The organism is Paenibacillus sp. FSL K6-1318 (assembly GCF_037976905.1).
Lineage (GTDB): Bacteria > Bacillota > Bacilli > Paenibacillales > Paenibacillaceae > Paenibacillus > Paenibacillus amylolyticus_A.
Genome location: NZ_CP150270.1, coordinates 1,066,200 through 1,181,542 on the forward strand (window position 1 = coordinate 1,066,200; position 115,343 = coordinate 1,181,542).

A 115,343-nucleotide genomic window follows, 5' to 3' on the forward strand; every position below is an offset into this window, starting at 1 on the left:
ATGCCTAAGATTGTGGGCAATTTCATGCTCAGAATTATTCTGTTCTTCACCTTGCCGATTCTCATCATCTGTGGTCTCATTCCTTGGAATGAGATCGGGCCAGAGAGCAGTCCGTTTGTACAGGTACTCGCATCTACGGGACTGCCGGGAGCGGCACACATTATGAACTTTATTTTGGTGACGGCGGTTCTATCTGCTGCGAATTCAGGGATCTACGGTGCATCCCGGATGATGCACTCCATGGCAGTGGGCGGGGAAGCTCCAAAGGCATTGTCACAGACAAATCGCAACGGCAGCCCGGTTAACACACTTCTGGTGTGCTCGGTCGTCCTGCTTGGAGGTTCCTTGCTTGGCCTGTTCGCGCAGGATCAGCTGTTCCGCGTATTGCTCGCAGTGCCTGGGTTTGTGGTAATTCTTGTGTGGATCTGTATTGCCTCATCGCAGTTGAAACTGCGGAAGAAATATCCGGTGCAACCGACCTTCAAAGTTTGGGGATTCCCTTACATTACCGGAGTCGTTGTATTATGTCTTAGTGTGATTGCGGTGATGTTTGTATTTGATGAAGGTAATCGGTTCAGTATTAGCATCTGTCTTGCCGTGCTTGCGTTGCTAATTATCTGGTCCCTGATTCGATTCAGGAAGACAGATGGACGGACAGTTTAATATTTGTGACATTCACATGTAAAACACCACAACATCTCGGCGCTCGCGTCGGGGTGTTTTTTTTATCATTTTTTGCTGCAAGGAACGTAAACAAATCCTAAGAAATTAAGCCTAAATGCAGCTCCAATGAACAAAGCTACCACAGCCATGATAGCGTTTTTATGTAAACCCAATATTTTCTTGCCTAAATCGACATATTCGTTTACTATTTTCCCATACTTAGTGCTTCAAGCATGCGTTTTTTGGGTAGCGCCTAGTCAAAAAGGCTTGGGTTCACGGGAGAGGAAGAGGAGCGGATGATCGGTTTTTTTAGAAAACGTTTGGTTGTACGCATTGTTGCAGTAGTTACACTGGTCATTACGATTATAGCCGTTGGAAGCATGCTGTTACAGGTGGCTAATATGAAGCTAGCTGCACAGGAGGCCATTTCGAGTTACAATATCCAGATTGCTCAGAGTTATGTGAATCAGCTGGATATAGCATCTTATGCCGAGTTTGCCAAGGACCCCAAGGAGAATGACGAATTCTTGAAGATTCGTGATGAACTGGATGACTTTCGTGTAAGTATTGGTGCAATGTATGTGTATTTCGTCAAAATAGATGACAAAGGTACGCCACTTATTATGGTTGATGGCATGAAGGATGCAGACAAAGCCTCACCGATTAATGAAGTAACGGATGTGCCACAGGATGCTGTTCAGAAGCTGTTGCAGGGGCAGACAGCCAGTTCTTCGATTATTAACAATGAAGAGTACGGTGACTATATTTCCTCTTACGCTCCCATGCTGGATAGTAATGGGGCTGTAACAGGTGTGATTGGTATCGACACGGCGGTATCGGTGATCGGGAGCATTGAGTCAGATATAATGAAATCAAGTATTCCCTTCTATGCTTTATTGTTACTAATTACACTTATAGGTATTGCTGTTGTCATGTGGTTTATCGTAAGGGGACTGCGACCACTCCAACCGCTGAAGGCGAGTGTGGAAAAAATGGCACAGGGTGAGCTTGCAGAAGCGAATCAAATTTTGACGTCGTATCGTTTGCGGAGCGAAGATGAGATTGGAACGACATACCAAGCGATGATACATATGTCCGGAAACTTGAATAAAATTGTAAGTAACATGGTTGAAGGGGTAGCCGTAACTACAGATATTTTATCGGAGTCAACCAAGGAATTTAATCGCAGTACCGAAGAGATGCTTGAGATGAGCAAGACGGTTGATCAGTCTGTCGAACAGATTAGACAGGGTGCACATACACAGAAGCAGGGTGCGAGCGATAGCGCGCATGCGATGGAAGAAATCGCAAAAGGCATAACGGATATATCCGAATCCTCGATGGTTGTATCGGATGCGGCAACAAGTGCGCTTGCTACGGCGGAGTCGGGTAAACAGAGCATGTCACTGATGAAAACACAGATGGAGAGCATCTCGAATGTCTCAGGTGAAGTTGTAGCGATGGTTCAGGTGCTGAACAACTACTCCGAGGAAATTGGTGGTGCGCTGCATACGGTTCGTGATTTTGCGAGTCAGACGAAGCTGCTTGCGCTTAATGCATCCATTGAGGCAGCACATGCAGGAGAACATGGCAAGGGTTTTGCCGTTGTGGCGGACGAAGTTCGGAAGCTTGCGGAGGCCTCAAGCACATCCATGGAACTGATCTCGAATCTGCTGCTTCGCATTCAACAAGAATCACAGCAGATCGGCTCACGGATGGGCGTTACCGCAACGGAGATTGGGCAAGGTGTTACGATTACCGCAGACGCGGAGCAAGCATTCGCCCATGTGGTTGATGCGTTCCAACTGGTGACCCGTCGCATTCAGGAAGTCTCCGCGGCGGCAGAGGAAATCTCGGCAGGATCGGAAGAGGCCGCAGCCTCGGTCAATACGATCTCCCAGATTTCAGCCGGGGTGTCAGATCATTCGGATGAAATCTATCGCTTGATGCGTGAACAATCGGCCATGTTCAACAGGGTAGCGCAGACCTCCACGATGCTGGAGCAGCAGACCAACGAGATGAGCGAAGCCGTACGCAAAGTGAAAGTATAACTTGAGTAAAATGTAGTAATAGTAACGAAAGCGGTAGTTAGAAAAGTGTTCCGTTCTTGGAGAAGTTGGTGTTTATCCAAAACTTTCTTCAAAGCGTGGAGCACTTTTTTGCGTCAGCATTTTGCATAATTCGAATCATACCGCTCACGGTTGATTGAAAGACGCTAAGGGGATTTATGCAAAATGCTCACGTTTAAACCATTAAATGATCCAGCTCAATCGCCTGTCTGAAGCGTCGGGCGAATCGTTCTGCGGCTACGGCGCACTCCTTGGATTCCGTCTGTACGAAGCCAATCTGCATTTTCGGTTGATCAATTCCAGCAATCTCAACCATCTTCACCAGACCTTCTTTCCATAATTGATTTTGGTGAAAGGAAAAGTCATGACCAATCGTGGCGGCAATATCGTTTCTTAATACCATATTGATCGCTTCTGAATTATTTGTTTTGAACAGAATGGACAGAGGCCCGTGATCATAGGTGAATTCCTGGATAAAGTCTTCGATGAAACCGTCTCGATAGAGTGCCAGCTTGTGTTCTTTTAATTGATTCGGTGTAACACGGCTGTGTTTGGCAAGTTCAGACAGGTGATGCGTACCGACGACCAGCTTGCCCGAGTACATGGGACTGAAGTGAAGTCCATCGAATTCCCGCAATTGTTTGGTATAGATCGCGATAAAGCCCAGATGGGTTTTGTTGTTGCGAATATCCTCGATAATTTCCATGGACCCTTTCTCTTCAATGGAGATGTTAAGTTGGGGGTGCTCATGCTTCATATCCGCAGCAGATTGAACAAGATAAGGCATGACACTTGGAAAAGTAGCCACATGAAGCTCTCCCGTAAGAGAAGAGGCTTCTGCGTTCAGGGATTTCAATTCATCAATCCGCTGTAAAATGTCCAGTGCCTTGGCAATGAATTGTTTGCCTTCGGGAGTGGGATGAGTTCCCTGCCGCGAGCGTTCGAACAGGATGATACCCAATTCTTTCTCCAGACGGTGAACCGATTGGCTAATTGCCGATTGTGTGACATGTAGATGCTCTGAGGCGGCGGAGAATGATTGCGTCTTCGCAATTTCAACGACATATTCGAGCTGTTCCAGATTCATGATTTCATCTCCGTTTAGCATTAATATAACTAATGTTAACATTAGTATCTATAAATATGAATAATACATGAACAGCGATATAATATATAGACAATCATATAAAGGGGATGAACTTCATGAAAGCAGCAGTATGGTATGCCCATAAAGACGTGCGTGTGGAAGAGCGGGAGGTTCCGGTTGCTCAAGCGGGTCAAGTCAAAATCAAAGTGGAATATGCGGGGATCTGCGGCAGTGACTTGCATGCCTATCATCATGGTGTAGGGATTCAAGAAGGCGAGAATCATCCGCTATCAGGACAGAAAGCACCGTTGACATTGGGTCATGAATTTGCAGGAACGGTCAGTGAATTGGGAAGTAATGTAAGCGGTATCAGTGTAGGTGACCGTGTTGTGGTGGAGCCGTTGTACCATTGTGGAAAATGTGAGTACTGTATCCAGGGGCGTTACAACCAATGTACTCAATTTGGATTCGTTGGACTGAATGGTGATGGTGGTTTTGCAGAGTATGTTGTTGTTGAAGCATACATGGTTCATCCCTTACCGGATAACGTATCTTTCGAAGAAGGTGCGCTCGTAGAGCCTACAGCAGTAGCCTTCCACGCGGTTCGTCACAGCAAGCTGAAAGTGGGGAATAAGGTAGCCGTATACGGAGCCGGTCCAATTGGATTATTGACGATTTTGTCTGCCAAAGCAGCAGGAGCCTCTGAAATCTATGCAGTCGATGTATTTGAGGAACGTTTGGACTTAGCAGCCAAGCTGGGAGCCATTCCGGTAAACAGTGCCAAAGTCAATGCAACGGAAGTGATCGTGCAACAATCGGGTGGCATCGATGTGGCCTATGAAGCAGCAGGTGTGCAGCCAACGATGGACAGCGCCGTTGCGGTTGTCAAAAAAGGTGGGGAAGTCGTTGTCATCGCAGCGATTCCGAATCCGCTTCAAGTGAACTTCTTCGATCTTCTGGTCAAAGAAGCGAATCTGACGGCAACATTGGCATATCGCCACATTTTCCCTGAAGTAATCTCATTGATTGCGGAAGGATCGCTCGATGTGAAACAGGTCATCACCAAGAAAATCAAACTGGACGATATCGTGCAGGAAGGACTTGAACTGTTGATGAGCGACAAGAGCCATGCGAAGATTTTGGTGGAGATTGGCGGGTAAAAAATCAATAGCATTGTATCATTTCAAATGCTATATAAGTTGAACTAAAGATTGTTTACACTGACACTACGATGACAGAATAACCTTCCAATCGCTGTTATCCCCAGATTTTTTTAATTTCCTTTTCTCAAGGGGAAATCCGGGGATAAAGGCGAACGCTTCGCTTTTTCAGGTTTTTTCTGTCCTCTCCGTTATCGTGTAAATGATTAGTGCAACTTATATAATTGACATTTATAAACGTAAAAAAGACCGTTCATGATGATGAACGGTCTTTTACGTTTCATTCTCCGCTCGCAACTCGCGGGTTGCTGTTACGCTCCACTAGGAATCATAACGGTAGCAGATCGCCTTGCCCCCGCTACTCACGGAGCTGAATTCCTCATCCTCTGTAAATCCAAAACGCTCATACAAACGGATGGCGTTGACCATCTGACCACCCGTATATAAATACACCGTATTTTTGCCCATCTCTTTGGCAGAATCTACGCATTGCTGGAGCAATTCTCTGGCGATTCCGTGGCCTCTCCATTTTGGATCGACACCCAACAAGCGAATAAATGGATAATCGATCGGCAATTCAAAGTTAGGATATGCCTTGTGCGCTGTTTCGAATAATTGAACTGTACCGACAATCTGATCATCAATCTTGGCGATCCATAATTGTGTCAGGTACGGATTAACCACAGACTCTCTAATGTCTTTTAGGTAAGCCTCCCAACGTTCATTTTGTTCAAATGTCTCCCGATACTCGGCGTAACTTGCAACAAGGATATCTACTATCTCTGGATGGTCTGTTTCTGTGGCAGGATGAATCGTAACGGCAGCCGTTGTCATCTTTTTATTCCTCTTCTCTTATGGGTTAAGTATGATATAGAGTTTTCTTGCATTTTACCATAACGGAATCGATTCGATTCATTCAAATTTTCTATAGTTAACTCAGTCATTTCTATAGATCAAAGCACATCAGCGATTGAGCTGTGTGGAATACAGATGATTGCGATATTCGGTTGGCGTATTGCCTTCGTATTGCTTGAACATGCGCAGAAACAGCTTGTAGTCGGAGAAGCCGCACTGTCCGGCGATTTCTTTTACACTGGCATTGGTGTTCAGCAGCAACTGCTTCGCCCGGCGAATTCTTTCCGTGAGGATATAGGTTTTGAGTCCGGTACCTTTCTCACGTTTCACCATTTTGGAGATATAGTCTTTGTTAAAATTAAAATTTTCAGCAATCTGACTCACCGTGATGTTCGTATGCAGATGAATATCCACCCACTTGCAGATATGGTCCACAATTGCATTGTGCGGGCGATAATCCACCTCTATATTCCGCTCCAGTTCTCTGAACAACAATAACAAAGCAGCGTCGGCTTCTTCTCGTGAGAAGGATGACACATGCAGCAATTGCTTGAATAACTGATTGGCCATGGAAGGTACCTGAATGGTGGCATGTGTCCTAAAGCGATTGAATTCGGCCTGCACGGCATCATAATGAACCCAGTAAAAGCTGACGGGGGCGTCACTAATCCGGTAGCCATAGTGGGTGTGACCAGCGCGCAGCAACAACAGATCATTGGCACGAACCACATATTGTTTCTCGTCTTCCGCGATGTACATCTCACCTTCCAGCATCAAAATGATCTCATGAACAGGCATGCTGCGTCTCATGTGGCTCCAGTTGCCTTCGGATATGAACTTGCCGCACAGGTAATGTTCCAGTGGCTTTTGCATAGGACGGATTTATCCACCTTTTCTTGGATTATGAGTCTGATGTAATTGTATTTTATTTGATACTATGGGGATATTCAAGCTCTAAAGTGGATTGATGAGTATTAGTCTTGTAGCTAATAAAACGGATTTTACCCCTCAAGAATGAATGGATATCTATTACATCCCGAGAAGGAGTGAGTGTAATGATTGATACGAAAAAAGGATTTCTGGGACCGGAGCATGTAGATCTGCTAAATGGTGTGTTCCAAACATCACAAGAGGTGGGGGAGCGTTATCTGTTATCGCTGGATATTGATCGATTTCTGGCTCCATGCTTTGAAGCCCATGGGTTACCTGCCCGAAAAGAACGCTACGCGGGTTGGGAGGCACGCACCATCAGTGGGCATTCCCTCGGACATTACCTGTCTGCTCTGGCTGTGACGTATCAAGCCACCGGGAATATTACGTTAAAAGGAAGACTGGATTATGCTGTCACCGAATTGGCAAGAATCCAGCAGACCACGGGAAGTGGGTATATCGGCGGTTTGTCGGAAGAAGCTTTCCACATGGCATTCCGCGCCCAACATATCGGTGGATTCAACATCGGTGAATACTGGGTTCCCTGGTACAGTGTGCACAAAATCTACCGCGGCCTAATTGACGCCTATAAGCTGACTGGCAACGGACAGGCACTTGAGGTGGTTACTCGATTTGCAGACTGGGCTGTAGAAGGCTTGCTCCCGATGACAGAAGAACAGATGCAGACGATGCTTCAAAGTGAACACGGGGGCATGAATGAGGTATTTGCACATTTGTATGGAATTACGGGCAAAGCCCTATACCTTGAGATCGCTAATAAGTTTACCCATCAGTTGATCCTTAGACCCTTGGAACAGAAGCAGGATGAGCTTCAAGGCAGGCATGCCAATACGCAGATTCCCAAAGTGATCGGTGCAGCCGAGATCTACAACCAGGATCACTCCCGCGAGAGTTACCGGACAGCAGCAGAATTTTTCTGGGATACGACCATTCATCATCGTTCCTATGTATTTGGTGCGACGAGCATATCGGAGCATTACGAAGCGAAGGGCATGGAGAGTCTCGGGATCAAGACAGGAGAGAGCTGCTGTACCCACAACATGATGCATCTGACAAAACAACTCTTCGCCTGGAATCCCGATAGCGCCTACATGGACTATTATGAAAACGCCATCTATAATCACATCCTCGGCACGCAGGACCCGGATACGGGGAACAAGACGTATTTTGCGTCAACGCTGCAAGGCCACTACAAAATCTACGGTACTCACGACACCGCTTGGTGGTGCTGCACAGGATCAGGCATGGAGAACCCGGGCAAATATGCCGAGGCCATCTATTTCGAGGATGAACAGGACCTGTACGTCAACCTGTATATCGCTTCCCAGCTGGATTGGACATCTCAGGGAATATCCCTGAAGCTCGCAACCGACTTTCCTTATTCGGAAAAGGTGACCCTGACGATCACCGGAGGCAGCGCCTCGGCCCATCTAAGACTACGCGTACCCTCATGGCTGCAAGAGCCAATGACGGCAACAGTTAACGGGCATACGGAACATCCGTATACACGGATGGAACCCGGCTATCTTTCCATCGACCGCACATGGACAGCGGGCGATGTCATCACAATCACACTGCCGATGTCACTCCGCCAGTACACCTCGCGGGATGATGCCCATAAGGTGGCATTCCTGTACGGGCCAATCGTACTTGCCGGTGCGCTAGGGAGCGAGGGGCTTCCCGAGGATACGATTGTGGACGAAACAGCGCTGAATCCCAAGACTGCACCTGTACCTGTAATTTGGACGGAGCAAGAGAATGTACGAGAATGGATCAAGTCCGTGGATGCAGGCACGTTAACATTTGAACTTAGCAAGGATGTCACTTCCACGGGCGAAGCCGTGAAGCTTGTTCCGTTCTATGATGTGCATCATGAATTTTATACCGTTTACTGGCCGTTTAACGACGAAGGTGATGCGTTGGAGAAAGAGTTGAACGATATCACGATCGACAGAGTGCAGGCGGATGGTCAGCAGGATGAGATCGGACATCAACTGGATAGCAATTGCCGTGGTGAGCAACATAACGGTTCTACCACGGATGGCCGTAACAAGCTGCATATGTGGCGAGAGGCTTTTGGCGTCCGTGGAGCTTACTTCAGTTATCAGCTGGCAGTGGATCGAGCCGCAGCCAATTACCTATGCGTGGCCTATTGGGGCGGAGATCATTCGCCGTTTGAACGGGAAGGTACGTTATACGACAGACAATTCAGCATTACCGTGGATGGAACCGTCATCGGAGAGCAGCGAATTCATATGAACAAAATCGGCGAAGTGTTCTATGTGACCTACGATATTCCGGAGGCGGTTACATCAGGCAAAGACAGCGTTACGGTAATGTTCCAGGCGAAGGGCGACAATGGATGTGCCGGGAAAGTTGTAGAGGTACGCACCACGCGAAGCAAACCGGAATCCATCTTTTCGTAATAACAGGCATGGTGTGAAAAGGCGCAAAACACAGTGTTATAATGAAAGCAAAAATACGGTTAGTTTGAAGAGGAGGATGGAAGTGTGGCAAACCCGACAATAAAGGTACTTATAGCTTTCAGGATTGGTTAACATGGGAAGGATCATGGGAATTAATTAACGGCAGAGCTTTTAATATCTCGCCAGTACCTACTTCATCGCACCAGTTTATTGTGGGTGAGCTGCACTTCTCTTTGCGGACTTTTTTTCAGAATCGGAAATGTTTTGTGTTTGTTGCCCCGTTTGATGTGTATTTTAGAGAAAATGAACGGTTATATATCCCGAACTGGTAATCCCGATGGATTCGCTGTTCAAGTTCAGGTAGAGGAAACACGAAAAATAATGAACCAACGTAAAAAGGGCGAAACCGGATGATCTCCATTTCGTCCTTTTTGCATTGCCCTTTTTCAGACAAGTCTTATATAAAAAATGACACGCATAGCTATTTTCCACGTATTACCTGATAACAATTCTTTTTCCACCATCTTCAGTTCTAGAAGACAAACTTCTACGGATTGACCACAAAATTACCTATCAAGTTCCACGTTGTCCCTGAAAATATGAAATGGGATAAGCCCAAACCACGTATATTAGGAGTATCCAAATATCCAATGTTATCCACCTGAGAGCGTTAACATCATGTACAATAAGAATAAGTTGAACAGGAAAATTACGACATGAAGCACCAATATATAACATGAAAGGAGGTCGGATGATTGAACATGATCAAGTACATAAAATTGCTGGGGTTGATCTCCGGTATTGTGGCTGTGAATGTTCTGGCATTCTCACCCGGCTTTATCGGGCTGAATTTCGGGGGAGGGGCATTTACAACTGCGCTATCCGTTACCCTTCTGTTCGGCAGTGCAATGGCACTCTTATATGGCAGTTACACTTGGCTGTTCAGACAGCCGATAGTCCTGCCCGTGAAGCATATCGAAACACATGAAGATTATGTGGAAGCACTATCTTTTTATAGACGCATCAAAGTCCTCGAAGAAGATATTACGCTGGGGCTGTCCCAACTTAGCCGGATGAAAAAGAAGAAAGAAACACTCCTGAATGTGCTTCATCAGCGGTTTGATCCCGGAGAACTGAGCTACAAGAAATTTGCATCAGTCACATTGGAAGTGGAGAAGCTGTTATACCTGAATATCCGCAGTGTACTGAACCGGTTGAATGTATTCGATGAAGCCGACTATGCCAACATGATGAAATCCAAATCCGAAAGCATTCCCCAGAAGCTTTTTCAGGAAAAAACCAAGGTATACAACGATTATCTGTCTTATGTGAAGAATGCCCTCCACACCAATGAGGAAATTCTGCTCAAGCTGGATCAGTTGTTACTCGAGATTTCACGCCTCGACAGTTTTGAAGCCGGAGATATTGAACAGATGCCTTGTATGCAGGAGATTGATCAGTTAATCAAGCACACCAAATTATACAGACAGTGAGGGGTTGCTCGTATGGCCAAGAAGGGTAAGTTTTTTTTCATATCAATTGTAATGCTGGTACTTGTATTCGGTCTGGTCTATGCAGGGATTACACTAACATCGAACTTTGGCAAGACGACCACACAGGTGAGCACAGAGAATGCAGGTAAGGAACTGGGCAAACTGTACGCGGACATTGCACCAGCAACGGCAGAACCGCTCAAAGGACAGATTGATCTCGACCCGGTCGATGTGGCAGAATCTCTGCCGGACATCTCGAAATTTCCGATCGCTGTAGAGAATACAACGAATGATTACGTCGAAATCTTCTCTTCCACAGAGAAGTCGGGCAGCGGGGTAGACGGCTGGTTAACCGAGGTGGGTGACGATTTCAACAAAGCTAATATTACCGTAGGGGGCAAACAGGTATCGGTTAAAATCCGCAATATTGCCTCCGGTACGGCTACCGATTATATCAAGTCTGGCAAGTATATACCGGATGCATTTACACCTTCCAACGAACTGTGGGGCGAGATGGTTGAGGCCAGTGGGGTGAAGACGCAGATGGTGTCCGAGCGACTGGTCGGGAACGTTCCGGGGATTGTTATTTCCAAAGCCAAGTATGACGTACTGGTTGATACGTACGGCTCCGTTAATGTGAAAACCGTAACCGAAGCGATTGCGAACAATGAACTCGCGATGGGATACACCGATCCGTTTGCCAGCTCTACAGGACTGAACTTCCTGGTGACGGCACTAAATACGTATGACAGCGCTAATCCGCTGGGAGAGAAGGCTATTGAAGGGTTCGAAAAGTTCCAGACGAATGTGCCGTTTACCGCTTCAACAACGATTCAGATGCGGGAAGCTGCCAAGTCTGGCAGACTGGATGCCTTTGTACTCGAATATCAGACGTATGTGAATACCGCTGATCTGAAGAACGGATACGTCTTTACACCGTTTGGCGTGAGACATGACAGTCCGCTGTATGCACTCGGTCAACTGCCACAGAACAAACAGGAGATCATCCAGAAGTTCGCGGAATTCGTAACCCAGGCGAAGTACCAACAATCGGCAGAAGAGTTTGGCTTCAACGGTTTGCAGGATTACAAATCCGAACTGGCTACCGTGGATGGCGGCACGTTGCTGTCTGCACAGAAAGTATGGAAAGAGAAGAAGAACGGCAGTAAACCCATTGCCGCCGTGTTCGTGACGGACGTATCCGGAAGCATGGACGGCGAACCACTTAACCGACTGAAGGAGTCCCTGCGCAAAGGTCAGAAGTACCTGGGCACAGAGAATAGTATTGGCCTTGTTTCTTACTCTAGCGGAGTAACCGTGAATCTGCCGATTGCCAAGTATGATACGAACCAGCAGTCCATGTTTGTTGGAACAGTTGAGAGTCTACAAGCTGGCGGTGGTACAGCGACCTTTGATGGAATCGTGGTGGCAATGAAGATGCTGGAAGATTATATGGCTGCTAATCCAAACGTGAAGCCGTTGATCTTTGTCCTGAGTGATGGCGAGACCAACGAAGGTCATACCCTGAAGGATATTCGTGATCTGGTCGAGACGTACAAAGTGCCAATCTATACGATTGGGTACAACGCGGACATCAAGGCTTTGGAGAGCATCTCCAGCATTAACGAAGCAGCAAGCATCAATGCCGATACCGACGATGTCGTGTACAAGATCGGAAACCTGTTTAACGTCCAGATGTAATCTAAAGGGGGAACTATAGATGTCATTTTCAATGGAGATACCGAGCCAGAAAGAAATTCAGAAGGTGATCGAAGAAGAGGTAAAACCTGTGCCCGCCGAGGTCGCGGAGCTTCAACAAGTGGCAAATGCCAACGTAGAGATGATCATGACACTGGATCTCGAATCCTTGGAGAAGCGCAAAGAGATTTTGCAATCCATTGACGGCTTTGGCATGAACACGATGAGATCCTCTTCCGAGAAAAACGCCTTGCTTCAAGTCTCCGTTGGACATCTGTCCAAGACGGGAGACGAGGGCGGTCAGGTCGCCAAAGGCTTGACCGAGCTGCATATGCAACTGAAGGATCTCGACCCGAGCGTGGTCGACTTCGCCAAGACCGGTTTCCTCGGGAAATTGTTTAATCCGCTTCGTGCCTATTTCCTGAAATACCAAAAAGCTGACGCAGTCATCGCTGACATCGTAACCTCTTTGGATAAAGGCAGATCCACCCTGCGTAACGATAATACAACGCTGGAAATTGAACAGCAGAATCTGCGGGAACTCACCAAACGACTGCAAAAGGAAATCCAGCTTGGCGTGCTCATGGATGAATCCATCGACGCGCAGATTGAAGCGGCTAAGGTCCGCAATGAGGATCCCGAGAAAGTCCGATTTATTACCGAAGAAGTGCTATTCCCGCTCCGTCAGCGGGTCATGGATCTGCAACAAATGCTGGTCGTGAATCAGCAGGGCATCATGGCGATTGAAGTGGTTATCCGCAATAATAAGGAACTAATCCGAGGCGTGGACCGTGCGAAGAATGTAACGATCTCGGCATTGAAAATTGCCGTTACGGTAGCAAGCGCTTTGTATAATCAGAAGATTGTATTACAGAAGATTGAGTTGCTGAACCAAACAACCAACGATCTGATTGCCGGAACATCCAAGATGCTTAAGGATCAGGGGATTGCCATCCAGAAGCAGGCATATGAAGCCAGCATCTCCGTGGATACGATGAAACAGGCGTTCACCGATGTGTTGTCTGCGCTCGATTCAATCAGTCTTTATAAGCAGGAGGCTTTGCCGAGAATGAGGGAGACTATCTCGCAGTTCCGTGAACTTGCCGATACCGGAGAGCAGCAGATTCAGCGGTTGGAAAAAGGGCAGAAGCTGGGGCTGTAATCAGAAGAGAGAGATAAATACGCTTTATATTGTTATCTTTATTTCTATAATTAGAAAAAGCGACCGTTCCTCATTAAACATGAGGAACGGTCGCTTTTTGGGTTTCTATGAAGAACTAACTGTCATACCCCAAGCTTCTTGCATAAGCGTATAACTGTTGTTCGCATTGATCCATTAGAACACTAGCGGTGTTTACTTTGGCATTACCCTGTTTCAGTAACGTGTAATTCACTTTATTCTTGGATACCGCCTTTTGGTACAACAGGTACCCTTCGAGCTGAGTGTAACTTGCCTTGATAAATGTGGCGTGGATTTTCTTGATTTGTGGATTGGTAGGCTTGATTTGTTTTGCCTTGGATACCAATTTCGTATAATTAGGAATTACCGTATTCGTAAGTTTAAGATACATGGACTTGCGATTCGTTGAAGTTACCTGCGTGTCGATGCTTTCCAAAGCGGTAAAGGCTTTGGCCTCATAAGTTTCAAGAGCAAATAACTGATTAGTGTACTCTTTAAATTCTGCATAACTCTCATCTGAATCTGAATATGTAGAGGTTGCTACTTTGGCTGCATTGGCAGAAGTGGCTGGAGAGAGAAGCACCCCGCCAAGCAAAACAAAACTGGTAATCAATGATATCATCCACGACTTCTTCAAATGTAATGTCATCCTCCTTTTGTTTGTATTCCATGGATAACCTAACATATCAATACCAGAAATTACAGGAATGTATTTACATAATTTTCGTGGTGAAGCTTTCTTAAAATTACTCTCAATCTCCCTACTATAGGAAGGTTAGTAAGGCGATTCAAAATTTCAGTCTCTCAACACGACATTCTCAGGCTTGTAATGAATGATCTTGAATAATTCCTCGGCCATGTAGGCGGGGCTGTGCTTGAATTCCTGACGAATCCACTCCATGATCATGCCAAATATCGCATGAGATTGGTAGCTTGCCAATATTTCATGGTTGATGTGCGGAGGGAAGATATGGTTCAGATCCTGTAAGGCGAGATCCCGAAGGACATCACAGATCATGCGCTGGAAGTTGGATGAAGCCTCAGATTTCACAACCAGTGTATAAAATTGTGCGTGCTGATGCACATGCTCAAATATGGTGATTGCCGAAGAGGGCATCAGATTGACTTCAAACTCTTTCATATCCTGATAAGGTTTGCGAAAAGAAGTCACCAGATCCTGAATCACATCATCGATGATTTCATTGAACAGGTCTTCTTTGTACTGATAATGTCTGTAGAACGTACCCCGATTCAGGTCAGCTCGCTGCACAATATCCGTAATGGAAATTTCTTTAAAGGGATGTTGTTGCATTAAATGGATGAGTGCATCTTTCAGCGCAGCTTTTGATTTCTTGATTCTTCGGTCCATTGAATTTGGAGTTTCAGACATCTATTTTCCTCCTCGCTATATAAGTTGAACTAAAGAATATTTACACTGACCACTTCGATGACAGAACAACCTTCCAATCGCTGTTATCCCCAGATTTTTTTGATTCCTTTTATAAAATGATAAATCCGGGGATAAAGGCGAATAGCATATACTTCCGAAGTAGCTTTCTTTCAGAAAGCTTTTAGCTCCCGCTTCGTCAGGTTATTTCTGTCCTCTCCGTTTTGTGTAAATGTTTAGTTTAATTTATATCGTTCACTTTATTAGTTAAAGTACATTCCGGCTTAGTAGTGTTGTTTAACGTACAACTGGACAAGCTTTTACTGATTGAAGTGAAACGCTATGACTTATTATACTAAGGATAGGAGTTAATGAACATTTGTTTGTTAACTTATTGTAAACGAATACACAAAGGAGGATACATGGAATGAAACTTCAAGATAAAGTTGCAGTTGTTACAGGTGCTGGTTCAGGTATGGGGAAAGCAATTGCCACGTTGTACGCCCAAGAAGGCGCGAAAGTAGTAGTATCGGATATTAACGAAGAATCCGCACAAGCGGTAGTGAATGATATTAAGGCACAGGGCGGAGAAGCAATTGTCGTTCTGGCCAATGTAGCCAAAGAAGAAGATGTGCAAAACCTGATCGATACGACGGTTAGCACATACGGTACAGTAGATATTCTGATTAACAATGCGGGCATTATGGATGGCATGGAGCCGGCAGCGGATATAACGGATGAGAAGTGGGAGAGATTGTTCGCTGTGAACACAACCAGTGTGATGCGGACAACGCGTAAGGTATTACCAATCTTCCTGGAAAAACAAAAAGGCGTCATTGTGAACATTGCTTCAGCAGGTGGATTGCACGGCGGACGTGCAGGCGCAGCCTATACAGCTTCCAAACATGCGGTCGTGGGCTTCACCAAAAATACAGGGTATATGTATGCTGAGCAGGGCATTCGCTGTAATGCGATCGCTCCAGGCGCTGTGGCAACCAACATCAGCTCCTCCATGGCAGGTATTAGCCATTTCGGTGCAGGGCGGCAACAGCTTGGCATGGCAATCAACCCACGCATCGGGACGAGCGAAGAGATCGCCAAAGTGGCCCTGTTCCTCGGATCGGACGAGTCCAGCTTCGTGAACGGAACTGTCGTTACAGCAGATGCTGGCTGGAGCTCTTATTAATCCATTGAAGTGCAGTCGAGCATGGAGTACGGAAATCGTGTGTAAATTAAGGAAGCCGCATGAGTATATGCGGCTTCTTTTTTGTGCTACTCCGAAAACGGTGAATCACAGCAACATAACCCATGTAGGACAAACGTTTGCATAACTATACGGATGCTCGAAATGAATCAACTTGCAGGTGGCTTTGGCTTGGAGAAGAGTGAGGATTCACGCACGATCAGACGATGGGGGATAATGACCGGATTATGATGCTGTGGTTCCCCACTTAGAATTTTCAATAATACCTGAACGGCTGTATAGCCAAGCTGATAAGTTCCGATGTCGATAGAGCTTAGGGGTGGAGAAGCCAGTTCCGATAACGCAATATTGTTAAAACTGACCACGCTAATATCTTCAGGCACCAGATAATGAAGCTCGGCAAGAGCTCTCAGTACACCAAAGGCCACATTGTCATCAATGACAACGATTGCGGTGGGTCTGTCCGGCAAGGACATGAACAGCGACATCGCCCTGAATCCACTTTCCTGTAGAAATTCGCCTTCCACTATCCAGTCACTATCGGCATCCAGCCCGGCTTGGGCAAGCGCTTTTTGATATCCTAGCATGCGATCATGCGATAACGTAATGTCCGGTGGTCCGCTGACAAATCCAATTCGCGTATGCCCTTGGGCGATCAGATGGTGCGTTGCATCATAAGCAGTCTGCACATTGTCGTTATCCACCATGGGGGCATTCGGATGAGCTTCGCTGCGACCGATTAACACAAAAGGAAACTTTTCCGCTTCCAAAAATGAAATGATGGGATCGTCTCGCTTGGACCCAAGCAGCAGAATGCCATCCACTCTACGGCCATGCACAAGGCGTGATATCGCATGCAGCTCATTGTCTGATGATGTTTCTGTTGTTAGCAGCAATTCATAATTCATACGGGTGGCATGTGTAATAATACCTCGCAGCAGTTCCCCGAAAAAGTAATTCTGAAACAACTCTTCTGCAGGACGCGGAAGCATAATGCCAAGGGTATGTGTTGTTTTGGAAACCAGGCTCTTCGCGATGATGTTGGGGTGGTAGTTCAATTCTTTCATGATTTGCTTCACTTTGAGAGATGTCTTGGTGCTGATTCTGGGATGGTTGGAAATCACCCGTGACACTGTCGAAGGGGAAACACCCGCCAATTTGGCAATATCCTTGATCGTAATCATGTAAAAAATCCCTTCTGAACAATCGTATAAATATTCTCCTATGGTAATCCAAAGGATACGAGAAATCAATTGCTAACTGCCGATTAAGAGATGCACGCGAAGTAAAATTAAGGAAGAAAGAGACAGAACAAGGAAACAGGAATTTACTGTAGGTAGAAGAATGAAAATGGGTAAAATTGAACAAATATGGCTTGTGCAAACGTTTGTGCAAAGAAAGTTCAGTATTGTATGATGTGATTGTTATTGTAGCGCTTACATCGATGGATTTACATACTTCTTGACTTATTTATCCCTACATATTGAACGGATAGGTTATCTTGTCTTCCATTTGAGCAAACGTTTGTACTAGAGTGAACATGGGATGCAAAACCTGACAACTTACGCAGACAAAAGGGTGAAAAGCGCGAACTTTGTTGGACCAAGCAGAGGGAAGGGGACATTTTACATGAGAAAATGGCAAGGGGCAACATTGTCCGTCATGATGGCGTTTACGCTGGCTGCGTGCTCTACGGGAGGCGGAGGCACATCTCCAACTACGGCTGGTGAGAATCCAGAGGAGGTTGTAGAGCTGACAGCTGAGAACCTGCAGCCGGAAGAAGGTGCAACCCTGGTGATCTGGGAGGACAAAAATCAAAGCAGCTTTATTGAGCAAAGAGCCAAAAAATTCGAAGAGAAGTATGGGGTAACGGTCAAAATGGAGGAATTACCTCCAACCGATCAGGTAACCAAGTTGACAACGGATGGGCCAGCCGGTCTGGCAGCAGATGTCGTTGTTTTCCCACACGATAAGATTGGTAGCGCTTCAGAGGCGGGACTTATTCTGCCCAATGACATATTCGAAGCAGAGACTGTAGAGAACACCAGCGACAACGCACTGAAGGCGGTGACGTTCAAGGATATCCTGTACGGCTATCCGTACAGCGTGGAGACCTACGCTCTTTTTTACAACAAAGCATTGTATCCAGAAGCTCCGAAAAATTTTGATGAGATTATCAGCTTCGCCAAGACGTTTAATAACGTGAAATCCAATCAGTATGCGCTGATGTGGGAATTGCAGCAATTTTACTATAACTATGCGTTCCTGGCTTCACAGGGTGGTTATATTTTTGGGGACAATGGGATGGATATCGCGGATCTCGGTCTGAATAACGAAGGAGCACAGAAGGGTGGACAGTTCTTGCAGACGCTGAAGTCGGAAGTGCTGCCGCTTAAGATGGGTGACGTGAACTATGATATCAAAAAAGGATTATTCTCCAGCGGCAAGCTGGCTATGGACATTAACGGTCCGTGGACTATTGCCGATTATCGCAATGCAGGTATTGATTTTGGCGTTGCTCCGCTTCCGGCAATCGATGGCAAGCCGATGACTTCCTTCTCAGGCGTGAAAGCCTATTATGTGAATGCATTTACACAATACCCGAATGCGTCGAAGCTCTTGGCAGCTTTTCTTTCCAATGAAGAGGCTCAGATGGAGAACTTTGACCTGAATGGTACACTTCCTGCGAACAAAAACGTAGCTGCTGATCCGAAGTTGCAGGAGGACCCGATCAATAAGGCGTTCCTCGAACAGTTCAACAACTCTACGCCAATGCCTTCGCTTCCTGCCATGGATAGCGTGTGGGGACCGATTACATCTGCCATTACGGATATATGGGATACCGATAAGGACGTGAAGGCATCGCTGGACAATGCTGTAAAACAGATCCAGGAAAGCCTTGCAACCGTCCAATAGAGACGAACGACGAATACGAAGATATGCATAAGAATTGTATAGATTGAACTTAATATTTACACAAAAACGGAGAGGGCAGAAGGAAGCTGAAGAAGTGAAACTAAAAGCTTTCTGAAAGAAAGCTACTTCGGAAGCATAGGCTCGCCTTTATCGCCGATCGGAAGCTTGTTCTGTCATCGGAGTGGTCAGTGTAAGTACACTTTTGTTCAATGTATACAGGTTAGCAATAGGCGGGGAGGAGAGAGCGAATGCAACAGCAGCATGTCCCGGTGCCCGTTGGGCCGAACAGGGAAAGACAGCACCGGATGACAGCGGCTATATGTTCCATCATACTGCAAGGTCTTGGACAGCTGTACAATCGACAATGGATTAAGGGGATTTGTCTACTGTTACTGGAGGGAGCGGGGCTTGCATACCTGCTTCCTCGGCTGTCACAGGCCGTATGGGGCATATGGACACTGGGTGAGAATACACAGCGTTTTGTCAAAGTGAATGGGTCCACTGTACTTCAAAGGGGAGACCATTCCATCTTTTTGCTGTTGGATGGCATTATCGTACTGCTGGTGTTTTTTGTGTTTATTCTGATCTATATCCTGAATATCCGGGATGCGTATGTCACGGGACTCGCTAGGGAGGAAGGCAAGCAGACCCTGGGTGCAGCGGCTTCGCTTCGGAACATGATGGACAAAAACTTTCCGTATCTGTTTCTATCCATCCCGGCACTATGCATACTTTTCTTCACCGTTATGCCCATCCTGTTTACGATCACAATTGCATTTACCAACTATTCGGCCCCGGATCATATTCCGCCAGCCAAACTCGTGGACTGGGTGGGCTTCAAGACGTTCAGTGATTTGATCCAGTTGAAATCCTGGAGCCAGACATTCTACGGCGTGCTGACCTGGACGGTCATTTGGGCCATCCTGGCGACAGTCACCACCTATTTTGGCGGCGTGCTTGTGGCACTGTTGATTGAACAGCGAGGCATACGCTTCAAGAAGCTGTGGCGGACCATTTTCATTCTGCCTTATGCGATCCCGCAGATCATCTCCTTGTTACTCATGCGTAATCTATTTAATGGTCAGTTTGGCCCGATCAATACGTACATGAGAGCGTTTGGACTGGAGGGACTGCCCTGGCTGACCGATCCGTTCTGGGCCAAGGTCACCGTCATTGTTGTCAACATGTGGATCGGTATACCGGTCAGTATGGTGTTGATTCTGGGTGTATTGACGGCCATCCCTCGTGATCTCTACGAGGCTGCCGAAGTGGACGGAGCATCCGCGTTTCAGAAGTTCCGGATCATTACGATGCCGTTCATTCTTTTTGCCACAACCCCGGTACTCATCATGCAGTTCGCCGGAAATTTCAACAACTTCAATGTCATCTTCCTGCTGACCAACGGGAATCCATTGCGTGGAGACTACCAGTACGCAGGGGCGACGGACCTGTTGGTCACCTGGCTCTACAAGCTCACGCTCGACAATAACAAATTCAACATGGCTTCAGCGGTAGGCATTATCATCTTCCTCATTATCGCTTCATTCTCTATCTGGAACTTCCGCCGCTCCAAATCATTCAAGGAGGAGGACATGATTCAATGAAAACACGTAATAATCCGCTGCGTTTGACCCTGAGTTATGTGCTATTGCTAATCATCGCCGTTGTCTCCATCTACCCGGTGCTCTGGATCTTTCTCTCTTCCTTGAGACCCGGCGCGGCATTGTTCAGTGAACGGTTGTGGCCCGAAGCATTTACGCTGACCCATTACGGTGAGCTGTTTAATAACCCGTCCTTTATGTACGGCAGATGGTATATGAATACGCTGAAAATTGCCTTTTTCACGATGATCTTCTCCACGTTGATGGTGACGCTCGGGATGTATGCACTGTCTCGCTTCCGGTTCCGTGGACGTAAAACCATTCTCTCCACCATGCTGATCCTCGGCATGTTCCCGAGCTTTATGAGCATGATCGCAATCTATATCATTTTGCTGCAAATTAAATTGCTCGACACCCACGCTGCGCTCATCCTGGTCTATTCTTCAGGGGCGGTACTGGGCGGATTTATCGTCAAAGGTTTCTTTGACACCATCCCACGGAGCCTGGACGAAGCGGCGCGCATGGATGGTGCGAGTCACCTGCGGGTATTCACCAGCATCATCCTGCCCTTATCCAAGCCAATGCTGACCTATGTAGCGCTGACCAGTTTTACAGGGGCATGGATGGACTTTATCTTCGCCCGTCTGGTGCTGCGGACGAAGGAGAACTGGACGCTTGCAGTAGGCATGTGGGATCTGGTCAACCGGTATCAGGACAGTAACTTTACGATGTTCGCTGCGGGTGCAGTTCTGATCGCCATTCCAATTACTCTGCTGTTCGTTTTCCTGCAACGATTCCTTGTTCAAGGGCTGACGGCAGGAGCTTCGAAAGGGTAATACCGTGCTATAACAGCATAGTCAGTCGCGATACCTGCGGCACGCCAACCAGGCACTTCCGTGATGTCATGTCTTTGTCGACTGGCACTGCTGCGGAAGTGCCTGATTCTGTATGGGCTCGAATCATGATTAGGGAGGAACGTGATGTATGGGCATGAACTCGTCCAGTGAGCCCGAGATTATGGGATACCAAGATGGACAAGCTGCATTGCATAATACTAAAGCTCCGCCAACACTTTGGCGTAATGTTACCTTTCGGAGGATTTTGTACGGCTACGGGATCTCGGTCTTTGGGGATTGCTTCAATGGGATTGCGATCAGCCTGTGGGTGTTACAGACCACGGGGAGTGCGAAGAGCATGGCAGCCGTACAGATCTGCAATATGGCCGTCAGCTTTTTGTTTGGATCGGTGGCGGGTACGGTTGCAGACCGATTGGATCGCAGGAAGCTGATGCTGGCCTCGGATGTATTCCGGGGCCTAATGGCGGTACTGATTGCGGTTAGCTTATTCGGTTGGCATGCGCCGTTCCCAGTGGTGCTGCTATTACTCTCGCTCTCCATGTTTTCAAGTCTGTTTCAGGCACCTGCATTCCACGCCTCTGTAGCAAGTATGGTTGGCAGAGAGCATATTCAACAAGCGACCGGAACCATTCATATGGTGGATAACCTTGCCCGAATCAGCGGACTAGCGGCGGCGGGAGTGGCTGTTGCTGCTTTTGGCGGATTCGTTGCCATATTAATTACAGGGGCAACCTTCCTGTTGTCCGCAGTCTGTGTGCTGATGGCGGGCCGCTTTCCAGAGGTACAGCGATCCGATAGTCAGCAGACCACGTTTGCTCAGGAGTGGCGCAGTTCGTTTGGCTACATCTATCGGAATCCTTTGATCCGATCCATTGTATTGCTTAATCCGGTGCTGATCTTATTTTTCATGTCGGCCATGATGCTGGTTCAAGTAATGGCGGTCAAGGTATGGGAGGCGAATCCGGTGCAGTTTGGATTAATTGAGACCTGTATTCCACTCGGATATATGATTGGTTCTGCGTTGTTGATTGCTTCGGGGAAACGATTGAAGCGAAGAGGGAGATGGGTATTTATCGGTCTGATTGTATTAGGACCACTCTATATTTTTTTGGCGAATGTATCCTCGCCAATCATGGCGTTGCCTTTAATCGTGGGCGGAGGTGCGATGTTCGCCTGCTGTACGATGCTCACCCAGATTATGCTGAGGACAGTCGTTCCAGATGAGCTGCAAGGAAGGGTCTATGGTGTCGTTGGAACAATCACCAGTACAGCGCCTATTCTGGGATTGACGGTTGTATCCGTATTGGCAGATCAGTGGGGGGCAGCTTCTGTGCTGCAAGGCGTGGGCATATTACTGCTGGCGACAGGTATTCTGGCAGCGACAACGTTGAAGTCGATCCGAACCTACCAATGACATGTATGATACATCAAAATGTAATGAATTGAACCGACTTGTACACCTCCAACTGAGACAGGATAGAAGCAACCTGGCTAGGTAAAAGCAAAACCCGGAGCATACGCTGCGTTAGCGTAACTCCGGGTTAGTTTGTAGACTGTTTATCTTATTGCCAGTTTACATTGACTGTGGCTGTACCGCTGGTTGGTGTGGTGAACGTGTGGTTGGAACCACCTTCCCACGTAATGGTTGCACCATTTTTCTTGAAGAATTTGAACTCCAGTTGTTTTCCAGCGGGCACGCTCACATCGTAGTACCAAGTTGGGTAGGCGTGGATAACTTGATTGAAAGCAGGTCCAATAGCTGTTGTGCCCGTACTCCAGTTGCCCAGTTCTGCCACGTTACCTGTCAGATAGATGTTCTGACCCAGTGTGGTGGACGCATTGTTGATGACGAATCGTACAGTGACCTGATCACCCGTAAGGATGGTGAAGTTGTTATACGCATTGCTGTTGACGCCATTCGCAGCTACTTTCACAGCATAATTGCCTGCGGCAACAGCTGGAATGGTAACTTTAATCTGTGTATCTTCCCAAGATGTGATCGCAGCACCGGTAACGGCTGTTGTACCGAAGTATACTGTGCCTTTGGTGGCACCGAATCCACGTCCGCTAATCGTAACGACGTTCCCCGGTTTGCCCATGACAGGACCTACATGTCCGATCGTTGGTGTTGTTTCGCTCGTGGTATACTGCCAGACCGCGGTTGCTCCGGCTGCCAGGGTGAATGAAGAGACGGTACCATTGGTGGAAGTGATGTTATTACCGTTCAGTGCGCCGCCCAATACATCGGTGTAGTTGCCTGTTGGCAGTGAAGTGCTTAGATTCGCAATGCTCGCTGGTGTGGTGAGATTACGGTTCACCGCAACAACGGCTACACTTTTGCCAAATTTGCGTTCATAGATATACACATCATTATTGATCCAGCGCTGCTGCGTGGAGCCATAGGCAATTGCCGGATTGGATTTGCGCAGAGGGGCCAGCTTGCTGATTACATTAAAAGCAGTCGTTGTTTTGGAGAAAGAAGGCATTTTGGCCCGATTATCAGGGTCTCCGTTTCCAGTCAGATATTGCTCAGTACCATAATAGATGGCAGGTACGCCGCGTGAAGTCAGCGTGAAGGCAAGCGCCTGTTCCAGACGACGGTTGTTGACGGCACTTGTTTTGAACCGATCCATATCATGGTTGTCGATGAACGTAACTTGATCATTCACCTGATTGTAATCTGCCGCAGTGCCTGTAATCATCGAATCCAGAGCATACATGTTGGACGTGTTATCCCGGAAGACGTCACGTACGGCAGAGTTAAAGCGGAAATCAAGCAGACTCATCCCGGATTCATTGGCAAATTCCGTGTTATCCGCATCGGATGCAGCAGATCCTAGGAACCATTCACCGAAGGTGAATACAGGTTTATGTGCATAGATGGAGGACATCCAGCTCTTTTGCCAGCCGAGAGGCATATGTTTCACCGCATCAACGCGAATGCCATCCACGCCCATGTCGAGCCATAGCTTGATCGCGTCTTTGAAATATTGATCAATGGTGCTGTTATTGTGGTTCAGGTCAGCCAGGTCATAGAGGTTTTTGTAGATACCATTCTCCAGGGAGGAAAAATCGGAGCCGCCGTTGTGATGGAAATATCCATTTGTATCATTTGTGTATCCGCCAACAAGATTACCATTATCGTATAACTTGCCATTCTCAGCAAAGGACGTATCGGTTTCCATGGCAGGAGACGTATGGTTCGGTGCAAAGTCAATTACGATCTTGATGCCTTTGGCATGGGCGGTTGTAATCAGATTTTGAAAGTCAGCCATCGTTCCGAAATACGGATTGGTCTTCTTGAAATCACGTGCCCAGTAACCATGATAAGCTGTGTTGATCACGCCGCCGTAGTTGATGGTGGCAAAGATATTTTCGACCGGCTGGGAGATCCATAATGCCGTAACGCCCAGATCGCTGAAATAGTTATCGTTGATTTTGTTGATCAGACCCTGCCAGTCGCCACCACAATACAGCTTCAGGTTGCTACAAGTGGCATCGTAGGCAGCTCCGGTGGGATTGTTGGAAGGATTGCCGTCCAGGAAGCGGTCCGTAAAGATCTGATAGATGACGTCTGTACTAAAGTTCTGCTTGTTGGTAACTGCGGTATCCGCATCGGCATAGATCGCAGAAGCAGGCAGATAGGGAAGTGCGCCCCCTGCAAGTAAACTGAGTGTCAGTGTTGTGCTGAGGAGTACGCGTTTGGCCATTTGAAACATAGTAATCCACCCTTCTCGTGAATGTAGTAGTTTAGATAAACAACCAACCTGGCTCTTGAATAATAGCGCTTTCAATACAACAGAATGATACGCAGTGGATTGAAGACTTCCCTCCTTTTGACACGCCAACAACCCCGGCATCTCCTTAGGGAGTTACCGGGGTTGTCCTAAACCGCTCTGGTTTAAAAGCATGGCCCTCGAGTTATGATCACAACGCTATCGTAAGAAATATTGGAACTTATGTCAATAACTTTTTCGAGAGCATTTATTTTCTATTTTTTTGTTTACAAAAGCATGTCCGGGGATTTAAACTATTCGCAGATTCACCAATATAAGGGCTATGTATTTCAGGACATTCATATGTTCTGGGACAACCCCGTCTCTTCTGAGGCGGGGCTATTTGTCTATAATGCAGTCGAATCGGGAGAAGAAAGGCGGTTGATGATCAGTTGAGTAGCCATTCTGTTATCGAATGTTTGGAAGGTGTTCATGCGTCGCGGCTCGGCAATATCCGCAATATCTATGTGTATCTTCCGCCCGGTTACCATGAGCAGGCAGATCGACATTATCCTGTGCTGTACGTTCATGCAGGACAACGGGCTTTTGGTCCATCTGGGCCAGGCAATGAAACATGGCATATGGATCAGGCAGCGGACGGACTAATTGCCTCCGGGCAGATCGAATCACTGATTATTGTCGGTATTGCACATGTCCGTCCAGTCACGCACAACGAATTCTACCACTTCATTGCTCCGGAGAGAGAGGCCGTGAGTGTGGGTTGCTCAGGCATCGACTATGAGCATTTCATCATTCATGAACTCAAGCCGCTCATTGATCATCGTTACCGTACGCTGCCGGACAAGTCGAATACCGGGTTGTTGGGTTCATCTGCCGCGGCACTTTGTACATTGCACATGGGGATGCGAAATCCGGATGTTTTCGGAAAACTGATCATGATGTCGCCATTCTATGTGGATGTGCAGCTGCACGAAACATCGGAAAGCGGGCTGTTGGAAGAAAACATGTATCGCTTGCCAGAGGAGGTACCTGCCATTCGAATGTGGATGGATATTGGAGATACGGAAGGTTTGTTTCTGCCCTCCCAGGTTAGAGGGGTAGCTCATCAATTGCTTGAGCGTGGCGTCAGATCGGGTGAGGAGTTGGCATTCCTTGAACAGCCGGGTGCCTGTCACCAGGAAGGTGACTGGAGTGCACGCGTTCATCTTCCGTTACTATACATGTTCGGCCACGTGGGTAAGCCCTCTTCGCTCGAACTGCTTGGAAGGCATGTCATCGGACTACAGGGTGGAATGAGCGTGTGCATCAATGCACGAATGCACTACGAAAGCGGATTCGTTCAGAGTCTGCTGCATGGCAATTATACTTCAAGTGACCCGGATGTCATTCAGGTTCGTTCGAGTGGAGAGCTGGTGCCTGTTGGTATTGGAAGTGCATGCATCACGCTGACGATGGGGGAACTGTCTATTACACGCAACTACACTGTTGTTCCTGAATTGTCCACTCATGTGGAGGTCTGCATTCATGCAGAGGTAGCCTCAGAGGAAGATGCGGAGGAAACGATATATGGCGGGATGGGCATGAAGCTTGTCCGTTCCGGTAAAGGTCGATATGAAGGTTGTTACCGAGTCCCGCGAGATAGTGGTTTTTCCTTCCGGTTTACTCGCGGTTTCCGTCGTTTCGAGACCGATGTGGACGGCAAGCTTGTTGCCAATCGGGTATTTCGAGCGACAGAAGATATGTCTGTGCAATACCAAATTCAGTCCTGGGGCAGGAGCTCTGCCAAAACGGGAACAGGAGGCCCCAAATGATCATTTCTTCATTCACTCCAGTGCTGGACATTCCCTATTATTATCCCTGCAATTTCCCTCTGATTCATGAAGTGCTCCATCGACAAGGGTCCGTCACAAGTCTTGCACTGCTGGCGGCAAGTCGGTTGTACAGCCTTCCTTCGTGCGGGGATAACGGACTGGTGAAGCCTTATTTTCACAAGCTGGATTATGTAGAGCCGATCTGGGAGATGTATGGTCAGCGGCAGCTGGGCAGCTTCGAGGAAGGCAAGGCGGAGATCCGCCAGCATATCGGCGAAGGTGGGCTTTTTTTGGCTACAGGAACCAGTTATCATCTGCCCTACTGTGAGGATTATCAAAATCCTGAGTACATCCGCAAACACGTGAAGCAAGGCTCCCGACTGCATCTGGTAGACCATTGGATTGCTGTGTATGGTCTGGAAGATGAGCATGTTCACGTCTATGATCCCGTGCCTTCCAAGTTCAAGGGGAAGGTTGCTCAAAGAGCCTTTCATGATTTCTGGAAAGGGAACCAAAGCATCCCCGAGCTTGCGCAGGCCAAGCGCAAAGAAGAACTTCGAACGTATGGCACCATGGACATTCGGGCGACTGTGAAGCTGGATTCTGTCGGTTACCGCGACATGTTGACCCAGGCGATAACAACGCAAATTGAAGAATTTCTGACAGGCAGGACGATTACGCAAGGAGAACGCAATTATCATTTTGGACATGCGGTATCTCTGCAACTTTTAGATGCATTACATGCGGCGAATGAAGGGGAACAGGCCAATGAAATGCTGATATCCGGTCTGCTGTTTGATATGAGATGGAGCCGATATTTTCTTCGAGATCTTCTTCAGGAATCTGCCTTATGGCTTGGTTCTCCACTTGATCAATATGCGAGAGAATTCAGCGACATTATTGGGCGGTGGGAGAAGGCCTACAATATGCTTCAGGTCAGCCGGATGAAGCAGCGTGAGCAGTGGAAAGTACAGCTAACAGGTGTAATTAAAATGTTGATCACGGATGAATGGCACTGGTATGAGTCACTTCGACAGTCCATACCTCAGGCAGATTGCTTTCAACGTCAGACCGTGTCGATGATTGGAGAAGAACACAGGGAGGCCTTGCTCCGTATCGTATTGGATAGTTGCCGAGAGCTAAACGCTTACCATAATACATCGATTCCACTTGGTGAGGGTGGTAACGCTCCACTGTACGGACGAAGTGGCCAACTGGATTCGCTGGAACTCGTGTCATTGCTTGCAGTGGTAGAGCAGGGAATCGAAGATCGATGGGGTATGGGCATGAGCGCCGCTCTGGCGGAGATGGCTGCTGCTTCTTTACCGGAAAGCCCTTATCAGACCGTAGGTTCACTAGTCGATTATCTCGCACAGCAATGGGCGCCTGCCCGTGAGGAGGATGCACAGTGGTAATCCAATTCTTGCTTGAACGATTCGTGGAGCAGGGACAGCGTCCTGCGCTGATCTGGAAGGATCAGGAGTACAGCTATCGGTGGCTGCTGGAACAGGTTGGCATCATGAGTGAGTGGATTACAGCAGAAGAGCTGACTGGGCAACTTGTAACGCTGGAGGAAGACTATTCCCCCTATGCAGCGGCAGCATTGATTGCTTTGCTCGGACAAGGCTGTATCGTGCTTCCGATGGATCGGTACCTGGTTGAAGCCAAACGACAGGAATATATCCAACTGGCACAGGTGAAATGGCGTTTGGGCATTGAAGAAGGCAAGTTGTGCATTAGGCATACGTGTGAATTATCTGGTGAGACTCCGGTATTGCTATCCTCTCTGGCACAGGAGGGCGTAGGGGGTCTGGTACTCTTTTCATCTGGAACAACCGGAGTAAGCAAAGCGACTGTGCATCGTGCAGACCGGCTGTTACATGGTTTTCGGCGACAGGTTAGACCCTTGCGAACGATTCCTTTCATGATGTTTGATCATATCGGCGGTGTAAATACAATGCTGCAATCCCTGTCCAGTGGGGGTTGTCTATGTATCATTGCAGATCGATCTCCTGAAGAAGTGTGCCGGACGATTGAGAGGTTCCATGTGCAGGCCCTGCCGGTCTCACCGACGTTTATGAATCTGTTGCTGTTGGGCAGAAATGATGAGGGATATGATCTATCCAGTCTCGAAGTGGTGTCGTATGGATCGGAAGTGATGCCTGAATCCGTACTGGCAGCCTGGAACCGCAGATTTCCACAGATCAGGACGATACAAGCCTATGGCATGTCTGAACTTGGCATTCTGCCAACCCGCTCCAAGGAGCCAGGTTCTCTGCTGTTCTCCATTCAAGATGAAGGGGTCAAGTATCGGGTGGTGGAAGGAGAATTGCAGATTCAAACGGAAACCGCGATGATTGGATATTTGAATGCACCTTCACCTTTTACAGAGGACGGGTGGCTACGTACAGGGGATGAAGCTGTGCTGGAGCAGGGGTACATTCGTATTCTGGGACGTCGTTCCGAGATCATTAACGTAGGGGGACGGAAAGTGTATCCTGCCGAGGTCGAGGGTGTTCTGGAAGAGATGGAATGTATTGAAGCGGCCGTAGTTTCGGGAGAACAGAGTGGTATCACCGGTCAGAGGGTGAAGGTGACTATCCGGCTGGCTACAGAATGTACTCTCACCGATCTGCGGCGATCCATCTGGGAATATTGTCAGGACAAGCTGCCTTCTTACAAGATTCCACAGAAAATCGTAATTACACAGGGAGCGCTCGTAAGTTCAAGAATGAAGAAAATACGAAAACAGATGACTTCGACACCCTTCGCCTCGTCTGGGAAATAGGTCGCTGCCATCAATGAGTATCAGGCGGTAGAGTAGTGAACCTTAACCTATCTGGAAACGTGAGCGGAGCAGAAAGGTGCTGCCTCGAAGAGTTTCACCTTGCTTGCATCACTATCGCTAACGAACCTCAAATATCGTATTGAGGGGATAATCAAGAAAAGTAAAACTTAACGAATCTTAGTAACGTTATTCCGTCGAAAACAGGGCTTCTGCTCTCGAAAATCGACGTATTGGACGAAATAACGTCTCTCTGATTCGTTAGGCATTTAGGCCGCGTATAATGAAGCGAATAACGTGTACTGGGTTCGTTAGGATATGAAGTATAAGATACAGAAGAGGCTGTCCTTGGTCTGATATGCTGCCCATACAGTAACAGGATTTTATTATTTCACCTGTCTACTTTATGGGGAGCATATCACCTGGAGGACAGCCTCTTTGAAGTTATTTCCCCTTGTTAGCTGTATTTATCTCAGGCCTCAGCAGGTTGTTTAACCTCAAGTTGCATCAGGGAGAATCCGTATGCTTCCAGATCGAGGGTCAGTTTATTTTGCCGAGCTTCCACGGTGTTAGCTGTGAACAGATTTCGCCAGACGTTACGATCTGCCAAGGGGAGTTCCAGTGTACATGGCTCATCACCCGCATTAAGTACAAGAAGCAGACGTTCACCTGAATTCGAATCCAATCGTTCGATGGCAAGACAAGGGTCTCCGACTTTTGCATATACAATCTTCAGTTCCGTACTGCGCAGTGCCGGGTGCTGTTTGCGAAGGGCAATGGTACGGGTGAAGAATTCCAGAAGCTCACGGTTTTGCTTGGTCTCATCCCACTCCATACACTTGCGGCAACCCGGATCATATCCCCCATCAAGACCCACTTCGTCTCCATAATAGATACAAGGTACACCTGGATACGTAAGCAGCAACGTAACGGCAAGCTTCATCTTGCGTTCATCTCCATCACACAAGGTCAGCAGTCTGGGCGTATCATGGCTTCCAAGCAGATTGAAAGCTGCTTCCGTTACAGGCTGTGAATAGGCTGCGAGCAGTTTGCCGATCTCATTCGCGAAGCCAAGTCCATCCAGCTTTCCGTGCACCGTGTAGTCCAATACCGAATTGGTAAATGGATAATTCATCACGGCATCGAACTGGTCTCCCTGAAGCCACATGAGCGAATCATGCCAGATCTCACCGAGCAGATAGGCGTCAGGCTTGATGGATTTTACCGTCTGCCGAAATTCGCGCCAGAACTGATGATCCACCTCATTCGCCACATCGAGCCTCCAGCCGTCAATGTCCATCTCCTCAATCCAGAAACGTCCTACCTCCAGCAGGTATGCCTTCACTTCAGGGTGTTCCGTATTCAGCTTCGGCATGAGCGGCTCAAAGGCAAAGGTGTCATAAGTCGGTATACCATCCTCCACACGCGGCGGCCAATCCTTGATATAGAACCAATCTGCGTAGGGGGAAGCGGATCCATTCTTCATCACATCGACAAAAGGAGGGAACTCTCTGCCGGAATGGTTAAATACCGCATCCAGAACAACGCGTATGCCGCGCTGATGACAGGCGTCCACAAAGGCTTTGAACTGTTCATTGGTTCCAAAGTGAGGATCAACTTTCATGTAATCGCCTGTATTGTATTTGTGATTCGTCGTGGCCTCGAACAGCGGACAGAAGTAGATGGCATTGATGCCGAGCTGGCTGATATGATCCAGATGATCAAGCACACCTTGCAGATCTCCACCAAAAAAGTTCACCGGTGTAGGTTCGCCTCCCCAGGGTTCCGCATTTTTGGGACTGATGGAGGGATCACCACTGGCATAACGTTCAGGGAAAATCTGATAAAACACAGCGTCCTTAACCCAGGCAGGCGGTTCAAATATGTCGACTGGGTTCATAAATGGAAAATCAAAGAATTCAAGTGGATGATCAGGCAACGCCTGCTCGAATCCACGCTCTGTCATCCAGACCGATTCCTCTCCCTGAATCAATTGGAATCCATACCGTAATCTGCGATAGGGAGGTGAAGTCTCGGCTTCCCAATAATCGAACATTTCATCCCGGGCAAAGATGTGCATGGGAATGTGCGTAATTGTCCGATCCCAGGCATATTTGTCCCCGGTAATCGCAATCACCGCATCCAGATCCCCGCGTTTGGAACGAAGTCGCAGGTGCATGGTCGAGCGGTCATACGCATAGGACCAATTGAGTTTGGGGCGATGGTAAATGGCTTCAAGAATCATGTGAATCACTCCTCGTCAGATGATGAAATTCAGATCAATGCGGCCATAAACGCAAAAAAGGCACAACCTCTATTGTTCACGAGGTTGTACCTTTCGGCAGCATAGCCTTTTGATTATAGTGCTATTATACGAACTAACTTAGCAAAAGAAAACACTTTTTTTCCTTAAATTTCAAATTTTTTTATTTGAAATGTAGAATTTATCTGCATCATATCCCAGGTAACGGTGAATGAATATTACCGGATAGTTGCGGTTACTGTTTTTTAAAAATCAAATCCAAGTTTATTGGCGTATGCAGCAAATTCTTTTTGATACTTCTCGATATTTTTCTTGCCGGCAGCAATTTTGGCATTGGCTTGTTTCAGGACAGCGCTGTTTACCGTTGTTTTGGAGACCGCTTTTTTGGCGAGCTGGAATCCTTCAAGTTGTGTATAGCTACCTTTGATGAGGTTGGCATGAATTTTTTGCAATTCTGCATTTTGCGGTTTAATCAGCTTCAGCTTGGATACATATTTGGTGTAGTTAGGAATCGCTGTATTGGTCAGTTTCAAGAAAACGGACTTGCGATTGGATGATGTAATGTAAAATCCACCTCCCAAAGCATTGAAAGCTTTCTCCTCATATACCGATGCCATATCCAACTGATCAAGGTAGCCCAGGAAATCTTCTTCTTCGACTGTAGGGATCGGTTCTTGTTCTGACGTATCAATTTCTTCATAGTATTCGTCTTCCGAATATGTAGTGGTTGAGTCATCCGCAGCAGCGGCATAGGACCCTGCAGGTGCGAATACCCCACCAAGCAAAACAAAACTCATAATAATGGATAGAACCCAAGATTTTTTCACGTTACAATTTCCCCTATCTATAGATGTGATATTATTCCATTGGATAATCTAACATAGTACGACAAGAAATTACAGGTATCATTTTACAGTAATATGGATTTTTTATATCGTTTCATGCTGTTGCATATTGGTGCAGCGTCGTATAGAGCTGTATTGGCAGTGGTTATTGTAACTAGGTACAAAGAGATACGGCTATGTTTAAACGTGTACATTTGTTCGGGGAATTTGAATGAAGTTGGTTCTTTCAGAATATTTTCAGAAAGGATATATATGAAAAAAGTATACTGTATTTTGGGTTTATTAATTAATACTTTAAACCTATTTCCGTTTGTAGCGGTATGCCCGATAAATAGCATTGGAGTTGATTCATACATATTGGAGGAATAGTTCATGAGTAGAAACAAACGTTTTACCAAAATGATGGTCCTGGCGCTAAGCATAAGTCTTGTGCTCTCGCTTGGGCTGATTCATCCCGCTCAGGCGAGTGAATGGTCCCAGGATACTTTTGAGAATGGGGATACGCAGTGGAAGTCTACCGGTGGTAGTTGGTCTGTCGTTCAAGATCAGGGGAACGCAGTATATTACCAATCGGGCAAGAGCGAGGGCAGAAGTTCGGCAGGGGACCTGGAATGGAGTGATTACGCCGTTGCAGCGGATGTGAAAGTGGTTGATTTTAATGGATCGACTCGAACTTACGTAGCGGGCAGATATACGGATGCGAACAACTACTATGCAGCTTCGTTGTATAACAGTGGTGGCGGCAAACTTGAAATCCGTAAAAAAGTCAATGGATCAACCACAACACTTGCCACGAAATTGGATTATAAGCTGGCAGTGGATACATGGTATAACGTCAAACTTGAAATGAGCGGCCCATCCATTAACATGTACGTGAATGGTGTGTTGGAGCTGTCCGCTACAGATACCGATATGACTAAGGGAAGTGCAGGGCTGGTAACGTTGAAATCCATTGTCATGTACGATAATGTAACCATTTCGAATATTGGAGATCCGGTAATAGAAACACCGACCGATCCAACGCCGGAGGCTCCACCAACGGATCCTTCAACCGAAGTACCACCGACTGATCCGTCCATAGAAACACCACCAACCGATTCTACACCAGAACCAGAAGTTCCGGATCAGACACCGGAAATGGCTGCATACAATTTGACTGGATTTGCCGCAGCAAATACGACCGGTGGAGGAATCATCGAGGATACCGATTCACGTTACATGCGGGTATATACCGCCAGTGATCTGGCTGTAGCATTGAAGAAAGGTTCCAAAACCAAAGTGGTTGAGATCATGAATGATCTGGACTTGGGCTGGAATGAAATTCCGGCTTCAGCCAAGACGGCTCCTTTTAGCGCCCATAATAACGCCCTGACACATCCTGTACTGATGAAGACGGGTGTCAGCAGAGTGAGTATTGATAACTTTGATGGTCTGACGATTTTCTCGGCTAATGGTGCGACGATCAAACATGCCGCGTTTACATTCAAGCGGAGCAACAATATCATTATTCGTAACCTGGCATTTGATGAACTATGGGAGTGGGACGAAGCTACCAAGGGCAATTATGACAAGAACGATTGGGATTACATCACCGTAGAGAATAGCAGCAACGTCTGGATTGACCATGCGACTTTTCACAAAGCCTATGATGGCCTTGTCGATGTGAAAAAAGGTAGCCGTGGCGTGACGATTTCATGGTCTTCTTTTGTAGGAGATGATCAAGGTCCGAACAGCTGGGTGACCCAGCAGGTAAATGCCCTCGAAGCGAATATGTCGGCTCATCCAATGTATGCTTACCTGCGAAGCAGTGCGGTTGGCATGAGTAAGGAACAGATTATTGCCATCGCATCGAGCCAGAAGAAAGGACATCTGATTGGTGCGACAGAGTTCGCCAGTGATAATGCTGACCTGGAAGTGACCCTGCATCACAATTATTATAAAGATATTCAGGATCGCATGCCGCGTGTACGTGGAGGTAATGTACATGTGTACAATATTGTTATGGATAATGCCAATACTTGGGAGATCAAAAAGAAGATTACATCGAGTATGTCCAAAGCGATCTCAGCTAAAGGATATCATTTTGGAATCACCAGTAATGGAGCAATCTCTACAGAGGATGGCGCGGTATTGTTGGAGAAATCCGTCATTATTGGCGTACAAGATCCGCTTAGGAACAACCAGGTGAGTGTGTCCAAGAGTAATTACACGGGAAAAATCAAGGCGATCGATACGATATACGTATGGAATGGAGCAAGTTATCGAGGGGGAAGTGAGGATGCCAAAAGCCCACTTGCGCCAGGCCCAGCAGCTGAGAAATCATTCGCTTGGAACGGATTTGCATCCTTGCCTTATAATTACGATGCAGTTGACCCGGCTGACTTGCAGACGAAACTAAATGCGAGCGGTGGTGCAGGTGCGGGGCAGCTTGTATGGACTCCCGTTCAATGGCTGACAACCAGCTATAATTAAACGGATGGTTAATTCGTTTTTTTTATGAGTGATTATGATTAAATATGCAAAAGTGAAAACGCCTTGCCGTAGAGGAATTTACGGTGAGGCGTTTTTATTTAGTCGAAAGAGAGTAATAAAAAAATTACATATATGTATTTAAGTAATGAGGATTATATTGACTTATATTATATGTATGTAATCGAAATCCCTTTGTTTAAAGCTGTTTGTGGGCCTGACAAAGTTCGACATGACGTGAGGACTTTTTCCAAATAAAATGCTTGTATAATAGATTCATCTCTATTACAATACAATTGATAATGAGATTCAATATCATTTACAGAGAAAAGGGGAGTCGGGTTACATGTTCCAAGTAAAGAAAAAGTTATATATTTATGCAGCACTTATTCTGATGATTTCACTGCTTGCTGGTTGTGCTTCAGGTGGAAGTGCTGAGACAACGAATACATCCAGCTCGGCGGCAAGTAGTAATGAGAGTAATAATGAAAGCGGTACATCAGGTAGTGCAACAGATGATCAAGCAAGAGTGGTCAAACATGCTATGGGCGAAACCACAATTAAGGGAACCCCGCAAAAAATCGTAACCTTGTTCCAGGGTGCCAATGATGTAGTTGTTGCACTGGGCGTGAAACCGACAGGCGTGGTCGAATCATGGGTTCAGCAGCCAGTCTATGAATATCTGAGAGCAGACCTGGATGGAGTAACACAAGTGGGTCAGGAATCCCAGCCCAATCTGGAAGAGATCAACAAGTTGAAACCGGACTTGATCATTGCTACTAAAATCAGACATGAAGAGATCTATGAGCAATTGTCCCAGATCGCACCAACGGTAGTGACGGAAACGTTGTTTGACTGGAAAGAAACCGTGAAAACGACTGGTGAAGCAATGAATATGGTTGAGCAATCAGACAAGCTATTGTCTGATTGGGATGCTCGTGTAGCTGATTTCAAGGCGAAAATGGGTGACCGTCTGCCGATTGAAGCAACCATTACGAACTTTAGAGCCGATCAGGTTCGTATTTTCTACATGGGATACGCAGGTAAGATTCTGAATGAACTTGGATTCACCAGACCTGCTGGACATGATGCAGACACATGGGGCGTTGAATTGACTTCCAAAGAGAACATTCCGGATATGAATGCGGACATGATCTTTAACTTCAATTCAGGCACCGAAACTGATGCGATTCAGAAAAATTATGATGATTGGACCAGCAGTCCTCTTTGGAAAAATCTTGATGCAGTCAAGAACAACCAACTGATTCAGGTCGATGAAGTCGCCTGGAACATGGCAGGTGGATACACATCGGCCAACATGATGCTGGACGATCTATATAAGCAGTTCAACCTGAACTAACTAACAGGAGCAGGACCTGCCATGCACCAGGACATTCGTTAACGAAGTGTATGGGCAGGCAGGTCTTTTGTCATTTTACAGATGAAAGAGTGAGAATATGTTTCCCCTTTTTACGAAGGCAAGTGCCAAAGTCTATGGACTGGCTGGTTTATTCATATTGCTTCTACTTGCTTGCACAGCCAGTATGATTCTGGGGCGTACGCATATCACGTTTCAGATGGCATGGGATGCGCTGCAATTCTATGATGAGAGCTCGGTGGAACATGTGGTGCTCCTGACGGAACGGCTGCCACGTACCATTATTGCCGCTGTCGTTGGTGCAAGTTTGGCTGTGGCGGGCGGACTGATGCAGGCATTAACACGTAATCCGCTTGCATCACCGAGTGTGTTTGGGATCAACGCAGGTGCGATCTTTTTTATTGTCATTGCCATCGTGGTATTGTCCGTATCCTCACTCACCACCATGATGTGGTTTGGCTTTGCCGGAGCTGCGGTTGCCGCGGCGATTGTATATGCGCTGGGCTCTCTCGGTCGTGATGGCCTGACACCGATCAAAATAGTACTGGCGGGGACGGCCATCTCAGCATTGTTTGCCTCGTTCACACAGGCCATTCTGGTGCTGGATGGAACCGGATTGCAGGATGTATTGTTCTGGCTTGCCGGTTCAGTAAGTGGTCGAACATTGGATATGTTATATCCTGTTCTGCCGTACATGACAGCTGCAGCTATTGTCTCTCTGTTCATGGGCAGAGCCATCAATCTGCTGCTGACGGGTGACGATATCGCAAAAGGCATGGGACAGAATGTACTTATGGTCAAGGTGCTCATGGGTATTGTTACCGTATTGCTCGCGGGTGGTTCGGTTGCCGTAGCTGGCTCGATCGGTTTGGTTGGTCTGATTGTCCCGCATATTATGCGTGCACTGGTAGGCAACGATTACCGCTGGCTTGTTCCCTACTCTATTGTAGGGGGAGCGATTCTGCTGCTGTCTGCGGATGTTGTTGCAAGACTGGTGATCATGCCGCAGGAAGTTCCACTTGGTGTCATGACTGCACTCATTGGCGGACCTTTCTTCGTGTACATTGCCCGCAAGGGGGTGACGAAGATATGAGGAAGATGTTGACTTTCCGCAACAAAAAAGACACCATCTCGGTGCAAATGGAACGAAAATCACTGGCTGTTATCGGCATATGTATCCTCTTGTTCCTAGTGGCAGGGGTTGTTGGTACCAGTGTGGGCAGTGACTTTATATCTCCGCTGGATGTGCTCAGAACGATATTCGGTCTGAATGCAGGCGAGCATGATTTTGTCGTGCTGACTTTGAGACTGCCACGAGTGTTATTATCTTTGCTCGTAGGTGCAGCCCTGGGGATGTCAGGTGCACTCCTGCAAGGCATTATCCGTAACCCGCTGGCCTCACCGGATGTCATAGGCATCACTGGCGGTGCAGCTGTTGCGGCTTTAGGTTTTGTTACATTGCTGGGTGGAGCGGTAAGTATCAAGCTGTTACCACTGTTCGCCATCGTTGGTGCGCTTGTGACGGCATTGATCATCTACGTACTTGCCTGGAAAAAAGGAGTCAGTCCGATCCGCCTGGTGCTGATCGGGATTGGAGTATCGGCCATTACCGGAGCTGGAACGACCTTTATGCTGATCCTGAGTCCGTTCTACACGGCAGGTCAAGCTTATATCTGGCTGACAGGAAGTATATACGGAGCATCATGGACCGATGTCCGAACCATTCTCCCGGTTATCATTATTGTTGTTCCTCTGGCGATCTGGTTCGCCCGCAGTCTGAATGCACAGGAGTTCGGAGATGATCTGGCCACAGGGCTGGGTGTGACTGTTCAATGGCATCGTTCAGCTTTGTTGTTATGCAGTGTACTACTGGCGGGAATCGCCGTTGCGGTTGCCGGAACCATTGGTTTTGTAGGTCTGATCGCTCCACATATTGCCCGAAAACTGGTTGGACGGATGTTCGGCAGTATGCTAATTGTGTCCGGACTGGTCGGGGCTTTGCTCGTATTCGTCGCAGATTTGATTGCTCGTACGGCCTTTCTACCGCTTGATGTTCCCGCAGGGGTATTCACCGCAGGCGTAGGCGCACCATTTTTCCTGTATCTATTGTTCAAGAATCGAAATCAGTTTTGAGGAGGAGAGAGCCGTGAGTATTCTGGAAGCCAAGGAGCTTACTATCTCCTATGGAGCAGATCCCATAATTGAAAATTTAAACCTGACCATTCCCAAGGGACAGATCACCGTCCTGATTGGTAGCAATGGCTGTGGCAAATCCACGCTGCTACGCACGATGGCTCGTTTGCTGAAATCCAGTTCAGGTTCCGTGCTGCTGGATGGCGAAGAGATTGCCAAGCTGCCGACCAAGGAGATTTCAAGGCGCATGTCCATCCTGCCGCAGGGTCCGACTGCTCCAGAAGGTTTGACAGTGAATCAGCTGGTCAAGCAAGGGCGTTATCCACATCAAACGTGGCTGAAGCAATGGTCCCGAGAAGATGAGCGTATGGTCAAGCTGGCACTGGAGTCTACACATCTGACAGAACTCGCAGATCGGCCTGTGGATGCATTGTCCGGTGGACAGCGTCAGCGTGCCTGGATTGCGATGACCCTCGCGCAGGGAACCGAAACGCTGTTGCTGGATGAACCTACAACCTATCTGGATATGACACATCAGATTGATATCCTTGATCTGTTGTTCGAGTTGAACGAACGGGAAGGGCGTACCATTGTCATGGTGCTTCATGATCTGAATCTGGCATGTCGGTATGCACATCACATTGTGGCTGTTCACAACAAGTCCATCTACGCGGAAGGTAAACCGGAGGATATCGTTACACAGGAGATGGTTCGTAAAGTCTTCCAGATGGAGTGTGAGATTGCGGTCGATCCGCTGTTCGGCACACCAACTTGCATCCCACATGGAAGAGGGAGGAAGCTGAATGGGGAACAGCGTTATACACAACTGGCTTGAGGATCAAAAAGTCTGCTTTTGATTACTTCAATAATGATTCAACCATCCACACGAACTCCAGTTCATGAGCATGCAGATAACAAATTAGGCAAGCCGTTGGTAAAACCATGACCAATGCTTGCCCGGTTTGTTGTGCCTATTATTAGATAAAAGCATACCTACACCGATTCAAACCCACACCAAATTACATCTTATTTTTCCTTAAAAGTTTATTATTGACAATATAGCTCAAATTGCCATAAAATAGATTTTGTATGATATTGATAATCATTATCAATATCAAATTACAATAAAAATTGATGAAAGTATGAGCGAGTACCTTCATTCGATCGAGGAGGATTTTCAGTGTTTCCGAAAGGGATTCATAATCTGCAAAACCGACTCATTATAAGCAAAGCGAGAGAAATGGGCATCGCCTGTGAGCCACTTCTTGAGGGATGCGAAGATTTTCTGAAGCTGTCTGTAGGAGACAAGCAGATCATCATTAACAAAACCAGATCTCATCGTCTGCCGTTAATTGCTGGTTTGCTCGCGAAGAACAAGCAGGCATGCAATAGGTTGCTGCATGAACAGGGCATGCCTGTACCAACATTTATCGTGATCCCGGAGATGGGGAGCGAAGCAGCAGATTTTCTGAAAAGACATGGTTCTATTGTGGTGAAACCGCTGGATGCAAGCAGTAGCATGGGAGTGACGTTGGATGTGCGTACCGAAGATGAAATGGAGGCAGCTATTCGTCTTGCGGGTGTCCATGGCAGTAGCATTATGTTGCAGCAATATGTGACTGGAATCGATTACAGAGTGCTGATTATTAACGGTGAAGTGGCGGCTGTGAATGAGTATCGACCTGTCTATGTCGAGGGAGATGGAAATTCAACCGTTCGGACGTTAATCGAGCAGTTGAATCAGGATCGAATCGAGATGACGCACATTGGCGAGTATGAAGCTTTTCCCCAGGTTGATGCAGAAGCTGAACGTCTGCTGGAGGTATTACGAGCACAAGGGACAACACTGGATGAAGTACCTGCCGCCAGAAAAGAAATCGAGCTATACGATCTTCGTAACTCAGCCGCCGGAAAGATCAGTGAATTCTATAAGGATTGTACCGAAATCATTCATCCCGAGAATGCCCGAATGATCATTCAGGCGGCAAAGACTCTTCAGATTGATGTCGCTGGAGTCGATGTTCGTTGTCGTGATATCCGCACGCCGATCTCCAGAGACCAGGGAGGCATCCTGGAAGTGAACGCCTTGCCGGATATGACACACCACGTCTTTCCCCATGGTGGAACAACCCGTGATGTAGTTCGGCTATACCTGGAATACCTTTGTCAGGAGCAACTCGAATATAAGACGTATAACAACGGATAAAAGATGTAGAACAAGAATCACAGGCAGCAGGTTCAGCCTGAATCGATTATAAGGAGCGTTAGAAGGCTATGTCAGTAGAGGTGCAGACGGAATATCTGAAGATGCAAAATGAGAAGGAATCCAATGCAAGATCGTACCCCAGACATTTCCCGCTTGTCATTAGCAAGGCCCATGGGGTGAAGATTACCGATACGGAAGGCCGCGTATTCTACGACTGCCTGGCTGGTGCAGGAACATTGGCGCTGGGACATAACCATGACACGGTGGTCAACGCCATTCGCGATGTTCTGGATCAGCAGATTCCGCTACATACACTGGATTTGGCAACGCCGCTGAAGCTTTCATATATGCAAGAACTATTCTCCATCCTTCCGGAAGAGATGAGAGATAAGGCCAAGATTCAGTTCTGTGGTCCAACCGGAGCGGATGCCGTAGAAGCAGCCATTAAGCTGGTCAAACATGCTACAGGTGGCAAGTCCATTCTTGCCTTTCAAGGTGGATATCACGGTTCAACACAAGCGACGATGTCGATGAGTGGCAATCTGAGCAAGAAACAGCATCTGCAAAGCCTGCTGCCGGATGTGCATTTCCTGCCGTTTCCTTATGAATACCGTTGCCCATTTGGTGTTGGTGAAGGCATGACGGCCCAATTAAGCGCACAGTATATTGAGAATTTGCTCGATGATTGCGAGAGCGGTATTGCGGCACCCTGCGGGGTCATTGTGGAGACGGTGCAGGGAGAGGGCGGGGCAATTCCGGCAGACATTGAATGGCTGAGGGAGTTGCGCCGAATTACGGCAGAGCGAAATATTCCGCTCATCATTGACGAAGTGCAGACCGGGATCGGACGCACAGGGCGAATGTTTTCATTTGAACATGCCGGAATCATTCCAGATGTAATCATCTGTTCCAAAGCGGTTGGCGGAAGTCTGCCGATGTCTGTTGTCATCTACAAAGAAGAGCTGGACCAATGGCAGCCTGGTGCACACACAGGTACGTTTCGTGGCAATCAGCTAGCCATGGCTGCGGGGCTTGCCACACTTCGCTATATCCGGGAACAGGATATTCTACACAACGTGCAACTGCGTGGTGAGCAGTTCATGAATCAACTGAATGCATTGAAAGAGCGGTATGCAGAGATTGGTGATGTTCGAGGCAGAGGGCTGATGATTGGCGTTGAAGTGGTTGATCCAACAGGACGCAAGGATCGTCTGGGACATTATCTGCCTAACGGTATGCTGGCTGAGTCAATTCAACGTGAATGTTTCAAGAATGGCTTGATTGTGGAATTGGGTGGGCGTCATTCCGCTGTTGTTCGTTTTCTGCCGCCGCTGAATATTACGGAACAAGAATCGGGTGCGATCCTCGCGATCTTTGAGAAATCGGTAGCTGAAGCGATTGCCTTAGCAACGGCCGCATGCTGAAGCTTTCTCTGATGAAGAGGCATGCAGTATTACTCGCGATTCTGATCGGTGCTTTTTCGCTGGTGCTGACCAACAGTGCATTTAACCTGCTGCTTCCTTATTTTGTGCAATACTATCAGATCTCTACGACAGCAGGCGGATGGATCATCGCCTTGTACATGCTCGCCATGACGTTAACGATGCCGCTGGCTTCCCTGATCGTGGACCGACTGGGCCGTAAACAGACGTATATGTTGGGAATCACCATCTATGGAGTGTTCTCGGTGGCAGGTGCGTTGTTTTATCACTCCATCGAAGTACTGTTGCTGGTCCGTTTCATGCATGGGGTTGCCGCCGGGCTGATGATTCCGTTATCGCTTGTGCTGCTGTTTGATGTGTACGGACCGGAGGTAAGAGGACGAATTACGGGTGCTTGGGGCTTGCTGCTTATGCTGGCTCCAGCTGCTGGTCCAACGCTGGGTGGCTTCATCATTCAGTATGGAAGGCTTGAAATGCTGTTCTGGCTCAATGTGCCGCTGGCTGTGTTCTCGTTGATCGGGTGCGGTCGAGTCATTCAAACCTATATCCCTGCCCGCAGGAAAAAATGGCATCCATTCAGTGTCATGCTGCTAATCTGTGCGGTAGGTGCCCTTAGTCTGGGGGTACAGTTGTACGCAAGTCCTGTCGTGGCAGTATGGGTACCTTGGCTGCTGATTGCGCTGGGTGTAGTGTTACTCATTCGTTTTGTCCAGACAGAGAACGGTCGCAAGGAACCGCTGATCCGGTACCAGTTGCTGCGGCGTAATGCCGTCTTTCCGCTGACCGTGCTGATCTCGACCATTCAGGATTGTGTCATGTTTGGTGTGATCTTTGCCTTGCCGTTGTTGTTCCAGGATGTCTTCCACCTGTCACCAGCCATGTCCGGTGCGCTGTTCATTCCCTTGTCGATCTGTACAAGTCTGTTCATGTGGATTGGCGGCAGCTTGCTGGATCGCGGTCGGTCCAGGCATTTTATCGCATGGGGCACGCTACTGGTGTCGATATCGATCCTTTCTTTTGCTGTTCTGCCCATGGGAGCATCAATCTGGATCATCGGTATGCTCATGGCGTGTCGGGGAATTGGCGTTGGCCTGTCAGGCATGAGTATCTCTGCTATCGGTCTGCAAGCCTTACCGGACGAAGACATGCACGAAGGGTCCGTGTTATCGACGACGATTGAGCGGCTGGCTTCTTCGTTTGCGGTGATGGGCATGACGCTGTATTACGATATGCGTTGGCAATGGCTTGCCGGGGGAGGAACGTCCATGGAGATGGCCAAATGGGGAGCGCTCAAAGAGATCTGTATCGGACTTGGCTGCGCCATACTGCTTACACTTCCCCTGGTCTTACTTATAACCCGAAAGAAGGTTGGCATCATTGTTCGAGATGGAAAACAAGCTCCGGTCTGAGGCGGAGCAGCAGGCCCATGAACATTCGTGCAAGCTGCTGCTGAACTGTTACATCCGTGAGCTTGCGTTAGAGAAGGAAAGCGATATTCGGATCAATTCGAATACGCTGACGTACGCTGTTGCTTTTCAAGCCAGCGGGGTGACGGTGACGGGACAGCTGGCCTATTACTCTGCCATGGGGGAGCATGAATACCTCAGTATGCAATCCGGTGGGAAAACAGTGCATTATCGCGACCTGGTTCGCTGGATCACATGTGAGCTAAGTGGAGATGGGGCACAGGGAGCGAGTTCAGATCCACATGGAACGCTGAAGAGTGCGATGAAAATGAAGAGCTCACTTGAGGTAGATATTGCACTTCCAATGGGTGAGAATACGAATCGCGTAGAGCTGGCATATGCCAGAGATTTTGCACAAAAGATAGATAACAGTGTGGGTAACCTTACATTGTACATCGAACAAGCAGCCGGTCTCGACATCCACGACTATCGGACATCGGAACAGTCCCTGTTGTATGGTCACCCGTTCCATCCGTTTCCGAAGAACTCCAAAGGCTTCAGCGAGCAGGATGTACAGAAGTACAGTCCGGAACTGAGGACATCGTTTCAACTCTGTTATATCGCCGTGAGGCAGGATGTCTATGTGCAGGAATGGGTGGATGACGAGGCGGTAATGGACTTGCATGATCTCCTGCGGAACCATGTGGAGCAGATTTTAAAAGAAAAGAGTGGAATGTATGGGCTTCTGCCCGTCCATCCATGGCAATACGCGTACATATCACAGCTGTCCGAAGTACAGCACTATATTCGAGATGAAAGATTAATTTTGCTTGGCAGTGCGGGGCCAATCGTATATCCAACTTCTTCGGTCCGTACAGTTTATATTCCGGCATGGAACTGCAATATCAAGCTGTCCCTTAACATGCAGATCACCAACATGATTCGTACCAACAGTGCCGAGCAGATGCGCAGAACACTGGATGCCTCCAAATACGTCAGGCAGCATGACTGCTTCGGTGCTGAACCGAACACCCATATTGCGTATGAGACAGGTGTAGCGACATGTGCCTTTGATGATGAAGAGTTAACCAGTCTATTTACGATAGCTTATCGGCCCATTGAGTTCGACCCTGCGAACACGTATGTCTTATCCAGTCTGGTTGAGGCACCGCTTCCTGGGATGCGGTCGCGACTGATGACGATGCTGGGTGGTGGACGTGACATAGCTGAGCGCTGGCTGGATCGTTATGTGGCATGTTCGCTGCTACCGATTGTAAGGGCGGCGGGTGAGAAAGGCATTCATTTTGAAGCTCATTTGCAGAATACCCTTGTGACCTTGGAGGACGGGTTGCCTGTTGATTTTATCGTCCGCGATCTGGAAGGGGTCAGTGTGGATGAGGAACTTATAAGTGAGCAGGAACGTACTGCGTCCGATTTACTATTTTATTCGCGAGAGAAAGCTTGGGCGCGGACATCGTACTATTTTATCGTCAATCATCTGGGGTCTCTGATTCATGCCATGGCGCGAGATGTGAACGTCCCGGAGGAGCATTTCTGGAAGCAGGTACGTGAGGTACTTGTAGATGAACTGGAACGAACGGGCAATGAATATGTACGACATCTGCTGACGACGGATGCATTTCTTGCCAAACAAAATTTGGTGAGTTGTCTAAGAGGGATCAGCCAGACCCCGGCTTACGTGCCGGTGAGCAATGTAATGAAACGAATAGGGAGTGAAGTGTGTGGGAGTCGTGGGATACAGGGCTGAAGCAGGCGGCAGGACAGAAGCAGTCTACGTGGGTGTACAGGAACGGATCATGCGGCAGACGCTGGAGGCGATGTGGTTCGAGGGCATTCTGGACAGTCATGTGAGTGGAAGCGAATGGCGAACTAGCGGCCTTACATCTTCCGGCGATTCTGTGGCGTACACGTGTGAAGCCGAGCGGAAGTTTTCATTTGGCCGGGTGAAGGTGAAGAAGGGTTCGATTCAAAGGGAAGGCGTACCTTGCACCGATCTGGATCTGTTTTTGGAGGAAATTGTGCTAAACGCTTTGAAGGGTGCGAATGTGACGGCTTTTATCCAGGAACTGCTCGAAACGATGGCAAAGGACAGTCAGTGCCGGGCCATATTACCCTTGAACATTCCGAGTGAGGATCGGCATTATGATGCGCTCGAAAGTCACATGACCGACGGTCATCTGTACCACCCGAGCTATAAGTCGAGGTTGGGATTTTCTTTGAAAGACAATCTCGCTTATGGTCCTGAGTTTAACACGGAGGTTGCATTAGTCTGGGTTGCTGTGAGAAAAGAATTGGCTCAGACCGCTGTATCCACGGGGTATACCTCGGAAGAATTGGTGGGGCAGCATCTGACCGCAGAGGATATGCAGCGATTTCAACAGATCCTGGAGTGCGATGGGAAAGAAGGTGCAGTCACTGGTGAGCGATATGTGTTCATTCCTGTTCATCCATGGCAGTGGGAGCACCAGTTGGAGACGGTATATGCCCGTCAACTGATGGATGGGGATATCGTATATCTTGGTCCATCGTCTTCGGCCTATCGTGCACAGCAATCGATCCGTTCGCTCTCGAACCGGGTGAACCCGGAATCTCCTTACATCAAACTGGCTCTCAGCATCACCAACACGTCGAGCACACGCATTCTGGCACAGCATACGACCCAGAACGCGCCGCTGATTAGCGACTGGCTGGATGAACTTGTTCGTGAAGATGAGCTGTTGCAACAGGTGCAGTTTGGCATTTTAAAAGAAATCATGGGACTGTCGTTCCGTTATGAGCAGTTACCTGCAACCCAGTATGGACGTGCCTACGGTACACTCGGTGCCATCTGGCGGGAGAATGTCTCGGTTCATCTGAAGGAAGGCGAGACCGCATGGCCGCTGAATGCGCTGATGTTGGTGCAACCGGATGGTGTTCCGTTTATCCAGGATGCTGTAGAACGACATGGGGTGGAAAAGTGGAGCGAGGCCCTTGTTCGCACAGTTACCCTGCCGATTATTCATTTGCTCTATGCACACGGGATTGCGCTGGAATCTCATGCTCAGAATATCATTTTGGTACTGGAAGATGATCTGCCGAAACGAATCCTTATCAAGGATCTGCATGATGGTGTTCGCTATGTACCGGATCAACTGTTGCACCCGGAACGGGCACCGAAGCTGAACCCCGAGCCGGAAACCCACCGCAAGTTCAATCGATATTCCTTCATCTATGCCGGAGATGTGTCGGAAGTCCGTGACTATACGTATGATGCGTTCTTTTTTATCTGCATGACGGATATTGCGTTAGCGCTTGAGAAGTTTGGGTTGTCAGAGGAAGCGTTCTGGCAGCTGTGCGCAGGTGTAATTGTGGATTATCAGAAGCAGCACCCGGAATACGCAGAGCGGTTCATTGCATTTGACCTTTTTGCCGAAGATGCACTGATCGAAGAGATGACCAAGCGTCGTCTGTATGGGGATGGGGAGTTATATTTCCGCAAGGCGAGCAACCCGCTTAAGATATCAAAGGATGTACTTGAATCAAAGAGAACACACGAATTAAAGGGAATCGTCGAATGAAAATGAACACGCTGAAGGAAAAGATTGCACGCAAACAGCCAGTCTATGGCCTTTTTGTATCCATACCACACCCGGTCATCATCGAGATGATCGGCCATGCGGAATATGATTTTGTCATTATTGATCTGGAACATGCCGCAACATCGATGGAATCGGTGGAAGAGTTGGTTCGGGCGGCGGAACTGGTCGGCCTAACCCCGTTGGTTCGGATTTCGAAAGTGGAGCGAGCGGAGATTCTTAAAGTGCTGGACTGTGGCGCACAAGGCATCGTCATACCGCATGTGGAGCAACTGGAGCAGGTGGAAGAAGCGGTTCGTCACGCCTACTATCACCCGGTTGGTATGCGGAGCTTGAATAGCGGTCGTCCCGGTGTATTCGGTAAATATCCGCTCACGGGATACATTGGGGAAGCCAACCAACAAGTGATGGTTGTACCCATGATCGAAAGTGCGGAGGGCGTGCAGCAAAGTGCACAGATTCTGTCTCACCCTCAGGTGAGCTTTGTATTGGAAGGGGCGGCGGATCTGTCGCAATCCCTCGGCGTACCATGGCAGACAGAGCACCCGGATGTGAGACGTGCACTGGATGAATTGCATGCTACCGCGCAGCAGTGCGAAGTACCTTATGCTACGGTCACGAGAGGCGTGGAAGACATGTCGCTCTGGGCTGAGCGGGGAGTACATATATACGTGCTGGGTGATGATCGGAATACGGCGTTTCGGGCGTATGCTCAAAAACGGAATGACTACAGGAATGCGGGTGGGCAGATATGAAACCTAGTGTATGGCAGGCGATTGATGAACTACAACGCGGATTGGAAGACCCGGTATGTGCGTATGTCTACGATCTGGCCGGCATTCAGGAACAGGTAGGTCAGATGCTGGGCAGCATGCCCGGAAACACAGAATTGTTCTACGCCATTAAGGCGAATCCAGATCCGCGAATCATTGAGGCGTTGCTACCATTGGTGAAGGGCTTTGAAGTGGCTTCAATTGGAGAGCTGCTCAAGGTTAGAGCGGTAAGCCGCGAGGTTCCAATTCTGTTTGGAGGTCCGGGTAAAAAGGAGAGCGAACTGCGGCTGGCGATTGAGCATGGCGTGAGCTACATCCATGTGGAGAGTCTGCTGGAGCTGCGGCGCATCATTGCAATTGCGAAAGAGCGAGCGATGGGACAAGAGCCGAAACACAAGCAACAACAGAAGCAAGCGCAGGAAGTGCGCATTCTTCTCCGGGTCAATCTGCGAAGCAGTACGTTACCCCGGACGAAGATTGTCATGGGCGGTGGGCCGAGTCCTTTTGGCATCGATGAAAAAGCAGTGGAAGAAGCCGTCGAACTCATTCGTGTGGAAGGCGCGGATGTGGTTCGGTTAAGCGGGTTCCACTTTCACTCCTTATCCAACAATATGGACGCCAGGCTGCATGCTGAGATGATCGAACTGTATTTGCAAAAGGTGGAGCAGTGGCAGCAGCAGTATGATCTTCCTGTGGAGGTGGTGAATGCAGGAGGTGGATTCGGTGTTACGTATGATGTCAGCCCCGGATTCGACTGGCCCTTGTTCACTTCCCTGCTGGAGCAAAGTAAAGCCAGACAACGTCTTGTTTCACGCGGAGGCCAGCTGTATTTTGAATCGGGTCGACTGCTGGTAGCAGACCACGGGTATTATGCCGCAGAGGTTACGGATATCAAAACCTCTCATGATCAGTATTTTGCTGTGTTAAGGGGAGGTACGCACCACAATCGTCTACCTGCTTCATGGGGACATAACCATCCGTTTCAGATTATGGCGACGGATCGTTGGAAGCACTCGTTTGTCCGTCCAGAGGTAAGAGATCGTCGTGTTCATGTTGTAGGTGAGTTATGCACACCAAAAGATCGCATGCATTCCGATGCGGAGATAGCGCTGCTACGGGTAGGAGACATTGTTGTATTTGAAAAGTCTGGAGCTTATTGTTGGACCATCTCGCATCATGATTTTCTGGGGCATCCGCACCCGGCATTCCATTATCTAACGGAGGACAATGATCATGTCAACACTGATGAAGCGTTCCAGTCTGCAAGCCGCTGAACGCCGGATTATGGCGGATCTGATGAATTCATTCTTGTCGGAGCAATTGCTTCCAATGGAAGGTTATTCGTTCATTAATTTTGCCGCGGCACCTGCACCGTTCCGTCGATTGTATAAGGAATATGACAGCGAAGAGCACAATCAGACTGTAGCTTGTCGCTATAGATTGCACACTCAAGGTGTACTTTGTCTGGTTGAGACAGGAGTAAGACAGGGGACTCAATGGGTTCAGGGTTCACCGATCTATGAGGAGAAAGCAGATGGAAGCTGGGTTCTCCTTGATTTTCCGGTAGAGGTTGGACGTGCCGTGTTACAGAAGGCTTTGTCGGGTGAGGCTTATACGCAGCCTGGAGTCGCGGAATTCCTGGCTAGTCTGAACATTGCTGTGGAGCAGTTTGCTCTGGGTTGGGAACAAGTCCAGTATCTGTCGGGCAACGTCCCGGCGTCTGCATATGAATGGTTTATCAAGGGTGAGCGCGTTGCGGCATTGCGGGATCGTCCATTTCACCCATCGTCCAAAGCCAAGGTGGGATTCAACGCAGAAGATGTAACACGCTATGCAGCGGAATTCGGGAAGGCGATTTCGCTGCGCTGGGTGGCTATACGGTTGGATGCCGTGCAGCAAGGTTGTGAAGATGGACTTTCCATTTTGGACGTGTTAGACGATGTTCAGCGCGGAGTGGTGGAAGCCGAGTTTGCCCGTAAAGGAATCACGTTGGAACAATATCTGCCGTTGCCTGTACATCCGTGGCAATTGCAGCATGTGATTCTGCCCCGTTTCACTGGGGAGATCGAAGAAGGCAGCATTGTCGTATTGGACGTAGAAGTGGGCGACGTACAGGCCACATCCTCTCTGCGCTCGATGGCTCCATCAACCGAATCTAATCTGATGCTCAAGCTACCGGTTAGTGTGCTGTCACTGGGGGCTGCTCGCTATCTTCCGGTGGTCAAGCTGCTGAATGGTCTTGTTGGAGAACGGATGCTACGACAGGCCGTTGCTTGTGACGAGACGTTGAAGGACAATGTGTATATGTGTGAAGAGCAGAACTGGTGGGGCTTCATGCCAGAATCCATGGGACTGTTCGATGACTATCCCCGCCATCTGGCTGCACAGATTCGTGTGTATCCTGCTGAATTGCTTAATGAAGCCTACAAAGTCATTCCAATGGCTGCACTGGGTGTGAATCTGGAAGGGCATCATCTATTAACGGACATTTTGGGGGATGATCTGAGCAGCGCGGGTGTTCTCGACTTTTATACCAGTATAGCTACGATATTCTATGATATCGTGATGCGTCTGTTCAAGGTGGGCGTTGTACCTGAGATTCATGGTCAGAACTGTTGTCTGGTGCTAAAGGATAATGAGGTAAAAGGTCTCTTGTTCCGTGATCATGATTCCGTGCGTCTGCATCAGCCTTATCTGGACAAGCGTGGCATTGCAGACCCTGCCTACCATATTCGACCGGGCTACTCAAACAGCCTGTATAACGAGACGATTGAGAAGCTGATTTTCTATGTGCAGTCGCTGGGGACGCAGGTGAACCTGGCTGCGATCATGGAGGCACTGAGCGAGGTGTATCACATCCCGGAAACGAAGTTATGGGAGATCACGGAGCAGGCTTGGAAGGAAGCGCTGCAACATGTGCAGCTTCCCGATTCCGATCGGGCTGCGCTCGCTCATGTGATATTCGAGAGCGAGGAGTGGCCCGTGAAATTAGTTGTCCGTCCGCTGCTTGAAGCGGATGGGGTACCTGGCGCGATGCCATCGGGCAAAGGCATAGGGTGGAACCCTTTTTACAAGGGATAGAGATGGAGTAGTGTTGGTGTAGGAGTGTAGAGAGAAGAAGTGGCGTGCTAAAGGATAGGACAGAGAAGGTGACTCGGTTGACGGGTCGCCTTTTTGGTTTGTTATCATTGAGAGTTGAAATGCTTGGAGGGATAAAACGTTCATCATTCTGGCTAAAAAATCTTATGAAATGGAGGTACAGGAAAGAGACTGATGGTATAATCGGGTTATGTGTTATAGTCATACTTGTGTATTACCGAAAAGGTTTTCGGAAAAAGCGACAGCTACTGTTGTAACCGTAATCATAATTTACTTGAAGAAAGTGAGAATCTACCATGAATCAGAAGAGGCTTTTTAATGATGGATGGCAATTTGCGAAAAGCAAGCTGGATGTTACGGAACCTGCGGGTCTGGTATTTGAACCTGTGGAGCTTCCCCATGATTGGCTGATATATAATACGCTTGAACTGTATGAAGACAGCATTGGATGGTACCGCAAGACGTTCCATTACACGAAGGATGAGCAGCAGCTTTTGCTTTGTTTTGATGGCGTATACATGGATTCTTCGGTGTATGTGAACGGGCAGCTGGTTGGGGAGTGGAAGTATGGCTATTCTGCTTTTGAACATGAGATCACGAATGCACTGGTGGAAGGCGAGAATGAAATTCTGGTCAAAGTGGTGCATCAGAGCCCGAACAGCAGATGGTATTCCGGTGCCGGAATCTATCGCCATGTGTGGCTGAAGACGAGAGACCGCAACCATATTGTTACGGATGGAACGTATGTATCTATCAAGCAGCAGGCGGATGGCTGGCAGGTGGAATTGGATACGGAGCTGAACCTGGAACAGAATCAGCAGGCAGAACTGGTGCATACGATCTTGTATGAAGGTCAAGTGGTGGCATCCAGCCAAGCGAATGTTACGGCTTCGGTGGGTGAAAATGCAGTTGTATCAGATAGCCAACAGATCAGTGTGGAGAATCCAAACTTGTGGAGCCCAGACGCACCACATCTGTATGAACTGGTGACGGAGCTGCGATTGACCTCGGATGATCAGGAAGATCGGACAGTTGAATCGATGTCACAACGCATTGGATTCCGGGATATCAAACTGGATGCCAATGAAGGGTTCCACCTGAACGGAGTCAAGATGAAGCTGAACGGTGTGTGTGAACACCACGATCTCGGGGCGCTGGGAGCAGCTTTTAACCTGACGGCATTGCGTAGAAGATTCGTTCTACTTAAAGAGATGGGTGTTAACGCCATTCGCACCGCACATAATATGCCTGCCAAAGAGTTCATGGAACTTGCGGATGAGATGGGTATGCTGGTTGTATCTGAAGCCTTTGATATGTGGGAACGTGCCAAAACGCCGTACGACTATGCGAGATTTTTCCCAGAGTGGGTGCATACGGATGTGAAGAGTTGGGTGAAGCGCGACCGTAACCATGCCAGCCTGATCATGTGGAGTATCGGGAACGAAATTTACGATACCCATGCGGATGAGCGTGGACAGGAAGTTACTCGGATGCTGATGGATTATGTGTTGGAATATGATCCGAAAGGCAATGCAGGAGTGACGATTGGTTCCAACTACATGCCTTGGGAAAATGCACAAAAATGCGCGGACATCGTGAAGCTGGCAGGCTACAACTACGCGGAAAAATATTACGACAAACATCATGAAGAGCATCCGGACTGGATCATCTATGGTAGTGAGACGTCTTCTGTAGTACAGAGTCGTGGCATCTATCACTTCCCGTTCGAACAGCCGATTCTGGCAGATGATGATGAGCAGTGCTCGGCTTTGGGTAACAGTACGACGAGTTGGGGCGCGAAGTCGGCAGAATACTGCATTTTGGCAGAGCGGGATACACCGTATTCGCTGGGGCAGTTCCTGTGGACCGGGTTCGATTATATTGGAGAACCGACACCGTACCATACGAAGAATTCGTATTTTGGACAGCTGGATACAGCAACGTTCCCGAAAGACTCCTATTATATCTACCAAGCGGCATGGACGGATTATAAGAAAAGTCCGATGGTTCACCTGTTCCCTTATTGGGATTTCAGCCCGGGTCAGATCATTGATGTACGCGTGTGCAGCAACGCGCCGAAGATTGAGCTGCAACTCAACGGTAAAACCATTGGCACGTACGATATCGATCATGCCAATGGAACACAGCTGTCTGGCTGGTGGAAAGTGCCCTACGAAGAGGGCGAGCTGAAAGCGATCGCTTATGATGAGAACGGTCAGATCATTGCAACCGATGTGCAAAGATCCTATACGGATGCGAAGAAGATTCGTCTGCAAGCGGATCGGGAGCAACTACAAGCGAATGGTACAGACCTCATTTTTGTAGAAATTGATGTGGAAGATGAAGCAGGTAATCCGGTGCACAATGCAAACAACCGCGTGCAAGTTCAGGTGACTGGTGCAGGTCGATTACTGGGTCTGGATAACGGGGATAGCACGGACTATGATCCTTACAAAGGGTTGAGCAGAAGACTGTTCAGCGGCAAACTGATGGCGATCATCGGAGCGACAAATGAATCTGGAACTGTACGGATTGAAGTTTCTTCCGAAGGGTTGGAAGGGGCTACGGCTGAGTTCGAATCGCGGGTTGTGGATGGGGAACTTGACGGTGAAAAACAAGTGCAACCTGTCTTCATGAACAATGAAGAACGTCCGGTGCTGACGGGGAATGCTCAGGAGATCCCTTTGCGGAAAATCGAGATCATCAGTAGTGCAGGACAGTTGCTCGATCCGTCCAACCCGGAGCTGGTTGTAACCGCCAAGCTGTATCCGGAGAACACCTCCTACCGTGATATCGAGTGGGCCGTTGTGAACGATGCGGGGATCGAGTCCAACATTGCCAAAGTGGAAGCTGTTCAAGCAGAAACGGGGGGCAATGGTGAGCATCAACATGCGGTGAAGGTATCCGCTATTGGTGACGGGGAGTTCCGCCTACGCGCAACCAGTACTAACGGTACGGATAAAACGAAACTGATTTCTCAGCTGGAATTCAAGGCAGACGGTCTTGGCACAGCGTACAAAGATCCATACGGCTTCATCACGGGCGGACTGTACGATTACACCAAAGGTGAGGTTGGTAACGGCAACGAACGCGGGGTAGCGACAAGTCGCGACGGAGAGACGCATGTAGGCTTCCGCAATATTGACTTCGGACCATACGGCTCCGATACGATTACGGTTCCTATTTTCACGTTATCCAGTGAGGAGTACTTCATTCAGATCTGGGAAGGTATGCCAGATGAAGAAGGAAGTACGATGATCGCAGATGTGGTGTATGACAAAGAGTCCATCTGGAATGTATATCAGGAAGAGACATATCACCTATCCAAACGCCTTAGTGGGATCACGTCGATCTGCTTTGTACTGAAACAGAAGATTCATATTAAAGGCTTCTCCTTCGAACGCCAGAGTCGGGCCTTTGAACAGAATGCGGCTGCATCCTGTGATCATCTCTATGGAGATACGTTCAAAATCGAGGGTGACCGTGTTGAAGGCATCGGGAACAATGTATCGCTGGAGTTTGAAAATATGGAATTTACGGCAGAAGGCACGTCGAAGCTCGTGATCTACGGTCATTCACCAATTGATAAAAATACGATTCATATTCGCTTCGCAGGTGCGGACGGACAGAGCAACCAGCTGGTTGAGTTCACCCAGTCAGGTGGATTTGAGGAGCGGGTGTTTGAGCTTGAGCAGGTGACAGGTGAGCAGAAAGTAAGCTTTATCTTCCTGCCAGGCAGTCAGTTTGACTTCGGCTGGTTCCGATTCGAGAAATAAAGAAGTCTCACTAATGGAGAGAGGGATGCAAGGGTCCTTTTCAACCTCAACGTGTTAATGGAGCAGCTACAGATGCGATGTTAATCCATCATATGTTAATCCATGTAGACCAAAAAACCTGTAAAGCCGAGGCTTTGCAGGTTTTTTGTGATCATATAAAGCTGAAAAATCACGGGATTAACTGTGCAAAGCATTGGACAGCTCAATCAGGTTTCCGTCAGGATCACGTATATACACCGAACGAATGGGACCCAGTGCACCGGTACGTTCCACCGGACCTTCTTCGATCTTCGTATGATGTTGTGAGAGATGGAGAATCACTTCTTCCAAGGGTGTGCTGACCAGAAAACAAAGATCTGCCGAACCCGGCGTAGGGGTATGAGCTTTCGGTTCAAACTCTTTTCCGAGTTCATGCAAATTGATTTTTTGCTGTCCAAACTGTAATGCTTTTCGGCCTTGGCCAAATTCGACTACCTTCATGCCTAATACGTTGGTATAAAATGAAATGGTTGCTTCCAGATTCTCTACGGTTAACACGAGATGATCAAGTCGTTCTATTTGCATGCATAAGCCTCCTTCGAATTGGATCAATTGTTCCTGTAGAATGAGGGGTGTATATAGTAGTATGTCATTTTTATTATACCTTAGAGCTCAGTTAGATCGACATCGTATGAGAAGAAGGTAGACTAAAAACATGCACGAATATGCAAAATATCTGGCTATCAAATGTTCCTTGTCTACTGAATCTTTAACAAGAAAATGAATCCTCCGTTTGATTCCAATCGACTTCTTCACTTGTTAAAATTTAGGTATAACTACTACGGTTAGGTTGGCGGTGAAGATAGGATGCAACGTATTCAGGTACATCCCGATGTGTTGGACGAGAAAGCTCGATTGGTCCAGCAAAAGAAATTAGAACTCGATCGAATCGTTAGAGAGCTGGAGAAATCCATCTATATGTTGCAATCCGAATGGTCGGGTGTGACAGGAGAGCGTTTCTTCTGGGATTTTATGCAGGTGAAAGAAGTGTTCCCGACTACACTCGGGCTGTTGGACAAAATCCAAAATGAGTTTACGTTTATCGCCAGAAACTTCAGAACAACGGACGGCTCAGGCGAGGTTGCGCTGTACATTCCAGAAGAACTAAAGCGAAATTTCGCTGTAGGGCTGCTCGATAAATCAATAGGAGAAACAATAACGGGAATGGGCCAGACGGCAGAAGCTCTCTTCGATAACCCGTTCAGTACATTAAGCAGTGTGGCATATGCCATGACAGTGGGCAAAGTTGTAGACGTTGGTCGTGGAATTCAGTTTGCATGGGATACTGCCTGGGGTACTGGAACGGCGAGGTCTGATATAGAGCAATTTGTAGAAGAGCAGAAGAAACAGATCGATGAGAGTGGTGCAGGGTATTACGGTGGAGCGATGACAGGACAGGCCCTGGCGTATGTTTTGTTTGGCAAAGCTTTTCGTTCGAAGGACGACATTGGATCGGGGAGAGGTAAGCCGGAGTCACATAAGGGAAAAGGTGGGACAGGTAATATAGATATGACTGAGCCTACCCTACCCAAGGGAAGTAAACCAACTGGAAATTATGGAGTAGGTGATTCCCGCGGGATAAAGAAACAAAATGAAACTGCAGACTTCTTAGCTGAACAAGGTTATGAAATCAAAATGTTAGACGAAATAAACGGCGGAAATGGCTATGGAATCAAGGCAACTTCGAATCCTGACTTTTTAATTCACGGTAAGGTTTTTGACTGTTACTCGCCTAAGGAAGATGCAAACGTAGATAATATTCTTCGAAACATAGCAACGAAAACTAAAACGCAAGCGGAAAGAATCGTTGTTAACCTGGATGAATTTCCTACTGAAAAAGTTAGTGAACTTAGTCAAGGAATTATCAGAAAAGCAAATCCAACCGGAGATTTGAAAAATCTGAAAGAGATTTTATTCGTTAAGGACGGTAACATAACACGGGTGTTTGGGGAGGATTAATAGATGGACTATGAATTATTTTTACAAAGTAAGCTCGATCATAATTCTTTGGGGGCACTGATCGAGCGATATGTCACTGAATTGGTTAATGAGAAAGCTTCTCTCCAAAAAAATGAAGATGAAATAGTGATTGGCTGTAGATTTTTTACGTTGTTTCTTGAAATTGAGGATATTTCTGATATCACTTTTGTTCAACAGCATTACACCTTAGATGTGAATGTATGCATTAGAACTCAATTGTTTGGCAGTACTTTTTCTGAAGGTATAGAGCATATTTTCAGAATTATTAGTAAGCTTATAAAACATACTGAGGGTAATCTTTTATTCCTAGAAGATGGTTCTACTCAACTACTTAGAATGGAGAATAGTCTGCTGACGGTCAATAATCAGTTGGATGAATATCAAACTAAATATCTAACTTCAAGCCTTCTTCTTCTAATTGACCATCCTTATATTGAAAAGGAGCTATCAAGCTAAAAAAGCAGCAGGTAAATGAAATAATGATACTACTTAAAGGCACTTCTACCATACAAATGTAGAGGTGCTTCTTACTATAAAATCCTAGGAGAACAGCTCGCCATGATACTTAAAAAACGACTTTTAATAATCGGATGTTGCATTGGATTTGTGATCTTACTTGTTCCAACTTATAGCCTCTATAAAGAGAAAAGAATGTATGAACAGTACCTAACGATGAATGTCCGTCAAGATCTCGTTGATCTGAAGAGTGCGATTATCAATAATGATAGTTTATTTAACCGAATACTGGAGAATGACAAAATAACAAACGAGATGGTTGAGGATGGAGAACAAGCTAGCCAGCTCTATTACAACTTTACAAATATGACGCAGATTATAGATAAGTATAACTTGATGAATCTAAATTTCAGTGAAGAAGCCAATTGGCTGGTAAAACCCGCAACTTTATTCACAAACGATCTAGGTCTAGATGATGTAATGCCACCTACGCTTTACCGTATGCGAATGACGTTCGAGAGGCTGGATATAACCAGTTATCCTGTAACAGCTGAACTTAAAGCCAGAATCGGGGAGTACCAGCAGTTAAATCATCAATGGCTGAACATTGTTGGGGACTTTGAATCCAAGGAAATTAACGAGAATGATTGGCCCCAAATCTTGAATGATCTGGAGCAAGAGACCCGAAATTATTTTCAAGAGAATAATGTAGATTTCGTGGATGATGACGTTTGGAGAGATGCTTTAAATCCAAGGTACGAATGATGAAATATTCGCATAGCTGACCGGATCGAATGGGCGGAAGTCAGTTAATCGTTTCATCAGCGTTATACGGCGGCAAAACAGTCATCTTGCCTAAATACAAAGTGCACTAACACGCAAATATCTGGATATCAAATGTTCCTTGTCTACTGAATCTTTAACAAGAAAATGAATCCTCCGTTTGATTCCAATCGACTTCTTCACTTGTTAAAATTTAGGTATAACTACTATGGTCAGGTTGGCGGTGAAGATAGGATGCAACGTATTCAGGTACATCCCGATGTGCTGGACGAGAAAGCTCGATTGGTCCAGCAAAAGAAATTAGAACTCGATCAAATCGTTAGAGAACTGGAGAAATCCATCTATATGTTGCAATCCGAATGGTCGGGTGTGACAGGAGAGCGTTTCTTCTGGGATTTTATGCAGGTGAAAGAAGTGTTCCCAACTACACTCGGGCTGTTGGACAAAATCCAGAATGAGTTTACGTTTATCGCGAGGAACTTTAGAACAACGGACGGCTCAGGCGAGGTTGCACTGTATATTCCAGAGGAACTAAAGCGAAATTTCGCTGTAGGGCTGCTCGATAAATCAGTAGGAGAAACAATAACGGGAATGGGCCAGACGGCAGAAGCTTTTTTCGACAACCCGTTCAGTACATTAAATAGTGTGGCATATGCCATGACAGTGGGCAAAGTTGTAGATGTTGGGCGTGGTATTCAGTTTGCATGGGATACCGCTTGGGGTACAGGAACAGCGAGGTCAGATATAGAGCAATTTGTAGAAGAGCAGAAGAAACAGATCGATGAGAGTGGAGCAGGATACTACGGTGGAGCGATGACAGGACAGGCCCTGGCGTATGTTTTGTTTGGCAAAGCTTTTCGTTCGAAGGACGACATTGGATCGGGTGCGGCTAAGTCTGAGTCGGGGAAAGGAAATGAAAAGACAAGTAGAACTCATTATTTAGAATCAGTTAATAAGTTTGAGGATCAAATTCGAAATAAACCCCTGGAACACGGGCAATTCTTTGATAAGAATGGTAATTTAATTGGGGAAACTGTTGTTGGTACTGAAAAGTCTATAAATATAAGTAACCATAAAGATACAGCTAAAGATACGGTGTTTACTCATAACCATCCAACTAACGGTCCTTTCAGTCTTGAAGATATAGCCACTGCAATAGATTTTAACATGGCTGAGATAAGAGCTGTTTCACCAAATGGTACTAATTTGAGTATGAAACGAGGGGCAGAAGGTTGGAAAGAAAATGCAGAAGACATAGGGTTTATATTCGCTAATATTCAAAAAGAGCTAAGAAGTGATCTGAAAGCACAAGAATATTTCAAAACTGGTAATAAAGATGCAGTGTGGGATATGCTATTCGACAGAGTTGCCAAAAAAATAGGTGGGGAATATACAAAACATTAAAAGGTAGGTTAAACAATGAATAAAGATTTTCTTTACACTAAGCCCTATGTTCCGGGGATAATAGACGATACACCAGTGGACCTCGAATCGTGGTTTCTAGATGATTCAAGAGAGAGGATGGAAGAGAAATTAAGAAATATTCCTCTGAATGACCTTATCATTGAGTTAATTAATATATTTAAAGACGGAGATCCGAATTATCAAGTTCTCTTAGGGTTATTAGGAGAAAAAGTGGTTAAGGAGGCTAGAGAAGACAGTATTGTCTATTGTCTAGGTGATATTTTACGTTCTGACGACGATATAAAGAGAATTGAGATTGAAATTGATGATGAGGGTCTGAATATAAAGAAAATGAACATTTTTGTTATTCCAGCCGAGCTTTTGGTACTTCAAAAGGAGATAACTAGCCTTTGTGCTGATATTCAAACTCAAAAAACAAGCGATTACTTATCAATCTCTATTAAAGATAAGATGATCACCTTATTTTCAATTTAAGAGAGTAGATTGTCATACTAATTTATAATCCTAATTGATACAGTGAAAAGATGATATGAGTTGCACACATCTATGCACGATTTAAAGTCATATTATTAAGCACTTCTACCAAACCAAAAGTAGAGGTGCTTTTTCCTATGAAATCAAAACAACTAATGAAATCTTCCACCAATTGGTCGATAATATAGAAGAAACAATTTTTAGCTCATCATATACATAGAGAACGATCCACAACCATCCTACACCCACACGAGGTACATTCATGAAACAAGGCATATATGAACAGCTTATTAACACCATCACCAGACATGAGATTTCGGCGCTGGACCCGGATGTGTATAACATTGGAACTGAGAAGCTGGATGCAGAGGAAGCACGTAAACTACTGTCTACATATTTGGCGGCTGTGACCCGACGAGCGCTCAAGATTGTACGGGAACAGACGGAAGATAAGACGGCAGTGTTGGCACAGATCCGAACGTGTAATGAGATTATTGCTACGCTGAAAGGCACGCTTGGGGAAGAAGAATATAACGACTTGCAACTGGATGAGCAGGGGGAAGTGTTGACCCATGTGTATTCCAAGTTGAACAGCATTCGTGCGGTCCGGGATACCAAAATCGTTCGTCCAGATACGCCTATCGCCCAAAGCTCTTTGTTCACAGGTGCCAAGTCTGAGCCGAGTATGTTATTGGAGCTGCAAAAGGAGATCGTGACCGCCGATCGGATCGATTGGCTGGTATCGTTTATCAAATTCAGCGGGCTTCGCCTACTTCTGGAACAGCTTCAACAATTCACGGCGAGCGGTGGCAAGCTGCGTATCATCACAACTACATACATGGAAGCAACCGACCTGAAGGCCATCACTGAACTTAGCAAATTACCTAACACAGAGATCCAGATTTCGTATGATACCAAAGTGACTCGGCTGCACGCCAAAACGTACATTTTTCACCGCGATACTGGATTCACCACCGCTTATGTCGGCTCTTCCAACCTGTCCAACCCGGCACTGACCAGTGGTATGGAGTGGAACCTCAAGGTGACGGAGAAAGATTCACTCGATGTGCTGTGCAAGATTGAAGCGACCTTCGAGAGTTACTGGAATGACCGTGAATTTACGCGATATGTAGCTGAAGATGAGGGACATGAGGCACAGTTGAAGGCGGCTCTGAATCGTAAAAAAGATCAGTCCAACCACTTTCACCTCGACATCCAGCCTTACGATTATCAAAAAGAAGTGCTGGAACAGCTGCACGCCGAGCGTACGCTGTATGGACGAAACCGCAATCTGATCGTCGCCGCCACAGGCGTTGGCAAGACGGTCATCTCTGCCTTCGACTACAAGCGATTCCGTGCGAGCCATGCGGGAGCAAAGCTTCTTTTTGTCGCCCATCGGGAAGAAATTTTGAAGCAAAGTCGGGACACGTTCCGGTATATCCTGAAGGATATGAATTTTGGCGAGCTGCATGTCGGGAATCACCGAGCGGAGGCGCTGGATCACCTGTTTGTTAGCATTCAGAGTCTTAACTCCATGAAGATGACGGAAATCACCAGCCCAGACTATTACGATTACATCATTGTGGATGAATTCCATCATGCGGCTGCTCCTTCATACCAGAAGCTGTTGTCCCATTACGAACCGAAGATTTTGCTGGGACTCACAGCCACGCCGGAACGGATGGATGGCAAAGACATTACCGCCTACTTCGATCATACGATTGCTGCCGAGATCCGTCTAACCGATGCAATTGACCGGAAGCTACTGAGTCCTTTTCAATATTTTGGCGTCACCGATACTGTCGATCTATCTCAGGTGAAGTGGTCGCGTAAAGGCTATGATCTGAACGAACTGGAGAAGCTCTATACCCATAACAAAATCCGTGCCAACCAGATCATCCAAAGTCTGAACAAATACGTAACCGATCTGGACGATGTGAAGGGGCTTGGGTTCTGTGTTGGGGTGGATCATGCGATGTATATGGCAAAAATATTTAACGAAGCCGGCATTCCATCCATGGCCCTTCATGGCGGGTCGAATGAACAGGAGCGTCATTCTGCGAAGGGACAACTGGTGAACGGGGAACTGCGCATGATCTTTGTCGTTGATCTGTACAATGAGGGCGTGGATATCCCTGAGGTGAACACCATCCTGTTCCTGCGTCCTACCGAGAGTCTGACCGTATTCCTGCAACAGTTGGGACGTGGACTACGGATGGCGGAGGGCAAAGAGTGCCTGACTGTACTCGACTTCATCGGACAAGCGCATCAGGAGTACAGGTTCCAGGATAAATTCCGCGCCCTGATCGGCGCTACCAAACATTCCATCTCGTACTACGTCGAGAACGGCTTCTCGAACCTGCCACGCGGCACGTTCATTCAATTGGAAAAACAAGCGAAGGAATACATTATGCGCAACCTCAAGCAGATGAGTCGTAATCGCAGAGCATTGATCCAGAAGCTGCAAACGTTCCAGCAAGACACCGGATTGCCGCTGACGCTGGCTCATTTTGTGGAACATCACGGGATGACACTATATGAGTTCTATGGTGGACGTACGGGGAAAAGGTATTTTCGCGGCCTGTTGGCCGAAGCCGGACTGACAGAGCCAATCGAGGGCGAGCAGGAGGAATATATCCGCAGACTGCCGTCTGTGCTGACGATTAACTCCCGAAGCTGGCTGACGTTCCTGATCGACTTTATTGAAAAGGGCAAAGAACCGAACTCAGCCGATGAACAGCGCATGCTCACCATGTTCTATTACACCTTCCATCGGGCTGCGCCCGAGAAATTGGGAATGAGCAGTATCGAAGAGGGTGTGCAGCGTGTGCTGTCTTGTGAGGCATTCCGAGCAGAGCTTGTGGATATTTTCAAATATAATCTGGCTCATCTGCGATTTGTGGATAAAAGTAATTCGTTCCCGTACACTTGTCCACTGGATATCCACTGTATGTACTCGATCGACCAAGTGCTCACCGCCTTCGGTTACTGGAATGCCCAGCAATCACCCGCCTTTCGTGAAGGGGTGAAGTATTTTGCAGACGAACAGACCGATATCTTCTTCATTACATTGAACAAATCGGACAAAGATTTCTCACCATCTACGCTGTATGAGGATTATGCGATCAACGAGCGTTTATTCCACTGGCAGACACAGAGCCGGGTGTCAGAGCATACGGCTACCGCGCAACGGTACATCCATCATCGAGAGACGGGTAACCGAATCGTGCTGTTCGTACGAGAGTATAAGGAGGAGCATGGCTATACGTCTCCATTTGTCTTCTTGGGCGAAGCCGATTATGTAAATCATGAGGGGAATAAACCGATGAGCTTTGTATGGCGGTTAAGGGAAGAGATGCCCGCGAAGATGGTGGCGGTGGCGAATAAGTGTATTGTTTGAAAACTAGCGGTATTAGAATATGTATGGAGGCAAGGTCATGTGGGATAGAATTTTGGATGGACAATTTTTATCTAAATTAGGCGGAGTGGGCGGGATTGTTGCTATTCTTAGCTTTATGTGGACTTTTTTTAAGAAAAATCAGGTAATAACTTCGTTAACTTCATCCAAGATCGAAAGGTTAATTTCATCAAAAGAAAAGAGGACTTTGATAAAAATATCTAATTACATCTTTTATGTTATGATAGGCTCTATTTTTTCTGTTTTTCTGACAGTGTTATATTACAATCTTGGTGTTAATGAATATTTTACATTTTGTATTTCAATCATTGGAACAATTTTTTATTTTACTATCTTATATGTTAGCCTTACACAAAAAAGTATTTTCGATAAAAGGTTATCAAGGTCAAAGAATCTTACATTCACATTAATCGTACTTACGTTACAAACATTATGTTTTTTCTCCGTGCTCCCAAGTTTCTTAGCCAGTAATATAGCAGAAGGTAGTTTAGTGTTAACTATGGACAAACCAGAAGTGTTATTAATTAATTTAACACTGAGTTTAATTACGTTGTGTTTCTCAAGTTCCATGTTTGTACTATTAATAATAATGACATTCACACAACTCAGAGAAAAGTTTACTAGGTATGCTTATGAGTGTTTTTATGTTCTAGATCAGGAAGATCAGGAGATAAAATGGTTTATTTATCATCTCCTTGATAAGGATCATTTTTTACTTGGAAATTGTGAGTATATACATGATGCTACAATTTTCCGTACCGAAGAGCGTTCAAAATTACTCTCCGAGAAAATCCATTTACTGAAATTATTGAAAAATAAAGAGGGGGAAATAGAATACTATATATAGAGAAAAACTGATATATAGGTGATGGCAAATGTTCCATTAAAGCAGTGATGCATTAGCTTCTTGTAAATCATGTCACTTAGAAAGTAGAAAACTTAAAATGTATTATAGATTTTGCGTATCGAAGAAACCCTATCATTCCAATAATGGAGAGATAGGGTTGTTGTTTTTTACATCAATATTCCTTTTATAACATTTTTGGCGGTTCGTATATGTTCTGAATTAGAGTCTCTAAGTAGTTGTACAATTTCCTTGATTTGCTTCTCATCTTCAGTTACTTCAAACTCTTCCTCTACATACGCAAATAATTGAATTAAGTTCACTTCCAGTGACTCAGCGATCTTAGCCAGATTCACCAAAGAAACATTCTTTTCTCCACGTTCGATCTGTCCTATGTATGAAAAATGAAATCCACCTTTTTCTCCGAGGGATTCCTGCGAATACCCTCTTTCTTTACGTAGTGCGCGAATTCTGGCTCCGACTAGCTTCAAAACTTCTCTGTCCTCGTTCATGGTATTCACCTCTCTATGTTCAAAAGTGTAGACAAGTTTCCTCAAGGTAAACACCAAACGAAGAATACAAATAATTTATTTGATTACTATATGTATCATTTTAATGTATAATACTGGTATTAACTCTTTGGAGGGATGACAATGGCAAGAAATTGGTCCATAACCGAAGCACATTGTAATCACCAAGTAGATTCTACCCCACGTTTGCAAGACCATGATATCTCCACACAAACTAGATCCAAACATACTCCGCCGTACCACATGCTACATACTACAATAATGGACTATCACCAACATGCTAAGTATCATCTCAAACTTGCCGCAATCATGCGTAATCACAATCAGTTTAAAGCCTGCCTGATTCTATGTGATTGGGCTCTAGCCTCCATGATCAAGGCGCTATATATCTATAAGTATCATTCAGTTCATCCACCCAAGGAACTCACCATGAACGTAATCTTACCTTTAGTGCATACGGAGACTGAACCCGGATTGGATATGGCTTTGTTCATCGGCACGATACAACATATCTCTTCCCTATCAGATTACCCGTGTGACCAACCCATACAACTAAACAACATCGAAAGGCTTCTTCAACGAACAGAAGAGATATTGGATGAGTTAGCCACTCGAATGAAGGATGATTCATCAGAGTAATATATTTTTTTAATTGATTATTTCGGTTAAATGTTTGATTGATCTATGTTACGCTTACAAGATGACATCATCCAAATAAAGGATATATGATGCAGAGATTACAAAGGATGCTCTTTGCTTTGCATCTGGAAAGTAGGTGTACATTTTGAAAAGAGTAATTGCTATCGCGTTTTTCATATTATCTATAATGGAATTGGTTACATTAATCCTAATTGGTAAAAGCTTGATGACCGGGTACATGGAACCGAGTACATTTAGCGGGATAATTTCATTCCCACTATGCACTACGTACCTCTCGATCTGGATGTTTTTTTCACGGCAAGAGTTTACCGGAGGACGAGTCGCGGGACAGATCAGTTTGACAGCGGCATCGTTGACGTTGTGCCCATTGGTGTGTTTGTTGATCATTTTCTATTAAATGAAGAGATTAAGAAGATTTCCTTTGAATTAGGACCTATGAAGTACGTTATTGGAAATATTGTTATGGTGAGAAAGGAAAAATCAGGATGTTAGAAGGATGTATATACACGAAGCTTCTGCTAACATGGTAAAATCCTAATTCTAACTTCGGAGAATAATATGAGTACAATTAAAGTAACACCAGAGCAATTGTTGCATGTATCTAAACAGATTGAGCAAGGCAGGCAGCAGTTGGAAGGTATACGTAATGACCTGACTGCACGGATTGGATTCATCCAGTCTCAGTGGGCGGGAGCGACACAAGAACGGTTTTTCTATGATTTTCAGCAGTCACGTTTTGTACTGGATCGAGCACTGGAAAGTATGGTGAAGTCCTCTCAGGATCTAATGTCGATTGCCGAGAGATTTGAACAAGCGGATCAGGAACAGGTGAGCTTGGGGGCCATTGCTGGGCAGGTTGCTGCCCATACAATGATGAACCACAATACAGGTAACATAGAGAACGAAATACGAATGGTATACAATCCTTTGTTTAGAGTTAACATGCCTGCCAGTGAAGCGGAGGATGGGATGCCAGGGCAAAAAGAGTTTGTTAAGTATTGGGAAAATGGTGGCAGTTATGAAGAAATGAGAGCTGGACCGAAGCAACCTGTGTCAAGTGGTGGGGATATATATGATGAACAGATCAGCGCATTTAAGGAAGGTCATCATCCCGTAACCGGAGAATCCATACCAGCATGGCAAGCAGCAGTTTCTATAGGAGGTCTACAGACTGCTAAGCTCGTATTGGCTTTTACTGGAATGTATAATAGGGGTTATAAGGTTCCGAAAGAAGGATTAGGATTCCCAAAGGGTATGATCGGTGGAAGAATTACAGTAAGTAATGAGAGAATTCACCATGCTTCACTTGGAGATTTTAATTCTAAAAATAGATTGATTAATGGTGGTCACGGTCAAGATAATATTAATTACTTACTTAAAAATAAGATCGCATTTAACATTACTAAAGAATATGAAAACGGTGTACGAGTTGGTAATATACCTAATCACAAAAATAAAGCAAAGCGAAGTGGAGAGGGCCAAGCATGGTTCCCTAAGGAATGGACATCGGAAGATATCAAAAAGTCAGGTGAGCATGTAGCAAATCTGCCTGAGAATAGAGTTAAGGGTGACGGTGAATGGATGTTTGGAAACTATAATAACGTTAGAGTAGGCGTAATCAAGAACGATGGACAGATCGGAACGATTACTCCAGATAATTCAAGACAACCGTGAGGAGAGTAAAACATGGTAGACTACAGTGAAAAAGTTATTTCATTAATAAAGAAGAGAAAAGATTTACATCCCGACGATCCAGCTATTCAAACGATATGGAATGAGATGGTAGACATTCTAAAAGAGAATGAGCAGAGCACCATATCATTTCTAAATCAATGCGGAGAAGAAAATTTATATTGGCTCAGTGAGATATTTGAAGATCTATCTTCTGAATTCCAAAGTCGAGCATTTATAGATTGTCTTCTTCAATTGCAAAAGAAGTATCCTGATCTGGATATGGAGCAGGATATAGAATATGCGGTTCAATCCATTGAGGAATAATAAAAAAAAATGTGAAGCGAGAGCTGGGGCATATTCCGACGTATCTGGAGCTGTATCTCATGGGGCGTTCGAAGAGTGTCGGGTATCGAAGTGAATTCGGTTCCTATGTTGGGTTTCTGTATTGGGCAGAGCTGCTGACCCCATATGAGGGGGAGATGTACGTCCGGCATGGGGCGTGGCTGCGCGATGTAGAGAAGACGGTCATGAACAAAAGCTACAAGATGATTGTACTGCTGTACATGCTGGAGCGAGGAGAAGTGCACTGGATGGACTCGATCACGCCGGGGGAGATGGCAAGCTTTTTCCATACGTACCTGACGGAGAAGGAATACCGGAAACGGAAAGACTTTTCGGATAAGGACAAGCTTGCGCTCTGGGAATGGAACGAGAGGGCGGCAACACGGATTGAGAAACTGATAATTGATATGCCGATGTCTATGTGGAGCGGGGCGAAGGGCAGTATGACGCGTTTTGAGGAGGGCGTGTTTTCGCTGAATGTGCAGGTGCAGGATGCGGAGGAACGGGCGCTGCTGTATCGCTGGACGAAGGAGATTTGTCTGTATCGGTTGCATGCGTATTTTGAACGGGGGAACCCTAGTTAAAATAAAAACCAGACTACACACCGTCTTGTGGTATGTAGTATGGTTTTTATTTTCCATTTCTTGTTTTCCATAACGTATAGATACACAGGGCAACAAGTAAAAACGTAGGGATAATAACGGGTTGAACTGAATTTCCTATCGGCATGGAACTAGCAAGTGAAACTACGTAACTGATTAGTGCAATCCCAATGAATAATGCTGCATTGAAGATGAGAAAATGTTTTAAAGGTTTTTTCTGAAATTGATACATTACAAAAATGAATGCAATCACGAATATAATGAGGAACGCAGATTCTGAGATGGTTGTCCATCTTCCGATTTGGCTTATGGAATTAACATCATCTTGGGTTAAGGTACCTTCAGATAGCCATTGTTGAGAGTGACTTAATCGGGTATTCTCTAAAAATAGATAGATACTGTAACTTATAAGCATTAGGACAGCGTATATAAGTAAAAAGAGTGTTGGTAGCTTTTCACTTTTTGTTTTCATGTATGATCACCTCTTTACTTAATAAACTGACATTTCTATCTAAGGCTGTAATACGGAAGGATATGCGTTCATAGTATCCGTATGAGTTCCAAAATCGAGATTGACTCCTAATGGAAGATCTCCTGAATCGGTACGAATGGACGTTGCGCAATACGGCAAGGGAGACATTTACTGCCCGGAATCTGCTTTTGGAACCATCCTAATATTAGGAAACCAGATTCAAAAATCTTTCCCATCCTCTACATAAACCATAATCGCTTGATACAAAAACCTCAAAAATTCCTCATCACCAAACTGATCAAAATAACCCGCATAGCGACGATCCGTCGTATAGGCTTCAGCAATACATCTCAGAATCTCATCATCACAGACCATAAACTGTTCCAGGCAACTCTTCCATTCACGCACTAACGCTTGTGCCTCACCAGAAGCAGGAGACAGATCCTGATGTTTCGCCAGCTGACGAAATACCGTCTCCATGTTGACCGAGAACTGCTGGTAAGCTTGTTCTTGCTCTACCGCAGACAGCTGGCTCACATTCGCTTCGAATTCCTGATATTTCTTGGTATCTCCGTATACAAACTTCGCCTCGGATTCATACTGTTCTTGAATGGACAGAATGGGAGAATCGTCAAACAGATTAAGATGAGAGATATCCGTCCCATCCACATACTCGTCCAACTGGTCGATGATGGTTTCGAGCTTTTGTTTGCGTTGAACGAGTGTACTGCGATGCTCTCTTAGGATATCTTTCTGTTCGTCTTTGGAAAGTTGCATCATGGCGGCAATGTCTTTTAATGAGAAATTCATTTCTTTGAACAAGAGAATCATTTGCAGATTCCCCAGTGCCTCTTGATCGTAATACCGATAGCCATTGTCTTCGACTTTGCTCGGTTTCAATAGATCCGTTTTATCGTAATAATGTAATGCGCGTTTCGTGATGCCAGTAATCTGAATGATATCTTTAACGGTGAAATAGGGTGTCTTCATTCCAAAAGTCCTTTGTTTCAGCAAGGATAACACTTGCCGGAGTAATGGTTGCTTCGGTGATCGGTGTACCTGTTTTGTTCAGATAATATTGAATTAAGTGATAACCGCAGGCATAGCCAGCCGCATAGGGCATACCTACGGGCGTGAAATTTTGCATGATGGCAAGTTCATCGCCGTATAGATACGGATTAATCTGGTCAAAACCGGTGAGATGCAGCTGGTCTTTCATTTTCGGCTTGATTACGGTATTCAATGTCTCCATATCCGTTTTGGCTACCCAGGGGCCTGACAATTCTTCTCCATACAGGGATGTGGCAAAGCTCTCGGCCAGCCCCTCGCTAACAACCATCTCGCCAAGCGTAATCTGTGGATTCCACTGGATATATTGATACCTCACGTTATGATTGCATTCATGGGCCAACACCGATTGCATACGAGGTAGAGTATATCCATTGGGGATCAGGTTCGCAATAATATAACCAGGGATTCCACCATCTCCGCTGATGCCTTCGTTCATCATGAGTGAAGGGCTGTTCTTATCGCCTAGTAAAATCGTATATAGATATTCGGAGACCGATAGCTCAATCCCGTGCTCTGTAAAGGTGGATAGACTCGTACAAACAGCTTCATGACACTGTTGCCAAAATGCTTCAGACGAGATTGCTGCTAACGATTCGTTAATCTCGGTCGTGATATCTGCGGGAGCAATATTCATAAAGTTATTCATCATGATCACGTCGAAGCCGTGAGGTTCTTGAGATCGAAACGGGATCTGTTGAATGTTCCATTTGTTCATAAAGGGACCCATCATACGCTCGCGGTATAACTCCACTTTCTCATCGGGTGCAGCCTGGATGATCTTTTCATAAATTTGATCTGAGCGTAACGCGGTAATTTTCATCCTAAATCTCTCCTTCATGTAAGCTTGAGATCATTATCAAGTATGACCTAACGTTACAGTCAAGCGTTGATGTTACGCTGCTGGCTCTCTGAATGATTCTGCATCTTCATTGCGAATATCAGGGCAGAAAGGATATAGATCAGGCTTAACAAGAGATAAGGGAGTTGCAGCGAGAATACGCGATCAAATGTCGTTTCACTAACCCGCACCAATAATCCGCCGAGAAGCGTACCGATGGCACTGATCCCAAAGGACAAAAAGCGAAACACACTTCCGACCCGGCCAAGCATCTCATTAGGAACGGAACGTTGCAGGATGGAGGAACGGGTAACATTGTAGACAATAATGAAAAATGCAGCACAGAAGTACAGTCCGCCTACCATATATGCATTTGTAGTTAAACCCACCACACCGTAGATCATTCCCATGCACAAAATGGAGGAAATAATCAATTGTTTTGTACTCCATTTCTTGCGCATATATGCAACAGCCTGACTGCCTACAATGCTGCCGATCGTTGCGATGGAGATGAGCATACCGAATGCAAAAGCATCCAACTGAAGCACATCTCGTACAAAGAAGATCTGAGTAGCCAGGATGACGGAATACATCAGCGTAATGGTGACAGACAGAATGGCTAATCCGCGGAGAAAACGATCATGATAGACATATTGAAGACCGGACCACATCTCGCGTTTCCAATTCTTCATCGGGCGAACTTGCTTCTTGGTCGTTTCGGTATCTCCTGGGTAGAAGTTTCCCTTCAAACTGATTAAAAAGAGCAGAGCAATAACAGCCGTTACGGCGTCTATGGCAAAAGGAAAAACAATATGCAGGGTTATGATGAATCCTCCCAGAGCAACGCCCAGAATATCACTTGTGATTAACTGTCCGGCGGTGAACTGCCCATTGGCTTTTTCCAACTTGCTCTCATCTACCAGTTGAGGGATGACCGTCTGCACCGTACTGTCGAATACGACACGGCTAAGGCCAATCCCGAACATGAACAGAGCCAGAATCGGAATGCTCACCCATCCTCCCCAGATACATAACGTCAGGACAAGGAGAAGGATCATTCGCGTAAAGCCTGCCCCAATCAGCATATGTTTGCGTGAGTAACGGTCGATGAGAACACCCACGGGCAGACTGAATAGCAGCCAGGGTAAACGAAGTGCCGTCATGGTGACAGAGGCGTACAGCGTATCGCTTGTAAGGGTTGATATGAGCCAAGGAACCGCAGCCAGTGTAAGTCCATCACCCAAAAATGTAAGCGAAAATGCACCAAATAACTTGGTATAATTCGATTTGATTTTCATCGTTTCCTCCACGAATAAGATGAATAGCATAGCAACATTGACTTTGGAAAATAATGTGTTTTCACTTAAACCAAATTTAAGTTATTCTAAAATGGTTTTCAATCCTATTTTTACATTAAATAACTTCACAAAACGCTTACAAACTTTCAATTCTACCCTACCTTTTCCGCTACGAAGCTGAGATAATGGGAGAGGAATAAGGTATGAAACAGACGCGACAACCATGTTCACCAATAGTCTAAAAATAAAAGCTGCATATCCATAGGAGGATTATTAATGACGACACAACCATTGAATCTGATCCAATCCACGGAGGGCCAAGCGTTGCTTGCCCAAATGTATGGACAATCACAAGTAGAGGAACAGACTGCACGTTACACGAAGCTGAACGCAACATTCGAAGAGTACTTTGGCGCGCAAGAGGGAAGCAAGTTGTTCAGCGCAGCAGGACGCAGCGAGATTGGCGGCAACCACACGGATCATAACCATGGTAAAGTGCTGGCGGGCAGCATTACGCTGGATACGATTGCAGTGGCTGCACCAACTGCGGAGTCGGTTATTACGTTTTACTCAGAAGGTTATGACAAGAAATATGTAATCGATCTCACGGACCTCACGCCAAATACGGAAGACGATGGCACAACAGCATTGATTCGCGGTATGGCTGCGGGATTTGGAGAATTCGGATATAAGGTAGGCGGCTTTCAGGCGTATCTCTCAAGTAACGTGTTCTCGGCATCCGGCGTGAGTTCCTCGGCGTCATTTGAGATGCTGATCTGTACGATTTTGAATCATTTCTATAATGATGGTGCACTGGATGTTGTAACCTTGGCCAAAATCGGTCAGTATGCGGAGAATCACTATTGGAACAAACCTTCCGGTCTGCTGGATCAGATGGCTTGTGCGTACGGCGGACTGATTGCCATTGATTTTGAAAATCCTGCACAGCCTGTCATTGAACCTGTTCAGTGGGATTTCCAACAAAACGGTTACTCATTAGTCATTGTGAATACTGGTGGTAACCACGCTGATCTGACGGAAGATTATGCTGCTGTGCCGTATGAGATGAGAGCGGTTGCTCAGGCGCTCGGCAGTGAGTATGTTCGGGAAATTACAGCAGACGCAATCTATGCCAACCTTAAGAAGGTTCGTGAAGCTGCTGGGGATCGTGCCGTGCTGCGTGCACTTCATTTCCTGGAGGAAAACAATCGTGTCGACGGTCAGGTTCAGGCGTTGCGGGATGGACGTTTTGCTGATTTCCTGAAACTGATTACAGCGTCCGGTAACTCGTCATGGAAGTGGTTGCAGAATGTATATCAAAGTGGTGCTGTGAAGGAACAAGAGATTGGCATCGCACTGGCACTGACCGAGAATTATCTGCGAAACCTGGGTGACGGCGCTTGTCGTATTCATGGTGGTGGATTCGCAGGGGTTATTCTGACGATCCTTCCAAATGAAAAAGTAGAAGAGTATATGTCATGGATGCACGACATGCTGGATACACCGATTATTGTCGTTAATGTGCGTGCACAAGGTGCAGTATGCCTGAATGCATTGATCGCTAACGCGAGCTAAACGCAGTCAGATTAATAGTTCTGATATGATTCAACGAAGTCCGGGCCATGCCCGGGCTTTTTGGTTTTTTCATTTTTTGAAAAATCTCCAAACCTTGAAGGTCTGTAATGTGTTATTTAAGTAGTGGTTTAGTTTATGACAGTGACATGGAATACTGGCGTATTAATGATGGTTCGAATAGGTGAGGGGCTGTATCTCAATAATGTTCTCATGGGAGGAAGGATCAGATGATTACACTTACAGCGGCTGGGCAGGAAGAGGCTCAATTATATGAGGAGTTGCGGCGTGCGATTGATGAATTCGAAGAGGGCGAGCAGCGGCAAATCGTTCTCAATCGAATGATCAGACAGCTCAGGTTTGCCAAGTGGCGTAAAGATCGAATGCGCAAGGTCGATGCATACTGCCAAAGGATCAAGCCCGCGACACTTTGGATCATATTAGCGACAGGCGCACTTACGCCGGTTTTGTTATTTAGCATGTTCATCTGGGTATCGTTGTGGGTGGAATGAAGTTGTAGTAGAGGGATAACAATATGAAGTTAATAAAAAAGAACCGTTAGCCATCGGATTATTGTATTCCGACGGTAACGATTCTCTGAACTATCTTGAGAGTTAGTGGGACATTTGCGTAGATTTACCGTCTAAAGATTGCACTTGTCCCTGAATATACTGGTGGTAATCGCGGAAGCTGCTGATGTGATGCAAGGAATCGGAATTCTCGGACTGAATCTTAATTTTTCCGTCTTGAGGCAGATTTTTCATCTCAGTAATGACGGATTTGGAGCCTTGGATATCGCCGGACATGTCCTGGATTCGCTGTAATAATGCCGGATGTCCTTCGTGCTGGAGCATTTCGGCGAGCGGTCTCATCTCCTCCAACTTTTGGCTCGATCGTTCAAGTGTGGTCATCACTTTGTCCCCATCTGTACTTGCGCTAAGCGAAACCATTCGGTGAATATGGTCTTTCTCCATACGCTCAAGCGCCTCAAGGTGGGAAGCTTCCAGTCGTTTGGGATCGCTCCAGCTCTCCGATCGAACGGTGTCATTCTGCTGCTGAGAAGCATTATTCGCAGTGCCGTTACCACATCCCCATAACAAAGTTGAGCAAGTTAACACAGCTCCAATGGCGATGAACCTTTTTAACCTCATGCTTTCACTCCTTCGATAATTTCCTGAAGGTAGTATGAGCAATAATATCCAAAATGATGCTTATTCTCTTCATTTCTTTCCCAGTATGTAATTGAATAACCTTTTAAAATCGAGAGTACATATCTTCTCTAATTTTTTTAGCCTGTATTTTCACGCACAATAGCAACGTTATGTAGCGAGGTGAGAAGTTAATGAATCTTTATTCTAACAACATCTGGCGCTGGACCATCAATCTTCTGTATCCTGCCATGATCTTTGTCTTCCAAAGTTGGGGACCGATATTGGATTCCTGGACAGGACCTATTTTGTTTGTCGCGTTGTTCTGCTTTCTGTGGAGCGATGTAAAAGACATGTTCCTCTCGACGGGATTGACATGGTTTATTGCCATCCCGTGCTGGTGGTATCTTATCGAGCGCCCGAAACCATCATTCGGTGCGGAGAATTTTGCCGCACATCTATGGTTAATTGTACTTATATATATTGTCTTTGTGCTCATTCCTCAGACCTTAATCCTGACTACTCGGTTACGGGTAATTCATTATTATAAGAAGTGAAAGTCAATTTAGAATAGGTGGGCGTAACAAGGATTAGGAGGTAACATATGAATCGCCTCAAAAGAATCAACAAGCCGTACTTCATCTTCCTCATCTGGAACGTACTCATGATCAGCGCTGTACGTGGATTAACCTTTCAGCATGAACCCGGCAGAGGGGTGTCTGGTAACGGTAATCTAGGGCTTTTGGTGTTATTTCCATCTCTTCTGACCTTTCTGATTCTATGTATCTGGACGACCACTTTGTCCAAATGGTGGTTGTACGATCAGCTTCAGCGCTGGGGAGGGAAGATGCATGCCTTGATACCCCTGGTTGCTTTCCTACTGTGTGTGTTGTCTGTCGCTTGGGAGTTACACATCATCGATGAATTACGCATGCAACTCAACGGATTTACGAATGATTCGGATTCCGCAGTGTACCGTTTTGGCTGGCTGAATCAGTACACGAACACCTTGTTTTACAATATTCCAATCCTGCTGTTCGGTCTGTCTTTCTCCATATGGATGGGCTGGCTGATGGAATGGAAACTTCGCAGTCACAGACCTGTATGACCCGAACTGCAAACGAACTATATCCACATACACAAACACCCCTTATCCGTCGTTTCATACGGGCAAAGGGGTGTTTCGCGTTCTTGCTATACTTTGCGTTTATATTTCCCTGTATACGGGATAGTGAGATGGATCTTGAGATCCTGGATCGAATCTTCCGTAAGCATCATCTTACTCCCATTGTTGGATAACTTACGCCAGAGTTTCGGATTTTTGCGATACAGCTTCTCCTGAAGACCGTAAATATCCACCCCACGCTCAAGGCCGTGACGGTAGGTCTGCATGATCTGTTCCCGCAACTTCACTTCACTGATCTGGATCATCTCTTCATAAGAGGTGGGCACCAGATATTCGTACAGGGCGGTTAGGTATTTGGCGTCAATGTTGAACTTGACCTCTTCACCCTGAATGACAGGTTTTATTTTGATCTTCGGCAATCCTACACTGAGTGCCCCATAGATCGTTCCATCCTTCTGGACAAGTAAAGGAGCACGCCGCATGTCCTTGATTAGCCAGTGATAACCGGGAAGCTGACTGCGTGGCAGGAACTCGAAGTTAACCCCCGTCCTTTCAAAAAAGGCCCCCTCGACCAGAAACAGATCGTGTTTCTTTTGATTCTCAGACCATTGAGTATTGTTCAGTGCAATACTCGGCAGATACGTGGTGGTAGCCGGATCATTATGCGTTGCAATGAGCTTGAAGCTGAGCACGGGCGGGTACAACGATTCTTCCATGTACGTGGGCAGCGGGTTATGAAGAATGCTATCCAGTGGCGACATGTTGTAGATGGACGTTGCACTCAAAATTTTCTCCAGAGGTTCTCGTGTTCCATATACCCAGGTTGTATAACGGGATTCTGGAAACCGTCCCAGCATGTCGAACACTTCTTTGATATGTTTACTGGTGAGCACACCTTCTGCCATAACGATGGCTGTCACATGCCCCCAAGCCATGTGTAATTGAGCCGTACGGAACAACTCGTTGAGCGCAAGGCTCATGGTTTTCCCTTCCGCATGGCCGACCCACACAGGTGGGGTATCTGCACTTTTGGTCGAACTTTCACTTTTGGCGACACTGGCAAAATCAAGCGTTTGCACATACAGATGATACATGCCGTCCTTATAATCAATCCCAAAGGCTTTGGCGTAGTCTACCTGTTGGATTTCAAATGCACTCCAGCATCCACTCGTCATCACGCACATCGATAGGCCTAACAGACTCAGCAAACATCGCTGTAACAAGTGTTTCATCGTCCGTTTCCTTTCTTGCGCGGTTCTTGGGTCTCCAGATAGACGGGTCTGCGTTTACCCAACCCTTTGGGCAGTTTGAATAATGAAGCTATCGCTTGTTTGAAATGAAGTGGCGTTAACGGCGTCAGATACGGAATGCCAAATGACTTGAGATCGGTCAGGTAGATGAGGAACAGAATCAACGACAGGATGAACCCATAGATGCCGAGGGAAGCCCCCAGGACAAAACAAAGGAAGCGCAGGATCAGCACAGAGCTGGTCATGACCTGGTTCACAATGGTTGCTCCAGCTACGACCGTGACTGCGATAATAACGATCATGAGTGGGGAGACCATACCGGCCCGGATGGCGGAATCCCCGATAATCAGACCTCCGACGACAGTCAATGTCTGGCCGATGGCACTAGGCAAACGTACCCCCGCCTCTCGGAACAACTCCATCAGTAGCATAATGAGAAACATCTCCACTCCCGATTCCATCGGCAACCCCATCCGTCCAACGGATATTGTTGCAACCAGAGGGAAGGGGATCTGGTCCATATGAAATGAGGTCAGCGCAATATAAAAGCCAGGCAGGAACACGGTGATCATCAGACCAAGAAAGCGCAGCATCCGTCCTACGTTCACAGGCAAGAAGGGAAAGCTGGCATCTTCTGGTGATTTGAGCAAAAGAAACAGATTGACCGGCCCAATAATGGCGCTGGGATTGCCGTCGACAATGAGGATAAAACGTCCGTTCAGGAGACATTCCGCAGCAAAGTCAGGCCTACCCGTATAATGGGTGACGGGAAATAAAGTAATCTTCGAAGGAGACAGTAATTCTTCCAGTTCATTGGCGGTCAAGATGCGTTCGGTCTCAATCTTACGCAACCGATCCTGGACGTCTTCGATCAGCTCCGGATTGGCGATATTCTTGATATACATCAATGCCACCTTGGTTGCAGAACGTGTACCGATCAGTTCGATATTACAGGCCAGCTGGTTCGTACGCAGACGTGTACGTATCAGGGCAACATTGACGGCAAGGGGTTCAATGAACCCATCTCTTGCCCCGCGGATCGAAACTTCGGTGGTCGATTCCTCCGGTGTTCGAGTAGGGATATTAGATATATCAATACTCCACATGGTTTGCAGGGAAGGAATACAGATCAACATTTGGCCTTCAAAAACACGGAGAGACATCAGTTCAGTTCCAAATGCCGGATCTTGCAGATCCATTCGGGTCCAATCCAGACTGATGCACTTTTCAATGTCGGATGTACGGATAAAGTGTGTATTTTCATATGTTCGTTTGAGTTCCGGGAGAATAATATCATAGATCGCTTCACTGTCCACCATACCGCTGCAATAGGTCATAATGAGTTGCATCGGAGGTTCTCCGATCATATGACTATTGATGATAACATCGTCAGATCCGGCAAAAAAGGTATTCAAGTTATGCTCGTTCATTCGGAACGGTTCAACTTCACGATTATTTTTGGGCTGGGTTGAGATCGGCATGATCGGGAGCCTCCTTGTCTTTTTTATGGATTAATGCAGCAATGGTTAATATCACCGTAACGGCGGAGACATAGGCGAGCATGACCGGGAACTGAATATGGTCCACATAATAGTCGACGTAATCAATGCGCCACCATTGCATCGCCATAAAGCTCATAATGACGGTAATGGTAAGAATGGCGATATATCGTTTCTTCGGTCTACGGAAATTCAGCAGATCCACGATGAGATACATGGATATGGCAACCCTTGCGAAGGAACCACTAAGCCACTGATAGATGGATAGAAAATCAACGTGTTGCAGCAGCTTTCCGATATTCACAAGCTTCCATTGCTCATAGGGACTATTCCGTTGTTTGGCTGCTTCTTCAGGACCAAATTCCACAATAGCTCCAATGGTTGGCCCTATCGCCATACTAAGCATAAACACGCCGAGGATCAGAACATACCACCAACGAATTTTGCCTTTGACTTCATGTTGGAACAGCATGAGAATCCAGATTTCCATAAGCCCGGCAAGGGAGTAGATCATGCCCCGCCACACGGGACCCATGCCGTTCTCCATGATGGGGAACAATAGGCTGTAGTCTTTGTATTTCATATTGGCGGACATCACAAAGTAACCAAGCAGTATCACAAAGGGCAACAACAGACTGGAAGTCATCGCAATAGAACGTATGCCTTTGGCTGCTGCCCAAGCGGCGACCAGTGCTCCGCCTCCTGCCAGAACATAGGGAGGTGTGAATTGAAGATACGTGGAGACGGTCCAGTTGGTTGTCTCATATAACGTATGCGTGCCAAGCGTGAACAGCAAGATGGAAGCGGAGATCCGGAAAATCCAGGAAGGAATGGCTCCGAATTCTCGTGTGATCCAGTCTGTTAATCGCTGTCCACGTACCCGTCGAATAATGATGTACATCATACATAGAAACAACATGAACAAGGGAGCGGCTGCGACGACAGACAACCATCCGTCTCTGCCTGCTGCTTCGAGAATTGCTGGAATGGACAAGACATGGCAGACCAGTCCGGCACTTAATAAAATGATGGAAAAGGACAACCAAATGGTTATCTGACCTTTTTCACGACTCATGCGAATCCTCCTTTCCAATGAAGGAAGTTTCCGTTAGGTTGTACAGCATACAGGAAGTTGATTCCTTTTTCATATTTTTTCACAGAAAGCGGCAAACGAGATGGACGAGCCAGCCAGAAAGCTTTAACATACAGATATAGCAATGTCGAAGAAAACTTCTGAGCGAAGTATAGAGAAATAGGGAGGAAACCTGTGATGACAAATACGACGAAGGCACCTGGAGAGACGAAAGTTGGCTTTATTGGTACAGGCGTGATGGGTAAAAGCATGGCTGGGCACATCCAGCAAGCGGGATATCCGCTACATGTCTACACGCGAACTGCTGTCAAAGCGGAAGCGTTGGTGAAGGAAGGTGCCGTATGGCATTATACACCAGGCAAACTGGCTGCTGCGTGTGATGTCATCATCACGATGGTGGGGTATCCGAAGGATGTCGAGGAGATTTATCTCGGTGAGGATGGTCTCGTAGCCAATGCCAAACCGGGCTCATATCTCATTGATATGACGACCTCAAGTCCGCTACTGGCTGCACGAATCTTTGAAGCTGCGGAAGCCAAGGGACTGCATGCACTGGACGCGCCTGTGTCGGGCGGCGATATCGGAGCGCAGAACGCGAAGCTATCCATTATGGTTGGGGGTAGCTCGGAGGCCTTTGAAGCCGTGCGTCCACTGTTTGAGCAGATGGGCACCAACATTGTACTGCAAGGCAAGGCGGGAGCCGGGCAGCATACGAAAATGTGCAACCAGATTGCCATTGCCTCTGGCATGATGGGCGTATGCGAAGCACTCGCCTATGCCAAGACGTCTGGTCTGGACGCGGAGACCGTGCTGAAGAGCATTGCTACCGGTGCAGCCGGAAGCTGGTCGCTCAGCAATCTCGGTCCGCGCATGATCGCAGGCGATTATGAGCCGGGATTCTATGTGAAACATTTTATCAAAGACATGGGAATTGCACTGGAGTCTGCAAAAGCGATGGGCATGAAAACACCTGGGCTGGCTCTGGCCGAATCCCTGTATCAGGAAATAGCGAATAATGGTCTGGAAGAGAAGGGTACACAGGTGCTCTACACCTATTATCTTCAGGCTTAACAACCAAGAGAACAGCAGCGTATTCTTTTTCTATTCAGGAAAGGTTGCGCTGTTTTTTTTCAATTTTATGACCTTTTTATGCGTCTAAAGTCACAGAATTGGTTAAATGTTCATATGTACTTTGCGTATTGGAGAGATTTTGATCATTTTCCCTTTATTTTTACCCCGCTTTATCCGACATAAGTAATAGAAGTTTACATAATGAATGTGTCAAAGGATGTTATTCCTCCTGTAATGGTCACCCGTAACCCACACTACAATAGAACGGAGCTTGCCCATGTTCAAGAAAATCCTGTCTCTGTTCAAGACACAGCCAGAGCTTGCGAGCCAGATTACAGCCTCCGCTTCAGCGTTACCATCGACGACAACCATTCCTCCGCGTATGGTCCGCAGTAAGCGCAAGAAAAAAGCGGAAGGGGATTGGACACGCCAGCCGGAGGAGCCCAGTACAGCAGATCAGCTGATTGGTCTTCCAAGTCAATATAAAGTGCTGAACGACTTACTCGTTACCAATCCGAAGTCACGCTCCGGTTATTCGCAGATTGATCATGTCGTGATCGGTCCTCGGGCAATCTTCGTGATTGAAACCCGGAATCTGACGACAGGTGAGATCCGCGGCGGACGAAGAGAAGCCAATTGGTCGGTCAGCAGCAGCCGGGTCAAAATGTACAATCCACTCATGCAGCATCGTGCACATGTGGAAGCCATCCATGCACACCTCGGGGACTACAAAAGAGTACGTCTCGTCTCCATGGTGACCTTCACGAACCGTTGCCGCATCAGTGTTGATCCGGCTGTGAGATATGTAAATTCGGATGAACTGATCATCTACGATCATGAATTGGTAGAGACGATTCAGCGTAAGACGGAACGACTTGAGACTGAAGTTCCCGAGACCGTTTTTCAAGAGAAGGATATTCAGGCGATCTACGCTCTGTTATCATCGGTCAATTCCACCGATCCTCAGATTCGGTCAGAGCATATGGAGAAGGCTAAAGGGATCAAATAGTTACGCTTCACGAACACTGTTGTCCATACGGGCGGCAGTGTTTTTGTGTTGCGGTGGTAGTTAATGTGCGAGTAGTAAAAGGCTTTAGACACAGGTATATCGTCGTATACAACCGATTTTTAACTTATGATAGAATGTAGACCATGTCCAATGGTGTGAATCAAGCATGTTATATGAAAGGATATTTTTGTAAGTAGGTGTTCAAGTCTTGGAGCAGAGGTTAATGGTTCTCAGGAATATACATACGATAAGGGGAAGATTATACGATGAAATGGAATTATACGATAAAGACGTTCACAGTTACGCTTGGTTTGGCAGCGATTCTGACAGCTTGTGGTGGCGGAGCTAAGGAGACGTCATCATCGCCTGAGTCTGCTGCCGGTACAGAAGTTGCTTCATCAGAGTCAAGTAGCTCGAATGCTGCTGTAACAGAAACCGCAGCAACCGGTTCGAACGGCAGTGAGCAGACAGGTTCAGCTATAGAAGAATCTTCTTCAGCCGACGACGGCAAGATTGGAAAGGACTCCACACTGGAAGAGTTGAAGCAGCAGTATGCCGATAAACTTGGTTATATCCGTATCCCGCTTACGGATCATCCGGTGCGTCGAGTCAGTGAGGAAGGTTCCAAAAATATTAATGTCGCCAATTATAGCGATGCCGTTGTGGACATGAATGCAGGGGTGCCGATTCATTCCGATTCGCAGCGGTTGATTGATGATGCCTTTCCTTTTTTCACAACCGTACAAGCACCTGACGAATCTTATATAACTTGGGAAGAAGCAACCAATCTGGAGCGTGCCATGGTGAAAACGCTGTTTATCGCCCGGGAAGGCTTGCTGATTACCGAAGATGCAATGAAAAATAAGGATTATAGCAGTACATCGTTCCAGGATTCCAAGGATTTCTTCAGGGTCACAGCGAAATTTGAATCCATGGCGCCTGTTGCACAGCATCCGCGTGACATCACATTGAGTACGTTATACGACAAGGCTCGCACATCGTGGGGCAAGCTTGCTGCGATGGACCCGGAGCAGGATGAAGCGGCATTTGCCGAGATGTATAAGACGACGAGAACCGATGCCAATAATGCGATGGGATTGCTTAATGTTCTCTTGTCTACGAATGAGGAAGAACGGATCAAAGAAATCTATGGGGAATAACTCATATAAAGCTAACTCATAGAGTCCTATGTAGAACTAACTCTGACTGTTTTTAATAAGGTCAGGGTTATTCTTTTTGTTCCATAATGGGAAAAAATATAACTTCATTTATCAACGCTGTGATCCTACGATCAGGGCTTTTTTTATGTTAGGAAAATTAATATTATACGTATAAATTTCCATATTTTTATGTTGAAAGCGTTTTGTCTTTCCAGCAAAGGTTTAAAAAGAAGAACTGGAACTTCAGTCTAAATCTAGGTGATCATGTTGCGCATGACAGAAGTACAAATACCACAACTAGGAGACATGCCGAACGATGAGAAGAAAATTACCGATCCTGATTATTGCTCTATTACTCGTTGTGCACACTTTTTTTGGAGTGACGGTTCCGCAGGTATCTGCGGCGGCTGATCAAGAGAACGCAGGGCAGATGCCAGTTGTAGAAAATGGTTCAGAAGCAACCGAAGCAACCGAAGCAACCGAAGCAACCGAAGCAACCGATGCATCAAAAGCAACTGATGTAGCTGATATTTCTAATTCATCAGATTTATCAGAAGGATCGAATCCAACCGAAGATCCAGCCTCTGCGGATCTCGAGGCAGATCCGGAACAACCGGAAGAGACAGAGAGCTCAGATCCAGCTGACAGTGATGAAATACAAGTTACCAATGAGAATGATGAGCAGCCAGCTCAGAACGAAAATATTTTAACGAAATTGACATTAACCGGAGCTGACGGAGCAATCATTGACAGCGTTCAGAATCCGGGTCATCGCATTCAGGCCGATGAAGCGATTCAGTTGAAATATGATTGGGCGCTGCCAAACAATACGTACAAGTCGGGAGACACCTTTACATTTGATCTCCCGGAACAGTTTGTCATCTACACCGATATCGACGAACCTCTGGCTACTGAAGGTGGGGAGAACGAAGTTGGACGTTTCACCGTAGATCGTCAGGGCAAGGTCGTGCTTACGTTTAATGAATATGTGGAGAACCACTCCAATGTAACGGGCACCTTGCAGATCCAAACCGAACTCAGTACGGAAATTGTGAAAGGCAGCACAGACGTAACTATTGTTACACCGATCAAAGGTGGCGAACAGACAGTCGTCATCCAGATTGCACCGCAAACTGCACCTGCACTTGAGAAGCGTGGGAAAGTAGATACATCAAATTCAAATTCAATTACTTGGACCCTTGATGTGAACAAAGAGCTGGATTCATTCAGCCGCGCCATGATGACCGATCCAACACCGGAAGGTCTGCAACTTCAGAAGGAATCGATACGTGTGTATCATCTCCAAGTGAACGGTGATGGTTCCACCGTCCTTCGTGAACAACTGGATGCAAGCGAATATACAGTGGAAGCATTGGAGGGTGACAAGGGATTCAAGCTTGGTTGGAACAAAGAAAGCATCAATAGTGCCTACCGGATTGAATATTCTACGCAAATGATGGATCAATCGGCACAGTACACCAATACAGCAGTACTGTCAGGAGAAGACATTGAAGAGACATCCGCAAGTGCCACAGTTACCGTGAAACGTGGAGCGTTGTTGTCCAAAAGTGTAGCCAAATATGATCCGATCAGCCAAACCATCTCATGGACCGTTGGATACAATCTGGGGAATGTACATATACCACAGGCGAGTGCCCAGCTAAATGACCGGTTTAACGAAAGTCAGCAACTGATCCCCGAATCGTTCAAAGTGTACAAAGGAACCAGCAATGAAGTAGTGGATGCTTCCGCGTACACATTGACGATGATCCAGAATGAAAATAAAACAAGCGGCTTCAACCTGCAATTCCGTGAGGATGTGGAGACCGCATATACGTTAAAGTATCAGACGAAATCCATAAGTCGTGTCTATGAAAATGATAAGATCGTCAACAAAATTACGACAGATGGAGGTTCCTCTCAAGCAGAGCAAGTACTCCGTAGCGGCGTAATGAAGAAAGAAGTGGCTGAGGCCAATTACAAGGATAAGACGGTCATCTGGAAAGTAACAATGAATAGCGATAAATATCCGATGGAACAAGTTGTAATCAAGGATTTGTTTCCGAATGGCGGTCTGGAACTTCTCCCTGATACCGTGAAGGTTGCGAGTCTGGACGGAAAAAATAAACTGCAATCCCCACAGGATTACACTATAATTCCTGGCTCAGAAGGGAACCGGAGCGGATTCGAGCTGCGCTTTGACCCATCCAAGTCCCTGAATAACACGTATGTAATCACATACAAAACATCATACAACAGTGATTGGAAGATGAATAAGACGAAGCCTGAATTCTGAAACAAAGTGAACATGGAATGGACGCAAAATAATGAGCCGCGTTCTGCAGAGACAGACGCCAGGTTCTGGCCTGATAATCTCACCAAAGACAATGGGGCCAAACGAGGCACGTATAATGCCAGCAACAAAGAGATTACCTGGGATATTTTGATGAACTACAACAAGAAATCATGGAGCCAGACGGAAGTTCGTGATGTGTTACAACAGGGACAGAAGGTGGTCCCTGATTCGGTAAAAGTTTACGATATGACATTGTCCGGTACATGGAATGGAGCGAGTAAAGGAGCAGAAGTACCGTCAGATCGGTACACTGTTATTGCGCCGTCCCAAGAGAATGGGAATGAGCTCCGAATTCAATTTGCAGATAACGTCAGCACCCCTTATTGGATCACGTTCAGAACATCATTGGAGAGTGAATTGCTAACCTCGCAAGTGAAAAATAAAGCGATTGTACAAAGCAGTGGGACAACGGTTGCCGAATGGAATGCAACGGTAACCATCCCGCATGGTGGCGTATATATTACGAAAAATGGTGCTCAGAACGGTAACAAAATCGATTGGAAACTTAACATTAACGAAGGACAATCTTACGTCTCCGATGCCCGGATTATCGATGAGCCGAGCGCAAATCAGATTCTAATGGGTGATTCCTTCCATCTCTATTCAACGAAAGTAACGGCTGAGGGCGACATATCCAAAGATCAAGAGTTGATTCGGGATCGCGATTATACGTTGAATATCCATAAAGACGGAGAGGGTAAACAGCGTTTTGAACTAAAATTTGTAGAGGCGATCTCATCCGCATATATCTTGGAGTATCAGTCGTTCATACATGCTGGGGATAAGTCCAAAGTTAGCAATAAAGTCCGCATGGAGGGGAACCGCCTAACTACAGAGAAGCGGGAGACCCAGCAGCAAATTACGGTTCGTACTTCCTCCGGTAGCGGTACAGGTAGTGGAGTTACAGGCAGTCTTGAAGTCACCAAGGTAGACAAGGAACAGCCGGATAAGATGCTGGAGGGCGCTACATTCGCTCTATATGACAAGGCTGAGAAACGTACACCAATTATCCAAACCACAGATGCCGACGGTAAAATCGTATTCAACAATTTGTTGTATGATGACTATGTGCTCGAGGAGCTTACAGCTCCGGAAGGCTATGATGTGGATCAAGCTCGGATTTCCATCAAAATTGATTCTGGTGTCAAAAAGACAGGTAACGTGAAGCCAATTGTGGTGACCAACACGAAGAAAACAGTACCACCAACAGAGCCAGGCACACCCGCGGACCCTGATCCGCAGACACCAACAGAACCGGGCACACCCGCGGACCCTGATCCGCAGACACCAATAGAAACAGTTGTGCCAGGGTCTCCGGTGCCTGTTGCTTCGGTTCCGGTGATCATTGAAGATGAGGATATTCCGCTGGGAGGTGTTGATCCGAATCCAACACCATCCGATGAGGAGACACCGGGAAGTGAGGAACCTGCTATCCCGAGTACGCCAGTGGAGCCTTCGCAGCCACCCGTGGTGATTAACGATGATCCAATTCCCCAAGGCATTCCTGTCGGTGAACCTCAGCCACAACAGCCTGACGGTGGGGGAACACAAACAGGCATGTTGCCACAAACAGGCGAAAACAGCAAAATGCCATTTTACGTGTCGGGTATCATTTTATTACTACTCGGAAGCAGCCTATTGTTCAGAAGAAAGGTCTAGCCTATGCGTAAACTCGCATATGTGCTTTTAATACTAGGAATAGCAATTATCCTGTATCCAGGTCTGATGGAATGGCATGAGGACAGGCAGACGAGCCAGTTGCTGAGGTCGGCAGAACAAGCATCTTCGTAGGATACATCCTCACGTTCTTCTAGTGAAGGAACTTCAGCTGGACAAAGTATAGTCAACAGTTACAAGCACGTATCGAATCTGTTGGAGAATACTGAAGATGATGAGCTTGCATCTTCACAAGAATCAGACAAGAAACGTGCTGAAGACCAGATCGTGAACCCATCTGCAATCGGCGTAATTGAGATCGATCGTATTGATGTGGAGCTGCCGATCCTGGAGGGAGCAACCAAGCAGAATATGAAACATGCTGCTGTACACATGAGCGAAACGGCTTCACCAGGCCAACCAGGAAATGCTGCGATTGCAGCTCATCGGGCACACACCACGGGGCGATTGTTCAATCGTCTGAATGAAGTGGTTCTTGGTGATGAGGTAGAGATACGCACACATGGACAAGAGTACTTGTATGAAGTCATCCGAATTAGGGTTGTGGACCCTACAGATATATCTGTGCTAAACAACGAGGGTGATGACAGATTACTTACACTCATTACATGTGATCCGCTGATTAATCCGACGCACCGCCTGATCGTGCAGGCACGAATTATGTAATGAGCATTAACGTATGTATTAGATATTGGTTTAACAAACTGGAGCGCAAAAGTATAGCGTTACACAAAAAAAGCTGGACCCGATAAGGGTTCAGCTTTTTTGCTGCTTTAATACATTCAACAGTACTTGATATCGTCATACATATGTTGAAATAGGTACAATGGTCTATTCAATAGGAAGGATTAACTATCCGATATATCTTGTAAAGATGGAAAACAACCAACGTAATACGACAATGGCAAACCTGTTGAAAAGCAGGGACGCAAAGCCAAAGGGCCTTCCGCATAAGCATGGCAGCCTGGCTACCGAAGGGAGTTAACATGTCATGCGCAAGTTCATGGCGATGCTGATCATCATGTTTCTGATCACAGGAAGTCTGGTACATGGAGGCCACGTGTATGCAGATCGGCAGGAATGGCTGGATACATCAAATATGGGTGAAGGTATCATCCGTGTGCAATATGATGTCAAATCCCTTGTCAGAACCAAGGTTCAGATTACAAAAGGGCAGGAAAAATACACGTATAACCTGATTCCGGGTAAAATTTCTGAGGTATTTCCTCTGCAAATGGGGAATGGCGAATACACAATTACTTTGTTGGAACAGACCAGTGGCAAGCTATATCAGATCATTGAGCAGGGAAAAGTGAATTTGAAGCTCAGCAACTCGAACCGTGTATATCTGAATTCCATACAGAATGTGGATTGGGCTACAACCAAACAAGCTGCTGCGAAAGCAAGAGAGCTGACCAAAGGCAAAAAAACGGATACAGACAAGGTCAGAGCGATCTATAACTATGTTATTAGTACGGTGAACTACGACAATCAGTTAGCCGCGAACCTTCCAAGCGACGGATACTTACCTGAAATGGATGTTACCATGGCTTCCCGCAAAGCGATCTGTTACGGATATTCCTCACTGTTTGCAGGGATGGTCCGGAGTGTCGGTATTCCAGCCAAGCTGAATATGGGAACAAGCACCTATGTAGATACTTACCATGCTTGGAATGAAATCTATCTGGACGGGAAATGGGTGACCATTGATACAACTGTGGATGCATCATGGAAGAAAAGCAAAACCAAATATACGATGATCAAAGATTCCTCCAAATATAAAGTAGAAAAAGTATATTAGCCGAGAAACCGGGACATTCATGTCCTGGTTTTTTTGTTGTACATTTTTGAAATCCGCTTGAAACCATATTCAGAACTACGCGTATCATAAGGTATTAATTGTTTTTAAATGTAGAATATTGCCGTATTTCAGAGTATAGTTAAGGAATAATTTAACTTATATTCAATCATGATGTAGGGATGAAAATTACTGAAAACCATGAAAAAAGTAAAGAACACCATGTTTGAAACTATTGGAGGTTGAGTATGAGTTCATTTAAAAGCTGGTTAAATTCAACAAAACAAGGACTTGAAGAGCAAGTCAAAAAGTTTAAAAATAAAGATTTTATGGACGCCGTAGTTGCAGGCTGTGCACTGGTTGCTTTCGCGGATGGTTCCATTGACGAAGCCGAGAAGAACAAGATGGCCGGTTATATTAAACTGAGTCAGGAATTGAAAGTATTCGACATGGGCGAAGTGATTACACGCTTCAATCATTACGTGGCGAACTTTGAGTTCTCTCCGGAGATCGGGAAGCAGGAAGCACTGAAAGCCATTGGGAAATTCAAAGCCAAGCCGGATGTAGGCCGCGTTATTGTGGGCGTATGCAGTGCGATTGGTTCAGCTGACGGCAACTTTGACGATCAGGAGAAAAGAGTGGTTGCCGAGATCTGCAATGTACTTGGACTGAACCCGGGAGAATTCAATCTCTAAGTTGGGTAGATATTTTACATGTGAAGGGAGGTGAAAATCAGTGGCAAGCATTAATTTGGTCAAAGGACAGAAAATTGATTTAACCAAAGGCAATGCAGGACTTACTGAGGTGATTGCTGGTCTCGGTTGGGACCCGGTAACTGCCAAAGGGTTCTTCGGAAGAAAGAAACAAGCGGATATCGATTGTGATGCATCGGCGATCATGTTGAATGAGGAAGGTAAGTTGGTTAAGGACTCCAACCTGGTTTGCTTCCACAACAAGCAAAGTGCATGTCGTTCGGTTATCCATTCAGGTGACAATCTAACAGGTCAGGGAGACGGTGACGACGAACAGATCAAAATGGATCTGTCCCGTATTCCTGCTGATGTTCATAAAGTATTAATCGTTGTTAATATCTACGATTGTGTCAATCGCAAACAAGATTTTGGCATGATTGAGAAGGCTTATATTCGTATTCTGGATGGTAAAAACTCCAGTGAATTGGTGAAGTTCAACCTATCCGATAACTACACAGGTTCAACAGCGTTGATCTGTGGTGAATTGTATCGTCATGGAGGCGAATGGAAATTCTCGGCAATTGGAGAGGGTTCCCATGCGGTACATATCAACGAACTCGCTCGCAGGTACTCATAAGTACAAGATTTAACCTATGAAATTGATTCAACTACAATACATTTAAATAAGCGAGGATGATCATACGATGGCAATTAATCTCTCTAAAGGTCAAAAAATCGATCTGACTAAAACGAACCCAGGTTTGACAAAAATCACAGTAGGCTTGGGCTGGGATACCAATAAGTATGATGGCGGAAAAGACTTTGACCTGGATGTATCGGTATTCTGTGCCAATGCAAACGGTAAAGTAGAAGGCGAGAAAAACTTCATCTTCTTCAACAATCCACAAAATGAAAATGGTTCTGTTGTTCACACCGGTGACAACCGTACAGGAGATGGCGACGGCGATGATGAGCAGATCAATATCGACCTGCCTAACGTACCCGCAAATGTAGAGAAAATTGCTTTCTCCATTACAATCTACGAAGCTACAGAACGTAGCCAGAACTTCGGACAAGTCTCCCGTGCTTATGTGCGAATTGTCAACGAAGCAAACAGCGAAGAACTGATTCGTTTCGATCTGGGAGAAGATTTCTCCATTGAAACAGGTGTAGTTGTTGGTGAATTGTATCGTCATAACGGCGAGTGGAAGTTCAGTGCCATCGGTAGTGGTTACCAAGATGGATTGGTTGGATTGACACGCGACTACGGTTTGCAATAGGACGTACAGAACGACTTACAGGATGGGAAGAACCGTCTCCTGGACGGTTCTCCTTTTCATTTAATCACATATCTTTGGAAGGGTGGAAAAACAAATGACAATCAGTCTTGCCAAAGGACAACGTATTGACCTGACTAAGACAAATCCGGGCCTTACCCGTGTGGTGGTTGGTTTGGGTTGGGATACGAACAAATATAGTGGTGGAGTCGATTTTGACCTGGACGCTTCGGCTTTTTTGTTGTACGAAGATGGAAAAGCCAAAGGTACGGATGACTTTGTTTTTTACAACAATCCAAGCGGCGGTGCGGGTTCAGTGACACATACCGGTGACAATCGCACGGGTGAGGGTGACGGGGATGATGAGCAAGTTGTCGTTGATTTCAGTAAAATTCCTGCGCACATTCACCGGATCGGTATTACCGTAACCATCTATGATGGAGATGGACGAGGGCAGAATTTTGGACAAGTCTCCAACGCTTTCGTTCGTGTTGTCGATGCTGCAAGCGATCGGGAAGTGCTTCGGTTCGACCTCGGAGAAGACTACTCTACCGAAACAGCTGTGGTGTTCTGTGAGTTCTACCGTGCAGGTGCGGACTGGAAATTCCAGGCGGTAGGCAGCGGCTTCACAGGTGGACTATCTGCTTTATGCAAAAATTACGGACTGGATGCACAATAACTTGGCATAGAAAGGTGAGTCTGCTATGGCGATTTCTGTCGTGAAAGGCCAGAAGAGTGATCTGACCAAAACCAATCCGGGCTTGTCCCGTCTAACGGTAGGCATTGGTTGGGAGGCAGCCTCGGGTATGGAGCTGGACACATCAGCATTCCTTCTGGGTTCAGACAATAAAGTGGCTGGAGATGAGGATTTTATCTTTTATAACCAGCCCTCTACCTCGTTCATCACGTATAAGGATGGCGGGCAGGTTGGTGGCGAGAAGAAACAGTTCGCCATTGATCTTGACAAAATTCCTGCTCGAATGGAGAAAATCGCCTTCAGCCTGACGATTCATGACGGTGAAGCACGACGCCATCATTTTGGACAGGTTCAGCATGGTTTTCTACGGTTTGCCAATGCAGCTACAGGTCAGGAAGTGATGAGATACGATCTGGGAAGCGGTTTTACAGTGGAGACCGCGATTGTCATCGGTGAATTGTATCGCCATAACGGAGAATGGAAGTTCAATGCAATAGGGTCGGGTTTTGCAGGCGGCTTGAATGCACTATGTGCCAACTTTGGTGTGGATGTGGATGGTGGATCAGACCCTGCGCCAACGACTTCAACCGTTCCTCCGACAGCTGCACCGACTCCACCACCCCCGGCGCCCGTACCAGAACCGACGCCTTCTCCTGTGAATTCGATCAATTTCAGCAAAATTGAATTGAAGAAGAAGGGGGACACCATTAACCTCAAGAAAAATGCGGGGGGACTTGGTGAAATCCTGATTAACCTGAACTGGAATCAACAGGGTAGCAAAGGGTTATTTGGTCGCAGCAAGAGTGTGGATCTGGACTTGGGTTGCCTGTTCGAGATGAAGGATGGTACACGGGACGTGATTCAGGCTTTGGGACAAACGTTTGGCTCGCTGAACCGGTTCCCTTACATTGCCCTGGATGGGGATGACCGGACGGGATCGGTTAAGACGGGAGAGAATCTACGGATTAATGGTGCCCGCATCTCGGAAATTGAGCGCATTCTGGTATTTACCTATATTTATGGTGGTGTGGCCAACTGGTCTCAAGTAGACGGTGTGGTAACCATTCAGCAGAAGGACGGTCCCGATATCATTGTCCGAATGAATGAATACGGGAGTCCGCTCGGCATGTGTGGCATTGCCATGTTACGTAATGTGAACAATGAGACATTCAGCATTGAACGAATCGTGCAGTTCTATAATGGTCATCAGGCATTGGACGAGGCTCATGACTGGGGAATGCAGTGGGTTGCAGGAAGAAAATAATCATTCGTACTTATTCAATATAAATGCTGTATCGGTCAGCACCATTGCAAGGATACTGTTGACCAACGTTATCCTCGATAATAGACCATCAATCCCTCCAGATTAAGGAGGGATTGGTTTTTATGCCCCGACAGCTGGAATCAATTCATGCAGATTGGCTATTGCCAAAGGTGCGAGGAGGAGACAATCCTGAAATATTTCAATTTTTTGAGTCTGGAAGAAGAAGATACTTTATTTTTCTCTTCACCCGTCTCGTTCAATCACCGGACTTCCAAAGATTTACTGGCATATGCTGTTGGGGCTGCTTTATATATGCCCGCGACGCGCACACATATCGCGGACGACATTATGAATGGTAAGCATGAAGGTCTGACGACCATTATTATTGATCTGGAGGACGCTGTGGGTGACGACCAAGTGGAGTTTGCCGAGCAGTGTCTGGTACAGCATCTGACTCAACTGATGACTTATATGGAGACAGGCATGCTCAGTCAGGATCGAATGCCTCTTCTGTTTGCTCGTGTACGCTCACCACAACAGTTGGAACGTCTGATTGATACGTTGGGAGAACTGGTATCCATGCTGACAGGCTTGGCTTTGCCCAAGTTTTGTGTGGGGAATGGCAGGGCTTATTTCGACCAGATCCGCAAGTATAATCAACTGAAACCGGAGCATTATCCCGTTCTCTATGGTATGCCCATATTGGAGACTGCTTCGATAATCTATCGTGAGACACGTTGGGAGACCTTGCTGGACCTTCGAAACATCCTCGATGAGAATGATGAATATGTGCTTAATGTACGCATTGGTGCGACCGATTTCTCCAGCCTGTTTGGACTACGCCGCAGCCCGGAATTGACCATTTACGATATTGCCACGATCCGTGACTGCATCTCGGATATTATCAATCTGTTTGGGCGGATGGACAAGCCATATGTGATCTCGGGTCCTGTCTGGGAATATTTCAGTCAGCGGGAGCGCGTGTTCAAACCTCAATTGCGACAGACCCCATTCGAAGAAACCCTCGGCAAATCAGGGCTGCATCTGAGAATGAAATATATTACGAACACAATGGATGGATTGATGCGTGAAGTCATGATGGACAAGGAAAATGGAATTGTAGGCAAAACGATCATTCATCCTTCTCATATTAAGCCCGTACAAGCGATGTACGTTGTTACACATGAGGAATATTCCGATGCCCAAGACATCATAGCCCGTAATGACGGTAGCCTGGGTGTATTCAAAAGTAATTACTATAACAAAATGAACGAGATTAAACCACACTTGAGCTGGGCGAATCGAATTCTAATCCGATCACAAATATATGGGGTGTTACATGAACAGCAGCATTTTGTCGGGCTCTTGCCCAAGCACGAACAACAACATAACTACCTTCCCAATTCTTGATCAATTCAGTCTGCACGTTCAGGTCACACATAACCCGCTGGAACTGCCACTGGAATCACTTTTCTCAATGGCTGCACGAATCAATAAGAAACGTTCATTTCTGTTTGTAAGTAAGCTACTCGGCAAGCATATTCCGGTTAACCCGTATACGTCGCTTCTGAGCGGCGCGGCATTGGCTGTTCTGCTGTATGAGCACCTGACAGAAAAGACGGAAGAGACAAACGCTCAAGTAGCCAAGTGGAAACGGGAAATGGTCGAGGGGTTAATTGATCCCAAGCAAGCCCGGCAAGTGTACAACATGCTGTTGCAAGAAAGCTTGAGTTTGCCGGAAACGATTCGTTTTGTTGGTTTTGCCGAGACAGCTACAGCGCTGGGCCACAGCATGTACGAGATGTTTGCTGACCATGCCTCTTACATTCACACCACTCGCGAATATGTTCCAGCGATGCATCCAGATATTCAATTTGAAGAAGAACATTCCCACGCGATGGCTCATCGTTGTTATGCGTTGGATCATGAAGCCTTTGCAGGAGAGGGTCCGATTGTTCTGGTGGACGACGAGATTACGACGGGCAAAACGACGTTGAATATCATTCGGGATATTCAGGCTAGCTATCCTCGGAAGCAATATGTGATTGCTTCACTGTTGGACTGGCGTACGGAAACGGACGAGCTTCGTTTTGCCGAGTTGGAAGCTGAGCTGGGGATTACCATTACACCGTTGAGCCTGTTAAAAGGCCGCATTGAAGTGGAAGGGACTCCACAGTTGGAACCAACACAGCAAGCTGACCAGCAGACCCAACATGCGGTCATGCTTCAGACATCTACCGTTGCCGATGCCTTTGAACAGCTGCATGCCACTTCGGAGGATGGTGAAGGCAAACGCAGCACAGCGAGCTACGTTCAGCATACGGGCAGATTTGGTATGCAATCGCGACATAATGGCGTATTACGTCAGGAGATTAGCCGGATTGCAGAACGACTTCGATCGCAGCGTACAGGAGAACGGACGTTGGTGATGGGAACAGGGGAATTCATGTACATTCCGATGCGTATTGCGGCTGAGATGGGAGAAGGCGTGTTTTATCAATCCACTACCCGCAGTCCGATCCATACACATCCAGCTCCTGGATATGCTGTTGTTAGTGGTGCCGGATATGCCTCGCCAGAAGATGCTTCCGTTCGTAACTTTATCTATAATATTGCCCCGGGGCAATATGACGAGATTTTTGTGCTGCTGGAGAGACAGATGTCCGAAGAACGAATGGAACCGATGTTAAAGGTACTGGGGCAGTTGGGATGCGCACATATTCATATCGTATATTGCGGCTTGCCAGAGAAGACAGGGGACAACGAGCAATGAACTTAACTACACTGGAGCTAATCAGACAACGTGAGATTCAGTCTCCCGAACCGATGGGCAGCTATGCTGCATCGGACGTTGTTTTCCTATTGAAGGATATCAGTCATGTGGATCTGGAAAAGGGAACGGGTGAACGGGAGCAGGCGATCCAATCCGGGGTTCATTATTCGGAGATGCTGCCTGTGGAATATCAGCCTACAGCAGAATACATCGAACTGTTTCACCAGACGCTGGAACAATCCGCCGCAAGAATTGCACGTCATACCGCCATTGTGGCTGAGAAGATTGTAGAGCGCAGAGGACTGAATCTTGTCCTGGTATCTCTGGCTCGAGCTGGAACGCCTGTGGGTATCCTGATCAAGCGTTATATTGAATTGAAATACAAGGTGACGATTCCGCATTATAGCATTTCAATTATTCGTGGCAAGGGTATGGACGAGAACGCAATTTTATATATTTTACAGCAACATGGGCTGGAAACAGCCATTCAGTTTGTAGATGGTTGGACAGGAAAAGGGGCTATTCGCAAAGTGCTGAAAGAGTCCTGTGACCAAATGGAACGGACTTATGGCATAAACCTGGATAATGATCTTGCTGTGTTGGCTGATCCGGGGCAATGTTCAGCAACTTTTGGGACAAGGGAAGATTATCTTATTCCTAGTGCTTGTCTGAATTCCACCGTCTCGGGACTCGTGAGCCGTACAGTACTTCGGGATGATCTGATTGGGCCGTCAGATTTTCACGGAGCCAAATGGTATCGAGAATGGTCCTCTGCGGATGTGTCGACCCAATACGTGGATACCATCGCTCAGCATTTTCCGCAAATGATGGACCAAGCGGAGATTCGAACGGAGGACAATGCTACCGCTACTTCGGAAATCACCTGGAAAGGCTGGCAGGATATCGAGTCCATCCAGCAATCCTTTGGCATTGCGAACATCAATCTGATCAAACCCGGAATCGGGGAAACAACCCGAGTGTTATTGCGCCGGATCCCCTGGAAAATTCTTGTGGATCGACTGGATAATCCGGATTTACAACATATTATGATGCTCGCGAGAGACAGGAATGTGCAGGTTGAGGTATATCCGGGACTAACCTATTCCTGTTGCGGCATTATTCAATCCCTGGGAGGTGGAGGAGAATGATGATCTACGCAAGTGATCTGGACCAGACGCTGGTGTACTCCCGTCGTGCGCTCCGTATTCCCGAAGATACACCGGGACTTGTTCCCGCAGAGTGGATTAACGGCAAGTTGTCCGCGTTTATGTCAGCATATGCACTGGAGCGGTTGCAGTCTTTGCCACAAGACATTGTATTTATGCCTGTGACGACACGTACCGTGGAGCAGTACCGGCGTATTCATATTTTTCAGACGGAATGTATCCCGAAATATGCAGTGACGAGTAATGGTGGCAACATCATTGTCGACGGTGAGGTAGACGGTGAATGGAATCTGCACATCCGTTCTTTGCTTCGTCAGCAGGCGGCTACTCCCGAAGAGATCCTGGATTTATTTGACGACGTACTGAGCCCGGAGTGGGTGATTAACCAGCGATTATGTGATGAGCTGTTCTTTGCATTGCTGATCGAACGTGACAAGCTTCCAATGGAACGCATTGTGGACAAGATTCGGGTGTTAGAGACGCTGGGATGGGAGAGTTCGATTCAGGGTCGAAAGCTCTATCTGGTGCCTTCGGCCGTGAACAAGCGAGCTGCAGTGGAGCATATTAGGCAACGTATCGGTGATGTGCCTGTGATTGCTTCAGGTGACTCTTTGTTGGATCGTTGTTTGCTGGACTTTGCGCAGCATGCCATTGCTCCATCTCACGGAGAGCTGCATGTGGAGAGACAGCGTGTACCTGAGCAAGTACCGTATCAATTTACGGAACAATTCGGTGCATTTGCAGCGGATGAGATTCTCGATTACGTCCACCGTATTCATAACGATCAACAGATCCAGATAGACCATGCCGTGATAAGGGAGACCGTATAAATGAAAAAAATGAAGATTTACTTCAACCGTTGGTTCTCTGTAACGTATCATTATATGAATGCGATTCGGGACAATGAGGACGGCATGGAATTTGAGATCTACGGTACTCATCCTGATCCGGGACATATGGCATTACAGGGCTGTGATGTTGCGGAAATTGAACCACGTGTAACGGGCCGGGAGTATGTTGATTTTTGCCTCGACTTTTGCCGTCGTCATCAGATTGATGTCTTTATTCCACGCTGGAACATGCTGGACATCAGCAGACATATCTCCCTGTTCGAAGAGATTGGTACACGGGTTATCGTATGCTCGGACACGGAATTGCTGGAACAATTGATGGAGAAAGACCGTTTCTATGAATCGGTGCGTGAGAAGGGCATTATGGAAATTCCGGATTATTTCACGGTCAGTAATGCTGCACAATTCCAGCAAGCCTATGAGGCGCTGCGTGCACGTGGACATGATGTATGCTTCAAACCATGTAATGGTGAGGGCGGCATGGGATTCCGGGTGATCAACAATGAACGTGATCCGTTGCAGGAGTTGTTCGGATATGCGCTGAACTCGATTTCATATGAAGATGCCCTGCGCGCATTCTCTTCTGCTCCGTCCTTTCCCAATGTCATGGTGATGGAGGTACTGGAAGGTTATGAATACAGCATTGACTGTCTTTCGGACCGTAATGGGAAACTCATAACGGCGATCCCGCGTAGAAAAGAAAGAGGACGTTTACGTTTGCTCGAAGAAAACGAGGAATTGCTGACGATTGCCCGCAATGTGGCAGAAGTATATCGGATTCCTTATAATTTTAATATACAGATGAAGTATCGCAAGGATACACCGAAGCTGCTGGAGATCAATCCGAGAATGTCGGGTGGGTTGCATATGTCTTGTCTGTCGGGCGTGAACTTCCCTTATTTGGCGGTCAAATCTGCACTTGGCCATGATATTGGACCGCTTCATCCGAAGTTTGGCATACTGGGAAGTCATATCGAACAGCCATTTATAATCGACGTTCAGAAGGTAAGCGGAGTACACCACGTCTAGCTGAGAATTTTCCTCAACATTGACACCTTCTGGATGGTTTTTTTACAATACGGATGAGAGGTTATTCAAAAAGTCCATCTTCTCGGTACTGAAAACCAGACTTTTTGAATATGCACTTTATGTGTTGTTAAGGCAGGAGGACAAGTAATGTTACGGAAAACGAAGATAGGTATAGGCGCATTGGTCGGTTATGGTCTCGCGGCAATCTCGAGTCCCTTTCTACCGGATGTGATCACGTGGGCGATTCCGGCACTGGCAACTGTGGTCGGGGGACTGATTCCTTCACGTTCCACGCCACGTACACAGGTCGAGGGTTCGTCGTCAGCCCCTGTACCCATCACAGATATCGGAAATGAACCATCCCGCTTGAACGGGGGACAAGCACCGAGCGCAGTGCCAACAGGGACTATAGAAGCTTCTCCGGCACAGCCTCATTCGAGTTCCAGTCCCTCACAACATGCGGGCACAGAACAAGCGAAGCCTCCCCGGAACGAACCAGATCCTGTATTTGATCCGGTAATTGAATACCTGGAAGTTCTGGAGGATATGATTATCTCCGAAGGTCAGAAGAACGAGCTGGATAATGAGATCGTGGAGAAATCACTGGCGTTGTTTGCCCGTTTGCAGCGTGTGATCCCTTCCCTTCAGGAGCTGAATAACGGGGATATCAACCACACGGTACGCAGACTGATTTTGAAAGACCTGAACGGTTTTATTAATCCGTTTTTACGTTTAAGTGGAGAAGCCAAACGCAATAATCGGCGTATGCTGCTGAATGGTCTTAGAGACGTGGATTCCAAGATATCGGATATTGTATCAACGATTGAACATAAAGACTTAATGGAGCTTCAGAACAAAGCGGAACTGATACATCAACGTTATAACAGCTCTGAATTATAGGAGGGATTGACATGGCAACGGAATGGGCTCAGTTGAAGCAGGAAGATGAGCAACGAATTAACCAGGAAGCAACGCAGCTTATTCAGAAAGTGTCCCAAAGTGATCCGGCTCATCTGGATACCTTAATGGATGATATCGGCAAGTTGGGCGTGAAAACACAAGAGAGAGCAGGACAGACCCTCAAGCTGCTTGATCGTCCAGTCAATGAACTGATGTCGGGGAACCGGGCCGAGGTATCGAACATGATCCTGAAGCTCCGCGATGAATGTGAAAGTTTGCAACAGAGTAAAAATGTGAGTTTTGTTGGGAAGTTGTTACGTAAAAGCCCGCTGAAAAACTACGTGTATCGTTATCAATCCGTTCGCACGAACATTGATGCCATCATTAACGGGTTGCGGGACGGCAAGGACAACCTGGAAGAAAGCATCGTGAATATGCGTCAGTTGAAACGTTCTTCCATTCAGGAAATCTACAATCTGCAGACCAAAATTTCCTTCGGTAATCAATTGAAAGCCTTGTTTGAAACCGAGATCGCCAAGCCTGAGAATGAGAATCGTAAAGCACATCTGGAGCGTGGGTTGCGCAAAGTAGTAACACGTACCCAATCCATGACAGAGATGATCATGCTGTACAATCAGGCGATCGCAGCTACCGATATTATTAATGATAACAATGACAAGCTGATTGATTCGGTTAATAATGCCATTGATAAAACAGCGAATCTGATCACCGTTTCGGCCATGATTGCCATGGCACTCAATGATCAGGAGAAGGTCATTTCTGCTGTGGAAGCTACGAATAAGACGATTGAAGATCAATTCAAGGAGAACGCCAGATTGTTGAAGACAACGACAGAGAAAACGAATGAGCTGTTGTCCAAACCGGCTATGTCCCTTGAAGCAGTCAATCAGGCGATGGGTGATCTGATGTCTGCGCTGGATCTGTCCGAGCAGTCCAATCGCCGGATCATCGAGAGCTGTAATGACTACACGAACAAGATGACGACACTTAACGCCAAAATGAGTGATCGACTGGGTCTGGAGGGACCGAAGGCTGCTGCCATTCCGGAGAAAAACAAACCGGATTCCAGTGCATTAGGATCTTTTCTGGATTAGGTAATAGTGTAGGGACTCACTGCATATGGCATGGACATCACTGCATGGTTTTATTTTCTACGAGGGACGCTGAGTGCGTCTCTTTGTTTCATTTGTTTGATAGAATGAAGTTAAAATCTGGGGTTGTGCGAAGGAGCTTGCTGAACATGCTGGACTTTTCATTCGAGATTATTGATGAGACCAAGATTAATATTCAATACAAATATGGCAGTGAGTTCTTTAACTTTAACCTGTATTTTGCAAACGGGGAGTGGACACTGCATCCATTTGACGGCATACTGATCCAAAATCGTGAAATGTGCAGTCTGATTGTGTCTGAGTTGCTTCGTAACAAAGATTTTCATGTCATGTTGGCCAAAGAGAAAATCATCTTATCTCAGCTTCGCACGAGTGTTAATCTCCAGTCCGACGAGCCGGATGAATGGGTAGCAGATCGAAGAAACGCAGATTATTCCAGTCATGATGATGAATTGATGGATTACATAGGGAACCACAGTTTCGAAGAAGTATTGCAGCTTGAGCAAGAACAGATTGAGGCCAGAGTGCAGTTCTTCCAACAGATCATTCAGAGAATGTTTATGGAGGGGCTTGGACCGGAAGATGCTGATTTTATTAAAGTTCAGGCCGTGATTCGGATATATAAAGAGACATACGATCGTCTTGGTGAGTTGAATGATCACAATCGAGGTGATCGTGGACGCAGAAGATGGTAGTGAACATCTCGCTTGGTATGTAAACAGATAACTATATTTCTGCGAAGTTAGGCAGATACTCCTGATTTGCATGTGTCATATGGAGGGCGATCTTCATATGTTATTTTACAGGGATCTCCCAGAGGGAGAAGTTCTGGCGGAGCCTAGGGCCACCATCATTATTCTCCTTTACACTGGCAGATCACTTGGCTTGCAGGCATCGTTTACTTTCTCCGGCCCGAGATATACCCCGTAGATTTGTGAGGATGTTTCTCGCAGCACTTTTGTCCGGTAGATTTGTGAGGGTGCTTCTCGCAGCACTTTTGTCCGGTAGATTTGTGAGGATGTTTCTCGCAGCACTTTTGTCCGATAGATTTGTGAGGATGTTTCTCGCAGCACTTTTGTCCGGTAGATTTGTGAGGGTGCTTCTCGCAGCACTTTTGTCCGGTAGATTTGTGAGGGTGTTTCTCACAGCACTTGTGTCCGGTAGATTTGTGAGGATGCTTCTCGCAACACTTGTGTCCAGTCGATTTGTTAGGGTGAGATGGTTTTCCGCAGGATTTGTTTCCGCTAGATTTATTGCCGCCACGAACGATGCATATCGATTTGACGTGATATGTCGGAATTCGAACCACTTCCTGGCGATCTGTTGTGATAATTAACTGGTTTTGGTTAGCCTCAGCGAGGATTCCTTCCACCTCATCCCGACTGCCTTCATTAATCAGTACACGTCTGAAACGCAGTGCCTGTAAGACTTCCAAAAAGGAATTAGAAGGAATAGGATTGTTTATTGGAGTTGAGCTACCACTAGAGCGACCTGTGTCGGTGATGCTTTTGACATTTAATCCATTTACATATACGTATCCTTTTTTACAGCTAACGGCCATATAATCACCACGAACATCTATCAATTTGCCTTGCACTGCTTCCGGACCCCGGTTGACTTTGACTTCTCTCCCAAGCAAACCTCGTATTCCCTGACCATTCATAGACATTGTATTTACCCCTTCCAGAACATAAGTTCAGATCAACTAAAATGACGGATGCGTTGTAATCTCTCAATCTGCATTCAAGTTTGTCTGTAGTTTAATCATATGTGGCATGCGCGTTGGAGGGACTAGCCAACAAACCATTTGTATATCAAATTGGCTATCATCTATAAAAAGTTTTGTATATTTATAGATGATAGATTCTTTATCTTTTTCGTATTCGAGTACCTTACATTCGCATTTGCTTGCATGATCCTGTGCATATGCCCGTTCGATCTGTTGTGCTCCTGCATAGGATGCAGGTAGTACTTAACGGACCCATATTACAGGTCATGAAAGGCGGATGAACATGGGTTTACCTGTCTACCGGATTGCTGTGCCTGCGCAGGAGTATCAACAATTAACATCTAATATATGGTCTGAACAACTGGTTAAAGGTTCCATACAGATGGAAGGCAAGCAGATTCCGATCCGGATTCGTTATCGAGGAGGGCATACACGCGGTTATCCCAAAAAGTCATTTGAGATTCGTACATCCAGCCGAACGTATCATTTTAATGCGGAGTATGATGACCCCTCACTGCTTCGCAATGCGCTGTCTTTTCGTTTCTTCGAGTCCATTCGTGTACCGGCGCCCGCTACTCGGCACTGCGTGCTCTACCTTAATGGGGAGCTGTTGGGTGTATATCTGCGGATCGAAGGGGTGAAATCCTTCTTTTTTCGCCAAAGGAGAATTCCTGTGCGCAGTATCTTCTATGCGATCAATGATCATGCCGGGTTTACAATTAATTCGAACTCATCATCAACGAGCACAAGCGCGAACCTATTATCAGGATACAGTCTAATCCGCGGCAAGGATGTGGATAAAACAAGGCTGCGGACGTTTATTCAACAACTGAACACGAAGTCCAGGCTGGAATTGTTTCGTTTTTTACAGTCGCGGATTGATACGGACAACTATCTACGCTGGTTATGCGGGGCTGTATTTACGGGCAATTTTGATGGATTTGATCAGAATTACACGTGGTATGAGAAAACAAAAACCAAAAAGTATGGTATTCTGCCATGGGATTATGAAGGAACCTGGGGAAGAAATTGTTACGGGGCTAAGGTGGATGCCAGCCTTGTTCGTATCCAGGGGTACAATAAACTTACGGGCAAAATGCTGGCCTTCCGACATTTTCGTGAGCAATATAAGAAGCTGCTACGGCAGCAGCTGATGAATGCTTTTACAGAGAAGCGAATTATGCCTATAGTCCATCGATTGCACAATGACATTCGTGAAGAGGTCGACCAAGATCCTTACATGAAATGGCCCCTGGATGTATTTGCGGGTGAACCGGAGCGAATTCGTACCTACGTGGCGGAACGGCGGGAATATTTGACCGAGAGATTACATCAGCTGTAAGCACTTAACTAGCGCGGGGAAGGGAGACCTTCCTTTTTTTACTGACAAAATGATGCGAAGTTTATTGTATTGGGAAAAGTAGGGTAATAAGAATAGAAGCGGGATTGTAAAATACGCTATAATAACCATATGTGTACATAGAAATCATTACATATTGGACGCAGTGGAGAAAACAACATGTCTAATGGAGGCTCTGAGCTGGAACGTGCTATCGGTTTAGGGTGCTCCGAGCCGGAGGAATGCTTATGATCAAGCTGTTGTTCTACTTGAAGAAGTACCGAGTTGCCGCGATTGCAGCCTTGGTCATGATGTTAATTGAGCTTGCAGTGGAGCTGGCTCAGCCTTATCTGATCTCCAAGATCATCGATAACGGGATTCAGCAGGGAGACTTATCTGTCGTTTGGTTATGGGGCGGTGTGCTCGTAGGCAGTGCTGTTGTAGCTTTTGCTGCCGGAATTGCGAGTTCGTTCTTTGCATCCCATGCAAGTCTGGGGTTCGGGTACGATCTGCGGGAGAAGCTGTATGAGAAGGTGCAAACGTTCTCTTATGCGGTCTTCAACCGGTTTGCGACGTCTTCCCTGATTACGAGATTAACGGGGGATGTGACCCAGGTTCAGGATACGGTCTTCATGAGTCTGCGCTTCATGACACGTGTACCGCTGGTGGTCATTGGTAGCATGATTATGGCAGTAATCGTAAATCCGAGATTGGGTCTGCTGCTGGTTGTCATGGTGCCTGTGCTGCTCGTCGTTGTGGTGTGGATGATCAAAAAGGCAGCGCTGCTGTTCCGCAATGTGCAGCGCAGACTGGATGCCGTCAACGGAGTCATCCAGGAGAATCTCACAGGCATCCGGCTGATCCGTGTCTTCGTACGGATGGGCCATGAGATTGAACGCTTTGCCGGATTCAGCGGCAAGCTGATGAAAGGCACGATCTCCGCGCTACGCCTGACGGAGACCACGATGCCGTTCATGCTACTGATGATGAACGGTTGTATCATCGCCGTGCTGTGGTTTGGGCGAGTAGACATCGCCTCTGGTAATGCGACCGTGGGTGAAGTGGTCGCCGTCATTAACTACCTGCTTCGCACAATTGGTGCTATGTCTGCATTGTCGTGGATTTTGGTAACCTTCTCCAGAGCAAGCGCTTCGGCGCAGCGTCTGAATGAAGTGTTCAATACAGAGGACACGTCGGAGACTGAACAGACCAAAGAATTATCAGCGTCTGCACCATCTGCTGGATCTGTGAAATCATCACATTTTCCGCAATCTTCATACTCAGCGAAGAAACAGCGCACTGTGCAGGGAGCGGTTGAATTCCGTAGTGTAGGCTTCAGTTATCCGAATAGTGAAATTACAGTACTGGATAACATCACATTCACTGCAAAAGCGGGGGAGCGCATTGCCATTATGGGAGCAACAGGCTCAGGCAAGTCCTCATTGGTGCAGCTCATTCCGCGCTTATACACAGAGGATCAAGGGAAGGTACGGATTGATGGTACCGATGCAGCAGAGCTGGATCTGTCCATGCTGCGTGGTGCGATTGGTTATGTGCCGCAAGAGGTCATCCTGTTTACCGGTTCCGTGCGGGAGAATATTGCCTGGGGTAGGGAAGATGCTACATTGGATGAGATCGTGGAAGCCGCGAAGCGCGCGCAGATCCATGAAACGATTGAGAATTTACCAAACGGTTATGATACATTGCTGGGGCAACGGGGAGTTAATCTCTCAGGTGGACAGAAGCAGCGACTTTCCATTGCACGTGCACTGGTACGTAGGCCGAGAATTCTGATTCTGGACGATAGCACGAGTGCACTGGATGTGGCTACGGAAGGCAGACTGCTGGATGCACTGGAAGAATTGTCGTGTACCACGTTTATCATCACCCAGAAGATCAGTTCGACCACTTCGGCGGATCTGATTCTGCTGCTCGATGATGGACAACTCATTGGACAGGGAAAACATGAGGACCTGATGGAATCGTCAGAGCTGTATCGTCGAATCCATGAATCACAATACGGGGAGGGCGCACAGCATGTTCAAAGCATTCATTGAGCCTTTCCGTCAGCCACCGCCACCGATTGATCCTGAGACGCTACGGTCAGGTGGTGGCCGCAAACCCAAGGCACGAGCGAAGAACTGGTCAGGTACATTAGGCCGAATCTGGACCTATCTGGCAAGACGTAAGGTCAAGCTGTCCATGGTGCTGTTGATGGTATTTGCCAGCTCCGCACTCGCTTTGCTTGGCCCCTATATGGTGGGGGTGGCCGTGGATGATTTCATCGCGGGTGAAGCCGGCTCAAGCTGGACCCGGTTTCTGATTGGATTAACCGCAGTGTATGTCTTATTCTCGCTCACATCCTGGCTCCAGAACATATGGATGATTGAAATTGCACAGGAAACCGTGTACCGCATGCGGTATGATCTATTCTCCCATCTGCACAAATTGCCGATTCCATTCTTCGGTAAACGCCAGCAGGGTGAGATTATGAGTCGGGTGACCAATGATATCGAAAATGTTAGTGGTACGCTGAACAGCTCGGCGATCCAGATTTTTTCGAGTGTGTTAACACTGCTCGGGACATTTGGCGTTATGCTGTGGCTCAGCCCACTGCTGACCCTGCTTACCTTTATCGTTGTGCCTTTGATGGCAATCGGCATGCGTTGGATTACGCGCAGAACCGGACCGCTCTTCAAGGAGCGACAGCGCAATCTCGGTGAACTCAACGGTTATATCGAGGAGACGTTATCCGGGCAGCGGATCATTAAGGCATTCTCCCAAGAGGAGCGGGTGATTCGTGGGTTTGAGGAACGCAATACCCTCATCCGGATTTCCGGTTTCTGGGCTCAGACGATCTCTGGTTTTATCCCGAAACTGATGAATGGATTGAATAACCTGAGCTTTGCGATTGTAGCGGGCATCGGTGGTATTCTTGCGATTCAGGGTTCGGTTACGGTCGGGGTGATTATAATCTTTGTGGAATATGCTCGCCAATTCACTCGTCCCCTCAATGATCTGGCGAACCAGTGGAATACGTTATTGTCCGCGATTGCCGGTGCTGAGCGTGTATTCGAGGTGCTGGACGAAGATGAGGAAGCGAAGGATGAAGGGGCAGCGGTATCTCTGGATAAGGTGGAGGGCGCTGTTCGTTTCGACAAGGTATCCTTTGGATACGATGAAGGACGTAACATTTTGCATGAGATCAGCTTTGAAGCCAAACCGGGTGAGATGATTGCTCTTGTAGGGCCGACCGGAGCGGGGAAAACGACACTGATCCAGTTGTTATCCCGTTTCTATGATCCGACGGGTGGCACATTAACCGTAGATGGGCGCGATATGACCACCATTCGGCGTGAGAATCTGCGGTCCCATATGGCATTTGTGCTTCAGGATTCATTTCTGTTTCAGGGTACGATCCGGGAAAATATTCGGTTTGGCCGTCTGGACGCGACGGATGAAGAGGTGGAAGCAGCCTCCCGGCTGGCGAATGCCCATTCCTTCATCGTGCGCATGAAGGATGGGTATGACAAAGTGCTGCAAGCCGACGGAAGTGGCATTAGTCAAGGACAGAAGCAATTGCTTGCCATTGCCCGGGCAATTCTGGCCGACCCATCCATACTCGTACTGGACGAGGCGACCAGTAGTATTGATACCGTCACAGAGATCAAAATCCAGGAAGGGCTACAACGTCTGATGCAGGGACGAACGAGCTTTGTCATTGCCCACAGGCTCAACACGATTCGCCAGGCTGATCGGATTTTGGTACTGAAGGATGGTCATCTGTTGGAACAAGGCTCGCATGATGCGTTGTTGGAACAAGGTGGTTTCTACAGTGAGTTGTATTACAGTCAGCTGCGTAAGAAAGCGCAGTAGTCATTTTGGATAATAAGTGACATGTATTAGAAAGCTTGTAGGTATGAAAAAGAGCAGGGATGAGGGCATGACGCTCCTCACTTCTGCTCTTTTTGCATATCTTACTGAAAAACATTGGAAGTTAAACTGTGATGATGTGTTAAAATGTGGATATAATGGAATGGGTTGTTTTTAGGAGGTTGCTAGCGGTTTTGAAGAATGAGAATGAATTTTTACACGTATGCCTATAGTCAGGCAAGTTATGCATTATAAGAGAGGAGGGCAATGCGGAATGGAATTCAAATTTGGGAATGTTTCTATTCTTCTACCCCCTGTGCACATTACGATTATCGCAATTATTATTCTTTTCTTTCTGGTAAGGTGGAGCAAGCAATTAGAAACAAGACGTTTTACGGTTTTCTTTTACTTTTTGATTAGTACTTTCATTACTCCAATTTATTCTCAAAGTACAAAAGATGGTATCTTTGAGCTATGGATCCCTGCAGGGTTTATTGTGATTTTCTTTTATTTGATTCGTAGCGAAAGAAATCATCCATCTAAAATGAAAGCGAGTATCTTAGGATTTTCCATAGCGTTATATCAGTTAATTCTTCATTATGTTGGATAACGGGACGTGACAGGATAATTTAATAAGAACAAGTAAGCAGCCGGTCAACCAACTGGTTGCTTTTTCTTTGAAAATGGAAGATCTGAAATCAAGTACATCACGTTTCTATACCAAGTTATAGGTTTAAAACAAAAGAGCAGATCCTGATCACAGGACCTGCTCTTTCCTATTTAACTTCCAATAACTTTCCAGTTACTTGCCTGTTCCACCGTTAGCGGCTGGTGTCTGCGGATGTAATCCTCCACCAGTGCGGCCATATCCGTGGCACCTTCGTGCAGTACCTTTTTACCTGGATACATCGCATAATCCCCGCCGCCAGCAGCGCGGTAGCTGTTCATCACCACAGAGTATGTGCCATCCATATCCATGGGTTTGCCTTCACGTTCCAACTTCACAACTCGACTGCCGACAGGTTGGGAGATATCCAGTTCGTACTCTAGGCCAGCCCACATATCATAATTATAATGCTGAGGTTTGGGCTCCATATAGGCTGGATTCACCGCTACTTCACCAGAAGCATTCACTTCAAAGTAACGAGCTGTTTGTTCCAACGCCTCCCGGATATCTTGACCGCTCAGCTTTAGTACTGTCAGCGTGTTGGGATAGATGAAGTTGGATAACACGTCCCTAACGGTGATGTGGCGTCCGAAACCACGAGCTTCTTCACTCAGCATCGCCGTATTGGACAGTTCGGCCCCAGTCGCTTCCATCTGCACTTGATGTACAAAAGCAATGAATGGATGTGCCTTGAGCCGCAGGGACGTAGCATTGGTAATAGACAGATCCCCAGTCACCTCGCCAATGGGTTGATCAAGCCATGCTTGTGCCTCAATTTCTACCTCATCCGTAAGTTTCAAGACCGTAGCATCTGGCTCGATTTCACTATGTTCATCCAGAAGTAACAACTGAGCCTGTTTATCTGTAATCTGCCACTTCCCGTCCGATGATTGTTCCAACTGAACGGATACATGTCCCGCACCATTGCCACTGAATCCCGGCTGAATGACGGTTACGCCGTGAATTTCAGCTGTAAGCTGACGATGTTGATGTCCGGTAAGCAGCACATCGATGCCTTCGATGTCCCGGCAGATGGCATAGCCTTGATTTTCTCCAGTTAACCGTTCGGCAGGCTCGCCTGACTCCAGATCACTCTCAAATCCGCCATGATAACTCACAACCATTACATCTGGTTGTTCATGCTCCCGAATATAGCTAACCCATGTACGGATGGTCTCCAAGGCATCAAGGAACTGTAAACCCTCAATATTCTTCGGATGCTCCCAGTTCGGTATGTAGTGCGTGGTTGCGCCCAACAGGGCTACTTTGACACCTGAAGACAAGGTTTTGATTAGATACGGAGGACCGAAGGCAGGTACGTCTGGTTGCTCATCTTTTACAATATTGGCTGACAGCCAAGGGAAGTTGGAAGCTTCGACTGCCCCGCGTAATAATGTCTGACCATAGTTAAATTCGTGATTGCCCATCACCGCTGCATCATAACCGAGTTCATTAAGTACTGTAATGAATGGATGCACTTCGTTTGTGGAAATCTGTGAAGCAGCATATGAGGCCAAGGGTGATCCTTGCAGCAAATCCCCGTTATCCACCAGCATCAATTCAGGTGAGCGTTCCCGTTCCTTACGAATCAGGGAAGCGAGCAGAGCAAGTCCAGCCGGGCGGTATGCATTGGTGTTGTAATGAATGGGACGGATGGCCCCGTGCAGATCACTGGTGAACAGGATGTCGAAGCTTGCCGTATGGTTTATGGATGTCATTTTACAATCTCCTCTAATATATAAGTTCAGATATATGGAATTACCATAAAACGGAGAAGACTGAATCGCTTGAAGAAACGAAGTATACGCCGTTATCTCCGATGTTCTTCCTATATCTTCAACCATAATGAGCCTATTCTAACAGATACAAGTCGCGCTGACAGCCTGACAGGAAACTTTACAAAACTCCAAATTTCGTTTCACATCGCGCTAATATTTGGCAATTATAGTAGACAAGTACTGAAAAATAGAAACTCTTTGGAGGGTGTTCGTTTGAAGAAGTCTGCTTTATTTTTACCATTGTTGATTTTGGTTATGTTTCTGAGTGCTTGTGGGTCTAGTAGTACATCTGGTTCGGCTAACGGGGATAATGCGAGTTCGAATGCATCCGGTACGTCTACGGCAGAGACAGAGAAACCTGTCGAAGGTTATGTACCAACTGAACTGACGGTTCAATTCGTTCCTTCCCAGAATGCAGACACGCTTGAAGCCAAAGCGAAACCGCTCGAGAAGTTGCTTGGTGACAAACTGGGCATTCCGGTAAAAGTCAGCGTATCCACTGACTACAACACAATTATTGAAGCAATGGCTTCCAACAAAGTAGACGTAGGTTTCTTGCCTCCGACAGCTTATGTACTGGCTAAAGAAAAAGGCGCTGCACAGGTTATTTTGCAAGCACAACGTTTTGGTGTAAATGATGAGACAGGTGCTCCAACCGAAGAGTTGGCGGATTCTTATAAATCCATGTTCATTGTGAAAAAAGATTCGCCGATTCAATCCATCGAAGAGCTTAAAGGTAAAAAAGTCGCTTACCAAAACGTAACGTCTTCCGCAGGTTATGTATGGCCGGCAGGTCTGTTGCTCGACAGAGGCATTGACCCATTGAAAGATGTATCACCTGTAACGTTGAAAGGTCATGACCAAGGTGTTATCGCTGTATTGAACGGTGACGTTGATGCAGCAGCTATTTTCCAAGATGCCCGCAACACGGTAGCTAAAGACTATCCGACTGTATTTGAAGATACACGTGTACTGGCGTTCACTGAGCCTATTCCTAACGATACCATTGCCGTTCGTACAGACATGAATGCAGATTGGACTGCGAAGATCAAACAAGCCTTCATCGATATCGGTAAAGATACTGAAGGTCACCAGATCATCAAAGAAATCTATACGCATGAAGGTTATGTAGAGTCCGATGATAGCAAGTTCGAGATCGTTCGTCAGTATGGCGAGAAAGTGAAAGGTGAATAATTCTGATCCAAAAGTAGTTCAGGATCTGTTCACTTTGTAGTAGCTCTCTTGGATGAGAACAGCTTAATCGTAGCAATGGACAGGCCAGTTCAGCGTGATCTACGCTGCGCTGGCTTGTGCCATTATAGCAAGGACTCATGTATGTATGAACATTATGAATGAAAGAAGGATTAATGCCATGATTGAGCTTCATAACGTTACTAAAACTTACGCTAACGGCACCAAGGGCCTGGATAATATTAATCTGAAATTTGAGCAGGGTGAATTCATTGCTGTAGTCGGCCTGTCTGGTGCGGGTAAATCAACTCTCCTGCGATCCATTAACCGTCTGCACGACATTAGTGAAGGTGAGATTCTGATTAATGGAAGTTCCATCACGAAGGCACAAGGCAAACGACTACGCATGATCAGACGCGACATCGGCATGATTTTCCAGAGTTTCAATCTGGTGAAACGATCCAGTGTACTACGGAACGTACTCGCTGGGCGTGTTGGATACCATTCCACCATGCGTACCATTCTCGGACGTTTTCCAAAAGAGGATATTGAGCTGGCATTCACTGCGCTGGATCGGGTGAATATCTCCGAGAAAGCTTACTCCCGTGCGGATCAGTTGTCTGGTGGACAACAACAGCGTGTGGCTATTGCCCGTGTATTGGCGCAGGAAGCGAAAATCATTTTGGCCGACGAACCGGTTGCTTCACTCGACCCGCTTACAACGAAGCAGGTCATGGATGACCTGAAACGCATCAATCAAGACCTTGGGATTACCACGATCGTCAATCTTCACTTTATTGATCTGGCGAGAGAGTATGCGACCCGTATTGTTGGACTGCGAGCAGGTGAGGTCGTATTCGACGGTCCGGTAGAAGAAGCAACAGATGAGCGTTTTGCTGAAATATATGGCAGACCGATTCTGGCTGACGAATTGCTGGACAAGCAGGCTGTGCACGAGCAGGGAGAAGTTGTGGTATGAAGGGGCAGTCCAACGTTCCACTTCAGAATTCAGGCGGAGTGGGGAAGGAACCTGGTTCCAGCCCGGCTCAGATTGTGAATCGCCCGAAACCGCCTGGGCGTACGAAACATCTACTTACGCTGATCATCGTTCTGCTTTTATTGTGGGCCAGTGCGAAACAGACCGATGCCGGCTTCACAGAGTTAATTCAGGGGTTCCCTGAAATGTGGAAATTGTTAAAGGATATGTTCCCACCCCGGTGGAGTTACTTTGATAACATCGTTCAAGGCATGCTGGAGACGATCCGGATGGCCCTAATTGGTACGACCATTGGTGCCATTATTGCAATTCCGGTCTCGATCATCTGTGCCGGTAACCTGATGCCGAGTCGCTGGATCTACTATCCGGCACGTTTTCTGCTCAACCTGATTCGGACAGTGCCGGATCTGCTACTTGCAGCTTTGTTCGTCGCTGTGTTTGGTCTGGGGCCCATCCCCGGAATCTTGGCACTGGCTGTGTTCTCCATAGGTCTGATCGCGAAGCTGACGTATGAGACGCTGGAAACGATTGATCAGGGGCCGCTGGAAGCGATGACGGCTGTTGGTATGAACCGGATTCAGCTCATTGTATATGGCGTGGTGCCGCAACTGGCTGCCCAGTTCACATCTTATGTGCTGTATGCCTTCGAAATTAATATACGTGCTGCTGCCATTTTGGGACTGGTAGGCGCCGGAGGAATTGGACTCTACTATGAGGCCACACTTGGATTCCTGGAGTATGACAAGACCAGCGTAATCATTCTGTTTACCCTCGTCATCGTTCTGATCATTGATTATGTAAGTACTAAGCTGCGGGAGAAATTGCTATGATGAAAAATGAAACAAGCCGCATCCGGCCTAAACCACGGAAGAACCCGCTACGCTGGGTCATTGTGTTACTGTTAATTCTTGTGTATGCTTGGGCACTTGCCGGTGTACCGTTCACTGGTTTCAAGGAAACCGCCGCTCAGATTATGAAGGCCATTGTAGCCGGGATTTTCTCGCCGGATTGGGATTTTGTATATCTGCCTGAGGGAGAAGACCTGCTGCGAGGTCTACTGGACACGTTGGCGATCTCCGTGCTGGGTACCGTAATCTCGGCAGTGCTCTGTATCCCGTTCGCATTCTGGTCTGCTCGTAATATGAGTGGGCATCGCTCCATCTCGGGTGCAGGTAAAATGGTACTTAGCTTCATCCGTACGTTCCCTGAGATTATCATGGCTTTGATGTTCATTAAGGCAGTAGGTCCCGGCTCGTTTGCAGGGGTTCTCGCCCTTGGGTTACACTCCATCGGTATGTTAGGAAAATTGTACGCGGATGAAGTTGAAAATATCGACTACGGTCCATCTGAGGCACTGCTTGCTTCTGGAGCTAATCGCATGCAGCAGTTGTGGTTTGCGATCCTGCCGCAGGTTATGCCTGGCTTCCTGAACTATACGTTGTATCGTTTCGAGATTAATGTACGTTCCGCGACCATACTGGGTGTAATAGGAGCAGGGGGTATCGGTACCCCGCTGATCTTTGCACTTAGCACACGGAACTGGCCGCGAGTAGGTATAATCCTGCTGGGTATTATCGTGATGATCACGATTATCGACCTGATCTCGGGTTATATTCGTAAGAAGCTGGTGTAAGGGTTAGCGTGGAGCTACGAACATATTAGATGATAAATTAAGATTAGATGATAGAGAAAGAAGAGAGGGCTATTCGGTGCCAGAATATGGGCAGGATAGTCTTTTTTCGTGTCTGCAGATAAACAACGGTTCGTTCTTGTTGCTCAGCTAACCGTTGAGGAATAAGAGGGTTCAAAGAATATGTATAAGAGTGATTGAATTATTTACCAAATACATGTAAGATTAATAGGTTTCTATATAAAGGGAATTAAGGATATTAATCAATAGTTCTCGCAGATACCGATGTACCAGAAGTGATTTTTTTAAAAGGAAGGTGACCTATGGAAATATTTTATTTTATATGGATTGTGTTTATGGTATTGATATTGCTGTACAGAATGATTTTTCAGAAGTTTAAAAAACATAACAGAGAAAATATTGGACTCAGTGCAATCCTGATCATTTCCACGGGAAGCAGTTATGTGTTTACACAGATGAACTTAATTTTTGTTATTAGTGTCATCGCCCTCGCCACTTATTCTGCTGTATGGAACAGCATTCTATTTGTTAGAAATGGATATGAGCCGGAACGTTTGAAATGAAAGAAAAAAACCGAAACCATGTTGCCCGGTGAATCAGGCAATGTTGGTTTCGGTTTTTTAGTTGCTTGGTTAAACGTTAGACTTCTTTACAATCTTCTTAGCTAGCCAAAGGCAACGCTTTGGTCACTTGAACCGTAATTGTCTCTGTGCTAGTTACGCCTGCGGCGTTGATCAGCTCGGCACGGTATGTGTACGTTCCGTTAGCGCGACCCGACAATTCCGTTGTAGCACTTTGAGAAGCTGGTGTAGCAGCTTTCAATGCTTGTGTATCAATCAATACATCATTCTCATAGAGACGGTATTCGGTTGCGTTTGTACCCCACCAGAGGTTCATGGATACGTTGTAGTTGCCGTCACCATCCCAGTTGTTTTGGGACAAGTTCGCTTTCCCTGGAGCAGCGTTCGTTACTTGAACGGTCAGCTCGTCACTGCGGGTAGCTCCTTTGTCGTTGGTCAGCTCGGCTACATACGTGTATGTTCCGTTAGCCTTGCCTATAATTGCCGTTTTGGCAAATTGGGCGGACGGTGTTGTCGCAGTCAACTTCTGTGTATCAATCAGAACGCCATTCTCATACAGTTTGTACTCGGAACCATTTTCGCCCCACCAGAGGTTCATGCTTACGTTGTACGAACCTTCGAACAGGCCCGTTGTATATCCATTATCAGAAGAAAGCACCGGTTTACCCGGTGCCCCTTCAGCTGGAGTGGAAGGTGTTTCCCCTCCACCTTGATTTTCCGCAGGTACAAAATCATTCAAGCTTCTAGGTTTCAATTGATATACGTCTTTGAAAATAGCGGAAACGCCTGTGATATCGATTTTGTCACCAGCAACATATGGGAAG

The 115,343-nt window shown here is 46.7% G+C and carries 94 protein-coding genes and 1 riboswitch (2 of these 95 cut by a window edge); of the genes, 72 read left to right on the forward strand and 22 right to left on the reverse strand.

What is annotated here, in order from left to right:
- Both NYE45_RS04665 and NYE45_RS04670 read left to right on the forward strand, forming a co-directional pair.
- Positions 1 to 663, forward strand: partial view of an amino acid permease gene (locus NYE45_RS04665; RefSeq protein WP_340015807.1) — the final stretch only. It extends 732 nt beyond the left edge of the window; the window shows 663 of its 1,395 coding nt (coding positions 733-1,395); its start codon lies off the left edge, out of view; it ends in the stop codon at positions 661 to 663.
- 296 nt (positions 664 to 959) lie between these two features.
- The gene (locus NYE45_RS04670; RefSeq protein WP_340015808.1) at positions 960 to 2,714 is read left to right on the forward strand and encodes a HAMP domain-containing methyl-accepting chemotaxis protein; all 1,755 of its coding nucleotides are present in this window, start codon (positions 960 to 962) and stop codon (positions 2,712 to 2,714) included.
- A 193-nt stretch (positions 2,715 to 2,907) separates the two neighbouring features.
- Here the strand turns inward: NYE45_RS04670 and NYE45_RS04675 are convergent, their stop codons facing one another.
- The gene (locus NYE45_RS04675) at positions 2,908 to 3,819 is read right to left on the reverse strand and encodes a LysR family transcriptional regulator (protein ID WP_340015809.1); all 912 of its coding nucleotides are present in this window, start codon (positions 3,817 to 3,819) and stop codon (positions 2,908 to 2,910) included.
- Between the two features lie 116 nt (positions 3,820 to 3,935).
- On the opposite strand from NYE45_RS04675, the gene NYE45_RS04680 reads away from it, so the two are divergent.
- Positions 3,936 to 4,979, forward strand: a complete 1,044-nt coding sequence (locus NYE45_RS04680) for a 2,3-butanediol dehydrogenase (protein ID WP_340015810.1) — start codon at positions 3,936 to 3,938, stop codon at positions 4,977 to 4,979.
- Positions 4,980 to 5,300: 321 nt separating this feature from the next.
- On the opposite strand, the gene NYE45_RS04685 is transcribed toward NYE45_RS04680, so the two are convergent.
- Together NYE45_RS04685 and NYE45_RS04690 are read right to left on the reverse strand one after the other, a co-directional pair.
- Positions 5,301 to 5,813 (reverse strand): GNAT family N-acetyltransferase, encoded by a 513-nt coding sequence (locus NYE45_RS04685; protein ID WP_340015811.1) that lies wholly within the window; start codon positions 5,811 to 5,813, stop codon positions 5,301 to 5,303.
- A gap of 129 nt (positions 5,814 to 5,942) precedes the next feature.
- Entirely contained in the window at positions 5,943 to 6,707 is a 765-nt protein-coding gene (locus NYE45_RS04690; protein ID WP_340015812.1) for an AraC family transcriptional regulator, read from the reverse strand.
- A 182-nt stretch (positions 6,708 to 6,889) separates the two neighbouring features.
- On the opposite strand from NYE45_RS04690, the gene NYE45_RS04695 reads away from it, so the two are divergent.
- The 4 genes from NYE45_RS04695 to NYE45_RS04710 all read left to right on the forward strand — a co-directional run bounded on the left by NYE45_RS04695 (position 6,890) and on the right by NYE45_RS04710 (position 13,564).
- Entirely contained in the window at positions 6,890 to 9,211 is a 2,322-nt protein-coding gene (locus tag NYE45_RS04695; protein ID WP_340015813.1) for a beta-L-arabinofuranosidase domain-containing protein, read from the forward strand.
- A 761-nt stretch (positions 9,212 to 9,972) separates the two neighbouring features.
- Entirely contained in the window at positions 9,973 to 10,704 is a 732-nt protein-coding gene (locus NYE45_RS04700) for a hypothetical protein (protein ID WP_340015814.1), read from the forward strand.
- Between the two features lie 12 nt (positions 10,705 to 10,716).
- A complete protein-coding gene (locus NYE45_RS04705; protein ID WP_340015815.1) occupies positions 10,717 to 12,405 on the forward strand; it encodes a VWA domain-containing protein in 1,689 nt (562 codons plus the stop codon).
- 19 nt (positions 12,406 to 12,424) lie between these two features.
- A complete protein-coding gene (locus NYE45_RS04710; RefSeq protein ID WP_340015816.1) occupies positions 12,425 to 13,564 on the forward strand; it encodes a toxic anion resistance protein in 1,140 nt (379 codons plus the stop codon).
- A gap of 115 nt (positions 13,565 to 13,679) precedes the next feature.
- On the opposite strand, the gene NYE45_RS04715 is transcribed toward NYE45_RS04710, so the two are convergent.
- Positions 13,680 to 14,231 carry a hypothetical protein gene (locus NYE45_RS04715; protein WP_340015817.1) on the reverse strand — a complete coding sequence of 184 codons (552 nt, stop codon included), beginning with the start codon at positions 14,229 to 14,231 and terminating at the stop codon, positions 13,680 to 13,682.
- A gap of 147 nt (positions 14,232 to 14,378) precedes the next feature.
- Positions 14,379 to 14,972: a TetR/AcrR family transcriptional regulator gene (locus NYE45_RS04720; RefSeq protein WP_340015818.1), complete on the reverse strand. Its 594-nt coding sequence runs from the start codon at positions 14,970 to 14,972 to the stop codon at positions 14,379 to 14,381.
- A gap of 424 nt (positions 14,973 to 15,396) precedes the next feature.
- Here NYE45_RS04720 and NYE45_RS04725 point away from each other — a divergent pair, with 424 nt between their 5' ends.
- On the forward strand, positions 15,397 to 16,155 hold the full coding sequence (locus NYE45_RS04725; protein ID WP_340015819.1) for an SDR family oxidoreductase: 759 nt from the start codon (positions 15,397 to 15,399) through the stop codon (positions 16,153 to 16,155).
- A 167-nt stretch (positions 16,156 to 16,322) separates the two neighbouring features.
- On the opposite strand, the gene NYE45_RS04730 is transcribed toward NYE45_RS04725, so the two are convergent.
- Positions 16,323 to 17,357 carry a LacI family DNA-binding transcriptional regulator gene (locus tag NYE45_RS04730; protein WP_340015820.1) on the reverse strand — a complete coding sequence of 345 codons (1,035 nt, stop codon included), beginning with the start codon at positions 17,355 to 17,357 and terminating at the stop codon, positions 16,323 to 16,325.
- Between the two features lie 445 nt (positions 17,358 to 17,802).
- On the opposite strand from NYE45_RS04730, the gene NYE45_RS04735 reads away from it, so the two are divergent.
- The 4 genes from NYE45_RS04735 (at position 17,803) to NYE45_RS04750 (ending at position 22,961) form a co-directional block, all read left to right on the forward strand.
- On the forward strand, positions 17,803 to 19,089 hold the full coding sequence (locus NYE45_RS04735) for a maltose ABC transporter substrate-binding protein (RefSeq protein ID WP_340015821.1): 1,287 nt from the start codon (positions 17,803 to 17,805) through the stop codon (positions 19,087 to 19,089).
- A gap of 248 nt (positions 19,090 to 19,337) precedes the next feature.
- On the forward strand, positions 19,338 to 20,693 hold the full coding sequence (locus tag NYE45_RS04740) for an ABC transporter permease subunit (protein WP_340015822.1): 1,356 nt from the start codon (positions 19,338 to 19,340) through the stop codon (positions 20,691 to 20,693).
- Entirely contained in the window at positions 20,690 to 21,526 is an 837-nt protein-coding gene (locus NYE45_RS04745; protein ID WP_340015823.1) for a sugar ABC transporter permease, read from the forward strand. Before NYE45_RS04740 ends, NYE45_RS04745 begins: the two co-directional genes overlap by 4 nt.
- A 148-nt stretch (positions 21,527 to 21,674) precedes the next feature.
- Complete coding sequence (locus NYE45_RS04750) at positions 21,675 to 22,961, forward strand: MFS transporter (RefSeq protein WP_340015824.1); 1,287 nt, start codon at positions 21,675 to 21,677, stop codon at positions 22,959 to 22,961.
- Between the two features lie 148 nt (positions 22,962 to 23,109).
- On the opposite strand, the gene NYE45_RS04755 is transcribed toward NYE45_RS04750, so the two are convergent.
- Positions 23,110 to 25,266 carry an alpha-amylase family glycosyl hydrolase gene (locus NYE45_RS04755; RefSeq protein ID WP_340015825.1) on the reverse strand — a complete coding sequence of 719 codons (2,157 nt, stop codon included), beginning with the start codon at positions 25,264 to 25,266 and terminating at the stop codon, positions 23,110 to 23,112.
- Between the two features lie 449 nt (positions 25,267 to 25,715).
- Between NYE45_RS04755 and NYE45_RS04760 the strand changes: the two genes are divergently transcribed.
- From NYE45_RS04760 to NYE45_RS04770, 3 genes are read left to right on the forward strand one after another with little or no spacing between them, the layout of a single operon-like run.
- Positions 25,716 to 27,095 carry an alpha/beta hydrolase-fold protein gene (locus NYE45_RS04760; RefSeq protein ID WP_340015826.1) on the forward strand — a complete coding sequence of 460 codons (1,380 nt, stop codon included), beginning with the start codon at positions 25,716 to 25,718 and terminating at the stop codon, positions 27,093 to 27,095.
- Positions 27,092 to 28,510 (forward strand): hypothetical protein, encoded by a 1,419-nt coding sequence (locus tag NYE45_RS04765; RefSeq protein WP_340015827.1) that lies wholly within the window; start codon positions 27,092 to 27,094, stop codon positions 28,508 to 28,510. Before NYE45_RS04760 ends, NYE45_RS04765 begins: the two co-directional genes overlap by 4 nt.
- Complete coding sequence (locus tag NYE45_RS04770; protein WP_340015828.1) at positions 28,504 to 29,883, forward strand: fatty acid--CoA ligase family protein; 1,380 nt, start codon at positions 28,504 to 28,506, stop codon at positions 29,881 to 29,883. Before NYE45_RS04765 ends, NYE45_RS04770 begins: the two co-directional genes overlap by 7 nt.
- A 469-nt stretch (positions 29,884 to 30,352) precedes the next feature.
- On the opposite strand, the gene NYE45_RS04775 is transcribed toward NYE45_RS04770, so the two are convergent.
- Positions 30,353 to 32,125, reverse strand: coding sequence for an alpha-glycosidase (locus NYE45_RS04775; RefSeq protein ID WP_340015829.1), 1,773 nt, complete (start codon positions 32,123 to 32,125; stop codon positions 30,353 to 30,355).
- A gap of 263 nt (positions 32,126 to 32,388) precedes the next feature.
- Positions 32,389 to 32,970, reverse strand: coding sequence for a hypothetical protein (locus NYE45_RS04780; protein ID WP_062837470.1), 582 nt, complete (start codon positions 32,968 to 32,970; stop codon positions 32,389 to 32,391).
- 390 nt (positions 32,971 to 33,360) lie between these two features.
- Between NYE45_RS04780 and NYE45_RS04785 the strand changes: the two genes are divergently transcribed.
- From NYE45_RS04785 to NYE45_RS04850, 14 genes are all read left to right on the forward strand, one after another.
- Positions 33,361 to 35,460 carry a family 16 glycoside hydrolase gene (locus tag NYE45_RS04785; RefSeq protein WP_340015830.1) on the forward strand — a complete coding sequence of 700 codons (2,100 nt, stop codon included), beginning with the start codon at positions 33,361 to 33,363 and terminating at the stop codon, positions 35,458 to 35,460.
- 343 nt (positions 35,461 to 35,803) lie between these two features.
- On the forward strand, positions 35,804 to 36,817 hold the full coding sequence (locus NYE45_RS04790) for an iron-siderophore ABC transporter substrate-binding protein (protein ID WP_340015831.1): 1,014 nt from the start codon (positions 35,804 to 35,806) through the stop codon (positions 36,815 to 36,817).
- Positions 36,818 to 36,914: 97 nt separating this feature from the next.
- Positions 36,915 to 37,928: an iron ABC transporter permease gene (locus tag NYE45_RS04795; protein ID WP_340015832.1), complete on the forward strand. Its 1,014-nt coding sequence runs from the start codon at positions 36,915 to 36,917 to the stop codon at positions 37,926 to 37,928.
- Entirely contained in the window at positions 37,925 to 38,968 is a 1,044-nt protein-coding gene (locus NYE45_RS04800) for an iron ABC transporter permease (protein ID WP_340015833.1), read from the forward strand. Before NYE45_RS04795 ends, NYE45_RS04800 begins: the two co-directional genes overlap by 4 nt.
- Positions 38,969 to 38,981: 13 nt before the next feature.
- A complete protein-coding gene (locus NYE45_RS04805) occupies positions 38,982 to 39,803 on the forward strand; it encodes an ABC transporter ATP-binding protein (protein ID WP_062837465.1) in 822 nt (273 codons plus the stop codon).
- A gap of 345 nt (positions 39,804 to 40,148) precedes the next feature.
- Positions 40,149 to 41,174: a hypothetical protein gene (locus NYE45_RS04810; RefSeq protein ID WP_340015834.1), complete on the forward strand. Its 1,026-nt coding sequence runs from the start codon at positions 40,149 to 40,151 to the stop codon at positions 41,172 to 41,174.
- A 68-nt stretch (positions 41,175 to 41,242) separates the two neighbouring features.
- Positions 41,243 to 42,598, forward strand: coding sequence for a diaminobutyrate--2-oxoglutarate transaminase (locus NYE45_RS04815; RefSeq protein WP_340015835.1), 1,356 nt, complete (start codon positions 41,243 to 41,245; stop codon positions 42,596 to 42,598).
- Entirely contained in the window at positions 42,592 to 44,025 is a 1,434-nt protein-coding gene (locus tag NYE45_RS04820; RefSeq protein WP_340015836.1) for an MFS transporter, read from the forward strand. The genes NYE45_RS04815 and NYE45_RS04820 overlap by 7 nt, the downstream gene beginning before the upstream one ends.
- Positions 44,003 to 45,790, forward strand: coding sequence for an IucA/IucC family protein (locus NYE45_RS04825; RefSeq protein ID WP_340015837.1), 1,788 nt, complete (start codon positions 44,003 to 44,005; stop codon positions 45,788 to 45,790). The genes NYE45_RS04820 and NYE45_RS04825 overlap by 23 nt, the downstream gene beginning before the upstream one ends.
- On the forward strand, positions 45,765 to 47,600 hold the full coding sequence (locus NYE45_RS04830) for an IucA/IucC family protein (RefSeq protein ID WP_340015838.1): 1,836 nt from the start codon (positions 45,765 to 45,767) through the stop codon (positions 47,598 to 47,600). Before NYE45_RS04825 ends, NYE45_RS04830 begins: the two co-directional genes overlap by 26 nt.
- Positions 47,597 to 48,373: an aldolase/citrate lyase family protein gene (locus NYE45_RS04835; protein WP_340015839.1), complete on the forward strand. Its 777-nt coding sequence runs from the start codon at positions 47,597 to 47,599 to the stop codon at positions 48,371 to 48,373. The genes NYE45_RS04830 and NYE45_RS04835 overlap by 4 nt, the downstream gene beginning before the upstream one ends.
- Positions 48,370 to 49,665, forward strand: a complete 1,296-nt coding sequence (locus NYE45_RS04840) for a type III PLP-dependent enzyme (RefSeq protein WP_340015840.1) — start codon at positions 48,370 to 48,372, stop codon at positions 49,663 to 49,665. Before NYE45_RS04835 ends, NYE45_RS04840 begins: the two co-directional genes overlap by 4 nt.
- Positions 49,625 to 51,472 carry an IucA/IucC family protein gene (locus NYE45_RS04845; RefSeq protein WP_340015841.1) on the forward strand — a complete coding sequence of 616 codons (1,848 nt, stop codon included), beginning with the start codon at positions 49,625 to 49,627 and terminating at the stop codon, positions 51,470 to 51,472. The genes NYE45_RS04840 and NYE45_RS04845 overlap by 41 nt, the downstream gene beginning before the upstream one ends.
- A gap of 314 nt (positions 51,473 to 51,786) precedes the next feature.
- Positions 51,787 to 55,266: a glycoside hydrolase family 2 TIM barrel-domain containing protein gene (locus NYE45_RS04850; protein WP_340015842.1), complete on the forward strand. Its 3,480-nt coding sequence runs from the start codon at positions 51,787 to 51,789 to the stop codon at positions 55,264 to 55,266.
- Between the two features lie 177 nt (positions 55,267 to 55,443).
- Here NYE45_RS04850 and NYE45_RS04855 read toward each other — a convergent pair whose 3' ends face one another.
- Positions 55,444 to 55,830: a VOC family protein gene (locus tag NYE45_RS04855; RefSeq protein ID WP_340015843.1), complete on the reverse strand. Its 387-nt coding sequence runs from the start codon at positions 55,828 to 55,830 to the stop codon at positions 55,444 to 55,446.
- A 282-nt stretch (positions 55,831 to 56,112) separates the two neighbouring features.
- Here NYE45_RS04855 and NYE45_RS04860 point away from each other — a divergent pair, with 282 nt between their 5' ends.
- The 7 genes from NYE45_RS04860 (at position 56,113) to NYE45_RS04890 (ending at position 64,688) form a co-directional block, all read left to right on the forward strand.
- A complete protein-coding gene (locus tag NYE45_RS04860; RefSeq protein ID WP_340015844.1) occupies positions 56,113 to 57,264 on the forward strand; it encodes a WXG100 family type VII secretion target in 1,152 nt (383 codons plus the stop codon).
- 3 nt (positions 57,265 to 57,267) lie between these two features.
- On the forward strand, positions 57,268 to 57,741 hold the full coding sequence (locus NYE45_RS04865) for a hypothetical protein (RefSeq protein ID WP_340015845.1): 474 nt from the start codon (positions 57,268 to 57,270) through the stop codon (positions 57,739 to 57,741).
- A 102-nt stretch (positions 57,742 to 57,843) separates the two neighbouring features.
- A complete protein-coding gene (locus tag NYE45_RS04870) occupies positions 57,844 to 58,506 on the forward strand; it encodes a hypothetical protein (protein WP_340015846.1) in 663 nt (220 codons plus the stop codon).
- 201 nt (positions 58,507 to 58,707) lie between these two features.
- Positions 58,708 to 59,928, forward strand: a complete 1,221-nt coding sequence (locus NYE45_RS04875; protein WP_340015847.1) for a WXG100 family type VII secretion target — start codon at positions 58,708 to 58,710, stop codon at positions 59,926 to 59,928.
- A gap of 15 nt (positions 59,929 to 59,943) precedes the next feature.
- A complete protein-coding gene (locus NYE45_RS04880) occupies positions 59,944 to 60,423 on the forward strand; it encodes a hypothetical protein (RefSeq protein ID WP_340015848.1) in 480 nt (159 codons plus the stop codon).
- Between the two features lie 262 nt (positions 60,424 to 60,685).
- On the forward strand, positions 60,686 to 63,823 hold the full coding sequence (locus tag NYE45_RS04885) for a DUF3427 domain-containing protein (protein ID WP_340015849.1): 3,138 nt from the start codon (positions 60,686 to 60,688) through the stop codon (positions 63,821 to 63,823).
- A 37-nt stretch (positions 63,824 to 63,860) separates the two neighbouring features.
- Complete coding sequence (locus NYE45_RS04890) at positions 63,861 to 64,688, forward strand: hypothetical protein (RefSeq protein WP_340015850.1); 828 nt, start codon at positions 63,861 to 63,863, stop codon at positions 64,686 to 64,688.
- A 167-nt stretch (positions 64,689 to 64,855) separates the two neighbouring features.
- On the opposite strand, the gene NYE45_RS04895 is transcribed toward NYE45_RS04890, so the two are convergent.
- On the reverse strand, positions 64,856 to 65,197 hold the full coding sequence (locus NYE45_RS04895; protein WP_315794627.1) for a helix-turn-helix transcriptional regulator: 342 nt from the start codon (positions 65,195 to 65,197) through the stop codon (positions 64,856 to 64,858).
- A gap of 1,236 nt (positions 65,198 to 66,433) precedes the next feature.
- On the opposite strand from NYE45_RS04895, the gene NYE45_RS04900 reads away from it, so the two are divergent.
- The 3 genes from NYE45_RS04900 to NYE45_RS04910 are packed head-to-tail and all read left to right on the forward strand — an operon-like array spanning position 66,434 to position 68,475.
- Entirely contained in the window at positions 66,434 to 67,549 is a 1,116-nt protein-coding gene (locus tag NYE45_RS04900; protein WP_340015851.1) for a WXG100 family type VII secretion target, read from the forward strand.
- 12 nt (positions 67,550 to 67,561) lie between these two features.
- Complete coding sequence (locus NYE45_RS04905; protein WP_340015852.1) at positions 67,562 to 67,873, forward strand: hypothetical protein; 312 nt, start codon at positions 67,562 to 67,564, stop codon at positions 67,871 to 67,873.
- Between the two features lie 11 nt (positions 67,874 to 67,884).
- Positions 67,885 to 68,475 carry a hypothetical protein gene (locus tag NYE45_RS04910; protein WP_340015853.1) on the forward strand — a complete coding sequence of 197 codons (591 nt, stop codon included), beginning with the start codon at positions 67,885 to 67,887 and terminating at the stop codon, positions 68,473 to 68,475.
- 46 nt (positions 68,476 to 68,521) lie between these two features.
- On the opposite strand, the gene NYE45_RS04915 is transcribed toward NYE45_RS04910, so the two are convergent.
- The 4 genes from NYE45_RS04915 to NYE45_RS04930 form a co-directional block, all read right to left on the reverse strand.
- Positions 68,522 to 68,965 (reverse strand): hypothetical protein, encoded by a 444-nt coding sequence (locus NYE45_RS04915; protein ID WP_340015854.1) that lies wholly within the window; start codon positions 68,963 to 68,965, stop codon positions 68,522 to 68,524.
- Positions 68,966 to 69,184: 219 nt separating this feature from the next.
- Positions 69,185 to 69,955, reverse strand: coding sequence for a MerR family transcriptional regulator (locus tag NYE45_RS04920; protein ID WP_340015855.1), 771 nt, complete (start codon positions 69,953 to 69,955; stop codon positions 69,185 to 69,187).
- Positions 69,930 to 70,856 (reverse strand): DUF2268 domain-containing protein, encoded by a 927-nt coding sequence (locus NYE45_RS04925; protein WP_340015856.1) that lies wholly within the window; start codon positions 70,854 to 70,856, stop codon positions 69,930 to 69,932. The genes NYE45_RS04920 and NYE45_RS04925 overlap by 26 nt, the downstream gene beginning before the upstream one ends.
- Positions 70,857 to 70,915: 59 nt before the next feature.
- Entirely contained in the window at positions 70,916 to 72,172 is a 1,257-nt protein-coding gene (locus NYE45_RS04930; RefSeq protein WP_340015857.1) for an MFS transporter, read from the reverse strand.
- Positions 72,173 to 72,448: 276 nt separating this feature from the next.
- Here NYE45_RS04930 and NYE45_RS04935 point away from each other — a divergent pair, with 276 nt between their 5' ends.
- Together NYE45_RS04935 and NYE45_RS04940 are read left to right on the forward strand one after the other, a co-directional pair.
- Positions 72,449 to 73,747: a galactokinase family protein gene (locus tag NYE45_RS04935; protein WP_340015858.1), complete on the forward strand. Its 1,299-nt coding sequence runs from the start codon at positions 72,449 to 72,451 to the stop codon at positions 73,745 to 73,747.
- Positions 73,748 to 73,974: 227 nt separating this feature from the next.
- Positions 73,975 to 74,256 carry a hypothetical protein gene (locus NYE45_RS04940; RefSeq protein ID WP_340015859.1) on the forward strand — a complete coding sequence of 94 codons (282 nt, stop codon included), beginning with the start codon at positions 73,975 to 73,977 and terminating at the stop codon, positions 74,254 to 74,256.
- A gap of 102 nt (positions 74,257 to 74,358) precedes the next feature.
- Here the strand turns inward: NYE45_RS04940 and NYE45_RS04945 are convergent, their stop codons facing one another.
- Complete coding sequence (locus NYE45_RS04945) at positions 74,359 to 74,895, reverse strand: hypothetical protein (RefSeq protein ID WP_340015860.1); 537 nt, start codon at positions 74,893 to 74,895, stop codon at positions 74,359 to 74,361.
- A gap of 191 nt (positions 74,896 to 75,086) precedes the next feature.
- On the opposite strand from NYE45_RS04945, the gene NYE45_RS04950 reads away from it, so the two are divergent.
- Positions 75,087 to 75,449, forward strand: a complete 363-nt coding sequence (locus tag NYE45_RS04950; RefSeq protein WP_340015861.1) for a hypothetical protein — start codon at positions 75,087 to 75,089, stop codon at positions 75,447 to 75,449.
- Positions 75,450 to 75,496: 47 nt separating this feature from the next.
- The gene (locus tag NYE45_RS04955) at positions 75,497 to 76,000 is read left to right on the forward strand and encodes a hypothetical protein (RefSeq protein WP_340015862.1); all 504 of its coding nucleotides are present in this window, start codon (positions 75,497 to 75,499) and stop codon (positions 75,998 to 76,000) included.
- Positions 76,001 to 76,086: 86 nt separating this feature from the next.
- Here NYE45_RS04955 and NYE45_RS04960 read toward each other — a convergent pair whose 3' ends face one another.
- The 3 genes from NYE45_RS04960 to NYE45_RS04970 are packed head-to-tail and all read right to left on the reverse strand — an operon-like array spanning position 76,087 to position 79,842.
- Entirely contained in the window at positions 76,087 to 77,226 is a 1,140-nt protein-coding gene (locus tag NYE45_RS04960; protein ID WP_340015863.1) for a Ger(x)C family spore germination protein, read from the reverse strand.
- 20 nt (positions 77,227 to 77,246) lie between these two features.
- The gene (locus NYE45_RS04965; RefSeq protein ID WP_339168679.1) at positions 77,247 to 78,749 is read right to left on the reverse strand and encodes a spore germination protein; all 1,503 of its coding nucleotides are present in this window, start codon (positions 78,747 to 78,749) and stop codon (positions 77,247 to 77,249) included.
- Positions 78,721 to 79,842, reverse strand: coding sequence for an endospore germination permease (locus NYE45_RS04970; protein ID WP_340015864.1), 1,122 nt, complete (start codon positions 79,840 to 79,842; stop codon positions 78,721 to 78,723). Before NYE45_RS04970 ends, NYE45_RS04965 begins: the two co-directional genes overlap by 29 nt.
- Before the next feature lie 195 nt (positions 79,843 to 80,037).
- On the opposite strand from NYE45_RS04970, the gene NYE45_RS04975 reads away from it, so the two are divergent.
- The 20 genes from NYE45_RS04975 to NYE45_RS05070 all read left to right on the forward strand — a co-directional run bounded on the left by NYE45_RS04975 (position 80,038) and on the right by NYE45_RS05070 (position 101,408).
- Positions 80,038 to 80,931, forward strand: coding sequence for an NAD(P)-dependent oxidoreductase (locus NYE45_RS04975; protein ID WP_340015865.1), 894 nt, complete (start codon positions 80,038 to 80,040; stop codon positions 80,929 to 80,931).
- 277 nt (positions 80,932 to 81,208) lie between these two features.
- On the forward strand, positions 81,209 to 81,940 hold the full coding sequence (locus tag NYE45_RS04980; RefSeq protein WP_340015866.1) for a nuclease-related domain-containing protein: 732 nt from the start codon (positions 81,209 to 81,211) through the stop codon (positions 81,938 to 81,940).
- A gap of 266 nt (positions 81,941 to 82,206) precedes the next feature.
- On the forward strand, positions 82,207 to 83,100 hold the full coding sequence (locus tag NYE45_RS04985; protein WP_340015867.1) for a hypothetical protein: 894 nt from the start codon (positions 82,207 to 82,209) through the stop codon (positions 83,098 to 83,100).
- Positions 83,101 to 83,416: 316 nt separating this feature from the next.
- Positions 83,417 to 85,396, forward strand: a complete 1,980-nt coding sequence (locus tag NYE45_RS04990) for a collagen binding domain-containing protein (protein WP_340015868.1) — start codon at positions 83,417 to 83,419, stop codon at positions 85,394 to 85,396.
- A 12-nt stretch (positions 85,397 to 85,408) separates the two neighbouring features.
- Complete coding sequence (locus NYE45_RS04995; protein WP_340015869.1) at positions 85,409 to 87,115, forward strand: collagen binding domain-containing protein; 1,707 nt, start codon at positions 85,409 to 85,411, stop codon at positions 87,113 to 87,115.
- A gap of 213 nt (positions 87,116 to 87,328) precedes the next feature.
- The gene (locus tag NYE45_RS05000) at positions 87,329 to 87,799 is read left to right on the forward strand and encodes a class D sortase (RefSeq protein WP_340015870.1); all 471 of its coding nucleotides are present in this window, start codon (positions 87,329 to 87,331) and stop codon (positions 87,797 to 87,799) included.
- 227 nt (positions 87,800 to 88,026) lie between these two features.
- Positions 88,027 to 88,109, forward strand: a riboswitch (cyclic di-GMP riboswitch).
- A 15-nt stretch (positions 88,110 to 88,124) separates the two neighbouring features.
- Positions 88,125 to 88,934 (forward strand): transglutaminase-like domain-containing protein, encoded by an 810-nt coding sequence (locus NYE45_RS05005; protein ID WP_340015871.1) that lies wholly within the window; start codon positions 88,125 to 88,127, stop codon positions 88,932 to 88,934.
- A 245-nt stretch (positions 88,935 to 89,179) separates the two neighbouring features.
- On the forward strand, positions 89,180 to 89,626 hold the full coding sequence (locus NYE45_RS05010) for a tellurite resistance TerB family protein (protein WP_253430806.1): 447 nt from the start codon (positions 89,180 to 89,182) through the stop codon (positions 89,624 to 89,626).
- Between the two features lie 40 nt (positions 89,627 to 89,666).
- Positions 89,667 to 90,260: a TerD family protein gene (locus NYE45_RS05015; RefSeq protein ID WP_062837433.1), complete on the forward strand. Its 594-nt coding sequence runs from the start codon at positions 89,667 to 89,669 to the stop codon at positions 90,258 to 90,260.
- Between the two features lie 67 nt (positions 90,261 to 90,327).
- Entirely contained in the window at positions 90,328 to 90,903 is a 576-nt protein-coding gene (locus tag NYE45_RS05020; protein ID WP_062837432.1) for a TerD family protein, read from the forward strand.
- A gap of 94 nt (positions 90,904 to 90,997) precedes the next feature.
- Positions 90,998 to 91,579 carry a TerD family protein gene (locus NYE45_RS05025; RefSeq protein ID WP_036606267.1) on the forward strand — a complete coding sequence of 194 codons (582 nt, stop codon included), beginning with the start codon at positions 90,998 to 91,000 and terminating at the stop codon, positions 91,577 to 91,579.
- Positions 91,580 to 91,604: 25 nt separating this feature from the next.
- The gene (locus NYE45_RS05030; RefSeq protein WP_340015872.1) at positions 91,605 to 92,861 is read left to right on the forward strand and encodes a TerD family protein; all 1,257 of its coding nucleotides are present in this window, start codon (positions 91,605 to 91,607) and stop codon (positions 92,859 to 92,861) included.
- A gap of 207 nt (positions 92,862 to 93,068) precedes the next feature.
- Positions 93,069 to 94,271, forward strand: a complete 1,203-nt coding sequence (locus NYE45_RS05035) for an HpcH/HpaI aldolase/citrate lyase family protein (RefSeq protein ID WP_340015873.1) — start codon at positions 93,069 to 93,071, stop codon at positions 94,269 to 94,271.
- On the forward strand, positions 94,201 to 95,634 hold the full coding sequence (locus NYE45_RS05040; RefSeq protein ID WP_340015874.1) for a phosphoribosyltransferase family protein: 1,434 nt from the start codon (positions 94,201 to 94,203) through the stop codon (positions 95,632 to 95,634). Before NYE45_RS05035 ends, NYE45_RS05040 begins: the two co-directional genes overlap by 71 nt.
- Positions 95,631 to 96,782, forward strand: a complete 1,152-nt coding sequence (locus NYE45_RS05045) for a cysteine protease StiP family protein (RefSeq protein WP_340015875.1) — start codon at positions 95,631 to 95,633, stop codon at positions 96,780 to 96,782. The genes NYE45_RS05040 and NYE45_RS05045 overlap by 4 nt, the downstream gene beginning before the upstream one ends.
- Positions 96,782 to 97,630, forward strand: a complete 849-nt coding sequence (locus NYE45_RS05050) for a hydrolase (RefSeq protein ID WP_340017305.1) — start codon at positions 96,782 to 96,784, stop codon at positions 97,628 to 97,630. Before NYE45_RS05045 ends, NYE45_RS05050 begins: the two co-directional genes overlap by 1 nt.
- A complete protein-coding gene (locus tag NYE45_RS05055; protein ID WP_340015876.1) occupies positions 97,631 to 98,680 on the forward strand; it encodes an ATP-grasp domain-containing protein in 1,050 nt (349 codons plus the stop codon).
- A 147-nt stretch (positions 98,681 to 98,827) separates the two neighbouring features.
- Positions 98,828 to 99,580: a hypothetical protein gene (locus tag NYE45_RS05060; RefSeq protein ID WP_340015877.1), complete on the forward strand. Its 753-nt coding sequence runs from the start codon at positions 98,828 to 98,830 to the stop codon at positions 99,578 to 99,580.
- Between the two features lie 11 nt (positions 99,581 to 99,591).
- Positions 99,592 to 100,695: a toxic anion resistance protein gene (locus NYE45_RS05065; RefSeq protein WP_036606281.1), complete on the forward strand. Its 1,104-nt coding sequence runs from the start codon at positions 99,592 to 99,594 to the stop codon at positions 100,693 to 100,695.
- A 146-nt stretch (positions 100,696 to 100,841) separates the two neighbouring features.
- On the forward strand, positions 100,842 to 101,408 hold the full coding sequence (locus NYE45_RS05070) for a hypothetical protein (RefSeq protein WP_340015878.1): 567 nt from the start codon (positions 100,842 to 100,844) through the stop codon (positions 101,406 to 101,408).
- A gap of 168 nt (positions 101,409 to 101,576) precedes the next feature.
- Here the strand turns inward: NYE45_RS05070 and NYE45_RS05075 are convergent, their stop codons facing one another.
- A complete protein-coding gene (locus NYE45_RS05075; protein WP_340015879.1) occupies positions 101,577 to 101,825 on the reverse strand; it encodes a hypothetical protein in 249 nt (82 codons plus the stop codon).
- Positions 101,826 to 102,725: 900 nt separating this feature from the next.
- Between NYE45_RS05075 and NYE45_RS05080 the strand changes: the two genes are divergently transcribed.
- From NYE45_RS05080 to NYE45_RS05095, 4 genes are all read left to right on the forward strand, one after another.
- Positions 102,726 to 103,784, forward strand: coding sequence for a CotH kinase family protein (locus NYE45_RS05080; protein ID WP_340015880.1), 1,059 nt, complete (start codon positions 102,726 to 102,728; stop codon positions 103,782 to 103,784).
- A gap of 245 nt (positions 103,785 to 104,029) precedes the next feature.
- Positions 104,030 to 105,838: an ABC transporter ATP-binding protein gene (locus NYE45_RS05085; protein WP_340015881.1), complete on the forward strand. Its 1,809-nt coding sequence runs from the start codon at positions 104,030 to 104,032 to the stop codon at positions 105,836 to 105,838.
- On the forward strand, positions 105,819 to 107,657 hold the full coding sequence (locus NYE45_RS05090) for an ABC transporter ATP-binding protein (RefSeq protein ID WP_340015882.1): 1,839 nt from the start codon (positions 105,819 to 105,821) through the stop codon (positions 107,655 to 107,657). The genes NYE45_RS05085 and NYE45_RS05090 overlap by 20 nt, the downstream gene beginning before the upstream one ends.
- 271 nt (positions 107,658 to 107,928) lie before the next feature.
- Positions 107,929 to 108,264 (forward strand): hypothetical protein, encoded by a 336-nt coding sequence (locus NYE45_RS05095; protein WP_340015883.1) that lies wholly within the window; start codon positions 107,929 to 107,931, stop codon positions 108,262 to 108,264.
- 170 nt (positions 108,265 to 108,434) lie between these two features.
- Here the strand turns inward: NYE45_RS05095 and NYE45_RS05100 are convergent, their stop codons facing one another.
- On the reverse strand, positions 108,435 to 110,039 hold the full coding sequence (locus NYE45_RS05100) for a bifunctional UDP-sugar hydrolase/5'-nucleotidase (protein ID WP_340015884.1): 1,605 nt from the start codon (positions 110,037 to 110,039) through the stop codon (positions 108,435 to 108,437).
- 315 nt (positions 110,040 to 110,354) lie between these two features.
- Between NYE45_RS05100 and NYE45_RS05105 the strand changes: the two genes are divergently transcribed.
- The 5 genes from NYE45_RS05105 to NYE45_RS05125 all read left to right on the forward strand — a co-directional run bounded on the left by NYE45_RS05105 (position 110,355) and on the right by NYE45_RS05125 (position 114,501).
- A complete protein-coding gene (locus NYE45_RS05105; protein ID WP_340017307.1) occupies positions 110,355 to 111,293 on the forward strand; it encodes a phosphate/phosphite/phosphonate ABC transporter substrate-binding protein in 939 nt (312 codons plus the stop codon).
- 178 nt (positions 111,294 to 111,471) lie between these two features.
- Complete coding sequence (phnC, locus tag NYE45_RS05110) at positions 111,472 to 112,269, forward strand: phosphonate ABC transporter ATP-binding protein (RefSeq protein ID WP_062837418.1); 798 nt, start codon at positions 111,472 to 111,474, stop codon at positions 112,267 to 112,269.
- A complete protein-coding gene (gene phnE / locus NYE45_RS05115; RefSeq protein WP_340015885.1) occupies positions 112,266 to 113,117 on the forward strand; it encodes a phosphonate ABC transporter, permease protein PhnE in 852 nt (283 codons plus the stop codon). Before phnC ends, phnE (NYE45_RS05115) begins: the two co-directional genes overlap by 4 nt.
- The gene (gene phnE, locus NYE45_RS05120; protein WP_139331943.1) at positions 113,114 to 113,920 is read left to right on the forward strand and encodes a phosphonate ABC transporter, permease protein PhnE; all 807 of its coding nucleotides are present in this window, start codon (positions 113,114 to 113,116) and stop codon (positions 113,918 to 113,920) included. Before phnE (NYE45_RS05115) ends, phnE (NYE45_RS05120) begins: the two co-directional genes overlap by 4 nt.
- Before the next feature lie 320 nt (positions 113,921 to 114,240).
- Entirely contained in the window at positions 114,241 to 114,501 is a 261-nt protein-coding gene (locus tag NYE45_RS05125; protein WP_340015886.1) for a hypothetical protein, read from the forward strand.
- Between the two features lie 97 nt (positions 114,502 to 114,598).
- Here the strand turns inward: NYE45_RS05125 and NYE45_RS05130 are convergent, their stop codons facing one another.
- Positions 114,599 to 115,343, reverse strand: the 3' end of a protein-coding gene (locus tag NYE45_RS05130; protein ID WP_340017308.1) for a DUF5689 domain-containing protein. The gene runs 2,003 nt beyond the window's last position; 745 of the gene's 2,748 nt are visible here — the last part of the coding sequence; its start codon lies beyond the right edge, outside the window; its stop codon occupies positions 114,599 to 114,601.

Excerpts from the sequence above, each read along its gene's own strand:
- NYE45_RS04670 (WP_340015808.1), top strand. The coding sequence starts at position 960 with ATGATCGGTTTTTTTAGAAAACGTTTGGTTGTACGCATTGTTGCAGTA.
- NYE45_RS04675 (WP_340015809.1), bottom strand. The coding sequence starts at position 3,819 with ATGAATCTGGAACAGCTCGAATATGTCGTTGAAATTGCGAAGACGCAA.
- NYE45_RS04680 (WP_340015810.1), top strand. The coding sequence starts at position 3,936 with ATGAAAGCAGCAGTATGGTATGCCCATAAAGACGTGCGTGTGGAAGAG.
- NYE45_RS04685 (WP_340015811.1), bottom strand. The coding sequence starts at position 5,813 with ATGACAACGGCTGCCGTTACGATTCATCCTGCCACAGAAACAGACCAT.
- NYE45_RS04690 (WP_340015812.1), bottom strand. The coding sequence starts at position 6,707 with ATGCAAAAGCCACTGGAACATTACCTGTGCGGCAAGTTCATATCCGAA.
- NYE45_RS04695 (WP_340015813.1), top strand. The coding sequence starts at position 6,890 with ATGATTGATACGAAAAAAGGATTTCTGGGACCGGAGCATGTAGATCTG.
- NYE45_RS04700 (WP_340015814.1), top strand. The coding sequence starts at position 9,973 with ATGATCAAGTACATAAAATTGCTGGGGTTGATCTCCGGTATTGTGGCT.
- NYE45_RS04705 (WP_340015815.1), top strand. The coding sequence starts at position 10,717 with ATGGCCAAGAAGGGTAAGTTTTTTTTCATATCAATTGTAATGCTGGTA.
- NYE45_RS04710 (WP_340015816.1), top strand. The coding sequence starts at position 12,425 with ATGTCATTTTCAATGGAGATACCGAGCCAGAAAGAAATTCAGAAGGTG.
- NYE45_RS04715 (WP_340015817.1), bottom strand. The coding sequence starts at position 14,231 with ATGACATTACATTTGAAGAAGTCGTGGATGATATCATTGATTACCAGT.
- NYE45_RS04720 (WP_340015818.1), bottom strand. The coding sequence starts at position 14,972 with ATGTCTGAAACTCCAAATTCAATGGACCGAAGAATCAAGAAATCAAAA.
- NYE45_RS04725 (WP_340015819.1), top strand. The coding sequence starts at position 15,397 with ATGAAACTTCAAGATAAAGTTGCAGTTGTTACAGGTGCTGGTTCAGGT.
- NYE45_RS04730 (WP_340015820.1), bottom strand. The coding sequence starts at position 17,357 with ATGATTACGATCAAGGATATTGCCAAATTGGCGGGTGTTTCCCCTTCG.
- NYE45_RS04735 (WP_340015821.1), top strand. The coding sequence starts at position 17,803 with ATGAGAAAATGGCAAGGGGCAACATTGTCCGTCATGATGGCGTTTACG.
- NYE45_RS04740 (WP_340015822.1), top strand. The coding sequence starts at position 19,338 with ATGCAACAGCAGCATGTCCCGGTGCCCGTTGGGCCGAACAGGGAAAGA.
- NYE45_RS04745 (WP_340015823.1), top strand. The coding sequence starts at position 20,690 with ATGAAAACACGTAATAATCCGCTGCGTTTGACCCTGAGTTATGTGCTA.
- NYE45_RS04750 (WP_340015824.1), top strand. The coding sequence starts at position 21,675 with ATGGGCATGAACTCGTCCAGTGAGCCCGAGATTATGGGATACCAAGAT.
- NYE45_RS04755 (WP_340015825.1), bottom strand. The coding sequence starts at position 25,266 with ATGTTTCAAATGGCCAAACGCGTACTCCTCAGCACAACACTGACACTC.
- NYE45_RS04765 (WP_340015827.1), top strand. The coding sequence starts at position 27,092 with ATGATCATTTCTTCATTCACTCCAGTGCTGGACATTCCCTATTATTAT.
- NYE45_RS04775 (WP_340015829.1), bottom strand. The coding sequence starts at position 32,125 with ATGATTCTTGAAGCCATTTACCATCGCCCCAAACTCAATTGGTCCTAT.
- NYE45_RS04785 (WP_340015830.1), top strand. The coding sequence starts at position 33,361 with ATGAGTAGAAACAAACGTTTTACCAAAATGATGGTCCTGGCGCTAAGC.
- NYE45_RS04790 (WP_340015831.1), top strand. The coding sequence starts at position 35,804 with ATGTTCCAAGTAAAGAAAAAGTTATATATTTATGCAGCACTTATTCTG.
- NYE45_RS04795 (WP_340015832.1), top strand. The coding sequence starts at position 36,915 with ATGTTTCCCCTTTTTACGAAGGCAAGTGCCAAAGTCTATGGACTGGCT.
- NYE45_RS04800 (WP_340015833.1), top strand. The coding sequence starts at position 37,925 with ATGAGGAAGATGTTGACTTTCCGCAACAAAAAAGACACCATCTCGGTG.
- NYE45_RS04815 (WP_340015835.1), top strand. The coding sequence starts at position 41,243 with ATGTCAGTAGAGGTGCAGACGGAATATCTGAAGATGCAAAATGAGAAG.
- NYE45_RS04820 (WP_340015836.1), top strand. The coding sequence starts at position 42,592 with ATGCTGAAGCTTTCTCTGATGAAGAGGCATGCAGTATTACTCGCGATT.
- NYE45_RS04825 (WP_340015837.1), top strand. The coding sequence starts at position 44,003 with ATGGAAAACAAGCTCCGGTCTGAGGCGGAGCAGCAGGCCCATGAACAT.
- NYE45_RS04835 (WP_340015839.1), top strand. The coding sequence starts at position 47,597 with ATGAAAATGAACACGCTGAAGGAAAAGATTGCACGCAAACAGCCAGTC.
- NYE45_RS04840 (WP_340015840.1), top strand. The coding sequence starts at position 48,370 with ATGAAACCTAGTGTATGGCAGGCGATTGATGAACTACAACGCGGATTG.
- NYE45_RS04845 (WP_340015841.1), top strand. The coding sequence starts at position 49,625 with ATGTCAACACTGATGAAGCGTTCCAGTCTGCAAGCCGCTGAACGCCGG.
- NYE45_RS04850 (WP_340015842.1), top strand. The coding sequence starts at position 51,787 with ATGAATCAGAAGAGGCTTTTTAATGATGGATGGCAATTTGCGAAAAGC.
- NYE45_RS04855 (WP_340015843.1), bottom strand. The coding sequence starts at position 55,830 with ATGCAAATAGAACGACTTGATCATCTCGTGTTAACCGTAGAGAATCTG.
- NYE45_RS04860 (WP_340015844.1), top strand. The coding sequence starts at position 56,113 with ATGCAACGTATTCAGGTACATCCCGATGTGTTGGACGAGAAAGCTCGA.
- NYE45_RS04865 (WP_340015845.1), top strand. The coding sequence starts at position 57,268 with ATGGACTATGAATTATTTTTACAAAGTAAGCTCGATCATAATTCTTTG.
- NYE45_RS04870 (WP_340015846.1), top strand. The coding sequence starts at position 57,844 with ATGATACTTAAAAAACGACTTTTAATAATCGGATGTTGCATTGGATTT.
- NYE45_RS04880 (WP_340015848.1), top strand. The coding sequence starts at position 59,944 with ATGAATAAAGATTTTCTTTACACTAAGCCCTATGTTCCGGGGATAATA.
- NYE45_RS04885 (WP_340015849.1), top strand. The coding sequence starts at position 60,686 with ATGAAACAAGGCATATATGAACAGCTTATTAACACCATCACCAGACAT.
- NYE45_RS04890 (WP_340015850.1), top strand. The coding sequence starts at position 63,861 with ATGTGGGATAGAATTTTGGATGGACAATTTTTATCTAAATTAGGCGGA.
- NYE45_RS04895 (WP_315794627.1), bottom strand. The coding sequence starts at position 65,197 with ATGAACGAGGACAGAGAAGTTTTGAAGCTAGTCGGAGCCAGAATTCGC.
- NYE45_RS04900 (WP_340015851.1), top strand. The coding sequence starts at position 66,434 with ATGAGTACAATTAAAGTAACACCAGAGCAATTGTTGCATGTATCTAAA.
- NYE45_RS04905 (WP_340015852.1), top strand. The coding sequence starts at position 67,562 with ATGGTAGACTACAGTGAAAAAGTTATTTCATTAATAAAGAAGAGAAAA.
- NYE45_RS04915 (WP_340015854.1), bottom strand. The coding sequence starts at position 68,965 with ATGAAAACAAAAAGTGAAAAGCTACCAACACTCTTTTTACTTATATAC.
- NYE45_RS04920 (WP_340015855.1), bottom strand. The coding sequence starts at position 69,955 with ATGAAGACACCCTATTTCACCGTTAAAGATATCATTCAGATTACTGGC.
- NYE45_RS04925 (WP_340015856.1), bottom strand. The coding sequence starts at position 70,856 with ATGAAAATTACCGCGTTACGCTCAGATCAAATTTATGAAAAGATCATC.
- NYE45_RS04930 (WP_340015857.1), bottom strand. The coding sequence starts at position 72,172 with ATGAAAATCAAATCGAATTATACCAAGTTATTTGGTGCATTTTCGCTT.
- NYE45_RS04935 (WP_340015858.1), top strand. The coding sequence starts at position 72,449 with ATGACGACACAACCATTGAATCTGATCCAATCCACGGAGGGCCAAGCG.
- NYE45_RS04940 (WP_340015859.1), top strand. The coding sequence starts at position 73,975 with ATGATTACACTTACAGCGGCTGGGCAGGAAGAGGCTCAATTATATGAG.
- NYE45_RS04945 (WP_340015860.1), bottom strand. The coding sequence starts at position 74,895 with ATGAGGTTAAAAAGGTTCATCGCCATTGGAGCTGTGTTAACTTGCTCA.
- NYE45_RS04950 (WP_340015861.1), top strand. The coding sequence starts at position 75,087 with ATGAATCTTTATTCTAACAACATCTGGCGCTGGACCATCAATCTTCTG.
- NYE45_RS04955 (WP_340015862.1), top strand. The coding sequence starts at position 75,497 with ATGAATCGCCTCAAAAGAATCAACAAGCCGTACTTCATCTTCCTCATC.
- NYE45_RS04965 (WP_339168679.1), bottom strand. The coding sequence starts at position 78,749 with ATGCCGATCTCAACCCAGCCCAAAAATAATCGTGAAGTTGAACCGTTC.
- NYE45_RS04970 (WP_340015864.1), bottom strand. The coding sequence starts at position 79,842 with ATGAGTCGTGAAAAAGGTCAGATAACCATTTGGTTGTCCTTTTCCATC.
- NYE45_RS04975 (WP_340015865.1), top strand. The coding sequence starts at position 80,038 with ATGACAAATACGACGAAGGCACCTGGAGAGACGAAAGTTGGCTTTATT.
- NYE45_RS04980 (WP_340015866.1), top strand. The coding sequence starts at position 81,209 with ATGTTCAAGAAAATCCTGTCTCTGTTCAAGACACAGCCAGAGCTTGCG.
- NYE45_RS04985 (WP_340015867.1), top strand. The coding sequence starts at position 82,207 with ATGAAATGGAATTATACGATAAAGACGTTCACAGTTACGCTTGGTTTG.
- NYE45_RS04990 (WP_340015868.1), top strand. The coding sequence starts at position 83,417 with ATGAGAAGAAAATTACCGATCCTGATTATTGCTCTATTACTCGTTGTG.
- NYE45_RS04995 (WP_340015869.1), top strand. The coding sequence starts at position 85,409 with ATGGAATGGACGCAAAATAATGAGCCGCGTTCTGCAGAGACAGACGCC.
- NYE45_RS05005 (WP_340015871.1), top strand. The coding sequence starts at position 88,125 with ATGCGCAAGTTCATGGCGATGCTGATCATCATGTTTCTGATCACAGGA.
- NYE45_RS05010 (WP_253430806.1), top strand. The coding sequence starts at position 89,180 with ATGAGTTCATTTAAAAGCTGGTTAAATTCAACAAAACAAGGACTTGAA.
- NYE45_RS05020 (WP_062837432.1), top strand. The coding sequence starts at position 90,328 with ATGGCAATTAATCTCTCTAAAGGTCAAAAAATCGATCTGACTAAAACG.
- NYE45_RS05025 (WP_036606267.1), top strand. The coding sequence starts at position 90,998 with ATGACAATCAGTCTTGCCAAAGGACAACGTATTGACCTGACTAAGACA.
- NYE45_RS05030 (WP_340015872.1), top strand. The coding sequence starts at position 91,605 with ATGGCGATTTCTGTCGTGAAAGGCCAGAAGAGTGATCTGACCAAAACC.
- NYE45_RS05040 (WP_340015874.1), top strand. The coding sequence starts at position 94,201 with ATGAACAGCAGCATTTTGTCGGGCTCTTGCCCAAGCACGAACAACAAC.
- NYE45_RS05045 (WP_340015875.1), top strand. The coding sequence starts at position 95,631 with ATGAACTTAACTACACTGGAGCTAATCAGACAACGTGAGATTCAGTCT.
- NYE45_RS05050 (WP_340017305.1), top strand. The coding sequence starts at position 96,782 with ATGATCTACGCAAGTGATCTGGACCAGACGCTGGTGTACTCCCGTCGT.
- NYE45_RS05055 (WP_340015876.1), top strand. The coding sequence starts at position 97,631 with ATGAAAAAAATGAAGATTTACTTCAACCGTTGGTTCTCTGTAACGTAT.
- NYE45_RS05060 (WP_340015877.1), top strand. The coding sequence starts at position 98,828 with ATGTTACGGAAAACGAAGATAGGTATAGGCGCATTGGTCGGTTATGGT.
- NYE45_RS05065 (WP_036606281.1), top strand. The coding sequence starts at position 99,592 with ATGGCAACGGAATGGGCTCAGTTGAAGCAGGAAGATGAGCAACGAATT.
- NYE45_RS05070 (WP_340015878.1), top strand. The coding sequence starts at position 100,842 with ATGCTGGACTTTTCATTCGAGATTATTGATGAGACCAAGATTAATATT.
- NYE45_RS05080 (WP_340015880.1), top strand. The coding sequence starts at position 102,726 with ATGGGTTTACCTGTCTACCGGATTGCTGTGCCTGCGCAGGAGTATCAA.
- NYE45_RS05085 (WP_340015881.1), top strand. The coding sequence starts at position 104,030 with ATGATCAAGCTGTTGTTCTACTTGAAGAAGTACCGAGTTGCCGCGATT.
- NYE45_RS05090 (WP_340015882.1), top strand. The coding sequence starts at position 105,819 with ATGTTCAAAGCATTCATTGAGCCTTTCCGTCAGCCACCGCCACCGATT.
- NYE45_RS05095 (WP_340015883.1), top strand. The coding sequence starts at position 107,929 with ATGGAATTCAAATTTGGGAATGTTTCTATTCTTCTACCCCCTGTGCAC.
- NYE45_RS05100 (WP_340015884.1), bottom strand. The coding sequence starts at position 110,039 with ATGACATCCATAAACCATACGGCAAGCTTCGACATCCTGTTCACCAGT.
- NYE45_RS05105 (WP_340017307.1), top strand. The coding sequence starts at position 110,355 with ATGTTTCTGAGTGCTTGTGGGTCTAGTAGTACATCTGGTTCGGCTAAC.
- phnC (WP_062837418.1), top strand. The coding sequence starts at position 111,472 with ATGATTGAGCTTCATAACGTTACTAAAACTTACGCTAACGGCACCAAG.
- phnE (WP_340015885.1), top strand. The coding sequence starts at position 112,266 with ATGAAGGGGCAGTCCAACGTTCCACTTCAGAATTCAGGCGGAGTGGGG.
- phnE (WP_139331943.1), top strand. The coding sequence starts at position 113,114 with ATGATGAAAAATGAAACAAGCCGCATCCGGCCTAAACCACGGAAGAAC.
- NYE45_RS05125 (WP_340015886.1), top strand. The coding sequence starts at position 114,241 with ATGGAAATATTTTATTTTATATGGATTGTGTTTATGGTATTGATATTG.